The sequence below is a fragment of the Acidovorax sp. Root275 genome (genome assembly GCF_001428965.1).
Taxonomy (GTDB): Bacteria; Pseudomonadota; Gammaproteobacteria; order Burkholderiales; family Burkholderiaceae_C; genus Acidovorax; species Acidovorax radicis.
Genome location: NZ_LMJH01000001.1, coordinates 1392376 through 1479050 on the forward strand (window position 1 = coordinate 1392376; position 86675 = coordinate 1479050).

An 86675-nucleotide genomic window follows, 5' to 3' on the forward strand; every position below is an offset into this window, starting at 1 on the left:
CCAGCGAAACCGTGTTTTCGCACCCCTCCAAACTGGCGCTGATCGAAGAAGCCCAGCGCTGCGGCTACACCGTGGCCCTGTACATCGTGGCGCTGAACGACCCGGCCCGGCTGCTGGCCCGCGTGGCGCAGCGCGTGCGCGAAGGCGGGCACGCGGTGCCGCCCGAACGCATCCTGGCCCGCTACCCCCGCACCATGGACAACCTGGCCCAGGCCGTAAGGCGGGCCGACGTGGCCTACCTGTATGACGCGGCAGAGGCCGACGGCACCGGACCGCAACTGGTGGCGGTGTGCTCGCCCGTCGAGGTCAAGGCACTGGCCCAGCCGCTACCCGCTTGGGCTCAGCATCTGACCGAGCGGTAGAACGGCCGCGGTCAGCCCGCTTGGGCACTGGAAATGGTGCGCGCCCCGCCCAGCGATGGAAATCAGTGCCAAATTGGCCTCCAGCGCTTATTCCAAAAGCGTTACAAGCTATGCTTTATATAGCAAATTATCGCCTCTTATAACCATTTTATTGTCGTGGTCTTTATTTAATTGCAAAGACAATCATTGTCTAGTCAATTAAATTCACCGCCATGACTTCCGACACCTCCAAGCCTTCTTTGCCCCACGCGGGGTTCTACAACGCGGGTCAGTTGCAGCCTGAGAACAGCGTGGGCTACCTGATGCGCAAGGTGATGTCTTCCATCCGCACCCAGGCCGATGCGCAGCTGTCATCCCACGAACTGACCTATGCGCAATGGTTGCCGCTGTTCAAGCTCTCGCTGAACGAGACCGCCACCGTGGCCAGTCTGGCGCGCGACCTGGAGACTGACCCCGCCTCCATGACCCGCTCGCTGGACCGCATGGAAGCCAAAGGCCTGGTCGTGCGCGAGCGCTCCACGGTCGATCGGCGCGTGGTGCAGCTCAAGCTCACCGCCGAAGGCCAACGCATCGCCGCCTTGGTGCCCCCGGTGCTGGCCGACGTGCTCAACGGCCACCTCAGCGACTTCAGCCACGACGAATGGCAACTGCTGTTGTCCATGCTGCGCCGCATGCTCGTGAACGGAAAACCCCCTGTGCCGCCTTCGGCGCCTCCTTCCCCCTGAAGGGGGGCGCCACCGGTGGCCCTGGCCCAGGCCATGCCCGTTTCCAACGCCCTCGTTTTCCTCCACACAACACCCAAAAAACCGTCCTGGAGATTTCCGTGACCCCCACCGCCCCTGCTCCGCTGTCCACCCGCTCTGCCCTTATCGCCCACCTGGCGGTATCGGCCATTGCCCTGGCCGCCGCCCTCTTCCTGGTCGGCTGCGCCAACCCTGGCCCCAGCCACACACCATTGGCGCAGACCACCCCGTCGGCCGCCGGCCTGAACGCTGCAGCCACCGAAACTGCCGCCCCCACCCAATGGTGGAAGGCGCTGGGCGATGAACAGCTCAACACCCTGATCGACCAGGCCCTGCAAGGCAACCCCAGCCTGGCCGTGAGCCGCGCCCGGCTGGAACAGGCCGTGGCGCTGAGCCAGGTGCGCGAGGCCGCCAACGGCCCCCAAGCAACCCTGGGCGTGGACGCCACCCGCCAGCGCTACACCGCCAACGGACTGGTGCCCGCGCCTGTCGCAGGCAACACCTACAACAGCGGCACCGTGCAGGCCTCGCTGAGCTGGTCGCCCGACTTCTTTGGCCAGCATGCCGCCGAGCTGCAGGCCGCCCTCGGCCAGGCCCGCGCCGCCCAGGCTGATGCAGCAGCCGCCGCCAACACCCTGGCCGCGCAGGTGGGCCGCAGCTATGTGGCGCTGGCCCGGCTGGTGGCGCAGCGCGATGTTGCCGTGCGGGCCCTGGCCCAGCGCGAGGAGCAACGCCGCCTGACGCAAGAGCGCACCGCCGCAGGCCTCGATAGCCAGGTCGAGCTGACCCAGGCCCAGGGCGCCGTGCCCGATGCACGCACGCAGATCGAAGCGCTCGAAGAACAGATCACCCTGGCCCGCCGCCAGCTGGCTGTGCTGACCGGCCAGGCGCCCGACGCGCTGCCCACGGTCACGCCGCAACTCGCCGCACTGCAACCCACCGCCGTGCCCGAGGTACTGGGTGCCGACCTGCTGGGCCGCCGCCCCGACGTGGTGGCCGCGCGCTGGCGCGTGGAGGCTGCCACCCAGGGCGTGAACAGCGCGCGCAGCGAGTTCTATCCCAACATCAACATCGGTGCCTTCATCGGCCTGAACTCGTTGGGCCTGGACCGGCTGTTCAACGGCAGCTCGCGCCAGATGGGCGTGACGCCCGCGCTGCGCCTGCCCATTTTTGATGGTGGCCGCCTGCGCGCCCAGCTGGGGGGCCGCCAGGCCGAGCTGGACGTTGCCATTGCCCAATACAACGGCGCCGTGCTCGATGCCGTGAAGGAAGCTGGCGATGCCATGGCCTCCATCCAGTCACTCAACCGCCAGCAAACGCTGCAGGACGACGCTGTGGCCAGCGCCGAAAAAGCCTACCGCTTTGCGCAGGAGCGCTACCGCGCGGGCCTGGGCAACTACCTGGTGGTGCTCTCCACCGAAAGCCAGGTACTGGCCCAGCGCCGCCTGGCCGTGGACCTGCGTGCCCGCCAGCTCGACACACGCCTGGTGCTGATGAAGGCCCTGGGCGGCGGCTGGACGGACGACACGGCGGCATGAAACACCCCCTGAGCCGCTTCGCGTCTTCCCCCTCTCTCGCTTCGCGGGAGGGGAACGCACCCGGTGGCCTGGCAAAGCCAGTTCCACGGGTGCACTGGCCTCGGCCGCGCCCGTTGCGTGAGTAGCTGGCAAGGCCCGACCCGATCAAAAAACACACAACAACACATTCCTGAAAGACCACTGCCATGACCGCCCACAGCGAACCCCTCACCGCCAACGAAGCCAACACCGCCCGCCGCCGGGGCCTCACGATCATTGCCGCCGCCGTTGCGCTGGTGGCGATTGGCTGGGGCGCCTGGCACTGGGCCAACGGCCGCCATGTGGAGACCACCGACAACGCCTATGTGGCGGGCAACGTGGTGCAGATCACGCCGCAGGTCGGCGGCACGGTCGTCTCCATCGGTGCAGACGACACCGACTACGTGAAGGCCGGCCAATTGCTGGTCAAGCTCGACCCCGCCGACGCCCGCGTGGCGCTGGAGCAGGCCGAAGCCCAGTTGGCGCAGGCCGTGCGCGAGGTGCGCACACTGTTTGCCAACAACTCCACGCTGAAGGCCCAGGTCAGCCTGCGCAGCGCCGACCTGGCCCGCGCCCAGGCCGAAGCCGCACGCCTGCAGGACGACGTGACCCGCCGCGCCCCTCTGATGGCCAGCGGCGCCGTGGGCAAGGAAGAGTTCCAGCACGCCAACGCCCAGGTCACCGCCGCCAAGAGCACCGTGGCCGCAGCCCAGGCCGCCGTGGTGGCCGCCCAGGAGCAGTTGGCCGCCAGCCAGACGCAGACCGAAGGCACCTCCATCGAGCAGCACCCCAATGTGCAACGCGCTTCGGCCCGCGTGCGCGAGGCCTACCTGGCCGTGCAGCGCGCCCAGCTCGTGGCGCCGCTGGACGGCCACATCGCCAAGCGCGGCGTGCAGGTGGGCCAGCGCGTGCAGGCCGGCGCACCGCTGATGACGCTGGTGGCGCTGAACGACCTGTGGGTGGACGCGAACTTCAAGGAAAGCCAGCTCAAGACCCTGCGCATCGGCCAGGCCGCCGAGCTGGAAGCCGACGTGTATGGCACCAAGGTCACGTACCACGGCACGGTGACGGGCCTGGGCGCGGGCACCGGCGCCGCCTTTGCGCTGCTGCCTGCGCAGAACGCCACGGGCAACTGGATCAAGGTGGTGCAGCGGGTGCCCGTGCGCATTGCGCTCGACCCCAAGGAAGTGGCCGAGCACCCACTGCGCGTGGGCCTGTCGATGGAAGTCAAGGTGGACACTGCCGACCAGAGCGGCAAGACGCTGGCCGACACCCAGCGCACCACGCCCGTGGCCGCCACCGCTGTGTTCGACGAGCAGTTCAAGGCCGCCGACGACGAGGTGGCCCACATCATTGCGGCCAACCTGGGCCGCAGCAAGGCTGCAGTGGCCGTGGCGTCGCCCAAAGTCAACGGACAGGCGCCTGTGCAAGCCCAAAAGCATGCATCGGCCCCAGCGCCCTCCGCCATGCAGTCCCCGGTGGTGCAGTAAACAGGGTGAATAGAGCATGACTGCCGCCAACCCCACTGCAGACCAGGCGCCCGCCCATTCAGCGCCTGCTGCAACACCTCCCCCTGCCCCACCCGGACCACCTGCCGCCTACCCACCGCTGCAAGGCACGGCCTTGCTGCTGGGCACGTTGTCCCTGTCGCTGGCCACGTTCATGAACGTGCTGGATTCGTCCATCGCCAACGTCTCCATCCCTGCCATTGCCGGTGACCTGGGTGTGAGCCCCGGCCAGGGCACCTGGGTCATCACCAGCTTTGGGGTGGCCAATGCCATCTCGGTGCCGCTCACCGGCTGGCTCACGCAGCGCTTTGGCGCGGTGCGCCTGTTCACCATGAGCGTAATGCTGTTTGTGCTGACCTCCTGGCTGTGCGGCTTTGCCTCGTCGCTGGAAATGCTGGTGTTCTTCCGCGTGCTGCAGGGCCTGGTGGCCGGGCCGATGATCCCGCTCAGCCAGACGCTGCTGCTCGCCAGCTACCCCAAGGCCCTGGCGGGCACGGCCCTGGCGCTGTGGGGCGTGACCACGCTGGTCGCACCCGTGGTGGGGCCGCTGCTGGGCGGCTGGATCACCGACAACATCTCCTGGCCGTGGATCTTCTACATCAACGTGCCCGTGGGCCTGCTGGCCGGGCTGCTCACCTGGGGCATCTACCGCCAGCGCGAGACACCCATCCGCAAGCTGCCCATCGACACGGTGGGCCTCAGCCTGCTGGTGCTGTGGGTGGGCGCGCTGCAGCTCATGCTCGACAAGGGCAAGGAGCTGGACTGGTTTGCCTCGGGCGAGATCATCACCATGGCCGTGGTCGCCGTGGTGGCGTTTGCGGTGTTCCTGGTGTGGGAGCTGACCGAGAAGCACCCGGTGGTGGACCTGAAACTCTTCAAGGGCCGCAACTTCACCTTTGGGGCGCTGGCGCTGTCGGTGGCCTACGCCCTCTTCTTCGGCAACGTGGTGCTGCTGCCGCTGTGGCTGCAGCAGTGGATGGGCTACACCGCCACCTCGGCCGGCATGGCGCTGGCGCCGGTGGGCATTTTTGCCATTTTGCTCACACCGCTGGTGGGCAAGAAGGTGGGCCAGTGGGACCCGCGCCGCATGGCCACGGGGGCGTTCATCGTGTTCAGCACGGTGCTGTGGATGCGCTCGCAGTTCACGGTGCAAACGGACTTCATCCACATCCTGATCCCCACCCTGCTGCAGGGCGCGGCCATGGCGTTCTTCTTCATCCCGCTAACCACGCTGACGCTGGCGGGTGTGTCGCCTGACCGCATCCCGGCGGCGGCGGGCCTGAGCAACTTTGTGCGCATCACCGCTGGGGCCATGGGCACGTCGATCGCCACCACGCTGTGGGAAAGCCGCGCCGCCATGCACCATGCGCACCTGACCGAAGGGCTGGTGCAGGGCCAGGGCGTGTTTGCGCAGACGCTCGACACCCTGACTGCCACGGGGCTCACCCAGTTGCAGGCGCTGGCGCAGGTCAACCGGTTGATCGACCAGCAGGCGTTCACCCGTGCGGCCAACGACATCTTTCTGGGATCGGCCGGGTTGTTCCTGCTGTTGATTGGGCTGATCTGGCTGACCCGCCGCCCCGCCAGAACGGGGGGCGCAGGTGCTGCAGATGCGGCCGGGGCGCACTAATTTGAGAAAAATTGGCCGCTAGCGCTTATCCATAAAGCGCTAGCAGCTATATTTTCAATAGCATTTCATCTTTTCCCATCAGCACGACCTCAGCCCTCCATCCCACACGGCGTGTCGGAAAACCCTGACCGCCGTGCGGGCGTGGCACCTGCGGGTAGCGCGGTGGATGCGCCCAACAATGCATTCACCGCAACCCACAACAAGGAACCGCCATGTCACTTTCGCTGATTCTCCTGATCGTCCTGATCCTCATCCTGGTCGGCGCACTGCCCACCTGGGGCCACAGCCGCTCATGGGGCTACGGACCCAGCGGCGGGATTGGCCTGGTGGTGCTGATCCTGGTGATCTTGCTGCTCATGGGTCGGATATAGACCTCTGACCGCACTGCGCACATGCCGCCAGCCCCTGAAAAGTGGGCAGCGGCAACCGCAAAAAGCAGAACGGCCCGAGACGGGCCGTTGTGCTTTTTTGTGAACGGAACCGCGCATCGCGCCCAGACGAAGCCGCCGCTTACGCCACCCCAGCCCGCTTGGCGCCCGTCGCGGCAAACGCGGTCGAAAACGCAGCAAACTCCTTGTCCGCCACACTGCCATCGGCATTGCCGTTACGGTCCATCAGTTGCATCACGGCCTGCGAAAAATCGCTGCCCGCCTGGGCGCCCTTGGTCTTGGCCAGGCCCTTCAAGAATTCATCCTGCGTGATGGAGCCGTCCTTGTTCGCATCAAAGCCCGCCGTCAGTTGCGCCTTTTGCGCATCGTCGGCGCCAAAACGGGTTAGCAGTTCCTGAAAATCCTGAGTGGACACTGGGCGGCCCGACAATGCGGCCGACGCTGCATTGGTGGCCGAACCCGCGCTGCCGCGTGCCACCGCACCGAGGGTGTTCTCCAACTTGCCCTGCGACACCAGGATGCCTTTGCCTGCAAAGCCCGCCATGGCCTCCGCCTGCGGGCTCAGGGTGAGCACGGCAGACGGCTCGGGTTCCACATCGGCCCCGCTGCGCCGCGACGCAGACGACTTGCCAGGGCCACCGGCGGTGGCGTTGAAAATCAAGGAGGCGACCGAAGCCAGGCCAGAGATAAGGGGGGACATCGCTGTGAACTCCTGTGTGGCGAAAGCCCAGGTGCCTGTGTCAAAAGGACAGGCCACCGCTTCGCCCAGTGAGCTGAGGGTACGCGACCCCCATTGCTGCAATGCCCGGATGAAACTGGGTAAACCGCGTTACTTCAGCACGTAGCTGGCCAGCACCGACTGCACCTCATAGATGCTGAGCTTCTTGTTGAACTGCTTTTGAAACGGCGCTGCTGAGCCAGAGATCCAGATCTTGAGCTCTGCATCCAGATCGAACGTGCCACCGGTCTCGATGCTGAAGTGCGTGATGCTCTTGTACGGTAGGGAGTGGTATTCGACCTTGCTGCCCGTCATGCCCTGCTTGTCCACCAGCACCAACCGCTTGTTGGTAAACACAAAATAGTCGCGGATCAGCTGGTAGGCATGCTCCACCACCTCCCCCGGGGCAGGATGCGGCTGAATTCCTCCTGGATCTTGGCAGCATCAATCTTGGATGCGTTACCCATCACGCCGTCAAGCAATCCCATACGCTGTGCTCCTTCGAGTTCGGTGGATAGTGTGTTGTACCGCAACGGTTATTGGTAGCCAGGCCCAAAGGCCACAAACTCCCCCACCAATTGGCCCGCAGGCTGGCCCTGGTAGTGCAGAGCGGACGCCTGCGCGATGCGGCCTAGCCCCTTGCGCTGCAGCATGCGCTTGAACGGCTGCCACACGCCCTCCGCAGGCGCCTGGGCCACGGCGGTGAAGGTGCCGTCGATGGGCGCCAGATAGTCCATGGAGTTGCGCTGGATCACCAAGCGGCTGCCCAGCCCTTCGGCGGACAGCCGCAGGTGCAGCATCGACCAGGCGGCCAGGATAGCCACGGCCGACGCGCTGCCGCCAAACACCGTCTCGCGGTGGTTGATGTTGGGGGCCAGCGGTGCGCTCAGCACCACCTGGTGCGGCGATGCCTCGACCACGGTGACTTCCATGGCCTGGGACAAAGGGATGTGCTGGTGCAGATAGGACTGGAGTTCGAGAGAGTTCACGGTGCGGCGCCAGGTGGTCAGAGGATGGCAGGGGCGAAACCGGCACATGGATCATGGAAACTGCCCCGCCCCCGCGACGACAACCCCGTCAGAGGGCTCTGGCAGGGTGTCGATCAGCGTCGCGCCGCCCAGGGCGGTGATGCGCACCTGCAGCGGGCCGGTGGCAATTGCGCTGGGGTGGACAAAATAGTTGTAGTCGGTCCGCGCGACGGCGATCCAGTCCGCGCTGCCGCTGGGCTTGATCTCCAGGCCGGTGATGGGCAGGCGGTGGTTGCGCACCTGGATGGCCACCCACCAGCGGCTGCTGCCCTCTTTGTAGCGGTAGCTCACCGGGCCGGTGACATCACCCGGCACCACGTGCCAGCGGATGGGCACGCGGCCCGCGACGGGGTCGGCAATGCGGGCGAATGCGGACTCGCTCAGGTCCAGGTCGCCCGTCTTGCACTCGGGGCACTGGTCGGTGATGCGCACGGTGATGGACCCCTTGGGCCCGGTCACCGCCACGAACTGGCCGCAGACGGCGCTGCCCGCGTAGTCAGGGCCGTTCATCGCCGCCACCATGAGGTTGCCGGGGCTCGCGTCGAAGGTGCAGTTGCCCTCGCCCGTGGCGCCGTAGAACGTGCCTTCGCCGGTGTAGGTGGGCGACAGCGCACCGGGTACGGAGGGCGCAGGGGATGCACCAGGTGCGGGCGCCGGGGCCGGGGCCGGAGATGGCGCATCGGCACCTGCAGTGGGCCCATCGGCCGAGCCCCCACCACCACAGGCGGCCAGGGCCACCAGAAAAATCAGTGCCGCGTGGCGGGCATTGCGGGCATGGCAAACCTGGAGCAGTTTCATCGCAAGGGCCTCGGTTCAAGAAAAAGACAGCGGAGTATCCACAATGGCGGACGCTGGCTGGGGTGCATCGCGGTGCACGATGTGCAGCGCCCCGGCCGAGCTGGGAGGCTCGGCCAACGCGCTGCGCAAAAAGGCGGGCCGCAGGTCCAGCGCGGCCAGCTCATGCAGGGGGAACCACGCAAAGATGAGCGTCTGGTTGCCCTCCACGCCCTCATACGGCCCGTCAGAGGCCGCCAGCAGCGAACCAGGCAGCGGGGTCGCATGCAGGTACAGCCCGATCTCGTGGTACGAGTCACCGGCATGGCAGAAGAAGTTTTCCACCACAAAGGCCAGGTTTCCCAGGGCCACGGCCGTGTCGAGCTCTTCGTGCAGCTCGCGCGCAATGGCCTCCGAGGCGCTCTCCCCCGGCTCGATGGCGCCGCCCGGCAGTGCCCAGAATGTGTCTCGCTCCAGGCGGTGCAGCAGCACCTGGCCGTCCGCGCGCCGCACCACGGCTGCTGCACGCTGGCGGGTGCGGATGGGGGGCGGCGCAGGGCGGGAGGCTGGCGGGGCGGCGGGCGTCGTGGTCATGAAGGCGGCAGTCGGGTTGGGGTACAGGGCGAGACGATCCTATCCACTACAGCCCGCATGGGCGCGCCTCTGCCCCGGCCACGTTGCAAGCAATCGCAACAGGGCACGACGAGGGCGCTGGCGGTTTTGGGCAGCCTCCTGTGTCACACCGCCTGCTAGATCCATGCAGTGCGAATCCAGTCCACTGTGTTCTGCAGCGGGTGGTGGGAGGCGATCTCGTCCATGCGGCCGAGCTTGTCCACCGCGTCCAGCGCAATGGTTTCGTTCGGATTGAACACGATCTGCAGCCGGTGGTAGCGGTCGTCCAGCAGCTGCTGCGCCTGGTAGTCCGAGATGCCGGCAACCCCGTCCATCAGCACATTGATCAGCGGCTGCGCCCACTGTGCATAGCCCCAGTCGAGCGCCTGGCCCTTGATGTAGGTCAGGCTCACACCCGTGCCCAGCGAGAGCATCACCACCTCGTCGAGCGCCGCCCGCTCCGCGGGCTGGTTGCGGCGGGAGATGGCCTGGGCCAGCGCCACGATGCTGGGGTTGTTGGCATACACGCCACCATCGATGTACCCGTCGGCGGAAGGAAAGTACGTGGGCGCCGAACTGGTGTACAGCGCAATGCTGGCCACCAGCTGCTCGCCGTCGGAATCGGCCCCCTTGAAGTTGTGGAAGATCTTGGGCTTCCAGGTGCGCTTGGCGGCCACCTCCTCGTTGTCGAGATCGAACGTGGGAATGGCCACCTTGCGCAGGATGTCCTTGAGCTGCAGGTCGCCAAACACAGCCTTGAGTTCGGCCTTAAGAACGTGTTTGCGATCTCCCAGGGGTCGCGCAGCAGTCTTGGCGGGATGGGATGCTAGGCGCGGTGCGCAGCCAATAGCTCGGCTATTGGCAAGCGCCGCNNNCCGAAGCATCCACTCATCCCGATTGCGCTCCAACGCGACCCCTGCGAGATCGCAAACACGTTCTCAGGCCTTTGCTGGAGTAATCGGCGCCCACCGTCTTGCCCAGATCGCGCACGTTGTCCCACAGGCTGTCGTCAAAGATGACGCCACCGCGCTGCTGGTAGAGGGTGCAGATTTCCTCAGGCGTCTTGCCGCAGGCCAGGCCGAGCGCGAGGATGCCGCCCGTGGAGGTGCCCGCAAACAGATCCACCGTATCCAGCCAGCCCGCAATCTGCGGCTGGACATTGAGCCGCGCGAGCAGCCGTGCCGTGATCAGCCCCCGCAGCCCGCCACCATCCAGGCTCAATATCCGGTACTTGGCCATCGCAAGCCTCCTTCTTCGGCGGATCCATCCTGCATCCGCCACACATGCTAGAGACCCGGCAGCTGAAAGAAAAGACCAGAGAAAGGCGGCACTGGGCGAAAATAACCATCAAAACTGGCCCTGGCGCTTATCCATCAAGCGCCATTAGCTCCTCATTCAATAGCATTGACCGCTGGCAGCAGCAGCCCTTGCTGCGCAGCCACGGTTTCGCGCAAGAACGCCCAGGTCGCCTGCATGCGCGCAACGTGTTTGTTCTCTGCAGGCATCGACATCCAGAACGTGCGCTGAAACCGCGCCACCCCGGGCAACACCGGGACCAGCGACGGGTCTTGCGCCGCCACGAAGGCGGGCAGCACCGCCAGCCCGGCACCAGCGCGCGCCGCCTCGTACTGCGCCAGGATGCTGGTGCTGCGCAGCACAAAATGCGCGGGGCGGTGCAACTCGTCCAGGATCTGCAGTTCCTTGCTGAACAGCAGGTCATCCACATAGCTGATGAAGGTGTGGCCGCGCAGGTCCTCGGCCGTGTGGATGGGCGCATGGCCCGCCAGGTAGCCGCGCGTGCCGTAGAGCTGCAGCACGTAGTCGGTGAGCTTGACCACCAGCACCGCGCCGCGCGCCGGGCGTTCCAGCGAAATCACGATGTCTGCCTCGCGCCGCGACAGGTGCACCAGCCGGGGCAGCGCCAGCAGGTCCACCACCAGGCCCGGGTGGCCCAGCGCAAAGCGGGCCAGCTGGGGCGCCAGGATCAGGTTGCCAAACCCTTCGGTGGTACCAATGCGCACCAGGCCGTGCAGCCCCTGGCGCACACCCGGTGCAGCACTCTCGACCGCAAGAAAGGCCGCCTCCATCGCCTCCACCTTGGGCATCAGCTGCCGCCCCGCCTCGGTCAGCCGGTGGCCCCCGGCTGCACGGGCAAACAGGGCCGAGCCGACTTGCTTTTCCAGCGCCTGCAGGCGGCGCGACACGGTGGTGTGCTCCACGCCCAGGCGGCGTGCGGCACCCACCAGCGTGCCGGCGCGCGCCAGCTCCAGAAAGTAGCGGAAATGGTCCCAATCCATGTCTCGATTGTGGCGCCCCGCACAGTGAAGACGGAAAAACACCCACTTCAGCACCCTCAAAACCGGACCGCTCCAGGCCGATCAGGCCCCCTGGATCGTTATGTCGGACATGTATCGCGTGATACATGTCATTTAGAAATTTACACAGTATGCTTTTTATTGCACACTGCGCCCGCACTGACACCAGTCAGAAACTGGGCAGCGCAACCACAAGAGCCTTACAGCCATGGCGGCCGCGATGGCCGCCAGAAACAGTCCAGCGCAAGGGAGAAAAAATGAACGCATTTGCGCAGCCTTCGGGGCTGCCCGCAGGCACGCCTGTGCCCAACCACGCGCCACGCTGCCTGCAGCGCCTGGCCATGGCGCACACCTGTGTGGCCATTGGCCATCAGCCCCCCCTCTTTTTGCGCACCGTGGGCCACACCCTGCCCTCCTTTGCCCACCCGCATCCTTAGTCCCCGACCTCTATGCAACGCACCACCTTTCCCTATAAGTCGCTTTGGGCTGGCCAGGCCTGCCTGGTACTGGCCACTTTCACTGTCCATGCTGCGGATGTGAGCATCACCCCGCCGCCCGGTGGAGGGTTCGTGATCAAGGGGCCCGCCAATACCGAGCGCCTGCGCGTGCAGGACTCCGGCGAAGTGCGGGTTCCCAGCTTGTCGGGAACCGCCAATACCAATGCCAATGTGCTGTGTTTTGACGGCCCAACCGGGCGGCTCGGCCAGTGTGCACCGGGCGTGACTGCGGGAGCCACCGGCGCCACGGGCCCAGCTGGCCTCACAGGGGCTACGGGCGCCACCGGTGCCACAGGCCCGGCTGGTCTGACGGGCGCAACAGGTGCAGCAGGCCCGACGGGGGCCACGGGCTCTGCGGGTGCGACCGGCGCTACCGGCCCTGCAGGAAGCCCTGGTGCGCAAGGAACAGCAGGTCTCACGGGCGCCACCGGAGCCACGGGCACGGTGGGCCCGGCAGGTGCCACAGGCGCCACGGGTGCGACTGGCCTCCCAGGCCCTGCGGGATCGCTCAATGTCAACGTGCGGACTGCATCCGGCACGGGCACGGCGGACAGCTGCAACGCGACCGCTTGCTGCCTGCCCGGGGAGAAGGTTGTAGGGGGCGGGTACGAGGGTGCCAGCGGTGCTGGCGGGATCGACGCGGGCGGCGTGTTCATCGCCGCCAACTACCCCACGGTGGGCGGCACCTGCGGCGCTTCGGTGCAAAGTTGGAGCATTCGACTTCTGAACTCCTACCGTGTTCCCGCTTTGACCACCGCCTGCAGCGCTTACGCCATCTGCGCGCAATGACGTCTCCGGAATCCTCGCTTTCTTACCTGCAGCCGCAAGGCCTGATGGTGCAGGGCATGCGGACAGCCCGACTGCCCTGGCGGTTTGACACCGCAGCCGCCCTGGCCGAGGTGAATGCCCTGCCTGCGTCCCTTTGGCGCACGCATTTCAACGAAGGCCGCCACGACGGCGGGTGGCAGGCGCTTGCGCTGCGTTCTGCGCCTGAGGCCCCCATCGACATCGTCCCTATTGATGTGGCGGCATCGGGCTATGCCAACACGCCCGCCCTGGAACAATGCCCCACGCTGTGCGCCATGCTGGACACCATGGCTTTGCCATGGAAGTCCGTGCGGCTCATGCAGTTGCTGCCGGGCTGCGAGATCAAGGAGCACACCGATGCCGGTGTGTGCGCAGCGCGCGGCGAGGCCCGCCTGCATGTGCCGCTGCAGACGGGCGAGCAGGTGTTCTTCCATGTTGATGGCGAGCGCATCCCGCTGCGGGCCGGCGAGTGCTGGTACGTGGACGTATCGCTCCCGCACCGCGTGCGCAACCGGGGCAGCCAGCCCCGGGTCCACCTGGTGGCGGACACTTCGGTGGACATGCGCCTGTTCGAGGCCTTCCGCGCCAGCGATGGCGGCGAGCCCCTGCCCGACCCCAGCGACCCGTGGAGCCAGTTCATCCGGTTTCGTGACTTTGTGGGAGCAGATGCAGAGCACTCCGCAAGGCTCAGCGCCATCACCAACACCACCGAGTTCGTGCACGAATCGGTGCGCATGGGGCAGGACGCGGGCTTTCAATTTGATGCATCGGATGTGGAGTCGGCCCTGAAGGCCGGGCGCCGCGCATGGGTGGAACAATGGATTCTGTGAACTTCGGCGGCTGGCGCCCGATCCGTTTTTATATCGCCAAGGGCCAGGTGATGGTGGACTGGATCCGCTTGCTCGACGAGCCGCTGCGAGAGCCCTTCTTCCAGCACGGCATCCAGAGCCAGATGCAGCGCCCTTTCCATTCGGCGTTCCGGCGCCAGACGCCACTTCACGACCTGCTGGCCTGGCATGAGCAGTCGCCGGGCCTGGATCCCTCGCTCGTCATCTTCCACGTGTCGCGCTGTGGCTCCACGCTCATCACCCAGGCGCTGGCCGAAAGCCCGCACCATCTGCAGCTGTCGGAGCCCGCTCCGGTGGACTTTCTGCTGCGCCAGGCCTTGCCCAGCGGGCTCATCGACAAGGCGCAGGTCGTGCGTGCACTGCGCGCATGGGTCAGCGCCTGGGCCCAGCGCTGCGACAGCGCCAGCCCACGGCTCGAATCCGTGAGCCTCAAGCTCGACGCCTGGAACACGGACAAAGCCCCGCTGGTGGCCGAGGCCTGGCCCGAAGCGCGCTGGGTGTTCCTCGCCCGGGAACCGCTGTCGGTGCTGGTTTCGCAAATGCGAGAGCGCGCATTTTTCTTGGTGCCGGGCACACTGGGCGCCTGCCTGGATGGCCTCAGCCTGCAGGAGCTGGCCGCCATGCACCCTGAGCTTTACTGCGCACGGGTGCTGGGCGATATCTATGCGGCCATGGCCCGGGAGTTCGACCCCGCACGCACGCTGCTGCTCGACCATACCGAGCTGCCCAGCACCATCGAAACCAACGTGCTTGTGCACATGCGCTGGCCCATGTCCGCAGATGATCGTGTGCGGATGCGCGAACGCATCACGCGGCACGGCAAGCACCCCCACCAAGCCTATGTTCCAGACACGGAAACCAAACACAGCATGGCAAGCGACCATCTCCAATCCCTGACTGCACAATGGATCGCCCCTCACTACCAGAGGATTCAGGACTTGCGCCAATCCCACCGTTCGGCGACCTCCCATCCGCTGGTTGAGGAGGCACTACCATGATCGCGCCCCTGCATCGGCGCCATTTCCTGGCCACGGGCGGAGCGGTGGCGGCCACCGGCGTCCAGCTCTCGGCACCTGTTCTCGCTTCCGTCGGCCCGACTCGCCCCCAGTGGCGCATTCTGGGCATCGCGCCCGCGTCAGAAAAGCTGCCGCAGCTTGCACACGACTACCGGCAAGGCGTGGAGCTGGGCCTGGCGCAGGCTGGCGCCTCGCAGGTCGGGCTGACCTGGCTGTCGGCAGGCCCCTTGCCTGGAGCCCCCGCCAAGGCCATCGGGTCCGCACTGCAGGACGGCAAGATCGATGCCGTGATGGGGTGGATGCCCCCTTTGCTGGCAAAAAAGGTATTGGCCCTGACGGAAAAGGCCGGTGTGCCCCTCTGGATCAGCGACAGCGGGGCCGACATCGCAGCCCCTTCGGAGCACCACCCCCTGCAGGTTCGCCACAGTCTTGAGCTGTGCGCCATGGCATCTGCCCTGGCCGACAAGGTGCATGCGCAATGTGGCCCACGCGCTTTCCTGTCGATGGGCTGGCACGAGTCGGGGTATGACTTCATCCAGGCCTTCCAGCACCGCTGGCGCTCATTGGGCGGGCAGATCGTGGGCCGCCACATTGCAGGCGCACCAGGACGCTCACCAGAGTTTGGTGACCTGAAACAGGCGATTGTTTCGCAGCAACCCGACGTGGTGATTGCGTTGTTCTCCGGCTCTCAGGCGAACCGTTTTACCCAATGGTGGCAAGCCCAGACGGACTCGCTGCGCACCGAATTGGCGGGGTTTCCCTGGCTTTCCGATGGCGCCTCGGGCGTTCGTGCATGGACCGTGGCAAGCTGGCCCACCGCCAACATCGCAGAGCCTGGTTGGAAGGCCGGCTTCGCACAGGCAGGCCTTGCGTGGACAGCAGGCGCACTGCTGGGTGCCGAGGCGGGCTTCAGCCTGGGCACCGCCCTGGCGGCGGCCACCCCGGGGACCAGCGCACACGACCTTTGGGCAACGCTGCACACAGCCTCGCTAACCGGCCCTCGCGGTGTACGCAGGTGGGCCGATACCGCCAGTGACAGCGTCGGCCCGCTGTGGGAGCGCTCCACCGTGCTCAATGCCCAGGCTTGGCGTGAGCGCCAAGCCTATCCCGCCCTCTCCGTGTCCTCAGCCGCACATGGCGGCTGGACAACCGGCTATTTTTTGACTTGACGAGGAATACCTATGAATCCAATGATGGGTGAAATCAGAATGTTCTCGGGCACTTTCGCCCCGAGGAATTGGGCATTCTGCAATGGCCAGCTTCTCAGCATCTCCCAAAACTCCGCACTGTTTGCCATTCTCGGTACCACCTACGGCGGCGACGGGGTAAACACCTTTGCACTGCCGGACTTGCGCGGCCGGGTTCCCGTCGGCACAGGACAGGGGCCGGGGTTTCCTCCAGTGCTCGTGGGTGAGATTGGGGGCGAGCGCACCCAGACGCTTAACAGCACGCAAATGCCAGCCCATGTGCACACAGCCCCTGCCCCGCTGGCATCTACTACCCTGGGCACTCAGCAGGAACCCGGCGCCACGGCCATACCAGCCGGGTCCAACCAGCGCAATGCGCAATACGCGGCAAGCGGTACCGCCAATACCCAACTGCCCATGAGCAGCACGACGACCGGCAGTGCCGGGGGCAATCAGCCGTTTTCCATCATGCAGCCCCATCTGGGCATGAACTACATCATTGCCCTGGAAGGCGTATTTCCGTCCAGAAACTGAGCGAAACCGCCCCGCGAGAACGGGTGCAAAAAAGGGCAAACGCTTGCGTTTGCCCTTTTTGTTTTGCGGTGCCCGGCCCCACTACCCGCCGCAGGGATGCGATGGCGCCCCGCCGGGTATGCCGCAGTCAAGACGACCATCGTCCGGATGTGCATAAAAGCACATTGAACTTGCAGTTTGCCGCATTGTAATTACATATTTGCACGCATAACATGCATGGGTTGGCCTGCATTGCGGGCCCTTTCCAACCCCCCGGAGACAAACCCATGAACGCACCCACCAACGTGGCCGCACTGGCCCCCACCGTCAAGCTGCTGATCGGCGGCCAGTTCGTCGAGTCCAAGACCACCGAATGGCGCGACGTGGTCAACCCCGCCACGCAGCAGGTGCTGGCCCGCGTGCCCTTTGCCACGGCCGAAGAAATCGATGCCGCCGTGGCATCGGCCAAGGAAGCGTTCAAGACCTGGAAGAAGACGCCCATCGGCACCCGCGCCCGCATCTTCCTCAAGTACCAGCAGCTCATCCGCGAAAACATGGCCGAGCTGGCCGCGATCCTCACGGCAGAACAAGGCAAGACCCTGCCGGACGCCGAAGGTGATGTGTTCCGTGGCCTGGAAGTGGTCGAACACGCGGCCAGCATCGGCAACCTGCAGCTGGGCGAGCTGGCCAACAACGTGGCCGGTGGCGTCGATACCTACACCCTGCTGCAGCCGCTGGGCGTGTGCGCGGGCATCACCCCTTTCAACTTCCCCGCCATGATCCCGCTGTGGATGTTCCCCATGGCGATTGCAACGGGCAACACCTTCGTGCTCAAGCCCTCCGAGCAGGACCCCATGGTGACCATGCGCCTGGTCGAACTGGCGCTCGAAGCCGGCATTCCACCCGGTGTGCTCAACGTGATCCACGGCGGCGAAATGGCCGTGAACGCGATCTGCGACCACAAGGACATCAAGGCCGTGTCGTTCGTGGGCTCCACCAAGGTGGGCACCCATGTGTACAACCGCGCCACCCTGGCCGGCAAGCGCGCGCAATGCATGATGGGCGCCAAGAACCACGCCATCATCCTGCCCGACGCGAACAAGGAACAGTCGCTCAACGCCATCGCCGGTGCCGCATTTGGTGCGGCCGGCCAGCGCTGCATGGCCCTGCCCGTGGTGGTGCTGGTGGGCGAGGCGCAAAAGTGGATTCCCGAGCTGGTGGCCAAGGCCAAGACGCTCAAGGTCAACGGCGGCACCGAAAAGGGCACGGACGTGGGCCCACTGGTCTCCTGTGCAGCTTTGGCCCGTGTGGAAAGCCTGATCGAACGCGGCATTGCCGACGGCGCCACGCTGGAGCTGGACGGCCGCAAGCCCACGGTGCCCGGCTATGAAAAGGGCAACTTCGTGGGCCCGACGATCTTCTCGAACGTGAAGCCCGGCATGGCCATCTACGACCAGGAAATCTTTGGCCCCGTGCTGGCCCTGGTGCCCGCCGCCGACATCGATGAAGCCATCGAGTTCATCAACAGCAACCCGAATGGCAACGGCACCGCCATCTTCACCCAGTCGGGTGCGGCTGCACGCAAGTTCCAGGAAGAGATCGACGTGGGCCAGGTCGGCATCAACGTGCCAATCCCCGTGCCAGTGCCGTTGTTCTCGTTCACGGGTTCGCGCGCGTCCAAGCTGGGCGACCTGGGCCCTTACGGCAAGCAGGTCGTCATGTTCTACACGCAGACCAAGACGGTGACGGCCCGCTGGTTTGATGACAGCACCACGTCGCATGGTGTGAACACGACGATTAGCTTGAAGTGACATCCCCCTGAGGCGCTGCGCGCCTTCCCCCTTCTCTCGCGCTTTGCGCGGGAAGGGGGACGCCACCTGTGCCTGAACCGCTTGATGGCGGCCCTTGCACGGTGGCACTGGCCTGGGCCGCGCCGGTTTCAACGACTGCGCGCGGTGGTAAAAGCGGGGCATGCAAATTGATCTGACAACGATGCGGGGATGGGCCATGGTCTTCGGTGCTGCTTGCGTGATGCTGATGGGTGCCGATGCCCACGCACAGGCCGGTGCTGCCTGCAAGCCCGGCGGCACCGTGGAAGAAACCAACGCATGCGCCGTGCAAGCCTTCCAGGCGGCAGACACCGAAATCGCCATCCTCTACGGCGACGTGATGCGCGCCCTGTCGGCCCACGAACGGCCCCAGCTGCGGCAGGAGCACACCGCCTGGCAGCGCGAACGCACCACGCGCTGCAAGCAGGCCACGCGCAGTGCCGAGTCGCAGCCCCAGTGGCCGCGTCTGTACCACGAGTGCCTCACGGCCGAAACCCAGGCGCGCCGCAAAGGCCTGATGCGCTGGCTCACGCTGGACCACCCGTCCGCCAAGCCCTGAGCAAGGCCCCCAGAACAACAAGAACCGACGACGAGACAGAACACCATGGACTTTGAACTCACCGAAGAACAACGCGCCTTTGCCCAGACGGCCCGCGACTTTGCGCATGCCGAGTTCGCGCCCCACGCGGCGTTGTGGGACGCTGAAGGCATCTTCCCCAAAGAAGCCATCGCCAAGGCGGGCGAGCTGGGCTTTTGTGGCCTGTATGCGCCCGAGGCCGCCGGTGGCCTCGCCCTGCCCCGCCTGGACGCCACCCTGGTGTTCGAGGAAATGGCCGCCATCGACCCCAGCACCACCGCCTTCATCACCATCCACAACATGGCCACCTGGATGCTGGGCACCTGGGCGACGCCCGCCGTGCGCGACCACTGGGGGCCGCTGCTGACCACGGGCGAAAAGCTCGCGTCGTACTGCCTGACCGAACCCGGCGCGGGCTCGGACGCCGCCTCGCTCAAGACGCGCGCAGAGCTGGTGGGCCACGAATACGTCATCAACGGCAGCAAGGCCTTCATCAGCGGCGCGGGCGCCACCGATGTGCTGGTGCTGATGGCACGCACGGGCGATGCTGCATCGGGCGCGGGCGGCATCAGCGCCTTTGCCGTGCCCGCAGACGCCGCAGGCATCACCTACGGCAAGAAGGAACACAAGATGGGCTGGAACAGCCAGCCCACGCGCACCATCAGTTTTGACAACGTCCGCATCCCCGCCGACCACCTGCTGGGCCGCGAGGGCGAAGGCTTCAAGATCGCGATGAAAGGCCTGGACGGCGGCCGCATCAACATCGCCACCTGCTCGGTGGGCGCCGCGCAAGGCGCACTGAACGCCGCCCAGCAGTACATGCAAGACCGCAAACAGTTCGGCAAACCCATCGCCAGCTTTCAGGCCCTGCAGTTCAAGCTGGCCGACATGGCGACCGAGCTCGTCGCCGCGCGCCAGATGGTGCGCCTGGCGGCCAGCAAGCTCGACGCGGGGGCCCGCGATGCATCGACCTACTGCGCCATGGCCAAACGTTTTGCCACCGACGCAGGCTTCACCGTCATCAACGACGCCCTGCAGCTGCACGGTGGCTACGGCTACATCCGCGAATACCCGCTGGAGCGCCTGCTGCGCGACGCGCGCGTGCACCAGATCCTGGAAGGCACCAACGAAATCATGCGCGTCATCATTGCGCGGCGCATGCTGGATGGGGACGCGACGGAGGTGATTCGCTGAGCGCTTACTCCTGTTTTCATAGCTGCTAGCGCTTATCCGACGGGCGGTAACGGCCAATTTCCCTCATGAAATACATATCTCAGACAGGAACATCAGCCCACGCACCCGCAGCGGCGCTGGGGGGTTACCCCCTCTCCCCTCGCGGGAGAGGGTTGGGGAGAGGGGGCCCGCACCCGCGCCGCGCCCGTTTCACCCCCTCTCCCCGGCCCTCTCCCACAAGGGGAGAGGGAGTGAGAGCCATCTGAGATAGCGACCTCATCAGCCCATGTGAATCAGAAGCCATGCCCGCCCGCCCCCTCTCCGACGAAACCCTGCACCTGATCGACGCCGTGCGCACGGCGCTCGCGCACCGCAGCGATGTCGACGAGCGCCCGCTGTTCGGCACCCACGCTTTTTTTGTGGACGGCAAGATATGCATTGCGGTCAAAGGCGAAGAGCTGCTGGTGCGCCTGCCACCCGACCGCCACGGCGAACTGCAGGAGATGCAGAACACCCGCGAGCTGTCGCCCGGCGGCGGCATGAAGGGCTACTTCTGGGTGGAGCCCAACGGCTACACCACACGCGCGCAGTGGAGCTTCTGGCTGGAAGAAGCACTGGCCTACAACCCGCTGGCAAAGGCTTCGCCGCGAAAGAAAAAGACAACAAAAACCACGGCTGCAGCCAAGAAAGCGTCCGCCAGCACCAGCGCCAAGCCGAAGAAAAAAGCCGCTGCCAAGAAGCACAGCATTTTCGAAGCCGACGACTGATCGACCCGCCCTTTCCATCGTCCTCCCCGGAGCCCACCACCATGCCCCTTCGCATCGTCCGCCTTGGCACCTCGCGCGCCGCTGGGGAAGGCACGCGCATTGGCACCGTGCGCCGCCCGCCGCGCGGCGTACCCAAGGCCGAGTTCGCCAGCCGCGACTACTACGACGTGTGGTACCCCATGCTCTCCCCCAGCGCCGACCTCATGGCCCAGGGCCAGCAGGTGCCCACCGGCCAAGAAGGCGACAAGGCGTGGGAGGCCTTCACCAAACAGTTCCGCAAAGAACTGGCCCAGCCCGAGGCCAGCCGCACGCTCGATTTGCTGGCTGCGCTGTCGCACCACAGCGCCATGTCGCTGGGCTGCTACTGCGAGGACGAAGCCCGCTGCCACCGCTCGGTGCTGCGCGCCGAGTTGGCAAGCCGTGGAGCCGACATCAGCCCCTAGACTTCAAGTCATTTTGGCTGCTAGCGCCTGATGGATAAGCGCTAACAGCTATCAAATTCATATCAAACCGTACATCTTCCCTTTCACCATCACAACGACATCCAGGAGCAACACAGCATGAAAATCGCATTCATCGGCCTCGGCAACATGGGCGGCCCCATGGCACACAACCTGCACAAGGCAGGCCACGAAGTGCGCGCATTCGACCTCTCGCAACCCGCCCGCGACAAGCTGGCCGCAGACGGCGTGCCCATCGCCACCGACGCCAAGGCGGCAGTCGCAGGCGCCGAAGTCGTCATCAGCATGCTGCCCGCCAGCCAGCATGTGGAAGGCCTGTTCCTCGGCGCGGGCGAGTTGCTGGCCCAGTTGCCTGCGGGCACGCTGATCATCGACTGCTCCACCATCGCAGCCGCCACCTCCCGCAAAGTGGCCGAGGCCGCCAAGGCCAAGGGTGTGGCCTTTATCGACGCGCCCGTCTCCGGCGGCACCGGCGGCGCCATCGCAGGCACCCTTACCTTCATGGTGGGCGGCGACGCCGCCGACCTGGAACGCGCCCGCCCCGTGCTCGAAAAGATGGGCGCCAACATCTTCCATGCCGGTGCCGTGGGCGCAGGCCAGACGGCCAAGATCTGCAACAACATGCTGCTGGGCATCCTGATGGCAGGCACCAGCGAAGCCATTGCTCTCGGCGTAGCCAACGGCCTGGACCCCAAGGTGCTCAGCGAAATCATGCGCCGCAGCTCGGGCGGCAACTGGGCACTGGAAAAGTACAACCCCTTCCCCGGCGTGATGGAAACCGCGCCCGCCAGCAAGGGTTACGCGGGGGGGTTTGGGACGGACCTGATGCTGAAGGATCTGGGCCTGGCGCAAGAGAATGCGGCGGCTGTGAAGGCATCGACTCCCCTGGGCGGATTGGCGCGCAACCTGTATGCCGCGCATAGCATTGCAGGGCACGGAGCAGAGGATTTCTCCAGCGTGATCAAGATGGTCCAGAAAAAGGCTTGATTTGCGGGGATTGCGGCCCTTTGCAGATTAGAACGGGCGCTGTAGCATGTCGTTACAGCGCCCGTTGTAATTTTCATCCGGGTTTTAGGTTTGGCTAAACCGGGGGGGGAATGAGTTTGGCTGGAGAAAACGACGTCAGAATTTTTATCCGACACACGGCTTCGTTTGTAGTGTCGTCCATTTCTAGTTAGCTTGCCGCAATAATCTTTCGCATGGCTAATCCCGCCCTTTATCCTTCTTCTCACCATTGGGTTTGCGCTGGCAGTGCCCGTGGTGGGCACGGTTTAAGTGCCAAATCGGGCTCCACCGCTTGTGGTAGTCGGACGGGCAGATCTTCTTTTCATAGTCCCGTCGGTTTAGGCCTGTGCCCAGTAGTTGGCGGTGGTTCTTTTTCTCACCCGGCGTTGTAGCGTGCAGCTTCGCCGCTCGCTGAACTTGGTCGTTAGATTTTATCTTCGGATTTTAAATTGAATACGAGTAAATACATACCTTACCAAAGCGTCGCGGGAATTGTTCTCAAGCACGACGATCATCCTGAATACCCATTCTTTAGTGGCACGGGGTTTTTTGCTTATTTCCCTCCCTATGAAGCAATATTCTTCATTACGGCTAGACACTGCGTCGTAGACAGCGACGGGACAAAAAAAGGCAATCTGAAAATTCCACTTCATTTTGATGGAGACAACAAAGAGGCTGTGCCCTTCTTGTGTTGTTTAGAAACGTCGTATCATGAAGACCCAGATGAAATGGAAGATGTTGTCGTATTTGTAGTTGACGACCTTCCAAAAGATAAGCATGAACTTTTAATGAAGAGAGCTCTACGCCTACAGCATCAAGATGATGCTAATTACATCATCAATGCAATCATCGCAGACAAAGGAAAGATTAGAACGGTTGGATTTCCTGGTACCTCCAAGTCGATTGACTACGAATCAAATAAAGCAATGCTTCAGCCTCGAGGGTTTCACGCAAATCTCGCTGGAGAAGGAAATTTTAAAAATTGGTTTAAAATTGAAAACGGAAGCTGGGCAGATGGAGAACTCAATGGCTTTAGTGGCTCTCCCATATTGGCGCTGTGTCCGATCACAGAATCCGAAGTGCTTGCAATACCGATAGGAATACTCCTAACTACATCACAGTTTTTGTCTATCAACGTGGCGACAGACCTAATCGCGGACTATATTGTTCAGACTCAAAAAGAGCTAACCATTCCATCGAAAGAGGCAGTTTAAGGCTGCGCTTCAAACTGCCTCTCCGTCTGAGGCTCCGGCCGCTCCTTACATCAAATTTCAGAAAATGGAAAAATTATGACCGTCGAAACTGATAATTTTCTGATTGCCGATGCGATATTCAACTACATTGAGTCGCGAGAGACAAATAGCAATCGCATGGCATCGAAGTCGATAAAAGGTGGTCTTCAGACTGCCCGCGTTACCTGCAAAGGGTGCAGTTTCACTTGGACTTCTCATCAATTCGGTGAGGGTAAATTTTCTCCCGCTTTGGGATATATCCTCTTTGATTGCCCTTCGTGTTCGGCACATGGCAGTGTCGAAAATAATCTTCTCGTGTAGACAGGCATAGCGCGATGCCTAATCCGGCAGTTAAGTGGACTTGCGTACCGCAAGCCGCTCACTTCAACCGTTAGGCGGCTGGGGGACCCACAGCGGCGCACCTCTGACTAGGCCTTACGATTTATCTTTTCTGATAACCCAATGAGCAACGTCAATATCCGGCGAGCAATCGAGAACATTCGGTCGAGCACCACCGTCTACACGCCAATCGTAGAGACCGTGGTCAACGCCATTGAGGCGATCGAAGCCAAAGAAGAGGCAAATGGCACAGTCGAAATCAGAGTCCGGCGCTCCCCGCAGTCCGAGGTCGACGATGGCGAGTCTAAGATCCTCGACGTCTCAGTGACGGACAACGGCGTCGGATTCACTGACGAGAATCGAAACAGCTTTGACACGCTTTACAGCGACCTCAAAATCAAGCAAGGGGGCAAGGGATTCGGTCGATTTACATGCCTAAAGTACTTTGATGACTTGACAGTTGAGAGCTGCTATTTTGATGAAGCCTTCAAGAAGAGAACCTTTTCTATGGGGAAGGGCCAGGAGATCATCGTCAATGAAAAGGTGGTCGAGAGCGAAACTACGACTACGGGCACAACTGTTACTCTTACTTCAGAGAAGTCTGGCTCTCTTCCTCGAAAGTTGTCCACGATGGCGCGTGGACTTGTGGAGATACTGCTTCCGTACTTTATAACCAACGGCTACAAGTGTCCGACGATTTCTTTAGCCGAGGCTGATGGAAGTGAGTCGATTATTCTGAATCAATATCTTGAAAGTGCAGGGGCTGTTATCCAAGAACTCGCGCTTGCAGAGAATAATTTTAGCCTTCAAAGTAATGCGGGGCCGCAAACCTTCGTTGTCCGAGTATTCAAGTTGCTCTACCCTAGAAATAAAATTAGCAAGGTTAGCCTTGTCGCCCATAAACGAGAGGTGACGGAGACTTCCCTGCAGAGTTACGTGCCGGAGTTTGCGGATGAGTTTGTGGAGAACCGAGACGACGTCGAAGAAAAACGTCGGAACTACATCTTGAAGGCATACGTTTTTAGTGTCTACCTTGATGCTAATGTCTCGCTGGAGCGAGGCGCCTTCGAATTCCAAAAGGAAAACGATCTCAACTACGGGATATCTCAGACAGATATCGAAGCCAAGGCCGCTGAAGTTACGAAGAGCGCGGTTGCAGATCAAGTGATATCGCGCCAAGAGAAGAAGAAGCAGCGCATTCAGTCCTACGTTGAGGATCAAGCACCTTGGCACAAGTCACTGGTCCGTACGCTAGATGTGACAGCATTCCCCACCAACCCTTCCGACGCTGAACTCGAAGCGTTACTCCAAAAAGAGAAGTTCAAACAAGAGATAAAAGTCCGAGGTGAGGTGACTGCACTTCTGAGTTCGGCCACCGCAAGCGAGCTCTCTGTAAATGTGGCGGCAGTAGCAAGCAAAATATCTGAGTCAAGCAAAAATGATCTTGTGCACTACGTCGCACTTCGAAAGCAAGTCCTCGATATCTTCAAGCGTAGCCTCGAACTAGACATAGAAGGTAAGTACTCTTCCGAAACCGCCGTTCACGACATTATTTTCCCTACGAAATCCGATGATCTGCTGACTACATACGAAAATCACAATCTTTGGATACTTGACGAACGTCTTACCTTCACAAGCTACGTAGCGTCCGATCTGCCTCTAAACGGGGGCGTGAGCGAGAGACCTGATCTCCTGGTATTTGACCGGCGCATTGCGTTCCGAGTCGATAACGAGACAAGCAATCCGGTGATCGTTTTTGAGTTCAAGAAGCCAAACCGAGACGACTTCGTCAACCCTTCTTCAAAAGAAGATCCCATTGCTCAGATCGTCAGGTACGTGAATAGCATTCGCGAGGGCCGCTACCGCACTCCGCTTGGACGAAAGATCAACATCGAGGCCAATACGCCGTTCTATGGTTATGTGGTGTGCGATTTATCTGCGAAGGTAGAAAAGTGGCTCTTGACGGAAAAGAACTTCACTCCGATGCCAGACAAGCGCGGCTGGTTCAGTTGGATCGGCAACATCAACCTCTATATCGAGGTACTCAGCTGGGACAAGGTCCTGCGTGATGCAGACATGCGCAACCGGGTCTTCTTCCACAAGCTGGGCATTTAGCAGTCGGCGCGCAGACGCCCAAGCCCTCCTTCAAGCGTACGCCTGACGACGCCGCTTAAGTTAACGCTAGTCCGCACCTCTACCAAAGCGCGTTCGGGTCCATGGGCATATTGGCATCTGATGAATACGCCCGATTGAACCTGAAAACGGATGCACCCTCGCGACATGCCTCTCTCGCCCACTCCCACGCTCTGGATTCTCAAAACCGGCGACGCGCTGCCGTCGCTGCGTGCTGTGCACGGTGACTTTGAAGACTGGATTGCTCGGGGTCTGGCTCAGAACGGCAACCTCCCGGCACTGCCCGTGCAAACCCTGGATGCCCGCACCACCACGCCATGGCCTGCGATGGAGGGCATTGCAGGTGTCGTGGTCACGGGCTCGCCCGCCATGGTGACGGACCGTGAACCATGGAGCGAGCGCGCTGCAGAATGGTTGGCAACGGTGGTGGCAGCCCAGGTGCCCGTGCTGGGCCTGTGCTACGGCCACCAGCTGCTGGCACATGCGCTGGGCGGCGAGGTGGCGCGGCACCCTGGCGGGCTGGAGATTGGCACCGTGGCCATCAGACAGTTGCCAGCAGCCGAGGGGGATGCCTTGTTTGACGACCTGGCCACCGAGTTTGTGGCCCAGGTGGTGCACGAACAATCGGTTCGCCGCCTGCCCCCGGGTGCGGTGGCACTGGCGGCCAATGCGCACGAGGCCCACCACGCGTTTCGCGTGGGCCCCAGCGCCTGGGGCGTGCAGTTTCACCCCGAGTTCAGCGATGGCGTGATGCGCGAGTATGTGCAATGTTTTGCACCATCGCTGCGGCGCACGGGGGTGGATGCCGGCGCCTTGCAGCAGCGGGTGCAGGCCACGCCCCACGCGGCCAGCCTGCTTTCACGCTTTGCTCAGCTGGTGGGGGCCCGGCACTAAAAATATGAATAAAAAGTGGCTCTAGCGCTTATCCATAAAGCGCTAGTAGCTATCAAATATATAGTCCAACCAGTCAACCGCCCCAGGGCCAGCGCCTCGGTCGCGCTTACCAGACTGGCACCGGGGTCCACCAGGGACATGACCGGCACGCCGTGGACTCACTTCAGACGTTCCGACCAATCAGCTGCCCGCAGTTGAGTATGATTCGCATCCCCTCATGCTGCGCCGCACCATCCCCACCCTGCCTTTCCACATCGTGCTTCTGCTGGTGGCGTTGTTCAACGCCCTGGCGGGCGCGCCCTTGCACGAGGCGCGGCACATTCAGGAGGTGGCGCACAGCGCCACAACCTCGGCAACCGCAGGCGATGTGGATGCCTACGCGGCAACCAGCTCCGCAGCCAGCGACGAGCACAGCGAAGAGACACACACCCCCTGCGCCTGGTGCCTGACCCACGCGCTGGAGGCGGGGCTGGCGCATGCACCGGCTCGCCCACCGCAAGTCCCCGCAGAACCCGGCGCCATCGCGCCGCACAGCGCAGACCCCTTCACGGCCCAGCAGGTGCGCTGGCCGTTTGCGGCACGCGATCCTCCACCCGCCAGCCAGGCCTGACACGCGTCGGGCCCCAGCCAGCCCGCGCTCTCCAGCGCATCCCCTTCTCGTTTTCGCCCTTGCATTCACCCCCGTGGGGTGGGTGTGGGCACGCGGCAATGTGCGCCTGCCAACTCCCAGGCGGGTGTGAGCCGCGTTGCTCCTGGCTTTTGCATTCACCGCTTTTGGACTGGTTTGCCATGCGTTCTTCATCCGCGTCTGTTTCTTCTTCACGCCCCGCCTCTCTGCCGCGCCCCACCTTGACGGCCATGGCGGCTGCCGCGTTTCTGGCATCCCTGCACCCCGCCTGGGCCGCAGACGGCGATGTGATCACCCCGCCCACCCTGTCTGCCGTGGACGTGGTGGGCCGCAGCGCCTCGGGCACCTACTACGCCGATGAGGCCGAGGGCGCCAAGACCAGCCTGCCGCTGCGCGAGCTGCCGCAGTCCGTGCGCGTGATGTCGCGCCAGACGCTGGACGACCTGGGCGCCACGCGGCTGGATGATGTGCTGGACTATGTGGGCGGGGTCTCGCGCCAGAACAACTTTGGCGGGCTGTGGGACAACATCGCCATCCGGGGCCTGCCGGGCAACGAGAACACGGGCATGGCGACGCTGCTCAACGGCTTTTCGTCCAACCGTGGCTTTAACGCGCCGCGCGACCTGGCGGGGGTGGAGCGGGTGGAGTTCCTCAAGGGCCCTGCGGCAGCACTGTATGGCAGCAGCGAGCCCGGCGGCACGCTCAACATCGTGAGCAAGAAGCCGCTGTGGAAGGCCGCCCATTCGGTGGAGGCCTACGCGGGCAGCTACGGCCTGGGCCGAGCGGCGCTGGACACCACGGGCCCCATCAGCGACCGGCTGGCCTACCGCTTGAACGTGGCGGTGGAGGACAAGGGCAGCTTTCGCGACCATGTGCGCGCGCAGCGGCAGGTGGTGGCCCCGGCCATCACCTGGAAGCTCTCGCCCGACACGGTGCTGGAGTACACGGCTGAATTTCTGCGCCACGCCACGCCGCTGGACCGGGGTGTGGTGGCGGTCAACAACCGTCTGGGCGCGGTGCCCGCCAGCCGCTTTCTGGGCGAGCCTGCCGATGGCGATGTGACGGTGACCAACCAGACGCACCAGCTGGTGCTGTCGCACGAGTGGAACCCTGACTGGCGCAGCCGCGTGGGGCTGTCGTACCGCGAGACGGGAATGGAAGGCTTCTCGACCGAGGCCACCGCGCTGCAGGCCAATGGCCGCACGCTGACACGCCAGCGGCGGCATCGCGACTTCCAGTCGGACGATGTGGCCGTGCAGGCCGAGCTGCAGGGCACCCTGCGCACGGGCGGGCTGGAGCATGAGCTGCTGGTGGGGGTGGAAAGCTACCGGTTCAGCATGGATTCGGTGATGCTGCGCGTGAACCCCAGCGCTGCCGCGCCGTATGCCATTGACATCTTCAACCCCGTGTACGGGCAGTCCCAACCCGCGCCGGGGCGCAATACCGACACGCTGGAGAAGCAACGCAACACGGCACTGTATGTGCAAGACACCCTGAAGCTGGGCGAGCAATGGCGCGTGATGGCCGGGCTGCGGGCAGACAACTACGACCAGAGCCTGCAAAACCGCATCACCAACCGCACCACGGCGCAAAGCCCATCGGCCGTGTCGCCGCGCCTGGGCGTGAGCTGGCTGCCGACGCCGGGGTGGACGGTATATGCCAATGCGGGCAGTTCGTTCCGCCCCAACACGGGCAGCAATGTGGCGGGCAACGGCTTTGACCCGGAAAAATCCCGTGCGCTGGAGCTAGGCGCCAAGTGGGAGAGCGCCGACCAGCGCCTGGGCGCCACGGCGGCGCTGTTCGACATCACCAAGCGCAATGTGCTGACCAGCGACCCGCTGAACACGGGCTTCTCGGTGGCTGCAGGCGAGGTGCGCAGCCGGGGCCTGGAGCTGGACCTGGCGGGCCGCCTGAGCACCCACTGGCGCGTGAATGCGAGCCTGGTCATCAACGATGTGGAGGTGACCCGCGACAACACACTGGAGGTGGGTGGCCGCCTGCTGAACGTGCCGCGCATCAACGGCAGCGTGCTGGCGGTGTACGAAAACCAGTTGACCAACGGCCAGCGCTATGGCGTGGGCGGCGGCGTAACCCACATGGGCAAACGCCTGGGCCAGGCCCGCACGCAGGCCGAGGCCAATGCAGGCACTGCCGCGTTTGAGCTGCCCAGCTACACCACGGCCAAGCTGATGGCGTACTGGCGCCTGAGCCCCACGCTGAACCTGTCGCTGGACGTGGATAACCTGTTTGACAAGGTGCACTACACCAGCTCATACAGCCGCGTGTGGGTGGCGCCGGGGGCGGCGCGCACGGTCACCGTCGGGCTGCAGGCGAAGTTTTGATGAAGCCCCCCTGAGTCGCTTCGCGCCTCCGTGCGGCCCCCAGAGGGGGCAGCCCTTCGAGGACGTCCAAGCCTGCGCAGGCAGGCTTGGAGCCGCGCCTCTCAGCCCCTCTCACGCTACGCGGGAGGGGGGCGCCCCCAGCGCGGCGGGGCGGCCCTTGCGCGGGGGCACTGGTCTTTGGCAGCGCCAGTTTCGTCGGTTGCGGCGAACGCGCAGTGCTATGGAAAACTGAAATGAACACCTTCTCGACTTTTCTTCGGCCGCTGAGACGGCGCCATGCCCTGCAGGGCTCAGTGGCTGCGCTGGCGGCGGGCGCCCTGCCCGCCACTTGGGCACAAGGCACACCACCCGCTTCCGCCCCCGCACCGCTGCAAATCGTCGGCCCGTGGGAGATCAGCGGCCTGGCGCCCGCCAGCAGTGGCTATGTGTTCACACGCCTGCAGGTCACCGAAACCCTGCTGGACGCTGCAGACGATGGCCAGCCACGGCCCGCGCTGGCGCGGCTCTGGCGCCGGTCGGCGGATGGGCTGGTGTGGCACTTTGAGCTGCGGCCCGGGGCGCGTTTTCACGATGGCACGCCGGTGACGGCCGCCGCCGTGGTGCGCAGCCTGCAGGCCGCGCAGGTGGCGCCCGCACTGCTGAGCCAGGCGCCCATTGAGTCCATCACCGCGCCCGACGAGGGCACGGTGCTCATCCGCCTGCAACGCCCCCACACTGCCCTGCCCGCGCTGCTGGCGCATTCCAGCGCCATGGTGCTGGCCCCGGCCAGCTATGGGGCCGACGGCAAGGTGCGCAGCATCATTGGCAGCGGCCCCTACCGCATTGCGGTGCTGGTGCCGCCGCAGCAGGTGGAGACAGTGGTGTTTGACGCCTACGACGGCCCACGCCCCGCCATTGCTGCCGTGCGCTACCTGGCTGCCAGCCGCGCCGAAACCCGCGCGCTGATGGCCGAGAGCGGCCAGGCCGATCTGGCCTATGGGCTGGACCCGGCCAGCCTGCGGCGGCTGCAGCGCCATGCGCAAAACCCTGCTCTGGCGCGCCGCACCGCCGTGCGCATTGCATCGGTCACGTTGCCGCGCACCGTCATCGTCAAGCTCAATGCGGGCCTGCCCGCGCTGCGCGATGTGCGCGTGCGCCAGGCGCTGAGCCTGGCCATCGACCGTGCGGGCATTGCCCTGGCGCTGATGGGCGACGAGGCGCTGGCCGCCACGCAGCTGCTGCCGCCCACACTGGGCGCGTGGCACAACCCGCACCTGCCCCCGCTGCAGCACGACCCCGAAGTCGCCGCGCGCCTGCTGCGCGCCGCAGGTTGGCAGCGCCACAGCGACGGCCTGCGCGATACAAACGGCCAGCCGCTGCACCTGGTGATCCGCACCTTTGTGGACCGGCCCGAGCTGCCGCTGATTGCCACCGCCTTGCAGGAGCAGTGGCGGCTGGCGGGCATGGCGGTGAAGGTGAGCATCGGCAACTCGGGCGACGTGCCCCGGGGCCACCGCGACGGCAGCCTGCAACTGGCCCTGGCCGCGCGCAACTACGCCAACGTGCCCGACCCCACAGGCACGCTGGCGGGCGACTTCGCCGCCCAGGGCGGCGACTGGGGCGCCATGGGCTGGCACAGCGACACCGTGGTGCAGGCCCTGCAAGAGCTGACGCGCACCCAGACGCCGCCCGAGCGCACGCGCGCGCTGCGGCACACCATCACGCACACCCTGCAAGCGGAGCTGCCCGTGATCCCCGTGGCGTGGTACCGCCAGCATGTGGCCGTGGCGCCCCGGCTGGCGGGCGTCACGCTGGACCCGCTGGAGCGTTCTTACCGCCTGACCGGCATGGAGTGGAACAACCCATGAACCCCTTGATTTCAAAACCCTGGGCCGCCCTGCTCGGCCGCAGGCTGGTGCAGGTGCTGGCCGTGTCCCTGCTGATCGGCACGCTGTGCTTTTTGATGGTGCGCGCCCTGCCGGGCGACCTGGCCATGCGCGTGGCGGCGGGCCGCTATGGCTATGACCTGGTGAGCAACGCCGCCGCCGACGCCGTGCGCGCGGAGCTGGGGCTGGACCGCCCCGGCTGGCTGGCGCTGTTGCACTGGTGGCGCGACATGGCCACCTTCAACCTGGGCCAGTCGCTGGTGTCGCAGCGATCGGTGTGGCACGAGGTCACGCACCACCTGGGCGCCACACTGCGCCTGTCGTCCGCCGCGCTGGCCATTGCCTTTGCCGTGGGTGTGCCGCTGGGCGTATGGGCCGGACTGCGCCCCCAGGGCTGGGTGGACAAGGCCAGCTGGCTGATGGCCGTGGTGCTGCGCGCGCTGCCGCCGTTTTTGCTGTCGGTGCTGCTCATCCTGCTGGTGGCGGTGCAGTGGGGCTTTTTGCCTGCGGGCGGTGACGAGAGCCAGGCCAGCCTGGTGCTGCCCGCGCTCACGCTGGGACTGGGCCTGGCCGCAGGCCTGGCGCGCGTGACCCGCGCCGCGATGCGCGAGGTGGTGGTATCGCCCTTTTTCGAATTTGCGCGCACCAAGGGCCTGACCGACTGGCAGGCGCTGGTGCGCCATGGCCTGCGCAATGCCGCCGTGCCGGTGACGGCCTACCTGGGCGTGCAGGCGCTGTTCTTGGTGGAGGGCGCGCTGGTGGTGGAGACGCTGTTTGCCTGGCCCGGCATTGGCCATGCGCTGGTGCACGCCGTGTTCGGGCGCGACATCCCCGTGGTGCAGGGCACGGCGTTGTGCATGGGTGTGCTGTTTGTAGTGTTCAACCTGCTGGTGGATACGGCGTGCCTGGCGCTGGACCCCCGACACACACAAAAGGTGGCGAAATGAGCAGACCCCCTGAGTCGCTGCGCGCCATCCCCCCAGAGGGGGGACGCACCCCGGTGGCCTGGCAAAGCCAGTTCCACGGGGGCGCTGAGGCAGTGCCTTCTGTCCCCCCGCGTCCTCTCCGCTGGCCTGTTCGCACCGTGCTGGGCATTACCTTGCTCGGCCTGCTGGCGCTGTTTGCCCTGCTCGGCCCCTGGCTGGTGGGCGCCAGCCCGGTGGTGCAAGACCTGCGCAACGCCCTGGCGCCCCCCAGCGCCCAGCACTGGCTGGGCACCGATGTGCTTGGCCGCTCGGCCCTGGCACGGCTGGCGCATGCGGCGCAGCTGTCGCTGGGCATGGCACTGCTGGCGGCCGTGAGCGCCGCCGTGCCCGGCACGCTGCTGGGCATTGCCGCCGCATGGCGCGGCGGGCGCACCGAGCGGGCGCTGCTTATGCTGTCGGACTCGGTGCTCGCCATCCCCGGCCTGCTGCTGGTGCTGCTGATCGTGGCCCTGGCGCCCGGAGCGCTGTGGGCGCTGTATGCGGGCCTGTCGGCTGCGCTGTGGGTGGAATACTTCCGCGTGAGCCGTGCAGTGGCCCGGCCCGTGCTGGCGGGCGACGCGGTGCAGGCATCGCGCCTGCTGGGTTTTGGGCGCGGCTATGTGCTGCGCCGCCACCTGCTGCCCGCGCTGGCGCCTACGCTGGGCACGCTGCTGGCCTTCACCACGTCGCAAGCTGTGCTGGCGCTGGCGGCACTGGGTTTTGTGGGTGTGGGCATGCAGCCGCCCACGCCCGAGCTGGGCCTGATGATGACCGAGGCCATGCCTTACTACGAAGAAGCCCCGTGGCTCATTGCCGCCCCCACCGCCCTGCTGGTGTGGCTGGTGGCCGCGATGATGCTGCTCAACCCCGACCGGGAGACCGCATGACCACGCCTTTGACATCCGACGCCCTGCTGGTCGTGGAGGGCCTGGGCATCCAGGTGGGCGGCAAGCGGCTGCTGCGCGACATCGGCTTCAGCCTGCGGCCGGGCGAGGCGCTGACCCTGGTGGGCGAAAGCGGCGCAGGCAAGTCGCTGCTGGCCCAGGCCATCATGGGCAACCTGCCGCCTGCGCTGCAGGCCACGGGCCAGATCACGCTGGATGGCACCACCACCCGCGCCCAGGACGCCGCCGCGCGCCGCGCCCTGTGGGGCCGCAAGCTGGCGCTGCTGCCGCAGGAGCCCTCGCTGGCGCTCAACCCGCTGGCCCGCGTGGCACCGCAGCTGGCCGAGGTGTACCGCCTGCTGCACCAGCAGCCCCCCAGCGCAGCCAGCACACAAGCCCAACAGGTGCTGCACGCTGCGGGCCTGGGCGCCGCCGCCAGCCACTACCCCTGGCAACTGTCCGGCGGCATGGCGCAGCGCGCGGTGGCCGCCATCACCCTGGCCGGGGGCGCCCCGGTGCTGATGGTGGACGAGCCCACCAAGGGGCTGGACGCCCACTGGCGCGACCGCATGGTGGAGTTGTTCCAGGGCGTGCTGCAGGCGGGCGGCTGCCTGCTCACCATCACCCACGACATGCAGGTGGCGCAGGCGCTGGGTGGCCAGGTCATCGTGCTGCGCCACGGGCAGGCGGTAGAGCAAGGCGACATCCACGCCGTGGCCGCCGCGCCGCAGCACGCCTTTACCCGCCAGCTGCTGCAGGCCGACCCGGCGCGATGGCTGCCGTTTGCAGCGCCTTCGCTGGGCGAGCCGGTCGTGCAGGCGCGCGGCATCTCCAAAGCCTATGGCGCGCAGCAGCTGTTTGCGCCGCTGGACCTGGAGCTGCGCAGCGGCGAACGCATCGCCGTGCAAGGCCCCAGCGGCACCGGAAAAAGCACGCTGGGCAATGTGCTGCTGGGCCTGGTGGCGCCCGACACAGGCCGTGTGGAGCGCAGCGCCCGGCTGCGCCCGCACGCGTTTCAAAAGCTCTACCAGGACCCGGTCAGTTCGTTTGCTCCGCACATCAGCCTGGCCCAGTCGCTGCGCGATGCCGCCCGCCTGCACCGCTGCGACTGGAAGGCGGTGCAGCAGCGCCTGGCCCAACTGCGCGTGCCCGAGGACCTGCTGGCGCGAAAACCCGACCAGGTGTCGGGCGGCGAGCTGCAGCGCATTGCGCTGGCACGCGTGCTGGTGGCGCAACCGGCGCTGCTGTTTGCCGACGAGCCCACGTCACGGCTGGACCCGATCACCCAACACGAGTCGCTGAAAGTGCTGCTCGATGCGGTGCAGGAAACCGGGGCCGCTTTGGTGCTGGTGACCCATGACGAACATATCGCAGGGGCCATCTCGACGCGAACCCTCCACTTCGCAGCGGCGGCCCCCCATCCGCTGGGGCCGTAGCGGCAAGGAAAGTCAGTGGGGCCGCCGGCCAGGTTCACGTCCCAGAATGTGCCGCTCGGCCCTGCGCCAGAGGGAGAAGAAAACGGGCCTCAAACACCTCTGCGGCTACCGGCTTGCTGAGCAGGTAGCCCTGGATCTCGTCGCAACCCAGCAGTCCAAGCCGGCGGCGCTGGTCGTCCGTCTCGACCCCTTCGGCAACCACCTTGAGTCCCAGCGAGTGGCCCATGCTGATGATGGCCGAGACCAAGGCCTGGCCCTGCTGGCCCGTGTCCATCCCCAGGATGAAAGAGCGGTCGATCTTGAGGGTGTCAGCCGGCAGCGTGGCCAGATAGCTCAAAGACGAGAACCCGGTGCCAAAGTCATCGATGGCGATCGTGATGCCCATCTCACGCAGGGCGTGCAGGCTGCGGCGGCAGTGCTCCACGTCCTCCATCACCATGCTTTCAGTGATTTCCAGCTCCAACCCCGCCCCTGCGGTCGGGTCAAAGGCCAGCGCCTCGCGCACCTCGGCCACAAAGCTGCGGTGGCGCAGCTGCAGGAACGACACATTGACCGCCACACGCAGCGGTGCATGGCCGGACTGCCGCCAGCGCTGGTTGTCCGCCAGCGCCTGCTGAAGCGCCCAGCGGCCTACGTCGTAGATGAGGCCCGTTTCCTCCAGGATGGGAATGAAAAGCCCGGGTGGCACCAGGCCACGCTCGGGGTCGTTCCAGCGGATGAGGGCCTCGGCACCTGTCACCACGCCGCTGGCCAGACACTGCTTGGGCTGGTAGTGCAGAACAAACTGTTCCCGCTCCAGGGCCTCGCGCAGGCGGCCTTCCATGCCCAGAGCCTCGGCCACCCGGGTGTTCATCTCGGAGGTGTAGAACAGCAGGCTGTCTGCCGAGGCCTTGGCCTTGTTGACAGCCGCCTCCGCGTTGCGCAGCAGCGTTTCGGCATCCGTGCCATCCATGGGGTACAAGGCAACACCCGCCTTGGCGGCCATGCGCAGCTCGGTGGCGCCCAGGGCAAATGGCGTGTCAAAACAGGCGCGCAAGAGATGATCCACCGCCAGTGCCACCGACCCTGCATCGCGCGCATCGGTCACCGCGATGCCGTAGCTGTTGATGCCAATGCGCGCCACGTCATATACGTCCCCTGCGGCGTGCTGCAGCCGCTGCGCCACTTGCCGGAGCAATTCGTCACCCATCTGACGCCCCAGCGTGTCATTGACGAAGCGGAAGCGGCTGATGTCCATCAGCGCGATACCCAGCAAAGACCGGGGGCCATCGCGCGGGCGCAAGTGCTGGCCGGTGCGTTCCAGAAAAAGGGTGCGGTTGGGCAGCCCGGTGATCTCATCGTAGTAGGCAAGGTAGCTCAGCCGGTCTTCCTTGTCGAGGTGATCCAGCGCGAAACCGATGTCCCCGGCCAGCTCGGTCAGCAGCTTCATCTCGGTCTCGTCGAAGAAACCCACCTCTTCGGAAAACAGTGCCAGCACCCCCACCACCTCGCGCGCAACCAACAAGGGCAGCATGGCCAGCGATGCCACCCCGCTCTGCGCCAGCAGGTCTGGAAAGAGAATTCTCGGGTCGCCCGCCACGTCGTCGCAAACGGCGGGAAGCCCCGTGCGCACCACCTGCGCGCTCAGGCTCTCGCCCGGGGTGGGCTGCGCGTGAAGCCGCAGGCGGTCCCGGATGTGCGACAGGAAATCCTCTCCAGCCCCGAACAGCGCCACGGGAACCAGTTGTTGGCTGGGCAGGTCCACCCTGCCCAGCCACGCGATCTTGAACTGCCCCTCCTCCACCGCTATGCGACACGCCTCGTGAAAGAGCTCATCGCGCTTGCGCACCCGCACGATCAATGTGTTGATGCCGCTGAGCATGGCGTACACGCGGTTGAGCCGCTTGATCTTGTGCTCGGCGTCCTTGCGCTCGGTGATGTCCTCACCCAGGGCGGCCACACCCGTCACCTGTCCACCCGCCGACCGCAGCACGGTGTTGTTCCAGTGGACCAGCCTGCGTTCGCCAGAACGGGTGAGGATTTCGTTGTCGTAGTGCCAGGCCGAGGGTCGATCCGCCAGCACATCGGCGAACACATCACGCACATCCGCCAGCTCCGGTGGCAGAAACAGCGAGAACCAGCTTTGCCCGAAGACCTCCTCGCGCCGCCACCCGGTTAGGCGCAACAGGTAGTCGTTGCAGTAGGTGATGCGACCTTCGCAATCGAGCATCAACGAGATCATCTCGACCTTGTCGAGCATGTCGTTGAAGCGCCGATCACTTTCGTGCAACTCTTCTTCGGCGCGTTTTTCCTTGGTGACGTCCTGGATGGTGTTGAACCAGCGGCTTTGTTCACCACGGCCTGCCTCGTCTTCGAGGGGCTCCATCACCTGCCGCAAGTGCAGCAGTTCGCCATCTGCGCGCAGCACTCGGTAGGTGAAATCCAGGCGAGCCCCCTGGTGCGCGGCCTGCAGCGCATGTTGGCGGAACATTTCGCGGTCTTGCGGGTGCACCAGCGCCAGCCAATCACGCGCGGACTTTGGCATGGCCTCTTCGGCCAGCCCCAGCATGTCTGGCAGCGTGTCCAGCCAGCTTTCAAAAGCGCCATCGGGTCCGCTGATCACATGGGTGATCTTGGCCAGTGCCTGCGCCCTTCGCAGGCTGGCCTTGTTGGCGCGCAGCGCGTCCATGGCACGCTGGCGCTCGAACACTTCCACCTGCAGTTGTTCGGCGTGTTTCTGGATCTCGATGTACAGGCTGCCGTTTTCGTAGATGCGGCCCACCTGGGCCCCCAGGATGGCCAGGACTTTTTCGTCGTCGGCACTGAACACATCCTCGCCCTGCTTGTTGGCCAGGCAGATCCAGCCATAGGAAAACGAGAGCGAGGTGATGGGCGCAATCAACCCCGTATGCAGTGGCGGGTAGCCCGCAGGCAGGCCGATCTCGCTCGGGTCTCCGCTTTCATTGGCCAGGCGCTGCGAGCGGCGTGCGGCACGCAACTGCCCCAGAAGGCCATGCGAAACCACCGGCAGGTCCAGCAGCCCAGTCAGCGCGGGCTCGATGCCACTGGTGCAGGTAATGGAGGCATCGCCTTGCTTGCGCACCACACCCAGCACCGCATACTGCGCCCCCACCAGCTCGCGTGCGCCACGGCACACATTGGCCAGCAGCACCTGCGGGTCCCGCTCGGAGGCCAGCTGCAGGTTCAGATCGGTCAACGCCGCCAAGCGCCGGTTCATGGCTTCCAGCTCGGCGATGTTGCCCGTGAGCTTGTCTGTCATGAGTTTCAGGTGCAGCGTCTGAAAACTGTGCTCCAGCGGATGGAAGGGCTGCGGCGGCACCTGCGACAAGGCCTGTTCAATGGCCGAGATGATGTCCTGCGGCTCGCAGGGCTTGACCAGCACCTGCGTCACCCCGCAGGCCAGTGCCAGGTTGCGGGCCTCCTGCTCGCGGTAGTGTGCGCTGTAGAAGATCACCTGCGTTGCGGCCAATTGTTGGTCGGCCCGCAGCTGGCGCACAAATTCGTAGCCGTCCATCGTCGGCATCAGGATGTCGGAAATCACCAGATCGGGATGCTCGGCACGCACGAGGGCCAGCGCCTCGGCACCGTCTGAGGCCTCCAGGGCCTGGTGGCCACTGTGCCCGATGAGCGTGACCACCAGCGCACGGTTGGCCGGAAGGTCATCGACAACAAGGATCTTGGCCATGCTACCCCGGGGACCAATGTGAGGCCGTGCCCGGCGGCGCACAGGACGACGAGCCCAGAAACGCCTCGACCTGGCTCACGAAGGTTTCTGGCGTGATGGGCTTGGACAGGTGCTCGTCAAAACCGACTTCAAGCGCCTTCTCGCGGTCGCCCGGCATGGAAAAAGCGGTCACCGCCACCAACGGCACCACACGCCATGTGGGGTGCGAGCGCAGGCTTTGTGCCACCTCATACCCATTCATCACAGGCATTTGCAGATCGCACAGGATCAGGTCGGGCCCTTCGGCCAGCGCCAGCCCCAGGCCTAGCGCACCGTTTTCGGCCAGCAGCACGCGGTGTCCTGCGTTTTCGAGCAGATAGGTGACGAGCAGCCGACTCGCGTCATCGTCTTCAATAACCAGGATCGTGGCTTTCATGGGCTGGTCTCCTGAAATTTCACCGTGAAGGTGCTGCCCTGCCCCTCGGTGCTTTCCAAGCCCACGCTTCCCCCCAGGGCCTCGGCAAGCTTGCGGCTCAGGTGCAGCCCGAGGCCGGTGCCTTCGTGGTGGCGCCGGTCGGCGCTTTCGCCCCTGGAGAAGGCCTCGAAGAGCCGCGATTGCTCCTGCAAGGGAATGCCGGGCCCGGTATCGCGCACCGACACCTGCACGGTGCGCCCTTGGGACGCGGGAGTTTCCTCCAGCACCACATCGACACGCCCCTGTGGCGTGAACTTGATGGCATTGCCCACCAGGTTGATCAGTATCTGGCTGAAAGCCCGGCGGTCGGTGTGCAACTGCACCGCCTGGGCGGGGGCCTGTACGTTGAACACCAGCCCCTTGCGCACGGCCTCCGGCTCCAGCGTGGCGGCGACCTCTGCCACGATGCCGCGGCAATCGAGTGCCTCGACGTGGAGCGACACCTTGTTGGCGCTGAGCTTGGCCACATCGAGCAAGTCGTTGATGAGCGAGAGCAGGTGCCGCGCCCCCGTCTGCACGATGCGCAACTGCTTGTCCTGCTCAGGGTTGAGCGGCCCCGGCAACTGCATCAGCAAGGTGCCCGTGAAACCGATGATGGCGTTGAGCGGGGTTCGCAGTTCGTGGGACATGCTGGCCAGAAAGCGGTCTTTGACCAAGGCCGCATTTTCAAGCTCCAGGTTCTTGTCGCGCAAGGCCCGTTCGATCCGTTTGCGCTCGGTCACATCACGGATCGCGCTGGAGACAAACAGGCCTTCTTCCGTCTCCAGCGGGCTCAGGCTGATCTCGACCGGAAACTCGGAACCATCCTTGCGCAGGCCATACAGATCAAGGCCCGCGCCCATCGAGCGGGAGCGTGGTTCCGCAAAAAAACGGTGGCGATGTTCGGGGTGCCGGCCGCTGAAGCGCTCGGGCACCAGCAGCTCAATCTTCTGGCCCAGGAGTTCGTCGCGGCTCCAGCCAAACAGTTTCACGGCCTGCGAATTGACCAGCACAATGCGGCCCTCCCGGTCGACGATGACCATCGCGTCCGGCGCGGCTTCCAGCAGGTCCTTGAACTTCTGGTCGGCCCGCTTGCGGTCGGTGATGTCGCGGATGGCACTCATCACCATCGCGCCTTCTTCGGTGTGGATCGGGCTCAGGCTGATCTCCACCGGAAATTCCCCACCGTCCTTGCGCAGGCCAAACAACTCCAGCCCCGCCCCCATGGTGCGGGTGCGCGGTGCTCCGAAGAAACCGCTGCGGTGCCCCAGGTGTGCACCCCGGTAGCGGTGAGGCAACAGCACCTCCACCGCCTGCCCCAGCAATTCGGCCCTTTCGTAGCCAAACACGCGCTCGGCCTGGGAGTTCACCAGGACGATGCGGCCCGTCACGTTGACCATCACGATCGCGTCGGGGGTGGATTCGAGCAGGTCACGAAACCGCGCCTCGAGCAGCTTGGCCTCGCGCTGGACCTTGAGCTGGGTGACATCCTTCTTGCTCGACAGAAAGTACAGCAGTTGGCCGGCCTCGTCGTACACAGCCTTGGTGGACACGTTGACGTGCACCAGCGAACCATCCTTGCGACGGCGCACCGACTCATGCACGGTGGTCAAGCCACGCAGGGCCTCCGCGCGGATGTCCGCTTCCTCATGGGACCGGTCCTCGGGAACAATGAGATCAATGAGGGGTCTGCCCTGCGCTTCTGCAGCCGCATAGCCAAAGATCGCTTCGGCAGCGGGGTTCCAGTTGAGCACCGTGCCCTCGGGCGACAGCACCAGCAGCGCATCGGGGTTTTGCTCCCAATATGCGGCAGAAAAATCAGACGCCATGCAGCCCTCCCTGTAGGGACCACCCCCACCTGCATCCCTTTGTAGTGTGTGCGTGCGGATGCAAGCCCCTGCCATCACCAGCCCTGGTCCATGGCTGGCCTCATATTAGGCGGGAAGTCTCCAGATTGCCAACATTCAAATGCCAAGGAGACCCCCTGGCGGCAACGCCAGGGTCGGCACGGCTGCGGGGCCTGCTGCGCATCGGCATGGCCATAAAAAAAGCCCCTGTTCCGCCATGGGAACAGGGGCTTTGTGGGATGCGCAAGCGTTGGTGCAGGTTTACATGTGATCGATCATTACTTGGCCAAAACCCGAACAGCTCACCTGGGTGGCGCCGTCCATGAGGCGGGCGAAGTCGTAGGTCACCTTCTTGGAGGCAATCGACTTCTCCAGCGAACTGATGATCAAGTTGGCCGCTTCAATCCAGCCCATGTGGCGCAGCATCATTTCGGCAGAGAGAATCTCGGAGCCGGGGTTCACGTAGTCCTTGCCTGCGTACTTCGGGGCCGTGCCATGCGTGGCTTCAAAACAGGCCACGGAGTCAGACATGTTGGCGCCAGGCGCAATGCCGATACCGCCCACTTGCGCTGCGAGCGCATCGGAGATGTAGTCACCATTGAGGTTGAGCGTGGCCACCACCGAGTATTCGGCGGGACGCAGCAGGATCTGCTGCAGGAAGGCATCGGCGATGCTGTCCTTGATGGTGATTTCCTTGCCGGTCTTGGGATTCTTCAGGCGGCACCATGGGCCGCCGTCAATCAGCTCGGCGCCAAATTCCTTCTGCGCCAAGGCGTAGGCCCAATCGCGGAAGCCACCTTCGGTGTACTTCATGATGTTGCCCTTGTGCACGATGGTCACGCTGGGCTTGTCGTTGTCGATGGCGTACTGGATGGCCTTGCGCACCAGGCGCTCCGTGCCCTCGATGGAAACAGGCTTGACGCCGATGCCCGAGGTGTTGGGAAAACGGATTTTCTTCACGCCCATTTCATCCTGCAGGAACTTGATGAGCTTCCTGGCCTTGTCGGATTCGGCTTCGAACTCGATGCCGGCGTAGATGTCTTCCGAGTTCTCGCGGAAGATCACCATGTTGGTCTTCTCGGGCTCCTTGAGCGGCGATGGCACGCCCTTGAAATACTGCACGGGGCGCAGGCAGACATATAGATCCAGCTCCTGGCGCAAGGCGACGTTCAACGAGCGGATGCCGCCGCCCACGGGCGTGGTCAGTGGGCCCTTGATCGACACCACATACTCGCGCAGCACCTGCAGGGTTTCTTCCGGCAGCCAGACATCGGGGCCGTAGACCTTGGTCGATTTCTCGCCCGCATAGACCTCCATCCAGCGGATCTTTTTCTTGCCGCCATAGGCCTTGGCCACGGCGGCATCCACCACCTTGATCATCACGGGCGTGATGTCCAGGCCGGTGCCGTCGCCTTCGATGAAGGGGATGATGGGCTCGTCCGGCACATTCAGGGACATGTCGGCATTGACGGTGATTTTCTGGCCTTCAGCAGGCACCAAAATGTGCTGGTAGGTGGTCATGGGTGAGATGTCTCCTGTGTGCGCCAAAACGGATTCGGCAGATACGGCAAAGCAGTGTGGTTTCGAACCATTCTAATGACAAAAATTTTCGCCCAAGCCCCTGTCAACGCACCGCGCGCTGCTATCGTTGCGAGTGGAGCCGTACGGTTTTCGTGCGGCCCTCAACCCTTCGTTCACACTGGAAACGGCATATATGAAAAAACTCCTCGCTGTCCTCGTGGCCGGTCTGTTCACCGCTGGTGCTTTTGCACAGGCGCCTGCAGCCGCTCCTGCCCCCGCCACTGCACCCGCAGCCGCCCCCATGGCTGCCCAGGCTCCTGCACCGGTAGCCAAGACCAAGGCAACCAAGACCGCCAAGAAGAAGACCACCAAAAAGGTCGCCAAGAAAAAGACGGCCCACAAAGCCGCCTGAACCCGGGAACAGAGACATGGTTGAGGCCTCCAACCTCCTCCCAGGTCCCCGTTGATTCAAAATCGCCCGCAGCTGCGGGCTTTTTTATGGGCAGGGCCGCGCTGCGAACTTTCCGCCCGCCATGCAATCAGCCCATCGTGTTCGTATCCGTGTTGATCAGAAAGCCTCTCCCATGACCGCCTTTCGCGCCGCCCCGCCCCCCACCACCGGGACCACACGCCTCGAGCGTCTGGACTGCCTTGCCCGCCGCGCCACCTGCGCCCTGGGTTTGGCCATGCTGGCCGGACTCACGCTGCCCGCAGTGGCCACGGCCCAGGAAGGGCCACAACTGAACCTGCAGCGGATCGAACTCACCGCAGGCATGCACCGCATCGACGCCCAGGTGGCCCAGGCACCCCAGGAGCGCCAGACTGGCCTGATGTTTCGCAAGGAGATGCCACAGCACGAGGGCATGCTGTTCGTGTTCGAGCAAGCTTCGCAGCAGTGCTTCTGGATGAAAAACACGCTGCTCCCGCTCACGGCCGCTTTCGTGGCGGATGACGGCACCATCGTGAACCTGGAGGACATGAAGCCCCAGACGCTGGACTCGCACTGTTCCACCAAGCCCGTGCGCTACGTGCTGGAGATGAACCAGGGCTGGTTTGCCAAGAAGGGCATCAAGGCCGGCACCAAGCTCGCAGGCGCGCCGTTCATCCGCAAATAACAGGGCCAAGCCGGGCCTTGTTTGCTATATTTTTAATAGCAATTACCGCTTGATAATCAAGCGCTAGCAGCCCATGGGGCTTGAAAATCGATTGAACAATCGAACCTCCCAACAAAAAACGGCCCGAGGGCCGTTTTTTGTTGGTTCGCCAGCTGGTTCACCCAGCGGGCCCGCCGTGCATCAGGCGAAGTTGGCTTCCGCAAACTTCCAGTTCACCAGGCTTGAGAGGAAGGTCTCGACGAACTTGGGGCGCATGTTGCGGTAGTCGATGTAATACGCGTGTTCCCACACGTCCACGGTCAGCAGCGCCTTGTCGGCGGTGGTCAGCGGCGTGCCGGCGGCGCCGGTGTTGACGATGTCCACGCTGCCGTCAGCCTTCTTCACCAGCCAGGTCCAGCCCGAACCGAAGTTGCCCACGGCGCTCTTCACAAACGCTTCCTTGAAGGCGGCGTAGCTGCCCCACTTGGCGTTGATGGCCGCAGCCAGCGCGCCGGATGGCTCACCGCCACCTTGGGGAGCCATGCAGTTCCAGAAGAACGTGTGGTTCCAGATCTGGGCCGCGTTGTTGTAGATGCCGCCGCTCGACTTCTTGACGATCTCTTCGAGCGTCATGGCTTCAAACTCAGTGCCCTTTTGCAGGTTGTTCAGGTTCACCACGTACGCGTTGTGGTGCTTGCCGTGGTGGTACTCCAGAGTCTCCTGGCTGTAGTTCGGCGCCAGGGCATCGATGGCGTAGGGCAGCGGGGGAAGGGTATGTTCCATGGTGGTGTTTCCTTGTGGTTTGAAATTCCGGGATGCCATCTGCAACGCTTTCTTTCCTGAGCAATGCAGTCGGACACAGCGCGAAGGGGGCATTGTAGGAACATCAGCAGACCTGTGCAGCGTGAGGCCACCCAGATCCGGCCCGCAGCACCACAAACCGCCGCTGTCCTACAGCAACAAGCCCACCCGACGGCATCAAGACATCACAGCAGGCGCGGCTGGGCCACCGTCATGTCCACCACGCCGTCGGCCAGTGTTGCGCGCAGGGCATCGCCAGGGTGGGCCTGGCGCACGCTGGTCACGGCCTGGCCCTCGGTGTCGGTCAGCAGGGCATAGCCGCGCTGCAGCACCAGGCGCGGGTCCAGCAGATCCAGCCGCAGGGCCGCACGGTCCAGACGCTCGGCCTGCTGCACCAGGCGCCGCTGCATTTTTTGAGGCAAATCGGCCTCCAGCGCTTTCTGTGATTGCGCAAGCCGCTGCAATTTTAATAGCACTCCGTGGCGCATGCGCTGGGCCAGGCGCGCCAGCTGCATTTGCTCGCGGGCCACCAGGCCCGACGGGCGGCCCAGCCGCGCCGCGGCCTGGTCCAGCCGCTGGTGCCGTGCGTCGAGCTGGCGCTGCACACCGTCGCTGATGCGTCCAGCCAGCAGCCCCAGCGCACCCAGCCACACATCGCGGGGCTGGGCCACCAGCTCCGCGGCGGCGGTGGGCGTGGGCGCCCGCAGGTCGGCGCAGAAGTCGGCGATGGTGAAGTCGGTTTCGTGCCCCACGCCACACACCAGCGGCACCGGGCTTTGCACGATGGTGCGGGCCAGTTGCTCGTCATTGAAGGCCCAGAGGTCTTCGATGGAACCGCCCCCCCGCACCAGCAGGATCACGTCGATGGGCGGATTTTTGGCAAAATCAGCCCCTGGCGCTTGTCCAGCTTGCGCGAGCAGATACACTTTTGATAGCGCAGCCACCAGCGCAGCAGGCGCTGCAGCCCCCTGCACTTGCGCAGGCACCAGCACCACCGGAATGTGGGGCACGCGCCGGCGCAGCGCGGTGACCACATCGTGCAGGGCCGCCGCCCCGGTGGACGTGACCAGGCCAATGCCACGCGGCTGCAAAGGCAACGGGCGCTTTCGGGCGTTGTCAAAAAGTCCTTCAGCGTCCAGTTGGGCCTTCAGGCGCAGAAACTGCTCAAACAGCGCGCCCTGCCCGGCCCGCTGCATGCTTTCCACAATGAACTGAAGATCGCCGCGCGCTTCGTACACCCCCAGACGCCCCCGCACTTCCACCAATTCGCCATCGCGCGGCGAAAAGTCAAGCAGGCCGGCGGCACGGCGAAACATGGCGCAGCGCAATTGGCCGTTGGCGTCCTTGACCGAAAAGTAGCAATGCCCGCTGGATGCGCGCGAGAAGCCCGTAATCTCGCCGCGCACCGCGACAGGATTGAAGCGCGCCTCCAGAGCATCAGCAATGGCGCGGCACAGCGCGCCAACCTCCCACACACGGGGCGCCACTGCTGGGCCTGGGCGCTCAGACATTAGAAACGGCGGGCGTTTGCGCCCCATTGGAAGCCGGAGTACTCCACAGAATCAGGCCAGCGGAGGGGCTCGACATCGGCACGTTACAAATGGGCTGCAAAACACGAGCGCACGTGCAAGTTATTGATTTATATGGTTTTTTCACTGCACAATTTTTCATCAATCTGTTGCAAGCACGGCGGGACGCCACTTTGCGGGGTTGCAGAACCGGGTTGCCCACAAAGTTATCCACAGTTTTTGTGGGTGAGCAGACGGGGCAGTGGCGCGCACAGCAACGTAACGGTTTGTGACGAAGTGGGCCCTGCAAGCTGGGCCATAATCGCCGATTGCTTTCATCTGCGCGGAGAGAGATTTGCTGTCCATCATACAAGCCGCAGGCTGGCCCATCTGGCCCCTGATTGCGTGTTCCATCCTGGGAATGGCGCTGGTTTTCGAACGCTTTGTGGCCCTCAAAACGGCCCGTGTCGCCCCCCCCAAACTGCTCGATGAAGCGATCACGGTCTCATCCAAGGCCGTACCCACCCCCGACGTCGTGAACCAGCTGGCGCAAAACTCCGCCCTGGGCGAGGTGCTGGCCAGTGGCCTGCGCACGCTCAACAGCAACCCCCAGTGCAGCGAGACCGACCTGCGCGCCGCCATGGAAGGCGCCGGGCGCGCCGTGGCCCACCGGCTGGAGAAGTACCTGGCGGCCCTGGCTACCATCGCCTCGGCCGCGCCGCTGCTGGGCCTGTTGGGCACGGTGATCGGCATGATCGAGATCTTCGGCTCCCAATCCGGCAGCGGTGGCGTGGGCCAGGCCATGGGTGGCGGCAATCCGGCCCAGCTGGCACATGGCATTTCGGTGGCGCTGTACAACACGGCGTTCGGACTGATCGTGGCCATTCCGGCGCTGATCTTCTGGCGCTACTTCCGCGCCCGGGTGGATGCCTACCTGCTCACCCTGGAATTGGCGTCGGAACAATTCGTCCGCCACATCCTGCGTCTGCGCAAAGCCAAATAAGCTCCATGAACTTCCGCCCCCGCGCCAAGGAAGAGCCGGAGATCAACCTGATCCCGTTCATCGACGTGCTGCTGGTGATCCTCATCTTTCTGATGCTGACCACCACCTACAGCAAGTTCACCGAGCTGCAGCTCACGCTGCCCGTGGCCGATGCCGAGCAGCAGCGCGACCACCCGAAGGAAGTCATCGTGTCCGTGGCCGCCGACGGGCGCTATGCCGTCAACAAGGCGGGCGTGGACGGCAAGAGCGTGGATGCAATTGCGCAGGCCTTGCGCAGCGCCGCCAGCGCGGGCCCGGGCAGCGTGGTCATCATCAGTGCCGATGCGATGGCGCCGCACCAGTCCGTGGTTTCGGTGATGGAGGCCGCGCGCCGCGTGGGCCTCACGCAGATCACGTTTGCCACGCAGTCGTCGGCCGCGGCGCGCAGCACCAGCCGCTGACACGGCATGGCTGCCCCCGGGCCGCAGCCGCCCTCACCCTCTTCGTCAGCCGCAGCACGCGACACCGTTTTACCCCAGGCCACGGGGTTGCAAAAGACCTGGCAAACGCGCGGCCCGGTCGCTTTGGCACTGTGGCCGGTCTCGCTGGCGTACCGAACATTGGTAGGCATCCGACACGCTCTTTATCGCATGGGCATGCTGAAGGCGGAACACCCAGGCCGCCCCGTCATCGTCGTGGGCAATGTGATTGCCGGAGGCGCTGGAAAAACCCCCGTGGTCATTGCCCTTGTCCAGCACCTGCAAGGCCTGGGCCTGCGCCCCGGCGTGGTTTCGCGCGGCTATGGCCGCAGCACCACCGACTGCCGCGCGGTAGCGCCCGACAGCCCGGCCCGCGAGGTGGGCGATGAACCCGCCCTCATCGCGCGCAGCTGTGGCGTGCCCGTGTTTGTTGCGCCCCACCGCATCACCGCCGCCCGCGCCCTGCGGGCTGCTTCCCCCGACACCGACGTGATCGTGTGCGACGACGGCCTACAACACCTGGCCTTGTCACGCGACCTGGAGGTCTGCATCTTCAACGAACAGGGCGTGGGCAACGGCTTCCTGCTGCCGGCGGGGCCCCTGCGTGAGCCCTGGCCACGCGCGGTGGATTTTGTGCTGCATGCAGGGGGTCTGCCGCCTGGAAGCGACCCCGCCCATGCCTACGGCCTCAAGCGCCGTCTGGCCCCCTACGCCCTGCGTGCGGACGGCACCCGGGTACCGCTGTCTGACCTGCACGGCCAGCCGCTGCACGCCGTGGCGGCCGTGGCACGCCCCGAAGTGTTCTTTGCCATGCTGCAGTCCGAGGCACTGCAACTGGCACACACGGAGGCCTTGCCAGATCACTACAATTTTGATAGCTGGAACCGTAATCCTGAAAAGCGCTACACGCTTGTTTGCACAGAAAAAGATGCCGTCAAGCTCTGGCGGTACCATCCGGACGCACTGGCCGTGCCCCTGCAATTGCAGATTGAACCGGCTTTTTTTGCGGCGCTGGATGCGCGGCTGCAGGCCTTGGGCGTCCGCAGCCATTGACGATTCACCGCCCGGGCCGCCGCTATCATCCCAGCCTGCCTGAACGAACCTCCTGGAAAGCGCTGTCACCATGGATCCCAAACTGCTTGAACTGCTGGTCTGCCCCGTCACCAAAGGCCCGCTGACCTACGACCGCGATGCCCAGGAACTGGTCTCCCGCAGCGCCCGCCTGGCCTATCCGGTGCGGGATGGCATCCCGGTGTTGCTCGAAAACGAAGCCCGCACGCTCACCGACGAGGAACTGGAGCAGTGAGCAGCGCAGGCGCAGCCCCCATCGCTCCAGGCGTTGCGGCGGCGGGCAGCCACTTCACGGTGCTGATCCCGGCCCGCATGGCATCCAGCCGCCTGCCCGACAAACCCCTGGCCGATATCGCAGGCCTGCCCATGGTGGTGCGGGTGGCCCAGCGTGCCGCCCAGAGCGCGGCAGCCCGCGTGGTGGTGGCCGCCGATGACCCCCGCATCCTGCAGGCATGCGCCGCCCATGGCGTGCAAGCGATACTGACCCGCGCTGACCACCCCAGCGGCAGCGACCGCCTGGCCGAGGCCTGCACACAACTGGGCCTGGACGGGGACGACGTGGTCGTCAACGTGCAAGGCGATGAACCCCTGATGGATCCCGGCCTCATCAACGCCGTCGCGGCCTTGCTGCCTGCCCGCGCTGAGGCCAGCATGGGCACCGCAGCCCACGCCATTGCATCCCTGGCCGACTACACCAACCCCAATGTGGTGAAAGTGGTGCTCGACGCGCGCGGCCTGGCGCACTACTTCAGCCGGGCGCCCATCCCTTTTGCGCGTGATCATGTGGGTTCGCCCTGGTGGCAAGGCGCTGCACACGCGGCGGCACCCGGCGTGGCGGCCCTAGCGGGGTTTGTGCCATTGCGGCATGTGGGCATCTACAGCTATCGCGCAGGCTTCCTTCGGGAATTTCCGACCCTGGCGCCCGCCCCCACCGAGGCGGTGGAAGCGCTGGAGCAACTGCGCGCGCTGTGGCACGGCCACCGCATTGCGGTGCACCTGGCAGAAACCGCCCCGGGCCCGGGTGTGGACACGCCCGAAGACCTGGAGCGGGTGCGCGGCCTTTTTCGCTGAGGTGGCGCCCGGCTGCGTGTGATGCACCTGCCAGCTCCATGCAGCGGCTCTCCACGCTGCGGCACCCTTGCCAAAACCGGTGCAGGGTGTAAGTCAGCGCAAGGAGTCGCATGCTATCCTCGCCCGCAACGAGAGCACCGCATCCCGGGCGCACAGAACGGCTTCAGGCGCCCTTCGAACGTCCCCGCCAGCGGCGCCAACCGATTTCTAACCTTCGAGGACTTCCATGAGACTGATTCTGTTGGGCGCGCCTGGCGCCGGAAAGGGCACGCAAGCCACATTCATCTGCCAGAAGTACGGCATCCCGCAAATCTCCACCGGCGACATGCTGCGCGCCGCCGTCAAGGCTGGCACGCCTCTGGGCCTGCAGGCCAAGGCCGTGATGGATTCGGGTGCCCTGGTCAGTGACGACATCATCATCGGTCTTGTGAAGGAACGCATCACGCAGCCCGACTGCGCACAGGGGTTCCTGTTCGACGGTTTTCCGCGCACCATTCCCCAGGCAGACGCCATGAAGGCGGCCGGTGTCAAGCTCGACTACGTGCTCGAAATCGATGTGCCTTTTGACGCCATCATCGAACGCATGAGCGGCCGCCGCTCGCACCCTGCCAGCGGCCGCACCTACCACGTCAAGTTCAACCCACCCAAGGTGGAAGGCAAGGACGACGTGACGGGCGAAGAACTGATCCAGCGCGAGGACGACAAGGAAGAAACCGTCAAGAAGCGCCTGCAGGTCTACAGCGACCAAACACGCCCGCTGGTGGACTACTACAGCAACTGGGCCAAGGCCGAGCCTGAGGTTGCACCCAAGTACCGCGCCATCAGCGGCACGGGCAGCGTAGACGAAATCACGGCACGCGCGCTGCAGGCACTCGCCAGCTGACGCGTGGGGCACACGCCCCCGAAACCAGCGACGCCCAGGCACCCCGGGCGTCGCTTTTTTTATGCGGCGAAGGCAACCGCTTCAGGGCTTCCATCTGGAAGCCAGGCCATCCTGGTTATTCAGGCTGGGCTGGAGCGCAATCCGTAGGTCTTGCCATCCACAAACAGATACTCCGCCCGCAGCACCGCATCGCCCTTCTCTTCACGCAGGGTAAAGCCCACCACCGATACCACCGCGCCGGTTTTGATCTCCTGCACCTGCCAGGCCTGCATGCGGGTCAGGGGCGCCAGTTCGACCTCCCAGCGGCGGTCTTTGCGGTTGGGCAACACCGCCTTGGCCAGCAGGGCCTTGCCGTCCACGGGGGAGGTCTGGGCCGGCACCACGCGCTGGGCCAGATCCACAGGCAGCTTCAGTTCGGCAGGTATCTCCAGTTCCAGCTCGGCATGCGGGTTTTGCCAGCGCACCTTGAGTACCTTACCTTCCAGATAGATGGGACGCTCAGGATCAAAACTGCTCCAGCCGTGGTGGGCGTGCACCCCCAGCGGAACGGCGGAGGCGGCCAGGAGCACGTGGCGGCGTTGCAGGTGGGTCATCGATTCTCCCCTTGTCGTGTCGATCAGAGATAGGCAATCCAGCGGCCACAGACCACCACAGCCAGCCAGATCATGGTGGAACCCAGCATCTGCACCCGGGCCAGACCGTCCAGGCGCGCCAGCGAACCCCGCCCATGGAACCACGCGGCGTTGCAGCCTGCAAGCATTAACAGCAGCATCTTCAAGGTGAATGCGCGGCTGGCGAGCAGTTCGGCAGGCTGCGTGGCAAACATCAAGAGACCCGACGCAGCCGCCAGTCCAAAACCACACAACGCCAGCGACAGGCTGAGCCGCGCAAGGTCCTTGACGGGCAATGCCGCCCCGAGACCAAACACCCGCAGCTCCAGCAAGACCAGATTGCCCAGCAGCAAGGCAATGCCCACGATGTGCACCACCTCCAGCGCCGGGTAGGCCCACGCATGGGTCTTGAGGGCAGCAAAAAACATCGGGGCGGCCTTGTTTCTCAGTGCAGCAGTTCCAGCATCAGCGAGATCCTGGCTTTCAAGGGCGAGAGTCCTCTGGAGTCGGGCAACGCATCCCCCGGCTTGGGCAGCACCTGCCCCTCGGGGCAACGTGTGGACCGCACCACCCGCACACCCACATCCTGTGCACGCAGCAACGCGGCCTCCAGAGCGTGGTGGATGGTGCCATTGCCCGTACAGGCCACCACCAGCCCCTGGACCCCATCACGCACCAGCGCATCCACCATGGCGCCCGATGCGCCAGCGTGGCTGACGAGCACTTCCACGCGGGGCCAGGCAAAGGAGGATGCTCTATTTTTAATAGCATTAAATGCAGATTTACCAAGCGCTGGCGGCCAATCCTGCACCAGGCGGGGAATCCCCTCCTCCACCCAGCCCAAAGGGCCAGCCTCGCCCGAGTTGAACGCATGCACCCGGTAGGGGTGCACCTTCTGAACCTGCCGCGCCCCATGGATTTCCCCAGCGGCCACCACCAGCACACTCCGTGCACCGGGTGTAACCGCCACGGCAACAGCATCCAGAAGATTCTGCGGGCCGTCGGGCGTGAGCGCTGTCGCTGGGCGCATGGCGCAGGTCAGCACCACGGGTTTCGCCCGGGTATCCAGCACTTCGTGCAGGAACCAAGCCGTCTCCTCCAGGGTGTCGGTTCCGTGGGTAATGACTACACCACGCACCTCCGGATCTTCCAGGTGGTGTGCGCAGCGCAGCGCCAGCGCATGCCACACCTGGCCATCCATGTCCTTGCTGTCGATCTGGGCCACCTGCTCCGCCACCAGCCCGCCCTGCGCCGCCTGTTGCAATCCGGGAACGGCCGCAAGCAGTTGCTCAACGCCCACCTGTGCAGCGGTGTAACCAATGTTGTCACCAGCCTGCGCGGATGTGCCCGCAATGGTTCCCCCGGTGCCCAAAACTACAATTTTTTGCCCACTCACTTGCGTACTCCGAAAAACTGGTGAAAAATACAGTTACTGGATTAAAAAACAGTTGTCCTTCACTGTAGCCGCCTCCACCGGAAACCACCATGCTCGACAACCCGAAACTCACCGCCCGCCAGCAACAGATTCTGGATCTCATCCAGACGGCCATTGCACGCACTGGTGCGCCTCCCACCCGCGCAGAAATCGCGGCCGAACTGGGGTTCAAGTCGGCCAATGCGGCCGAAGAGCATCTGCAGGCATTGGCACGCAAGGGCGTGATCGAACTGGTCAGCGGCACATCCCGTGGCATCCGTCTGCGCAGCGACACGGTGCGCTCCATCAATGCAGCACGTGGCAGCCAGTTCAACCTACCCATTCCCGGGCTTTCACAGCTGGTTCTGCCTTTGGTGGGACGCGTGGCGGCGGGCTCGCCCATTCTCGCGCAGGAACACGTTGACCAGACCTACAGTGTGGAAAACAGCCTTTTCCATCACAAGCCCGATTACCTGCTCAAAGTGCGCGGCATGTCCATGCGCGATGCCGGCATCATGGATGGCGACCTGCTGGCCGTGCAGTCCACCCGTGAAGCCCGCAACGGCCAGATCATCGTGGCCCGCCTGGGAGACGACGTGACGGTCAAGCGCCTGCGTCGCACCGCCACGGCCATCGAATTGCTGCCCGAAAACCCAGATTACCCGGTCATCGTGGTGCAGCCTGGCGAACCGTTCGAGATCGAAGGTCTCGCGGTCGGACTCATCCGCAACACCATGCTGATGTAGCCACAGCGCTCCATCACATTCATTCCCTAGTTAGCTGCCGCACTGCAGGTGGCGGGCGTTTGGTGTACCGGTAAAACAGGTACGCCAGCCCTGCGGTGCCGGTTCGATTTGCAATCCTGCCTATGTCCAACCCCCGACCTTCGGAGTTTTCACATGGGAATTGCCTTGACCACCTTTTCTGCACTCTCCACCCCACTGCGCTCACTGACCCGCTGGCTCCATCACGCAAGCCCTCTCAAAATGCAGTCTGCGGCAGACTCATCCACAGCCGATGCCCATCCCGAAGATGCGGCCCGGGGCAGCAGCCACAGTGATGCAGGCACCCGCAAGCCCCACCAACGCCCCGCGGGCATCCCGCACCAGCGCCCGCTGCGTGGCAATTGGCCTTTTACGGTCAATCCTCAGACACCGCCCACCGAAGCCCCAACTCGACTGGCAACCACCAGCGGCGGAGTGTTCACGTCTTCGCCTGCGACCACCCGCAACCCCTGTGGATCACCGTGGTCGGCAGAAGGCTCTGCCAGCAGGACGGCCAAGGTCCTGCGCCGAGCCCCAGCATCGGGCGGCTCGGGCCGGCTGGTGATCGCTGGCCGCATGGCGGATGTGTGCGCTGAGTTGGACCGAATGGCCGCATCAGAGGCAGCGCTGCAAACCTGTTGAGGCGGCGCCATCTCTCACAACGAGCCATTGATGCCCTCTCATTTCGGGGCCTTCCTTAATGGTTTTAAGCAAAATAGCTCGAGGCGCAGCCACCGCACTCCCCGTCGCATCCCGCCGCATGTGGGCTACTCCGTTGCCCCTGCCAGCATCAGGGACCTGTTTTCGACCTCCTTGAGGCCATGGGTGAACAAGAATACGCACTCGTTCTGGCAGGTGGTGCCAACACTCCGTCACGAAAAGTCCAACACCTTTGATGCGCAAGGAGGCCGCCCGGCGTGATGCAGGCCGCTTCACCAAGGCACAATGTCGGGATGAACATTGTGATTCTCGACGACTACCAGGACGCAGTCCGCAAGCTCCACTGCGCATCCCGGCTCGACGCGTACACCGCCAAGGTCTACACCAATACCGTCAAAGGACTGGGCCAGCTTTCGGTTCGCCTCAAGGACGCTGACATCATCGTTCTGGTGCGGGAGCGCACGCAGATCACCCGGCAACTGGTGGAAAAACTGCCCCGCCTCAAGCTCATCGCGCAAACCGGCAAGATCGGCAACCACATCGATGTGGCAGCCTGTACCGAGCGTGGCATAGCGGTGGCAGAAGGCGTAGGTTCCCCCGTAGCTCCCGCTGAGTTGACATGGGCCCTTGTCATGGCGGCAATGCGCAGGCTGCCACAGTACATCTCCAACCTCAAGCACGGCGCGTGGCAACAATCGGGATTGAAGACAGCTTCCATGCCCGCCAACTTTGGCCTTGGCAACGTGCTGCGTGGCAAAACGCTGGGGATCTGGGGGTATGGCCGCATTGGCCAACTGGTGGCGGGCTATGGACGTGCATTTGGAATGAACGTCCGCATTTGGGGACGCGAAGCCTCACGCGCCCAGGCCCTGACGGATGGCTACCAGGCTGCCACCACGCGCGAAGAGTTTTTCTCGCAATGCGATGTGATCTCGCTGCACCTTCGCTTGAACGATGAAACACGCAGCATCGTTTCTCTCGAAGATCTCTCATGCATGAAGCCCACCGCGCTTTTGGTCAACACCTCGCGGGCCGAGCTGATTGAACCCGACGCACTGATCGCAGCCTTGAACCGGGGTCGCCCCGGCATGGCCGCAGTCGATGTGTTCGAGAGCGAGCCCATCCTCCAGGGTCACGCCCTCCTCCGGCTGGAGAACTGCATTTGCACACCCCATATCGGCTATGTGGAGCAAGACAGCTACGAGCTTTACTTTGGTGCAGCGTTTGACAATGTGGTGAATTTCATCAAAGGCACCCCCACCAACATCGTGAATCCAGGTGCGTTGCAGGTAAGGCGTTGATACAAAGAAATCCCACTGGGCCATTCCGCCATGGGCAAAAAAACCTTGCAGGTGGTTGAGTTCGTCTCGGTTTCGCTTTGCGCTTTGGTGGCCCCCTCTCGTTCAGTCTGTTCTTCGATGAATTCCCGGTTCGGAGTGCTGCGCCAACAAACTGAATAGCTACAGACAAGTGACGCTTCCACAAGCAAAAAGGGCTTCCCGAAGGAAGCCCTTTTGTTTTGGCCCTGCAAGGCACAGAGTGCCTTGCAAGTGAGACCCCTCCAATTACAGAGGGGTCTTCTTGCCGTCCTTGTAGACGTACAGCGTGATCGAGGGGTTCTTCATTTCGCCGTTAGGTTCGAAGGCGATGGCAGAGGTCACACCCTTGAAGTTCGCCTTGGCCAGTTCGTTCACATACACCTTGGGGTCCACCGAGTTGGCGCGCTTCATGGCGTCAACCAGCAGGAACGTGGCATCGTAGGTGTAAGGGCTGTACACCTGGAACTGGTTCGGGTACTTGGCATCGTACTTGGCCTTCCAGGCGGTACCGCCAGGCATCTTGGCCAGCGAGGAACCGCCTTCGGCACAGATCACGTTAGCCAGGGTCTTGGCACCGGCAGCCAGCTTGGCGATTTCAGACGTGCAGACGCCGTCACCACCAAAGTACTTCACATTGCCCATGCCCAGCTGTTCCATCTGGCGCAGCATAGGACCGGCTTGAGGGTCCATACCACCGTAGAACACGGCATCGGGGTTCTTGGACTTGATGGCGGTCAGGATGGCCATGAAGTCAGTGGCCTTGTCGGTCGTGAACTGCTCGTCCACCACCTTCATACCCTTGGCAACAGCGGTCTTCTTGAACACGTCTGCCACACCTTGGCCGTAAGCGGTACGGTCATCGATGATGGCAACGGTCTTCAGCTTGAGCGTATCGACTGCGTAGAACGCCAGACCAGCGCCCAGCGCGTTGTCGTTGGCGATGATACGGAACGTGGTCTTGTAGCCAGGCTTGGTCAGGTTGGGGTTGGTTGCAGCGCCCGTCACCATTGGAATGCCGCAGTCGTTGTAGACCTTGGAAGCAGGAATGGTGGTACCGGAGTTGAGGTGGCCGACAACGCCAGCGACCTTGGAGTCGCACAGCTTTTGTGCAGCGGCCGTGCCCTGCTTTGGATCGGCAGCGTCGTCTTCGGCTTGAAGTTCGAACTTGATCTTCTTGCCGCCGATGGTGACACCTTGAGCATTCAGCTCTTCAATGGCCATGCGGGCGCCATTTTCGTTGTCCTTGCCGTAGTGGGCTTGGGCGCCAGAAACCGGAGCCACATGGCCGATCTTGACCACCTGCTCTTGTGCAGAGGCCACACCAGCAACAGCCGCGATAGCAGCAACCACGGTCAGTTTCAACTTCAATTGCATATCAAATCTCCAGTAAAGATAAACGCTGAGAATCTTCTTGTGTCTCAACGCAGGCGAACATATCGCAATTTACGGGCCAGATCATTAGGGAACACGATTAAACGCGAGAGAAACCACAGGGGAATACCCTGTCATCCCTTTGGCACAGAGGGTGCGCCACTGGCCAACTCATCCGCCACCGCCTCGTACACAGCGTGCCGGACCACGGATTCAATCTCTTCACGCAGCCGCGGCAGCACCGATCGTGTCTGCTCCTGCACCACCGTGGCGATTGCTTCGCGCAAACGTTGATCCAGCACAACATCCACCCGCTGCATGACCCGGTGCACCATGTACTCCTCCATGCCTTCAGGCAGGGGCCGCGTCAACACCGGTTTTGCAGCCACGGCGGCGAAGGGAGCCATAAGAGGCGCAGGCGCCGCCACAACCGCCGCAGCGGGTGCCCGTTGAGCCACAGCAGGGGACGCTGCGTGCACAGGCATGGGAGCAGCTGCAGGCCGTGGCGCGACCACAGCAGGCGGGCGGGCACTGGGCAATGGCGGACTCAATGGACGGGCCGCCGGCTGCGGCGCTGTTGCAAGGGGCCGCGCACTCGACAAGGCGGACGGAGACATGACCGTCGTGCGCAATGGTGCACCCGCTGCAGGTTGCAGGGGCACGGAGTCCGGCACCTGCACCACTTCGGTGAGGGTGGGAATAAAACGTGGAGGGGTTTTGGAAGGAGGCAGTGCCATCAGCCAGCTTTCAGCACAAGGTCGTGGCGGGTGATGGCGTAGCCGCGCGATGCATAGTGGCGCCAGCGCCCCCGGGCCTCGCCACGATCCACTTCATCCTGTGCACTCACCACCTCCACCAGTCGGTCAAACCGGCCAAATCCTTCGGGCACTTCCGTATGCAGGTTCAGCAGCACTTCGTGGTGCGGGGCAGACCGCGCATCGGCAGTCAGCAACACCGGCGACGCGTGGACCAGTTCTTCATCGGCATCGCCCAGGCAATGGGCCACAAAGTCCTGTGGTGCCAGGGCCCAGAGCATGCGATCCAGCACCGCCAGCGTGTCGGGCGGCGCCGCAATCACCAGCCGGGCCCCACTGCGCTGCACCTTGCGGGCGAAGCGGCATGCATAGGCCAGCTTGTCCGGCGCATTGAAGTGAAACGCAACCTCGGTCATCGTACGCTCAGGCAGCCTTGATGCGCACGGAGCGTTTTGCCGCCGCAGGCTTGGAAACCGGCTTGGCACTGGCCTGCCCCAGAAGATAGTGCACAAGAAGTCCCACGGGCCGCCCCGTGGCTCCCTTGGCGGCTCCCCCCTTCCAGGCCGTGCCAGCAATATCCAGGTGTGCCCATGGCAGGTCGCCCACATACTTTTGCAGGAACTTTGCGGCGGTAATGGAGCCCCCCGCACGCCCGGCCACATTGCCCATGTCCGCGAAGTTGCTCTTGAGACCGTCGGCATAGTCGTCGTCCAGCGGCATGCGCCAGCAAGGGTCTTGCGCAGACTCGCCAGCCTCCTGCAGCGCAGATGCAAGGGGATCGTTATTGGCAAACAGCCCACTGCGCACGCCACCCAGCGCAATCACGCAGGCGCCGGTCAACGTGGCGATGTCCACCACGGCGGCAGGCTTGAAACGGGCGGCGTAGGTGAGCGCGTCGCACAACACCAGGCGGCCTTCGGCGTCGGTGTTCAGGATTTCGATGGTCTGTCCGCTCATGCTGGTGACCACGTCACCCGGCTTGACGGCACGGCCATCGGGCATGTTCTCGCAGGCGGGGATCAGCCCCACCACATTGACAGAGGGCTGCAGCTCGCCCAATGCGCGGAACGTTCCCAGCACGCTGGCAGCACCGCACATGTCGAACTTCATTTCGTCCATCTCCGGGGCGGGCTTGATCGAGATACCTCCGGTGTCGAAGGTAATGCCCTTGCCCACCAGCACGATCGGCGCCTGGTCCTTGGCCGCGCCGTTGTAGCGCAATTCAATGAATCGCAGGGGTTCCTCGGAACCCCGTGCCACGGCAAGGAAGGCGCCCATGCCCAACCGGGCCACTTCGGCCGGGCCATGCACCTTGCACTGGATACGGGGCAGCTTGGCCAGGGTCTTGGCCGCATCGGCGAGCAGACTGGGAGTAGCATGGTTGGCCGGGCGATTGCCCCATTCCCGCGCAAACTCCACCCCAGCCACCAGGGCCACACCAGCGTCGAAGTCTTCGCGCACATCTGGTGCGCTATGGACCCCCACCACGCAGCGGCTCAGGCTGCGCGCTTCGACCTTGGTCTTGGTGGTGGTGTAGACATAGCTCACTTCGGCCACAGCTTGCACAGCGGCGCTGACGGATGCGGCTTGCACGACGCCAGCAAAACACAGCACCACCCGCTTGGTTTGCGGCGCCTTGATGGCACCGCCAACCGCCTGCAGCGCCTGGCGCGTGGCGCGGGCAGACCCGTCGCCCAGGCCCACCAGCACCACGCGACGGGCGGCAACAGCAGGCACCTGGTACAGCTGCAGGTGCTTGCCCGCCTTGGTGGCCAGATCTCCGTTCTTGAGCGCCAACGCCGCCAGGGCAGACAGTGCATCCTTGCCAGGCTTGAAGCCCTCAGGCAGCAGAACGACCAACAGGTCGCATTTTTCCGAAGCTGCCGCAGCAAGGTCAAGGGTCTTGAGATCAAAGTTCATAATCGGTGTTTTCCTTTTGAGCGTGCTATGCACTTTGACATGCACGCAAAAGTGCATAGCGCGCTCTTCACCAATGTTATTCGATTCATCCATCCGCAAGGAGCTGGCGCGCAGCTTCGGCGCGACGCTCGTGGTGCTGGTGACCGTGGTCATGACCATGATGCTCATCCGCACCCTGGGACAGGCATCCAAGGGCAGCGTGAGCCCTTCCGATGTGATGCTGGTCATGGGCTTCACCGTCCTTGGGCAGTTGCCCACCATCCTGAGCCTGAGCCTCTTCATCGCCGTGGTTGGCACGCTGTCGCGCATGTACCGCGACAGTGAAATGGTCATCTGGTTTGCCAGTGGCCGTGGCCTCATCAGCCTGCTGCGGCCGCTGCTGCGCTTTGCGTGGCCGGTGATGGTGATCATTGCCGTGCTGTCGCTGCTGGTCTGGCCCTGGGCCAACTCCCAGATCCAGGAACTCAAGACGCGCTACGAACAGCGCAGCGACATCGATCGCATCGCGCCTGGCGAATTCCAGGAATCCTCCAACGGCAGCCGGGTGTTCTTTATTGACAAGGACAGCCCTGACACGCAAGCCGGCAACAACATCTTCATCGCCGCCACCGACGGCGCCCGCGAATCCGTGACCTCTGCACGCAGCGCCCGGCTCGAGACACGGGGCGGCGAACGCATGGCGGTGCTGAGCGAAGGCCAGCGGCTGGAGACCTCGCGCGACAAACCCGGCGTCAAGATCAGCGAGTTCGTCGAATACGGCACCCGCATTGGCTCCGCCCCCGCCGGCTCGGCGGAAGAACTCTCCGTCAAGACCCGCGCCACGCACGAGTTGCTGATGCAACCCTTGCCCGCCTACCGTGCCGAGCTGGGCTGGCGCCTGGGGCTGGCGCTGGCCGCCATCAACTTTGTGGTGCTGGGCTTGGCCGTGGCCAGCGTCAACCCGCGCGCTGCACGCAGCACCAGCCTGGTATTCGCGCTTTTTGCCTTCATCGTGTACTACAACCTCATGACGCTGGGGCAAAGCTGGGTGGGCGCGGGCCGGCTGGGCCTGGTGAGCTTCATGGTGCTGCTGCATGGCGGCATGCTGACGATGACGCTGCTGATCCTGGCTGCGCGCCACAACCACTGGACCGTGCGGCGGCTCTGGCAGCCCAGACCGACCAGGAGCCCTGCATGAAAACCATCCGCCGCCTGATCCACCGCGAAGCCCTGTTTGCCGTCGCCTTTGTCACCGCCGGATTTCTGGCGCTGTTCTTCTTTTTCGACCTGGTGGACGAACTGCGCTGGGTGGGCCGCACCGGCGCCGAGGGTTACCAGCTCTCGCACGCGTTCCTGTTCGTGGTGCTGAGCATTCCCAGCCACCTGTACGAGCTGCTGCCCATTACCGTGCTTATCGGCACCATCTTCGTGATGGCGCGGCTCGCCCAAAGCTCCGAGTTCACCATCATGCGCACCAGCGGCATGGGCCCCTGGCGCGCGTTGCGCACCCTGGTGGCACTGGGCAGTTTTTTTGTGCTGCTGACCTTTGCGGTCGGCGACTACATTGCGCCGCTCACAGACCGCACGGCCCAGCTGGTCAAGGTGCGATACCTGGGGCGCCTGACCACGGGCGCCACCGGCGCCTGGCTCAAGGAGCGCCAGGACGATCACTCCTATGCCGTGAACGTGCGCGCCCTCACGCCCAATGGCGGCATGCTGGACGTGCGCATCTTTGAATTCGATGCCAAGGGCCGGCTGGCATCGCAGACGCGCGCTGCGACAGGCCAGTTTGGGTCAGAAGGGGCATGGAACCTGGAGAATGTAAAGCGCAGCCGGTTTGAACAACGCGGCAGCGACGAGGCGCGTGTGGAGCACCTGGACGCCCCCACCCTGCAATGGCCCACCCGCATCAGCGCCGACATGGTGGCCGCCTCGCTGCTCAAGCCGGACCGCATGGCCACCATTGATCTGTTCCAGTACATCCGCCACCTCGATGCCAACGGCCAGTCCGCCCAGCGGTATGAGATCGAGTTCTGGCGCAAGGTGTTTTACCCGCTCAGTTGCCTGGTAATGGTGGTGCTGGCCCTGCCCTTTGCCTACCTGCATTTCCGCTCGGGCGGCATTGCGGGCTATGTGTTTGGCGGGGTCATGGCGGGCATCAGCTTCTTCCTGCTGAACAACGTGTTTGGCTATGCAGGCAATCTGCAGAACTGGTCGCCCTGGCTCACCGCTGCAGCGCCAGGGCTCATCTATTCGGTGCTGTCGCTGGCGGCGTTTGGCTGGCTGGTGCTCCGCCGGTAAAAACTTTTTAAGCCTTTTTGGCCTCTACCGCTTATGCAGCAAGCGCAAGCAGCTATCATTTTGTTCGCACACGGCTCTCGTGATCCACTCTGGCGCGTGCCGCTGGAGGCCGTTGCGGCGCGCATCGCAGCGCAACAGCCCGGTCGGCCGGTCCTTTGCGCCTACCTGGAGCTGTGCGCCCCCTCACTGGCTGACGCCACCCGCCAGCTCGCAGCCCAAGGCGCCACCCAAGTCACGGTGGTGCCCATGTTCCTGGGCACTGGCAAACATGCCCGCGAAGACCTGCCCCTGCTGGTGCAGGAACTGCGCGCCACCCACCCCGACGTTCAATTCCATGTGCAGACCGCCATCGGCGAAGACCCGCGCATGACCGCCCTGATGGCAGAAATTGCCTGCGAGCCCCCTCAAAATTGACGGTTCTGTCGAAATCCCTTAGATGCTTGCAGCATAATGATGCAACCCTTTAGGCGATATCAGATATGAACCTGCACCAATTTCGCTTCGTTCAAGAGGCCGCACGCCGCAACCTCAACCTGACCGAAGCCGCCAAGGCCCTGCATACGTCGCAGCCAGGCGTCTCCAAAGCCATCATCGAGCTGGAAGAAGAACTGGGCGTGGACATTTTTGCCCGCCACGGCAAACGCCTCAAGCGCATCACCGAGCCCGGCCAGCATGTGCTCAAAAGCATCGAGGTCATCATGCGCGAGGTCGGTAACTTGAAGCGCATTGGCGAACAGTTCAGCGCGCAAGACAGCGGCACCCTCAGCATCGCCACCACCCACACCCAGGCCCGGTATGTGCTGCCCGTGCCCGTAGCCCGGCTGCGCGAGGCCTACCCCAAGGTCAACATCAGCCTGCACCAGGCCACGCCGCACGAGGTGGCACGCATGGTGATCGATGAAGTGGCAGAAATCGGCATGGCCACCGAATCGCTGGCCGATTACCCTGAACTCGTGACCCTGCCCTGCTACGAATGGCAGCACGTGCTGGTGGTGCCCAACGACCACCCGCTGGCGCAGAAGGAACGCATCGGCCTCGACGACCTCGCACATGAGGCGCTGATTACCTACCACCCCTCGTTCACGGGCCGGGGCAAGATCGACCAGGCCTTTGCCGCCCGCAAGCTGCAGCCGCGCATCGTGCTCGAAGCCATCGACTCCGACGTGATCAAGACCTATGTGCGTCTGGGCCTGGGCATCGGCATCGTGGCCGAGATGGCAATGCGCGACGACCCGGTGGGCGACCTGGCCGTGCGCCCCGTGGGGCACCTCTTCGGCCAGAGCGTGGCCCGTGTTGCTTTCAAGCGCAGCGCCTACCTGCGCAACTTCGTCTACAAGTTTGCCGAACTGCTGAGCGACCGCCTGAGCCGCGACCTCATCGCCCGCGCCATGACGGGGCACGTCAACGACTACGAGCTGTGACCGCTCCACCATCCAGCTGATTGCAGAACACACTGATTTCCACGTTGTTGCGCCATGACCCAAGCTAACGCCGCCTCCATTGCTGCCACCGCACGCACACCCGCCTTCCCCAGCAAACTGCCCAATGTCGGCACCACCATCTTCACGGTGATGTCGGCCCTGGCCACCGAGCACAAGGCCGTCAACCTGGGCCAGGGCTTCCCGGACTTTGAATGTGCCCCCGAGCTGGTAAACGCCGTCACCGCCGCCATGCAGGCCGGCCACAACCAGTACCCGCCCATGCCCGGCATCCCCGCGCTGCGCGAGGCCGTAGCCCACAAGATCGAAGCGCTGCACGGGCGCGCCTACAACCCCAACACCGAAATCACCATCACGGCCGGCGCCACGCAGGCCATCATCACCGCCATCCTGGCCATCGTGCACCCGGGCGACGAAGTCATCGTGCTCGACCCCTGCTACGACAGCTACGTGCCCAACATCGAGTTGGCCGGTGGCAAAGCCGTACGCGTTCCACTCACGCCCGGCACCTTCCGCCCCGACTTCGCCAAGATCAGCGCCGCGATCACGCCGCGCACCCGCGCCATCCTCATCAACAGCCCGCACAACCCCAGCGCCACCATCTGGACGGCCGAGGAAATGCGCCAGCTCGAAGACCTGCTCGCGCCCACCAACATCCTGCTGATCAGCGACGAGGTGTACGAGCACATGGTGTTCGACGGCGCTGACCACCAGAGCGCCGCGCGCTTTCCGGGCCTGGCCGACCGCGCCTTCATCGTGTCGAGCTTCGGCAAGACCTTTCACGTCACCGGCTGGAAGGTCGGCACCGTGGCCGCCCCCGCAGCGCTGACGGCCGAGTTCCGCAAGGTGCACCAGTTCAACGTATTCACGGTGAACACCCCCATGCAGCACGGCCTGGCCGCCTACCTGCAAGACCCCACGCCCTACCTGCAGCTGCCCGCGTTCTACCAGGCCAAGCGCGACCTGTTCCGCCAGGGCCTTGCGGGCTCACGCTTCAAGCTGCTGCCCAGCACCGGCAGCTACTTCCAGTGCGTGGATATCTCGGCCATCAGCGATTTGAACGAGGCCGATTTCTGCCAGTGGCTTACCCGTGAAGTGGGCGTGGCGGCGATTCCGTTGTCGGCGTTTTATGGCGACGGGTTTGACCAGCGTGTGGTGAGGTTCTGCTTCGCCAAGAAGGACGAAACGCTGCGTGTCGCGCTGGAGCGGCTGCGCACGCTGTAAGGTTGACCAGCTTGTTGCACCATATTTTCCCAACAATGAGCCTCATTGACGAAATTCGCGAGTCTTGGGGCTGGGCTGGAATCGAGCCTACAGAGGTCGTCGCCGAAAACGATTTCGGCAATCTCATCATCAAAGACGAGCATGGCTGCTATTGGCGACTGTGCCCAGAAGACTGCTACTGCAAAGTCATTGCAACCAATCGCCCGGAGTTTGATGCGCTCTCAAGCGATCCTGCTTTTTTAGAGGACTGGCACATGGCTGCGCTTGTCGATTCGGCAAGCAGCAGATGCGGCCCGTTAACAAGCGGTAGGAAATACTGTCTCAAGATTCCTGGTGTTCTGGGCGGCATCTATGGCGGTGACAATCTCGGCACCGCGCCACAAATCGAACTCGTGCGCTTCTCGGGGGACATTGCTCACCAGATTGAGACGCTTCCTGACGGGACGCAAATCCGGCTAAGGGTCTTGGACTGACGCTACGCGCACCATGCCCAGGCTGATGAGATCGTCATCGGGCCTGCCTTGCCAGCCACACACCCGCAGCCGCCAGCGCCATCCCCACCAGCGCCCAGCCGCTGAGCGTCTCGCCAAACATCGCCCAGGCGATCAGCGCGGTGGTGGGCGGGGTTAGGTAAAACAGGCTGGCCACGTTCACTGCCCCGCCCCTTCGGATGAGCAGGTTCAGCAGGCTCACGGCGCCCAGCGACAGTACCAACACGAGCCAGCCCAGCGCAAACACAAACTCTCCGGTCCACGATATGGCCATGGATTCGGTGGCGTAGGCGACCACGGCCATGGCGGCGGCACAGGGCAGGTACTGGATCACCGAGCCGGCTCGCAAGTCGAACGAGGGACAAAACCGCTTCTGGTACAGCGTGCCAGCGGTGATGCCCAGCAGCGCGACCACAGCGGGCAACAGCATGCCCCACAAAGCACCCGCAGGCACGGTAGCCACCTTGCCGGCCACTACCAGCGCCACACCCGTAAAGCCCAGGGCCAGGCCCGCCCACTGCGCGGCCCGCACCTTTTCACCGAGCAGGGCCCCCGCCACCAAAGCGGTCAGCAGTGGCTGCAGCCCCACCACCAGCGCCGTGATGCCCGACGGCAGCCCGTGGCCGATGGCAATGAACACCCCGCCCAGGTACACGCCGTGCACCAGCAGGCCCGACACCCCGATGTGCAACCAGGCCCTGCCCGACAGCGGCCAGGGTGCACGCGCCACGGCCACTACCGCGAGCATGAGCACGATGACGATGGCAAACCGCAGCGCAAGAAAAGTCAGCGGCTCCACATACGGCAGTCCCAGCTTGGCGCCGATAAAGCCCGTGCTCCAGAGCGCCACAAAAAGCAGAGGGACCAGCGAATCGAGCGGACTGGAAGCGCTGGGACGGAGCGGAGTGGCCTGGGTCATGGAGGAAAGAAGCGAATGCAGGGTGGGGATGATCGCAGCTTGCGAGCGTCTGTGCTCCAGGCCGGCATATGCGCTCTCGTGACGCGCGATGGGCAGGAGCAGGTCTCAGCGCGTGCCGCACCTCGGCAAGGTGCGCAGCCGCAAAGACACCAGGCGCCAGCGCAAAACCAGCAGGCCAGTGGTCCGCACAGAGAAAAATATGGATAAAAATGACCTCTAGCGCTTTATTGATAAGCGCTATTAGCTATAAATTCAATAGCAAATCCCAACACCCCCTTTCTGTTGGCCCGGCCCTGGTGCCTGCGCGTCTTGATGCGTTCTTGATACCCCGCCCCGCACTCTTGCGCCCATCTTGATACGGTGGTTCCTAGCATCGGTCCATGTCTCAAGGAGGACGATATGGACTGGATTTTTTTGGCGGCGGGAGGCCTGCTCTGGCTGGCCGTCTACGGGCTGACCCAGGGCTGCGCACTGCTGCAGCGCCAAGCGCAAGGGGGGCGGTCATGACCAGCGGCTGGATGATTCTGGCGGCCGTACTGGCTGCGGCCCTCTTGGTGTACCTGGTCGCCGTACTGCTGCGGCCGGAGGACTTTTCATGAGCACCAGTGCCTGGCTGCAATTGGCGGTGTTTTTGGCCCTGCTGCTGGCGCTGGCGTGGCCGCTGGCACGTTACATCGACACCGTGATGGCGGGACGCTTTGCCCTCGGGCGGCGGCTGGAAGGCCCGCTGTTCCGACTGGCAGGCGTGCGGCCCGAGGAAGAGACCGGCTGGCTGCGCTACGCGCTGGGCCTGCTGGTGTTCAACGGCCTGGGCGTGCTGGCCGTGTATGCGCTGCAGCGCTGGCAAGCGGTGCTGCCGCTCAACCCGCAGGGCATGGCTGCGGTGGCACCCGATTCGGCCTTCAACACCGCCATCAGCTTTGTTACCAACACCAACTGGCAGGGCTATGGTGGCGAGAGCACCATGAGCTACCTCACGCAGATGCTGGCGCTGACGGTGCAAAATTTTCTGTCTGCCGCGACAGGCCTCGTGGTGGTGGTGGCCCTGGTACGCGGGTTTGCGCGCCACTCTGCACAAAGCATCGGCAACGTGTGGGTGGACCTGACCCGCGCCACGCTGTGGGTGCTGCTGCCCCTGTCGCTGGTGCTGGCCGTGGTGTTTGCAGGCCAGGGCGTGATCCAGAACTTGTCGCCCTACACCGAAGTGCAGACGCTGGAGCCTGTGCACTACGACGCCCCCAAGCTCGATGGCGCAGGCCAGCCCGTGCTGGACGCCCAGGGCGTCCCGGTCACCGAGCCCGCTACACAAACCACGCAAACGCTGGCCATGGGCCCCGTGGCCTCGCAGTTGGCCATCAAGATGCTGGGCACCAACGGTGGCGGCTTCTTCAACGCCAACTCGGCCCACCCGTTCGAGAACCCCACGGCCGCGAGCAACCTGTTGCAGATGCTGGCGATCTTCCTCATCCCCGCCGCACTGTGCCTGGTGTTTGGCCGCATGGTGGGCGATGAGCGCCAGGGCTGGACGATTCTGGCCACGATGAGCCTGCTCTTTGTGGTCGCAGTAGTAGCAGCCACCGCCTTCGAGCAGCAAGGCAACCCGCTGCTGGCATCGCTGGGTGTGGACCAGGCTGCCAGCGCCCTGCAGGCAGGCGGCAACATGGAAGGCAAGGAGACCCGCTTTGGCATCACCACCTCCGCCCTGTTCGCTGTCATCACCACGGCGGCCAGCTGCGGCGCAGTGATTGCCATGCACGACAGCTTCACGCCCCTGGGCGGCATGGTGCCCATGGTGCTGATGCAGATGGGAGAAGTGGTGTTTGGCGGTGTCGGCTCGGGCCTGTACGGCATGCTGGTGTTCGCCATCATGGCCGTGTTCATAGCCGGGCTGATGATTGGCCGCACGCCCGAGTACCTGGGCAAGAAGATCGAGACGCATGAGATGAAGCTCGTCTCCATCGCCATCCTCGTCACGCCGTTGCTCGTATTGCTCGGTACCGCCGTGGCGGTGATGAGCGAGGCGGGCCGCGCAGGCCTCTCCAACCCTGGCGCGCACGGCTTCAGCCAGGTGCTGTATGCGCTGTCTTCCGCCGCCAACAACAACGGCAGCGCCTTCGCTGGCCTGTCGGCCAACACCCCCTTCTACAACGTGCTGCTGGCCGTGGCTATGTGGCTGGGCCGCTTCGGCGTGATCGTGCCCGTGCTGGCCATGGCTGGGTCCCTCGCCGCCAAGAAGCGCGCCACCGCCACCGATGGCACCTTGCCCACCCACGGCCCGCTGTTTGTGGCGCTGCTGGCGGGCGTGGTGCTGCTGGTGGGGTTGCTGAACTATGTGCCCGCCCTCGCGCTGGGCCCGGTGGTAGAGCATCTCGTGCTCACACCCCGTTGATAAATGGCTGGGAGATTGTGATGACTCGCAAAACATTGACCCTGTTCGACCCTGCCCTGGTGCGCCCCGCGCTGCTGGAGGCTTTCAAGAAGCTGGACCCGCGCGTGCAATGGCGCAACCCGGTGATGTTTGTGGTGTACGTGGGCAGCGCCTTCACCACCGCGCTGGCCGCCAGCAAGCCCGAGGGCTTCACGGCTGCCGTGGCGCTGTGGCTGTGGTTCACCGTGCTGTTTGCCAACTTTGCCGAGGCCATGGCCGAAGGCCGCAGCAAGGCCCAGGCGGCCTCGCTGCGCGGCCTGAAGAAGCAGACCTGGGCCAAGAAACTCGATGGCCAGTTTGACCGGGCCACCCCACGCACCGCCATGACCTGGCTGCCGCTGGAGGCCGACAACCTGCGCAAGGGCGACGTGGTGTTGATTGAGGCGGGCGACACCATCCCTGCCGACGGCGAGGTGATCGATGGTGTGGCCTCGGTGGACGAGAGCGCCATCACGGGCGAGTCGGCCCCCGTGATCCGCGAATCGGGCGGCGACTTCTCGGCCGTTACCGGCGGCACCCGCGTGCTGTCGGACTGGATCGTGGTGCGCGTGGCCGTGAACCCTGGCGAGACCTTTGTGGACCGCATGATCGCCATGGTGGAAAACGCCAAGCGCCACAAGACCCCCAACGAGATCGCGCTGACCATCCTGCTGGTGGCGCTGACCATCGTGTTCCTGGGCGTGGTGGTCACGCTCCTGCCCTTTTCGATGTTCAGCGTGCAGGCCAGCGGCGCGGGCGAGCCTGTGAGCCTGGTGGTGCTGGTGGCCCTGCTGGTGTGCCTGATCCCCACGACCATCGCAGGCTTGCTCAGCGCCATTGGCGTGGCGGGCATGAGCCGCATGATGCAGGCCAATGTGATCGCCACCTCGGGCCGCGCGGTGGAGGCGGCGGGCGACGTGGACGTGCTGCTACTGGACAAGACAGGCACCATCACCCTGGGCAACCGCCAGGCCAGCCAGTTCGTGTCTGCCCCCGGAGTGACCGATGCCGCATTGGCCGACGCCGCCCAGCTTGCATCGCTGGCCGACGAAACCCCCGAAGGCCGCAGCATCGTGGTGCTGGCCAAGCAGAAGTTCAACTTGCGCGAACGCGACCTTTCCAGCCTGCAGGCGGTGTTTGTGCCCTTTACGGCGCAAACCCGCATGAGCGGGGTGGACTTGCCCGGCCCACGCCTGCTGCGCAAGGGTGCGGCCGATGCCATCCGCAAACATGTGGAGGCGCTGGGCGGGCGCTTTCCTACCACCGTGCAGACGGCGGTGGACGATGTATCGCGCCGCGGCAGCACCCCCCTGGTAGTGGCCGACGGCGCACACGTGCTGGGCGTGGTGGAGCTCAAAGACGTGGTCAAGGGCGGCATCAAAGAGCGCTTTGCCGAGCTGCGCCGCATGGGCATCAAGACCGTGATGGTGACGGGCGACAACCGCCTGACGGCTGCCGCAATTGCCGCCGAGGCGGGTGTGGACGACTTTCTGGCCGAGGCCACGCCCGAGGCGAAGCTGCAGCTCATTCGCAGCTACCAGGCCGCTGGGCAGTTGGTGGCGATGACGGGCGATGGCACCAACGACGCGCCCGCCCTCGCCCAGGCCGACGTGGCCGTGGCCATGAACACCGGCACCCAGGCCGCCAAAGAGGCGGGCAACATGGTGGACCTGGACAGCAACCCCACCAAGCTCATCGAGATTGTGGAGACCGGCAAGCAGATGCTGATGACGCGCGGCTCGCTCACCACCTTCAGCATTGCCAACGACATCGCCAAGTACTTCGCCATCATCCCTGCGGCGTTTGTCACCACCTACCCGCAGCTGTCTGCCCTGAACTTCATGCACCTGGCCAGCCCCTCGTCGGCCATCCTGTCCGCCGTGGTGTTCAACGCGCTGATCATCATCTTCCTGATCCCGCTGGCCTTGAAGGGCGTGGCTTACCGCGCCGTGGGTGCCGCCGCGCTGCTGCGCCGCAACCTGGCCATTTATGGGGTGGGGGGCATGGTGGTGCCGTTCATTGGCATCAAGCTGATTGACATGGTGCTCGCAGCGACTGGCCTGACCTGAGCCACGCCCCATCCAAAGACATAGCCCACCGAATGACTGAAAAGGAAAATCGTATGCCTATCCGTATCCCCCGCGACGACGTGCCCGCAAGCCCAGGCGGCCTGCTGCGCCCCGCCCTCTCGCTGTTTGTCGTGCTGTCCATCGTCACCGGCCTGCTCTACCCGCTGGCCGTGACCGGTGTGGCACAAACGGCCTTCCCGCACCAAGCCAACGGCAGCCTCATCACGCAAGGTGGCAAGGCGGTGGGCTCGGAGCTGATCGGCCAGTCGTTCACCGAGCCCGGCCACTTCTGGGGCCGCCCTTCGGCCACGGCACCCATGCCGTACAACGCATCGGCCTCGGGGGGCTCCAACCTGGGCCCCACCAACCCGGCGCTCGCCGAAGCCGTGAAGGCACGCATCGACGCCCTGCGCGCCGCCGACCCCGGCAACACCCGCCCCGTGCCCGTGGACTTGGTCACTACATCGGCCAGCGGGCTGGACCCGCACATCAGCCCGGCAGCCGCCGACTACCAGGCAGAGCGCGTGGCCCGAGCCAGGGGCCTGCCCGTGGCGCAAGTGCAAGCCCTGGTGCAGCAGCACACCAACAACCCCTGGTTGGGCCTGCTGGGCGAGCCGCGTGTGAATGTACTGGCCTTGAACCTCGCACTCGAATCGCTACCAAAACAGTAGCTGTCTGCGCTTAATAGACAAGCGCCAGATGCCGATTTGACTCATATTTGGTGGATACACTGTGCCCATGCAGGATCGCCCCGACCCCGACGCGCTGCTGCAGCGCATCCAGCAAGAGCAGGCCCAGCAGCAGCGTGGGCGGCTCAAGGTGTTTTTTGGCGCCTGCGCGGGGGTGGGCAAGACCTTTGCCATGCTGTCCGCCGCGCGGGCGGCGCAGGCGCAGGGCCTGCCCGTCACCATTGGCGTGGTCGAGACCCACGGCCGCGCCGACACCGAGGCGCTGACAGCGCACCTGCCCCGCCTGCCGCTGCGCGCCCTGCCCTACAAAGACCGCACCCTGCCCGAGTTTGACCTGGACGCCGCCCTGGCCTGGGGCGCCGCGCACCCCGATGGCCTGGTGCTGCTGGACGAACTGGCCCACAGCAACGTGGCCGGATCGCGTCACCCCAAGCGCTGGCAAGACGCTGAAGAGCTGCTGGCTGCAGGCATCGACGTGTGGTCCACCATGAACGTGCAGCACCTGGAGAGCCTGAACGACATCGTGAGCGGCATCACCGGCATCCGCGTGTGGGAGACGGTGCCCGACCAGTTCTTTGACGCAGCCGATGAAGTGGTGGTGGTCGACCTGCCGCCCGACGAGCTGCTGGCGCGCCTCAAAGCTGGCAAGGTCTACCTGCCCCAGCAGGCCGAACGCGCCGCCGCCAATTTCTTTCGCAAAGGCAACCTGCTGGCCCTGCGCGAGCTGGCCCTGCGCCGCACTGCCGACCGGGTGGACGATGAAATGCGCGCCTACCGCCGCGCCAGCACCACCACTGCCGAAGCCGTGTGGCCCAACCGCGAGGCCCTGCTGGCCTGCGTGGGCACCGGCGACAACGCCGAAAAAGTGGTGCGCAGCTGCGCCCGCCTGGCCGCCCAGCTCGACCTGCCATGGCACGCCGTGCATGTGGAAACGCCCGAGCAGCAAGGCCAGTCGGCCACCCTGCATCCGCAGGTGGAGCGCACGCTGAAAATCGCCCAGCAGCTGGGCGCCGCCGCCTGCGCCGTGCTGCCTGCTGCCCAGCCCGCCCAGGCCCTGGTGCGCTATGCGCGCGAGCACAACCTGGTGCGCGTGGTGATGGGCCGCAGCACGCGCCGCTGGCCGTGGCAAGCCACACTGGCGGAGCAGGTCGGCCAACTGGCGAGCGACCTCGACCTGCTGCAGGTCGGCACGCTGGTGGGCCGAACAGGCAGCACAACCCCGGCAGACAACGCCAAGCCCATCGCTAGCACCACCCCGTCCGCCACGCGCCCGCCCTTCTGGCCCGGCTACATCGCCGCAGCCCTGGCCTGCTGCATTGCCGCCGTCGTGGCCACCCCGCTGGCCAATGTGCTGGAGCTGACCAACATCGTCATGCTGTTTTTGCTGGTGGTGGTGGGGGTGGCTCTCAGATTCGGGCGCGGCCCGGCCATCATGGCCGCGTTTCTGGGCGTGGGGTTCTTTGACTTTTTCTTTGTGCCACCCCGCTTCAACTTTGCGGTGAGCGACGCCCAGTACGTCGTCACCTTCGCCGTGATGCTGGTGGTGGCCCTGGTGGTGGGCCAGCTCACCGCCGGGCTCAAGGTGCAGGCCGAGGCCGCCACCGACCGCGAACACCGCGTGCGCAGCCTGTACGACATGGCACGGGACCTGTCTGCCGCCCTGCTGCCCGAACAGGTGGCCGAGATTGGCGCACGCTTTATCACGGGGGAATTCAGCGCAGGCAGCACGCTGGTGGTGGCCGACGATGACAACCGCCTGCAGGTTCTGCCCGGAGGCAACGCCCCCGTGGACATGGCCGTGGCGCAATGGGCATTTGAGCGCGGCGAGCCCGCAGGCCGGGGCACGGACACCTTGCACTCCAGCCCCACGCTGGTGCTGCCGCTCAAGGCGCCGATGCGCATCCGTGGCGTGCTGGTGGTGGCGATGCCGCAAGGCCAGGTGCCGGGCGTAGAACCGCGCCGCCTGCTGCAGACCTGCGCCTCGCTGCTCGCCATTTCGCTCGAACGCATCCACTACATCGACGTGGCGCAAAAGAGCACGGTACAGATCGAGTCCGAGCGGCTGCGCAACTCGCTGCTGTCGGCCATCTCGCACGACCTGCGCACCCCGCTGGCCTCACTGGTCGGCCTGGCGGAATCACTGGCCATGGTGCAGCCGCCCCTGCCCGCCCATCAACAAGAGCTGACCGGCGCCATCCAGCAATCCGCCCAGCGCATGAGCGCACTGGTCAACAACCTGCTGGACATGGCCCGACTGGAGGCCGGGGCCGTGCAGCTCAACAAAGCCTGGCAGCCGCTGGAAGAAGTGGTGGGCAGTGCCCTGGCCGCCAGTGCCCCCGCCATCGCTGCGCACCGGGTCGAAGTGACTCTGCCCGACGACCTGCCACTGCTGCAGATTGATGCCGTGCTGATGGAGCGCGTGCTGGTCAACCTGCTGGAAAACGCCGCCAAGTACACGCCCGCAGACACCACCATCCACATCAGCGCGCAGCCCCAAAGCGACGCGGTGGCACTGACCCTCACCGACGAAGGTCCGGGCCTGCCCAAAGGCCGCGAGGAGCTGCTGTTTGAAAAGTTCGAGCGCGGCGCCCGCGAGAGCGCGACGCCCGGCGTCGGCCTGGGGCTGGCGATTTGCCGCGCCATCGTGCAGGCGCATGGTGGCAGCATCCGGGGCGATACGATCCTGAACGCCCAAGGCCAGGCCGCCGGGGCGCGCTTTACGCTGCTGCTACCACGCGGCACACCGCCCACCGACCTGGGCGATGATGCCGACGCCTGACACCCTTGCATCCATGCCATGCCATGACCGACCTGCCCACGCATATCCTCATCGTCGAAGACGAAGCCGATATCCGCCGCTTTGTGCGACTGACGCTGGAGACCGAAGGCCACACCGTGCACGAGGCCGCCACCCTGCAGCGCGGCCTGATCGAGGCCGGCACCCGCCGCCCCGACCTGGTGGTGCTGGACCTGGGCCTGCCCGATGGAGATGGCGTCGATTTGATCCGCGACCTGCGCACCTGGTCGGCCATGCCCATCATCGTGCTCTCGGCCCGCAGCGCGGAGGCCAGCAAGATCGCGGCGCTGGATGCTGGGGCCGACGACTACCTGGTCAAACCCTTTGGCTCGGGCGAACTGATGGCCCGCGTGCGCGCGCAGCTGCGGCGCAGCCAGCGGTCCTCCAGCGCCGAGGCGCAACCCGTGATCCAGTTCGGCAACATCACCGTGGACCTGGCCCGCCGCACCGTGGAGCGCCACACGGAAGGGCATGGCAGCGAGGCCCTGCACCTCACGCCCATCGAATACAAGCTGCTCACACACCTGGCGTCCCAGCCCGACCGCGTGATCACCCACCAGCAACTGCTCAAGGCCGTGTGGGGGCCGGGCCACGCGGAGGACACGCACTATGTGCGCGTGCACCTGGCCAACTTGCGCAAGAAGGTGGAAGACAACGCGTCCATGCCCCGGCACTTGGTGACCGAGGCGGGAATCGGCTATCGGTTTGTGCCGTAGGCCCGAAAGCCCTGTTTTCTCTCAGGGTGCACAGCGCAGGGCCCGCTCGCCAATCGCCTTCAGCCGGTCCTTCAACGCCTGTGGGGCCAGCACCTCAAAATCCAGGTCCAACACCACCAGCCAATACACCAGCGTATCGAGCGAATGGGCTCCGCATTCCAGCACACAGCGCTCGGCATCCAAGGCTTTGAGGACACCGACCGACGGGGGAATGCGGTGCACCGCTTCTGACAACGGCGCATGCAACACAATGCGCGCCTGCTCCGCATAAGGGGCCACCGCCAGCGAGCGCGAAACATACGCCTTCAAATCCCCACCGTCTGGTGACACCCGGGGCGCGAAATGGGCGCCCACCATGGGCACCCCTACGATGCGGTCGATGCGGAAGGTGCGCCAGTCCTCCCGCACCCGGTCCCACGCCACCAGGTACCAGCGGTGGCCGGTATGGGCCAGGCCCTGGGGTTCCACGCTGCGTTCAGCGCTGCGGCCCCGGCTGTCGCCGTAGGTGAACGCCAGGCGCAGCTGGTCTCGGCAGGCCGATGCGAGTGTGGCCAGCAGCGAGGCATCCACCACCGGCCCGACACGGTCCATGGGCAGGATGGTGGAGCGCAGTGCGTCCACCTGCTGCCGCAGCCGTGCGGGCATGGCCTGCTCCAGCTTGACCAGCGCCCGCAGCGCCGGTTCTTCAATGCCGCCCACCGCACCCGCTGTGGCGGTGCGCAGCGCAATCGACACGGCCAGGGCCTCGCCGTCGTCCAGCAGCAAGGGCGGCAGCGCCTGCCCGGCCCGGAAGGCATATCCACCCGCCACACCGCTGCTGGCATGCACGGGGTAGCCCAGCTGGCGCAGGCGGTCGATGTCCCGCCGCAGGGTGCGCGGATGCACCTCCAGGCGCTCGGCCAGTTCCGGCCCCATCCAGTGGTTGCGCGTCTGCAACAAGGAAAGCAGCCGCAACAGGCGGGTGGATGACGTGAGCATGGCGTGACTGTACTGCGCATTGAGGGCCAAAATTGTCCGCAATGGTTCTTACAGTGGCACCACCTTTTCTTCCACAACCCCAAGGAGCTTTTTATGTCCATCGTCCTCTACTGGCACCCCATGTCCAGCGCCAGCCCTATCGCCTGCGCCCTTGTCGAACTGGGTGTGCCCCACGAACGCGTGAAGGTCGACATCCGCACCGGCGAACAGCACCGCCCGGAGTACCTGGCCCTCAACCCCAACGGCAAGGTCCCCACCTTGACCGTGGACGGTGCCCCCATGTTCGAGACCCTGGCCATTCACCTGTGGCTGGGCCATCGCTTTGGCATCGAACGCGGGCTGTGGCCCGCAGCGGGCACGCCCGAGGCGCTGCAGGCCCTGTCGTGGTGTGCCTGGTCGTACGTGACCTACGGCGCGGTGCTGGTGCGCCTGCACGTGGCCACGCAGGGCGAGGATTCCCTGCGCAGCGCCGTGCATGCACAGGCGGCCACAGCGGGCCTGAACGATTTGCTGGCGGTGCTGGACGCGCGTCTGGCCGCGCAGCCCTGGATGCTGGGGGCCGACTACTCGCTGGTGGACCTGGTGGTGGGGTCGGTGCTGGGCTACAGCGTGTACCTGGGCGCGCCGGTGAATGCGCACCCGCACGTGAAGGACTGGCTGGCGCGGGTGCAGGCACGCCCTGCGATGCAGATCGAGAGCTGATGCTGCGCCCCGGCCGCGAGGGGCGCCGGGGCGCTAGAGCAGCACGATGTCGTACTGCTCCTGCCCCATTGCACTCTCGGCCTGCAGCGAGATCGGCTTGCCTATGAAGTCGGACAGCCCCGCGAGGTGCTGGCTCTCTTCGTCCAGAAACAGCTCCACCACCCGTGCCGACGCCACCACCCGGAATTCGCGCGGGTTGAACTGGCGCGCTTCGCGCAGGATCTCGCGCAGCACGTCGTAGCACACGCTGCGCGCGGTCTTGACGCTGCCCTTGCCCTGGCAGGCCTCGCAGGGTTCGCACAGCATGTGGGCCAGGGATTCGCGGGTGCGCTTGCGCGTCATTTCCACCAGCCCCAGCTGCGAGAAGCCACCCGCCATGGTCTTCACGCGGTCGCGGGCGAGCTGTTTTTTGAACTCCGCCAGCACGGCCTGCTGGTGGTCGTCGCGCACCATGTCAATGAAGTCCACGATGATGATGCCTCCCAGGTTCCGCAGGCGCAGCTGGCGCGCAATGGCCTGCGCGGCTTCGAGGTTGGTCTTGAAGATGGTGTCGTCGAAATTGCGGGCGCCCACATAGCCGCCGGTGTTCACGTCGATGGTGGTGAGCGCCTCGGTCTGGTCCACGATGAGGTAACCGCCCGACTTCAGGTCGACGCGGCGCCCCAGGGCCTTGGCCACTTCTTCGTCAATGGAGTACAGGTCAAAAATCGGGCGTTCGCCCTTGTAGTGCTGCAGCTTGCCGGCGGCGGCGGGCATGAACTCCACGCCAAACGCCCGCAGCCGCTGGAACTGCTCCATCGAGTCGAGCCGGATGGTCTGCGTGTGGTCGCCCACCAGGTCGCGCAGCACGCGCTGCAGCAGGTCCAGGTCCTGGTGCAGCAGCGACATGGCCGGCAGCTTGAGCGATGCCTCCTTGATGCGCGCCCAGGTCTTGCGCAGGTAGGCGATGTCTTCGGCCAGTTCTTCGTCGGTAGAGTCTTCGCCATTGGTGCGCAGGATGAACCCGCCGCCACCGCCCGTGGATTTGTCGCCCACCAGCGCCTGCAGGCGCGCACGCAGCGCATCGCGCTCTGCGGGCGGAATCTTCTGCGACACGCCCACATGGTCGTCCTGCGGCAAAAACACCAGCAGGCGCCCGGCCACGCTGATCTGCGTGGAAAGGCGCGCGCCCTTGGTGCCAATCGGGTCCTTGATGACCTGCACCATGAGCGACTGGCCTTCGAACACCTGCTTTTCAATCGGCACCTGCGGCTCGTTCTTGCGGGCAAATGCGGGCGGCTCGCCATCGGGCTGGCGCTGCCACACATCGGCCACATGCAAAAAGGCCGCGCGCTCCAGGCCGATGTCGATGAAGGCCGACTGCATGCCCGGCAGCACGCGCGACACCTTGCCCAGATAGACATTGCCCACCAGGCCGCGCTCCAGCGTGCGCTCGATGTGCAGCTCCTGCACGGCGCCGTGCTCCACCACGGCCACGCGGGTTTCCTGGGGCGACCAGTTGATCAGGATGTCTTGTTGCATGGCGTTGTTGTTGTCTGTTGTTGCTGTCGCCTAGATGGCGAAACCTGCCGCGCGCAGCAGCTGTGCCGTCTCGTACATCGGCAGCCCCATAATGCCCGAATAGCTGCCAGCCAGGTGCTCCACATATGCAGCAGCCCGGCCCTGGATACCGTAAGCCCCGGCCTTGCCCAGTGGCTCACCCGTGGCCACGTAGGCCTCAATCTGCGCGGTGGTCATGGCTGCAAAGGTCACTCGGGATATGGACAGCGCGCTCAGGCGCTTGGGGCCCACCTGCAGCGCCACCGCGGTGAGCACGCGGTGCTCGTGGCCCGCCAGCTCGGCCAGCATGCGCGCGGCATGGAGCGCGTCGTCGGGCTTGCCGTAGATGGTGCGGCCGAGGGCCACGGTGGTGTCAGAGCACAGGATGGGCGCATCGGGCAAACCACGGCGGGCACGCCGGGCCACGGCAGCGTCGAGCTTGAGGGCGGTCACGCGCTCCACATACGCCGTGGGCGCTTCGCCGGGCAACACCACCTCGATGGCTTCGGCGTCTTCGGGCTCGTCGCCGCCCACATTGGGCAGCAGCAGTTCGTGGCGTACCCCAAGTTGTTCGAGCAGTTGGCGCCGGCGCGGGCTTTGGGAAGCAAGGTAGATGAAGTCGGGCATGAACGGATTTTGAATAAAAATCAGCTCTAGCGCTTATCCATCAAGCGCTAGCAGCTATAAAAAATATAGTACTTCACCCACACCCCGATCCAGGCCTCATTCGCGGTGGTAGGGGTGCCCGGCGTTCACCGACCAGGCGCGGTACAGCTGCTCGATGAGCAGCACCCGCACCATGGCGTGTGGCAAAGTCAGGTCCGAGAGGCGGATGCGCTCGTGCGCCCCCTGGCGAAAGGCCGGGTCCAGCCCGTCGGGGCCGCCGATAACCAGGGCCACATCGTCGCCACCCAGCTGCCAGCCCTTCAGGCGCTCGGCCAGGGCCTTGGTGGTGAGGTTGGTGCCGCGCTCGTCCAGCGCCACCACGCGCGTGCCCCGGGGGATGGCGGCTTCAATGCGCTCGCGCTCGGCGGCATACAGCGTCTCTAGCGTTTTGGAGCCGCGCGGTTCGGTCTTGACGGCTTTGAGTTCGACTTTGAGCTCCGGCGGAAACCGCTTGGCGTAGTCGTCGTATGCAGTCTGCGCCCAGTCGGGCACGCGCTGGCCCACGGCCACGATCAGCAGCTTCATGGCAACTCAGGCGCAGTGCGCGGGTACAGGTGGTCGTCGATGGGCCGAGGCTGCAATCACTTGCGGCCCGGTGCCCTCTTGGCTGCGGGCTTGGCAGCTGCGCCGCCGCGAGTTGCGGCGGGCTTGGCACCGGTCTTGGCGGCAGCAGCGGTCTTGCTGCGGGGGGCCGATGGCTTGACGACCACGGTCTTGATCGGTGCCTTGGTGGCTGCGGGCTTCTTGGCGGCAGTGGTTGGCTTTGCGGGCGCCTTGGCTGGTGCGGCCTTGGCACTGCTGCTTTTTGCGGGGGTCTTGGCTGGGGCCTTGGTGATGGCTTTGGCAGGTGCTTTTGCTGTTGTCTTGGCTGCAGGTTTCGCAGCAGATTTAGCAGGTGCGGCAGCGGACTTGGCAGCTGTTTTGGCCACGGCCTTGACCGTAGCTTTGCCCGACCGGGCCGGCACCGCTGGTGCGGCTGCCTTTTTGGCGGGCGCCTTGCCGGCAGCCTTGGCGTCAGACTTGGCAGCCTTCTGGGCCGACTTCTTTTCGGCCAATTCGGTGGCGGCGCTGGAAACCGGCTTGGCGGCGCCCAGCTTCAGGCGCACTGGCGTGTCGCCCCACAGCTCTTCCAGGCGGTAGTACTGGCGGATGGCGGGCTGCATGATGTGCGCCACGGCGGCGCCACAGTCCACGATGATCCATTCGCCGTTGTCTTCGCCTTCGATGCGCGGCTTGGTGAAGCCCGCTTCTTTCACCGCGTCGCGCACGCTGGCAGCCAAGGCCTTGGTCTGGCGGTTGGAGGTGCCCGATGCCACGATCACCCGTTCAAACAGCGGCGAGAGATGCTCGGTGTTGAAGACCTGGATGTCTTGCGCCTTGACGTCCTCCAGGCCATCGACGATGGCGCGCTGGAGTTTGGTGACGTCTTTTTTGGCGGCGGTTTCCGATTTGGTGGAGGTGGTCATCAGGCGGTGAATAGAGAGGAAATGGAATCAATATAGCGTGCAACGCAGCGCGCAACCAGTAGGGCTGCGCCTTGGGTGTTGCGCTGGTGTTGCGCAGGGGCGCTGCGGCAGTTTGAGGTGTTTTTGGCCTCTTGCGCTGGTGTGAAAAGCGCGGGCAGCTATTGAAATTATAGCTTTTGCGCTTGTCAAGGCTTTCAAACCGCTGCAGCAGCCTCGCCAGCCAGCCAGTCGCGCCGCAGCAGAAAGCGCTGCGTGAGATCAGCTTCGGCGGAATCGGCCGCATCCGAACGCTGGTACGACCACGCCACCAGCGGCGGCATGGACAGCAAAATGGACTCAGTGCGCCCACCCGACTGCAGGCCAAAATGCGTGCCCCGGTCCCAGACCAGGTTGAACTCCACATAACGGCCGCGGCGGTAGAGCTGGAAGTCCCGCTCGCGCTCGCCGTAGGGCGTGCCCTGGCGCTTTTCCACGATAGGCAGGTAGGCCTTCAAAAAGGCGTCGCCCACCGACTGCGTCATCGCTAGGCTTTGCTCAAAGCCCAGCTCCGAGAAGTCGTCATAGAACACGCCACCCACGCCTCGCTGCTCGCTGCGGTGCTTGAGGTAGAAGTATTCGTCACACCACTGCTTGAAGCGCGGGTACTTGTCGTCACCAAAGGGTGCCAAGGCATCACGGCAGGTGCGGTGAAAGTGCACCGCATCTTCCTCAAAGCCGTAGTACGGCGTGAGGTCCATGCCACCGCCAAACCAGCAGGTCGGCGCTTGCCCAGGGTGACCAGCCGCGATCACGCGCACGTTCATGTGCACCGTCGGCACGTAGGGATTGCGCGGGTGGAACACCAGCGACACGCCCATGGCCTCGAACGGTGCGCCCGCCAGCTCGGGCCGGTGCTGCGTGGCCGAGGGTGGCAGCTGGGGGCCGCGTACATGGCTGAAGCCGCAACCCGCGCGCTCGAACACGCGGCCGCCTTCCACGATCTTGGTGATGCCGTCGCCTTGCAGTGGCTCCCCGGGAGGCTTGCTCCAGGCGTCGGCCAGAAAGCGTGCACTGCCCTCGCCTTCAGCGGCTTCCACGGCTTCCAGCGCATCGGTGATGCGGGCCTGAAGGCCCTGCAGATAGCCGCGCACACGGGTCACCGTGTCGGCGGTGTTCAGGCTTTGTGCATCTGCCATCAGCTTTTCAGGGCACGGAAGCCGATATCGCGGCGGTACTGCGCACCATCGAACTGGATGCCGCGCGCCACGTCATAGGCACGCTGCTGCGCCTGCTTAACGCTGTCGGCCAGCACCGTCACGCACAACACGCGGCCACCGGTCACGCTGACCACACCGTCTTTCAGCTGCGTGCCCGCATGGAACACCACGGCATCGTCCGCCTCGGCTGGCAGGCCGGTGATGGGGTCACCCTTGCGCGGGTTCTCCGGGTAGCCATGGGCGGCCATGACCACGCCCAGTGCGGTGCGGCGGTCCCATTGCGGTTCCATCTGGTCGAGCTTGCCGTCAGCGGCAGCAGCCATCACGTCGCTGAAGTCGCTTTTCAGGCGCATGAGGATGGGTTGCGTCTCGGGGTCGCCCATGCGGCAGTTGAATTCGAGCGTCTTGGGCTGGCCCTTGGCGTCGATCATCAGGCCGGCGTACAGGAAGCCGGTGTAAGGGATGCCGTCCTTTTCCATGCCACGGATCGTGGGCAGGATGATTTCGCGCATGGCGCGGGCATGTACATCGGCCGTGACCACGGGAGCGGGCGAATACGCACCCATGCCGCCGGTGTTGGGGCCTTCGTCGCCGTCTTTGAGGCGCTTGTGGTCCTGGCTGGTGGCCAGGGCCAGCACGTTCTTGCCGTCGCACAGCACGATGAAGGAAGCTTCCTCGCCTTCAAGGAATTCCTCGATCACCACACGCGCGCCACCTTCGTTGTGGGTCACGCCGTATTTGTTGTCCACCAGCATAAAGTCCACAGCATCATGGGCCTCCTGCAGCGTCATGGCCACAACCACGCCCTTGCCCGCCGCCAGGCCGTCGGCCTTGATGACGATGGGCGCGCCCAGCCGGTCCACAAACGCGTGGGCCGCAGCGGGGTCGGTGAAGGTGTCGTAGTCGGCCGTGGGGATTCCATGGCGGCGCATGAAGGCCTTGGAAAAGGCCTTGGAGCTTTCGAGCTGGGCAGCAGCCTTGGTGGGGCCGAAGATGCGCAGGCCATTGGCACGGAACTCATCGACCACACCCGCCGCCAGTGGCGCCTCGGGGCCCACCACCGTCAGTGCGATCTTTTCGGCCTGCGCCCACACACGCAGTTCGCGCACGTCGGTGATGGCCACGTTCTCAAGCTTGGAGTTCAGCGCGGTGCCGCCATTGCCAGGCGCCACATACACCTTGGTCACCTTGGGGGACTCGCTCAGTTTCCACGCCATCGCGTGTTCACGGCCGCCGCCACCAATCACAAGTACTTTCATAGGAACCTTTGGTGAACCCTGCTCGCGGCGCTGGGCTGCTTGGCGGGGTTCGGGGAAATATCAGTCGGAAAACAAGTCAGCGCAAGAAAAAAGCGGCGGTCCACAGGCGCAATGTCACAGGGCAGCGTTGTGGTAGACCTCCTGGGTATCGTCCAGGTCCTCCAGCACATCCAGCAGCCGCTGCATGCGCGCCGCGTCGTCGCCCGTCAGTTCGATGGTGTTTTCAGGCCGCATGGTCACGCCCGCCACTTCGGGCGTCAGGCCTGCCGCTTCCAGGGCATTCTTCACGGCTTCAAAGTCGGCGGGGGCGGTCAGCACCTCTACTGCGCCGTCGTCGTCGGTCACCACGTCTTCGGCCCCCGCCTCCAGCGCCACTTCCATCACCTTGTCTTCGCTGGTGCCGGGGGCAAAAATCAGTTGGCCGCAGTGCTTGAACTGAAAAACCACCGAGCCCTCGGTGCCCATGTTGCCACCGTGTTTGCTGAACGCGTGTCGTACTTCGGCCACGGTGCGCACCCGGTTGTCGGTCATCGTGTCGATCATGATCGCTGCGCCACCAATGCCATAGCCCTCGTAGCGGATTTCCTCGTAGGTCAATCCCTCGGCGTTGCCCGTGGCCTTGTCGATGTTGTACTTGATGCGGTCGGCGGGCATGTTGGCCGCCTTGGCCTTGTCCACCGCCAGGCGCAGGCGGGGGTTGGCAGACAGGTCGCCGCCGCCCGAGCGGGCAGCCACAGTGATTTCACGAATGATGCGGGTCCAGATCTTGCCGCGTTTTTCATCCTGCCGCCCTTTGCGGTGCTGGATATTCGCCCATTTGCTGTGTCCTGCCACGAGAAGTCCTTTTGTATTGATTTAATCTACTGACCGCGATTTTACTTTTGACTCCACCCGGAACCTCCGCCATGGCCGAACCCCTCCTGATTGCCAAGCACGACACCATCGAATGCCACCTGCTGCCCGGCCTGGCCAACCGCCACGGGCTCATCACCGGCGCCACCGGCACCGGCAAGACCGTGACCCTGCAGACCCTGGCCGAGAACTTCTCGCGCATTGGCGTGCCGGTGTTCATGGCCGATGTGAAGGGCGACCTCACGGGCGCCAGCCAGCCGGGCAAGATCGGCGACAAGCTGGCTGCCGTGCTCAAGGAGCGGGGCCTTCCCCTGCCCGCCCCCCTGGCCTGCCCCACCACGCTGTGGGATGTGTTCGGCGAACAGGGCCACCCGGTGCGTGCCACGGTGTCCGACATGGGCCCGCTGCTGCTGGGCCGCATGCTCAACCTGAACGAGACCCAGCTGGGTGTGCTCAACCTGGTGTTCAAGATCGCCGACGACAACGGCATGCTGCTGCTGGACCTCAAAGACCTGCGCGCCATGCTGCAGTACGTGGGCGACAACGCCAAAGAGTTCACCACCGAGTACGGCAACGTGAGCGCCGCCAGCGTGGGCGCCATCCAGCGCGGGCTGCTGCAGATCGAGCAGCAGGGCGGCACGCAGTTCTTCGGCGAGCCCATGCTCAACATCCAGGACTTCATGCAGACGGTGGACGGTCATGGCGTGGTCAACATCCTGGCGGCCGACAAGCTCATGAATTCGCCGCGCCTGTACGCCACGTTCTTGCTGTGGATGCTGTCGGAGCTGTTCGAGCAACTGCCCGAGATTGGCGATCCCGAGCAGCCCAAACTGGTGTTCTTCTTCGACGAGGCCCACCTGTTGTTCAACGAGGCGCCCAAGGTGCTGGTGGAGCGCATCGAACTCGTGGTGCGCCTGGTGCGCTCCAAGGGCGTCGGGGTTTACTTCGTGACGCAAAACCCGCTCGATATCCCCGATAGCGTGCTGGCCCAGCTGGGCAACCGTGTGCAGCATGCGCTGCGGGCCTTCACCCCGCGCGACCAGAAGGCCGTCAAGGCCACGGCCACCACCATGCGGCAAAAGCCGGGCCTCGATATCGAAACCGCCATCACCGAGCTGGCCGTGGGCGAGGCGCTGGTGAGCTTTCTGGATGCCAAGGGCCGTCCGAGCATCACCGAGCGCGTCTTCGTACTGCCACCCGGCAGCCAGCTCGGCCCCATCACACCGCAGCAGCGCCAGGTGCTGGTGGCCAACTCGCTGGTCGCGGGCGTGTATGAAAAGCTGGTGGACCGCGAATCGGCCTACGAAAAGCTCAAGGGCCGCGCGGCCGAAGCCAGTGCGCAAGCGCCGGCCAGTGGCAAAGGAGCACCCGCCAACACGGAAGACAGCGGCGGCGGCCTGATGGGCGGGCTCAACGACGTGCTGTTTGGCACCACCGGCCCGCGTGGTGGCAAACGCGACGGCCTGGCCCAGACCATGGCCAAGTCGGCGGTGCGCACCATGGGCACCACCATCGGCAAGGAAATCCTGCGCGGGGTGCTGGGCAGCATCTTCGGCGGCAGCAAGCGGCGTTGAACCCGGCAGGGGCGCAGATTCCCGCCCCTGCCTTGCATCCCCAGCGCGGCCCCATCGCCGGACCGTCAGCTATTGGTGGTGCCGCTGGCAATCCACGCGTGACAATCTGAAGACATCGTCCAAAGTGTCATCAATCAGTCACATGACCGCCGTGAAATCGCCACATAACAACAAAAGGAGGGACGATGAAACGCATCGAAAACATTCTGCTGTGGTGGGGAAGCAAGGTTGTGCTGCTGGCGATTGGCGTGTGGGTGGCCGCTATCGTCGGGATCTTTGCGGGTGCCTGGCGCTTGCGCTGGCCCTGGATCCTGTATTTTTTTGCCACGGTCGTCGTCACGGCCCTGGTGATCCAGTGGACCCGCGCGGTGCGCCAGCGCACCATCCGCGAAGCCCCCCTGCCCCGCTTTCTGCAGCGCAAGCTGCGTGAAACCTACCCGCACCTGAGCACGCGCGATTGCGAGCTGGTCGAACGCGGCCTGCGCCAGTTCTTCATGGCCTGCCTGCGCGGCAACAAGCAGTTTGTGGCCATGCCCTCCAAGGCGGTCGATGTACTGTGGCATGAGTTCATCCTGCACACCCAGGCCTACAAAGCCTGGTGCCACAACGCCCTGGGCTTCTTCTTGCACCACACCCCGGCCGAGGCGCTGGGCAAAAAGGCGCGGCACAACGACGGCCTGCGCCGCTGCTGGTACTGGGTGTGCAAGGAGGAGTCCATCGACCCCAAGGCCCCCAGCCGCCTGCCCCTGCTGTTTGCGCTGGATGCCAAGTTCGCCATTGCCGGCGGCTTCACCTACGTGCCCGACTGTTCCGACATCGCCCGCAAGAGCGACGCGGGTGGTAGCGGTGGCGACAGCTACTGCGGCACCAGCTTCTCGGACGGCAGCTACAGCGGCAGCTCGGGCGACTTCGGCGGCGCCGAGAGTTCGGATGGCGGTGGTGGCGACGGCGGCGGAGATGGAGGGGGCGATGGCGGCGGCTGCGGTGGGGGCGGCGGCGATTGAGCGACATCCGCTCCGGCGGAATACCGCGTAGTCACGGCGACCCCGGTAGTTACTCCTTTTTTTATAGCTTGAAGCGCTTACCAGACAAGCGCCATCGGCCAAAAATACCCAAAGTCACCCAGGCGACGACCCCGGGTGGGCCAGCGGGTCTACAGTGACAGTCCATGAACACCACCCCCACCTGCTTCACCCTCAGCATCACCCACCATGTCGCCCACCTGGTGCTGAACCGCCCCGAGGCCATGAACACCATGCACCCCACCTTCTGGCGCGAGCTGGACGAGGTGCTGGCCCAGCTGAACAAATCGGGCGAGGCGCGGGCGCTGGTTATCAGCAGCACCGGCAAACATTTCAGCGCGGGCATGGCGCTGGAGACCTTCGGCGGTGCCATCACCATGGACGACCAGAGCCCCGAGGGCCGCGCCGCCATCTTTGACCTGCTGACCGACATGCAGGCCACCTTCAGCCGCATCGAAAGCCTGCGCATCCCCGTGATCATGGCCATCCACGGCGGCTGCATCGGCGGTGCGGTGGACATGGTCACCGCCGCCTGTGTGCGCTACGCCACGGCCGACGCGTTCTTCTGCATCCAGGAGATCAACATCGGCATGGTGGCCGACGTGGGCACGCTGCAGCGCCTGCCCAAGCTGATCCCGCTGGGTGTGGTGAAAGAGCTGGCCTACACCGGCCGCCGCCTGAGCGCCGCCAGGGCCCTGGGCTACGGCCTGGTCAACGAAGTGTTCGAGACCCAAGAAGCGATGCTCGCCGCTGCCTTGCAATGCGCACAAGAGATCGCCAGCAAGCCGCCCGTGGCCATCTGGGGCACCAAACAGGCCGTGAACTACGCGCGCGACCATTCGGTGGAAGACAGCCTGCGCCAGATGGGCTGGCTGCAGGGCGCCATCTGGAGCAACCAGCATGTGCGCGAGTCCGTCACGGCGATGAAACAAAAGCGCGCGGGCGACTTCCCGGCGCTCACGCCGCTGCAGCGGTTCAGCGAGCTGGGCTAAGAACGTGTTCATGATCTCGCAGGGGTCGCATTGGAGCGCAATCGGGATGAGTGGATGCTTCGAATGCGCCGCATGGGCTCATGCCCATGCAAGCAGCCGGGGCTTCCAATCGCCCGATTTCGCTCCNAACCCTTCGGGCAGCGGTCTTGGCGGGCGGTCTGCGGCGTTGCGGCGCT

Annotated in this window: 83 protein-coding genes (1 of these 83 running past the window's edge); 53 read left to right on the forward strand and 30 right to left on the reverse strand. The window is 64.6% G+C overall.

Features of this window, described 5'->3' with window-relative positions; all coding sequences use genetic code 11:
* From ASE52_RS06235 to ASE52_RS24960, 6 genes are all read left to right on the forward strand, one after another.
* Positions 1–362: the 3' portion of a zeta toxin family protein gene (locus ASE52_RS06235; RefSeq protein ID WP_057224582.1), read on the forward strand. 280 nt of this gene lie to the left of the window's left edge; 362 of the gene's 642 nt are visible here — the last part of the coding sequence; the start codon falls outside the window, past its left edge; it ends in the stop codon at positions 360–362.
* A 212-nt stretch (positions 363–574) separates the two neighbouring features.
* Positions 575–1087, forward strand: coding sequence for a MarR family winged helix-turn-helix transcriptional regulator (locus tag ASE52_RS06240; protein ID WP_010459009.1), 513 nt, complete (start codon positions 575–577; stop codon positions 1085–1087).
* 98 nt (positions 1088–1185) lie between these two features.
* Complete coding sequence (locus tag ASE52_RS06245) at positions 1186–2643, forward strand: efflux transporter outer membrane subunit (protein WP_082606776.1); 1458 nt, start codon at positions 1186–1188, stop codon at positions 2641–2643.
* A 185-nt stretch (positions 2644–2828) separates the two neighbouring features.
* Entirely contained in the window at positions 2829–4151 is a 1323-nt protein-coding gene (locus ASE52_RS06250) for an HlyD family efflux transporter periplasmic adaptor subunit (RefSeq protein WP_057224583.1), read from the forward strand.
* 16 nt (positions 4152–4167) lie between these two features.
* Positions 4168–5799: a DHA2 family efflux MFS transporter permease subunit gene (locus tag ASE52_RS06255; protein WP_057224585.1), complete on the forward strand. Its 1632-nt coding sequence runs from the start codon at positions 4168–4170 to the stop codon at positions 5797–5799.
* Between the two features lie 212 nt (positions 5800–6011).
* Positions 6012–6170 carry a DUF3309 family protein gene (locus ASE52_RS24960; protein WP_007856361.1) on the forward strand — a complete coding sequence of 53 codons (159 nt, stop codon included), beginning with the start codon at positions 6012–6014 and terminating at the stop codon, positions 6168–6170.
* A 139-nt stretch (positions 6171–6309) separates the two neighbouring features.
* Here ASE52_RS24960 and ASE52_RS06260 read toward each other — a convergent pair whose 3' ends face one another.
* From ASE52_RS06260 to ASE52_RS06295, 8 genes are all read right to left on the reverse strand, one after another.
* Positions 6310–6888 carry a hypothetical protein gene (locus ASE52_RS06260; RefSeq protein WP_057225271.1) on the reverse strand — a complete coding sequence of 193 codons (579 nt, stop codon included), beginning with the start codon at positions 6886–6888 and terminating at the stop codon, positions 6310–6312.
* A gap of 129 nt (positions 6889–7017) precedes the next feature.
* On the reverse strand, positions 7018–7299 hold the full coding sequence (locus ASE52_RS06265) for a PH domain-containing protein (protein WP_241776929.1): 282 nt from the start codon (positions 7297–7299) through the stop codon (positions 7018–7020).
* 143 nt (positions 7300–7442) lie between these two features.
* On the reverse strand, positions 7443–7895 hold the full coding sequence (locus ASE52_RS06270) for a YiiD C-terminal domain-containing protein (protein ID WP_241776930.1): 453 nt from the start codon (positions 7893–7895) through the stop codon (positions 7443–7445).
* A gap of 51 nt (positions 7896–7946) precedes the next feature.
* Positions 7947–8732 carry an expansin EXLX1 family cellulose-binding protein gene (locus ASE52_RS26415; protein ID WP_057224587.1) on the reverse strand — a complete coding sequence of 262 codons (786 nt, stop codon included), beginning with the start codon at positions 8730–8732 and terminating at the stop codon, positions 7947–7949.
* Between the two features lie 15 nt (positions 8733–8747).
* A complete protein-coding gene (locus ASE52_RS06280) occupies positions 8748–9302 on the reverse strand; it encodes an NUDIX hydrolase (protein WP_057224588.1) in 555 nt (184 codons plus the stop codon).
* A gap of 155 nt (positions 9303–9457) precedes the next feature.
* Positions 9458–10192: patatin-like phospholipase family protein (locus ASE52_RS06285; protein ID WP_347230957.1), on the reverse strand; the 735-nt coding region annotated here is incomplete at its 5' end.
* Positions 10193–10208: 16 nt separating this feature from the next.
* Positions 10209–10559: a patatin-like phospholipase family protein gene (locus ASE52_RS06290; protein WP_029413124.1), complete on the reverse strand. Its 351-nt coding sequence runs from the start codon at positions 10557–10559 to the stop codon at positions 10209–10211.
* Positions 10560–10711: 152 nt separating this feature from the next.
* Positions 10712–11617 carry a LysR family transcriptional regulator gene (locus ASE52_RS06295; RefSeq protein ID WP_057224591.1) on the reverse strand — a complete coding sequence of 302 codons (906 nt, stop codon included), beginning with the start codon at positions 11615–11617 and terminating at the stop codon, positions 10712–10714.
* 275 nt (positions 11618–11892) lie between these two features.
* Here ASE52_RS06295 and ASE52_RS06300 point away from each other — a divergent pair, with 275 nt between their 5' ends.
* From ASE52_RS06300 to ASE52_RS06395, 21 genes are all read left to right on the forward strand, one after another.
* Complete coding sequence (locus ASE52_RS06300; protein WP_057224592.1) at positions 11893–12072, forward strand: hypothetical protein; 180 nt, start codon at positions 11893–11895, stop codon at positions 12070–12072.
* Positions 12073–12084: 12 nt separating this feature from the next.
* A complete protein-coding gene (locus tag ASE52_RS06305) occupies positions 12085–12921 on the forward strand; it encodes a collagen-like protein (RefSeq protein ID WP_010459036.1) in 837 nt (278 codons plus the stop codon).
* On the forward strand, positions 12918–13769 hold the full coding sequence (locus ASE52_RS06310; RefSeq protein ID WP_057224594.1) for an aspartyl/asparaginyl beta-hydroxylase domain-containing protein: 852 nt from the start codon (positions 12918–12920) through the stop codon (positions 13767–13769). Before ASE52_RS06305 ends, ASE52_RS06310 begins: the two co-directional genes overlap by 4 nt.
* Positions 13757–14785, forward strand: a complete 1029-nt coding sequence (locus ASE52_RS06315) for a hypothetical protein (RefSeq protein WP_082606777.1) — start codon at positions 13757–13759, stop codon at positions 14783–14785. Before ASE52_RS06310 ends, ASE52_RS06315 begins: the two co-directional genes overlap by 13 nt.
* Entirely contained in the window at positions 14782–15972 is a 1191-nt protein-coding gene (locus tag ASE52_RS06320; RefSeq protein WP_057224598.1) for a hypothetical protein, read from the forward strand. The genes ASE52_RS06315 and ASE52_RS06320 overlap by 4 nt, the downstream gene beginning before the upstream one ends.
* Positions 15973–15984: 12 nt before the next feature.
* Positions 15985–16524: a tail fiber protein gene (locus ASE52_RS06325; protein ID WP_029413129.1), complete on the forward strand. Its 540-nt coding sequence runs from the start codon at positions 15985–15987 to the stop codon at positions 16522–16524.
* Positions 16525–16790: 266 nt separating this feature from the next.
* Entirely contained in the window at positions 16791–18314 is a 1524-nt protein-coding gene (locus ASE52_RS06330) for a CoA-acylating methylmalonate-semialdehyde dehydrogenase (RefSeq protein WP_010459043.1), read from the forward strand.
* Between the two features lie 196 nt (positions 18315–18510).
* Complete coding sequence (locus ASE52_RS06335) at positions 18511–18891, forward strand: lysozyme inhibitor LprI family protein (protein ID WP_198928085.1); 381 nt, start codon at positions 18511–18513, stop codon at positions 18889–18891.
* A 45-nt stretch (positions 18892–18936) separates the two neighbouring features.
* Positions 18937–20103: an acyl-CoA dehydrogenase family protein gene (locus ASE52_RS06340; RefSeq protein WP_057224602.1), complete on the forward strand. Its 1167-nt coding sequence runs from the start codon at positions 18937–18939 to the stop codon at positions 20101–20103.
* A gap of 281 nt (positions 20104–20384) precedes the next feature.
* A complete protein-coding gene (locus ASE52_RS06345; protein WP_057224604.1) occupies positions 20385–20849 on the forward strand; it encodes a TfoX/Sxy family protein in 465 nt (154 codons plus the stop codon).
* Between the two features lie 41 nt (positions 20850–20890).
* Positions 20891–21292: a DUF488 family protein gene (locus ASE52_RS06350; protein WP_057224606.1), complete on the forward strand. Its 402-nt coding sequence runs from the start codon at positions 20891–20893 to the stop codon at positions 21290–21292.
* A 99-nt stretch (positions 21293–21391) separates the two neighbouring features.
* Positions 21392–22297 (forward strand): 3-hydroxyisobutyrate dehydrogenase, encoded by a 906-nt coding sequence (gene mmsB, locus ASE52_RS06355; protein WP_277814403.1) that lies wholly within the window; start codon positions 21392–21394, stop codon positions 22295–22297.
* Positions 22298–22764: 467 nt separating this feature from the next.
* A complete protein-coding gene (locus tag ASE52_RS25510) occupies positions 22765–23529 on the forward strand; it encodes a hypothetical protein (protein WP_140426146.1) in 765 nt (254 codons plus the stop codon).
* Between the two features lie 480 nt (positions 23530–24009).
* Positions 24010–26001 (forward strand): ATP-binding protein, encoded by a 1992-nt coding sequence (locus tag ASE52_RS06360; RefSeq protein WP_057224609.1) that lies wholly within the window; start codon positions 24010–24012, stop codon positions 25999–26001.
* A 165-nt stretch (positions 26002–26166) separates the two neighbouring features.
* A complete protein-coding gene (locus ASE52_RS06365; protein WP_057224611.1) occupies positions 26167–26913 on the forward strand; it encodes a glutamine amidotransferase in 747 nt (248 codons plus the stop codon).
* Positions 26914–27130: 217 nt separating this feature from the next.
* The gene (locus ASE52_RS06370) at positions 27131–27523 is read left to right on the forward strand and encodes a hypothetical protein (protein ID WP_057224612.1); all 393 of its coding nucleotides are present in this window, start codon (positions 27131–27133) and stop codon (positions 27521–27523) included.
* A gap of 179 nt (positions 27524–27702) precedes the next feature.
* A complete protein-coding gene (locus tag ASE52_RS06375; RefSeq protein WP_057225273.1) occupies positions 27703–29883 on the forward strand; it encodes a TonB-dependent receptor in 2181 nt (726 codons plus the stop codon).
* Positions 29884–30116: 233 nt separating this feature from the next.
* Entirely contained in the window at positions 30117–31730 is a 1614-nt protein-coding gene (locus ASE52_RS06380; RefSeq protein WP_057224614.1) for an ABC transporter substrate-binding protein, read from the forward strand.
* Positions 31727–32695: an ABC transporter permease gene (locus ASE52_RS06385; RefSeq protein ID WP_057224615.1), complete on the forward strand. Its 969-nt coding sequence runs from the start codon at positions 31727–31729 to the stop codon at positions 32693–32695. The genes ASE52_RS06380 and ASE52_RS06385 overlap by 4 nt, the downstream gene beginning before the upstream one ends.
* The gene (locus tag ASE52_RS06390) at positions 32692–33600 is read left to right on the forward strand and encodes an ABC transporter permease (RefSeq protein ID WP_140426147.1); all 909 of its coding nucleotides are present in this window, start codon (positions 32692–32694) and stop codon (positions 33598–33600) included. The genes ASE52_RS06385 and ASE52_RS06390 overlap by 4 nt, the downstream gene beginning before the upstream one ends.
* Positions 33597–35033: an ATP-binding cassette domain-containing protein gene (locus ASE52_RS06395; protein ID WP_057224617.1), complete on the forward strand. Its 1437-nt coding sequence runs from the start codon at positions 33597–33599 to the stop codon at positions 35031–35033. Before ASE52_RS06390 ends, ASE52_RS06395 begins: the two co-directional genes overlap by 4 nt.
* 34 nt (positions 35034–35067) lie before the next feature.
* Here the strand turns inward: ASE52_RS06395 and ASE52_RS06400 are convergent, their stop codons facing one another.
* The 4 genes from ASE52_RS06400 to icd form a co-directional block, all read right to left on the reverse strand.
* Entirely contained in the window at positions 35068–38718 is a 3651-nt protein-coding gene (locus tag ASE52_RS06400) for an EAL domain-containing protein (RefSeq protein ID WP_057224619.1), read from the reverse strand.
* A 1-nt stretch (position 38719) separates the two neighbouring features.
* Entirely contained in the window at positions 38720–39133 is a 414-nt protein-coding gene (locus tag ASE52_RS06405; protein ID WP_057224621.1) for a response regulator, read from the reverse strand.
* Positions 39130–40980, reverse strand: a complete 1851-nt coding sequence (locus ASE52_RS06410; RefSeq protein WP_057224622.1) for a PAS domain S-box protein — start codon at positions 40978–40980, stop codon at positions 39130–39132. The genes ASE52_RS06405 and ASE52_RS06410 overlap by 4 nt, the downstream gene beginning before the upstream one ends.
* Positions 40981–41259: 279 nt before the next feature.
* Positions 41260–42519, reverse strand: coding sequence for an NADP-dependent isocitrate dehydrogenase (icd, locus tag ASE52_RS06415; RefSeq protein WP_057224624.1), 1260 nt, complete (start codon positions 42517–42519; stop codon positions 41260–41262).
* A 193-nt stretch (positions 42520–42712) separates the two neighbouring features.
* Here icd and ASE52_RS06420 point away from each other — a divergent pair, with 193 nt between their 5' ends.
* Together ASE52_RS06420 and ASE52_RS06425 are read left to right on the forward strand one after the other, a co-directional pair.
* On the forward strand, positions 42713–42931 hold the full coding sequence (locus ASE52_RS06420; protein ID WP_010459080.1) for a hypothetical protein: 219 nt from the start codon (positions 42713–42715) through the stop codon (positions 42929–42931).
* Positions 42932–43103: 172 nt separating this feature from the next.
* Positions 43104–43634: a DUF192 domain-containing protein gene (locus ASE52_RS06425; RefSeq protein ID WP_057224626.1), complete on the forward strand. Its 531-nt coding sequence runs from the start codon at positions 43104–43106 to the stop codon at positions 43632–43634.
* 180 nt (positions 43635–43814) lie between these two features.
* Here the strand turns inward: ASE52_RS06425 and ASE52_RS06430 are convergent, their stop codons facing one another.
* Together ASE52_RS06430 and xseA are read right to left on the reverse strand one after the other, a co-directional pair.
* Positions 43815–44396, reverse strand: coding sequence for a Fe-Mn family superoxide dismutase (locus ASE52_RS06430; RefSeq protein ID WP_010458819.1), 582 nt, complete (start codon positions 44394–44396; stop codon positions 43815–43817).
* A 203-nt stretch (positions 44397–44599) separates the two neighbouring features.
* Positions 44600–45925, reverse strand: a complete 1326-nt coding sequence (gene xseA / locus ASE52_RS06435; RefSeq protein ID WP_057224628.1) for an exodeoxyribonuclease VII large subunit — start codon at positions 45923–45925, stop codon at positions 44600–44602.
* A gap of 352 nt (positions 45926–46277) precedes the next feature.
* Here xseA and ASE52_RS06440 point away from each other — a divergent pair, with 352 nt between their 5' ends.
* The 6 genes from ASE52_RS06440 (at position 46278) to adk (ending at position 50408) form a co-directional block, all read left to right on the forward strand.
* On the forward strand, positions 46278–46925 hold the full coding sequence (locus ASE52_RS06440; protein WP_010458816.1) for a MotA/TolQ/ExbB proton channel family protein: 648 nt from the start codon (positions 46278–46280) through the stop codon (positions 46923–46925).
* Positions 46926–46930: 5 nt separating this feature from the next.
* Positions 46931–47365 (forward strand): biopolymer transporter ExbD, encoded by a 435-nt coding sequence (locus ASE52_RS06445; RefSeq protein ID WP_010458814.1) that lies wholly within the window; start codon positions 46931–46933, stop codon positions 47363–47365.
* Positions 47366–47371: 6 nt separating this feature from the next.
* Complete coding sequence (gene lpxK, locus ASE52_RS06450) at positions 47372–48436, forward strand: tetraacyldisaccharide 4'-kinase (RefSeq protein WP_241776931.1); 1065 nt, start codon at positions 47372–47374, stop codon at positions 48434–48436.
* A gap of 70 nt (positions 48437–48506) precedes the next feature.
* Positions 48507–48689 carry a Trm112 family protein gene (locus tag ASE52_RS06455; RefSeq protein WP_010458810.1) on the forward strand — a complete coding sequence of 61 codons (183 nt, stop codon included), beginning with the start codon at positions 48507–48509 and terminating at the stop codon, positions 48687–48689.
* Positions 48686–49525: a 3-deoxy-manno-octulosonate cytidylyltransferase gene (gene kdsB, locus ASE52_RS06460; RefSeq protein ID WP_082606779.1), complete on the forward strand. Its 840-nt coding sequence runs from the start codon at positions 48686–48688 to the stop codon at positions 49523–49525. The genes ASE52_RS06455 and kdsB overlap by 4 nt, the downstream gene beginning before the upstream one ends.
* A 226-nt stretch (positions 49526–49751) precedes the next feature.
* On the forward strand, positions 49752–50408 hold the full coding sequence (gene adk / locus ASE52_RS06465; protein WP_010458805.1) for an adenylate kinase: 657 nt from the start codon (positions 49752–49754) through the stop codon (positions 50406–50408).
* A 119-nt stretch (positions 50409–50527) separates the two neighbouring features.
* Here adk and ASE52_RS06470 read toward each other — a convergent pair whose 3' ends face one another.
* The 3 genes from ASE52_RS06470 to ASE52_RS06480 are packed head-to-tail and all read right to left on the reverse strand — an operon-like array spanning position 50528 to position 52391.
* Entirely contained in the window at positions 50528–51001 is a 474-nt protein-coding gene (locus tag ASE52_RS06470; protein WP_057224631.1) for a DUF6152 family protein, read from the reverse strand.
* 23 nt (positions 51002–51024) lie between these two features.
* The gene (locus ASE52_RS06475) at positions 51025–51447 is read right to left on the reverse strand and encodes a hypothetical protein (protein WP_057224633.1); all 423 of its coding nucleotides are present in this window, start codon (positions 51445–51447) and stop codon (positions 51025–51027) included.
* A gap of 17 nt (positions 51448–51464) precedes the next feature.
* Positions 51465–52391, reverse strand: a complete 927-nt coding sequence (locus ASE52_RS06480; RefSeq protein ID WP_082606780.1) for an asparaginase — start codon at positions 52389–52391, stop codon at positions 51465–51467.
* Between the two features lie 113 nt (positions 52392–52504).
* On the opposite strand from ASE52_RS06480, the gene lexA reads away from it, so the two are divergent.
* Together lexA and ASE52_RS06490 are read left to right on the forward strand one after the other, a co-directional pair.
* Positions 52505–53179, forward strand: coding sequence for a transcriptional repressor LexA (gene lexA, locus ASE52_RS06485; RefSeq protein ID WP_010458797.1), 675 nt, complete (start codon positions 52505–52507; stop codon positions 53177–53179).
* A 971-nt stretch (positions 53180–54150) separates the two neighbouring features.
* Positions 54151–55158: a D-2-hydroxyacid dehydrogenase family protein gene (locus ASE52_RS06490; protein WP_010458796.1), complete on the forward strand. Its 1008-nt coding sequence runs from the start codon at positions 54151–54153 to the stop codon at positions 55156–55158.
* 264 nt (positions 55159–55422) lie between these two features.
* Here the strand turns inward: ASE52_RS06490 and ASE52_RS06495 are convergent, their stop codons facing one another.
* From ASE52_RS06495 to ASE52_RS06510, 4 genes are all read right to left on the reverse strand, one after another.
* Positions 55423–56550, reverse strand: a complete 1128-nt coding sequence (locus ASE52_RS06495) for a branched-chain amino acid ABC transporter substrate-binding protein (protein ID WP_010458793.1) — start codon at positions 56548–56550, stop codon at positions 55423–55425.
* A gap of 131 nt (positions 56551–56681) precedes the next feature.
* Positions 56682–56954 (reverse strand): hypothetical protein, encoded by a 273-nt coding sequence (locus ASE52_RS26215; protein ID WP_225585251.1) that lies wholly within the window; start codon positions 56952–56954, stop codon positions 56682–56684.
* A gap of 329 nt (positions 56955–57283) precedes the next feature.
* Positions 57284–57718 (reverse strand): DNA polymerase III subunit chi, encoded by a 435-nt coding sequence (locus tag ASE52_RS06505; protein ID WP_057224636.1) that lies wholly within the window; start codon positions 57716–57718, stop codon positions 57284–57286.
* A 7-nt stretch (positions 57719–57725) separates the two neighbouring features.
* Positions 57726–59222, reverse strand: a complete 1497-nt coding sequence (locus tag ASE52_RS06510) for a leucyl aminopeptidase (protein ID WP_057224638.1) — start codon at positions 59220–59222, stop codon at positions 57726–57728.
* A gap of 73 nt (positions 59223–59295) precedes the next feature.
* Between ASE52_RS06510 and lptF the strand changes: the two genes are divergently transcribed.
* From lptF to ASE52_RS06540, 6 genes are all read left to right on the forward strand, one after another.
* A complete protein-coding gene (lptF, locus tag ASE52_RS06515) occupies positions 59296–60399 on the forward strand; it encodes an LPS export ABC transporter permease LptF (RefSeq protein ID WP_057224640.1) in 1104 nt (367 codons plus the stop codon).
* Positions 60396–61502 carry an LPS export ABC transporter permease LptG gene (lptG, locus tag ASE52_RS06520; RefSeq protein WP_010458787.1) on the forward strand — a complete coding sequence of 369 codons (1107 nt, stop codon included), beginning with the start codon at positions 60396–60398 and terminating at the stop codon, positions 61500–61502. The genes lptF and lptG overlap by 4 nt, the downstream gene beginning before the upstream one ends.
* Before the next feature lie 33 nt (positions 61503–61535).
* Positions 61536–61916, forward strand: a complete 381-nt coding sequence (locus tag ASE52_RS06525) for a CbiX/SirB N-terminal domain-containing protein (protein ID WP_029413043.1) — start codon at positions 61536–61538, stop codon at positions 61914–61916.
* 65 nt (positions 61917–61981) lie between these two features.
* Positions 61982–62923: a CysB family HTH-type transcriptional regulator gene (locus ASE52_RS06530; RefSeq protein ID WP_010458783.1), complete on the forward strand. Its 942-nt coding sequence runs from the start codon at positions 61982–61984 to the stop codon at positions 62921–62923.
* A gap of 54 nt (positions 62924–62977) precedes the next feature.
* Positions 62978–64165, forward strand: coding sequence for a pyridoxal phosphate-dependent aminotransferase (locus ASE52_RS06535; protein ID WP_057224643.1), 1188 nt, complete (start codon positions 62978–62980; stop codon positions 64163–64165).
* Between the two features lie 35 nt (positions 64166–64200).
* A complete protein-coding gene (locus ASE52_RS06540) occupies positions 64201–64638 on the forward strand; it encodes a T6SS immunity protein Tdi1 domain-containing protein (RefSeq protein ID WP_057224644.1) in 438 nt (145 codons plus the stop codon).
* Between the two features lie 34 nt (positions 64639–64672).
* Here ASE52_RS06540 and ASE52_RS06545 read toward each other — a convergent pair whose 3' ends face one another.
* Positions 64673–65575: a DMT family transporter gene (locus ASE52_RS06545; protein ID WP_057224646.1), complete on the reverse strand. Its 903-nt coding sequence runs from the start codon at positions 65573–65575 to the stop codon at positions 64673–64675.
* A 518-nt stretch (positions 65576–66093) separates the two neighbouring features.
* Here ASE52_RS06545 and kdpF point away from each other — a divergent pair.
* From kdpF to ASE52_RS06575, 6 genes are all read left to right on the forward strand, one after another.
* Positions 66094–66174, forward strand: coding sequence for a K(+)-transporting ATPase subunit F (gene kdpF / locus ASE52_RS06550; RefSeq protein WP_225585278.1), 81 nt, complete (start codon positions 66094–66096; stop codon positions 66172–66174).
* Complete coding sequence (kdpA, locus tag ASE52_RS06555; RefSeq protein WP_057224648.1) at positions 66171–67964, forward strand: potassium-transporting ATPase subunit KdpA; 1794 nt, start codon at positions 66171–66173, stop codon at positions 67962–67964. The genes kdpF and kdpA overlap by 4 nt, the downstream gene beginning before the upstream one ends.
* Before the next feature lie 20 nt (positions 67965–67984).
* The gene (gene kdpB / locus ASE52_RS06560; protein ID WP_057224649.1) at positions 67985–70051 is read left to right on the forward strand and encodes a potassium-transporting ATPase subunit KdpB; all 2067 of its coding nucleotides are present in this window, start codon (positions 67985–67987) and stop codon (positions 70049–70051) included.
* A 53-nt stretch (positions 70052–70104) separates the two neighbouring features.
* A complete protein-coding gene (gene kdpC, locus ASE52_RS06565) occupies positions 70105–70722 on the forward strand; it encodes a potassium-transporting ATPase subunit KdpC (RefSeq protein WP_057224651.1) in 618 nt (205 codons plus the stop codon).
* Between the two features lie 67 nt (positions 70723–70789).
* Positions 70790–73519 carry a DUF4118 domain-containing protein gene (locus tag ASE52_RS06570; RefSeq protein ID WP_057224653.1) on the forward strand — a complete coding sequence of 910 codons (2730 nt, stop codon included), beginning with the start codon at positions 70790–70792 and terminating at the stop codon, positions 73517–73519.
* A 23-nt stretch (positions 73520–73542) separates the two neighbouring features.
* Positions 73543–74253, forward strand: a complete 711-nt coding sequence (locus tag ASE52_RS06575; RefSeq protein WP_057224657.1) for a response regulator — start codon at positions 73543–73545, stop codon at positions 74251–74253.
* 21 nt (positions 74254–74274) lie between these two features.
* Here the strand turns inward: ASE52_RS06575 and ASE52_RS06580 are convergent, their stop codons facing one another.
* Positions 74275–75231: a YafY family protein gene (locus ASE52_RS06580; protein WP_057224659.1), complete on the reverse strand. Its 957-nt coding sequence runs from the start codon at positions 75229–75231 to the stop codon at positions 74275–74277.
* Between the two features lie 93 nt (positions 75232–75324).
* Between ASE52_RS06580 and ASE52_RS06585 the strand changes: the two genes are divergently transcribed.
* Positions 75325–75933 (forward strand): glutathione S-transferase family protein, encoded by a 609-nt coding sequence (locus ASE52_RS06585; RefSeq protein ID WP_057224661.1) that lies wholly within the window; start codon positions 75325–75327, stop codon positions 75931–75933.
* A gap of 33 nt (positions 75934–75966) precedes the next feature.
* Here ASE52_RS06585 and rng read toward each other — a convergent pair whose 3' ends face one another.
* The 7 genes from rng to ASE52_RS06620 all read right to left on the reverse strand — a co-directional run bounded on the left by rng (position 75967) and on the right by ASE52_RS06620 (position 82893).
* Complete coding sequence (rng, locus tag ASE52_RS06590) at positions 75967–77454, reverse strand: ribonuclease G (protein ID WP_010458757.1); 1488 nt, start codon at positions 77452–77454, stop codon at positions 75967–75969.
* Between the two features lie 30 nt (positions 77455–77484).
* Positions 77485–78099, reverse strand: a complete 615-nt coding sequence (locus tag ASE52_RS06595; protein ID WP_057224663.1) for a Maf family protein — start codon at positions 78097–78099, stop codon at positions 77485–77487.
* A 96-nt stretch (positions 78100–78195) separates the two neighbouring features.
* Positions 78196–78663: a 23S rRNA (pseudouridine(1915)-N(3))-methyltransferase RlmH gene (rlmH, locus tag ASE52_RS06600; protein ID WP_010458753.1), complete on the reverse strand. Its 468-nt coding sequence runs from the start codon at positions 78661–78663 to the stop codon at positions 78196–78198.
* A 56-nt stretch (positions 78664–78719) separates the two neighbouring features.
* Positions 78720–79604: a ribosome silencing factor gene (rsfS, locus tag ASE52_RS06605; RefSeq protein WP_057224665.1), complete on the reverse strand. Its 885-nt coding sequence runs from the start codon at positions 79602–79604 to the stop codon at positions 78720–78722.
* 194 nt (positions 79605–79798) lie between these two features.
* A complete protein-coding gene (hemF, locus tag ASE52_RS06610) occupies positions 79799–80779 on the reverse strand; it encodes an oxygen-dependent coproporphyrinogen oxidase (protein WP_057224667.1) in 981 nt (326 codons plus the stop codon).
* Positions 80779–82059, reverse strand: coding sequence for a phosphoribosylamine--glycine ligase (gene purD / locus ASE52_RS06615; RefSeq protein WP_057224669.1), 1281 nt, complete (start codon positions 82057–82059; stop codon positions 80779–80781). The genes hemF and purD overlap by 1 nt, the downstream gene beginning before the upstream one ends.
* Positions 82060–82173: 114 nt before the next feature.
* Positions 82174–82893, reverse strand: coding sequence for a YebC/PmpR family DNA-binding transcriptional regulator (locus ASE52_RS06620; protein WP_010458745.1), 720 nt, complete (start codon positions 82891–82893; stop codon positions 82174–82176).
* 71 nt (positions 82894–82964) lie between these two features.
* Between ASE52_RS06620 and ASE52_RS06625 the strand changes: the two genes are divergently transcribed.
* The 3 genes from ASE52_RS06625 to ASE52_RS06635 all read left to right on the forward strand — a co-directional run bounded on the left by ASE52_RS06625 (position 82965) and on the right by ASE52_RS06635 (position 86499).
* On the forward strand, positions 82965–84485 hold the full coding sequence (locus ASE52_RS06625) for a helicase HerA-like C-terminal domain-containing protein (RefSeq protein WP_057224671.1): 1521 nt from the start codon (positions 82965–82967) through the stop codon (positions 84483–84485).
* A 185-nt stretch (positions 84486–84670) separates the two neighbouring features.
* Complete coding sequence (locus tag ASE52_RS26000) at positions 84671–85489, forward strand: hypothetical protein (RefSeq protein ID WP_010458741.1); 819 nt, start codon at positions 84671–84673, stop codon at positions 85487–85489.
* Between the two features lie 164 nt (positions 85490–85653).
* Positions 85654–86499, forward strand: coding sequence for an enoyl-CoA hydratase-related protein (locus ASE52_RS06635; RefSeq protein ID WP_057224673.1), 846 nt, complete (start codon positions 85654–85656; stop codon positions 86497–86499).
* The last annotated feature ends 176 nt before the right edge of the window (positions 86500–86675 follow it).

Coding starts and splice junctions, on each gene's coding strand:
- ASE52_RS06240 (WP_010459009.1), top strand. CDS start 575: ATGACTTCCGACACCTCCAAGCCTTCTTTGCCCCACGCGGGGTTCTAC.
- ASE52_RS06250 (WP_057224583.1), top strand. CDS start 2,829: ATGACCGCCCACAGCGAACCCCTCACCGCCAACGAAGCCAACACCGCC.
- ASE52_RS06255 (WP_057224585.1), top strand. CDS start 4,168: ATGACTGCCGCCAACCCCACTGCAGACCAGGCGCCCGCCCATTCAGCG.
- ASE52_RS24960 (WP_007856361.1), top strand. CDS start 6,012: ATGTCACTTTCGCTGATTCTCCTGATCGTCCTGATCCTCATCCTGGTC.
- ASE52_RS06260 (WP_057225271.1), bottom strand. CDS start 6,888: ATGTCCCCCCTTATCTCTGGCCTGGCTTCGGTCGCCTCCTTGATTTTC.
- ASE52_RS26415 (WP_057224587.1), bottom strand. CDS start 8,732: ATGAAACTGCTCCAGGTTTGCCATGCCCGCAATGCCCGCCACGCGGCA.
- ASE52_RS06280 (WP_057224588.1), bottom strand. CDS start 9,302: ATGACCACGACGCCCGCCGCCCCGCCAGCCTCCCGCCCTGCGCCGCCC.
- ASE52_RS06290 (WP_029413124.1), bottom strand. CDS start 10,559: ATGGCCAAGTACCGGATATTGAGCCTGGATGGTGGCGGGCTGCGGGGG.
- ASE52_RS06295 (WP_057224591.1), bottom strand. CDS start 11,617: ATGGATTGGGACCATTTCCGCTACTTTCTGGAGCTGGCGCGCGCCGGC.
- ASE52_RS06300 (WP_057224592.1), top strand. CDS start 11,893: ATGAACGCATTTGCGCAGCCTTCGGGGCTGCCCGCAGGCACGCCTGTG.
- ASE52_RS06305 (WP_010459036.1), top strand. CDS start 12,085: ATGCAACGCACCACCTTTCCCTATAAGTCGCTTTGGGCTGGCCAGGCC.
- ASE52_RS06310 (WP_057224594.1), top strand. CDS start 12,918: ATGACGTCTCCGGAATCCTCGCTTTCTTACCTGCAGCCGCAAGGCCTG.
- ASE52_RS06315 (WP_082606777.1), top strand. CDS start 13,757: ATGGATTCTGTGAACTTCGGCGGCTGGCGCCCGATCCGTTTTTATATC.
- ASE52_RS06320 (WP_057224598.1), top strand. CDS start 14,782: ATGATCGCGCCCCTGCATCGGCGCCATTTCCTGGCCACGGGCGGAGCG.
- ASE52_RS06325 (WP_029413129.1), top strand. CDS start 15,985: ATGAATCCAATGATGGGTGAAATCAGAATGTTCTCGGGCACTTTCGCC.
- ASE52_RS06330 (WP_010459043.1), top strand. CDS start 16,791: ATGAACGCACCCACCAACGTGGCCGCACTGGCCCCCACCGTCAAGCTG.
- ASE52_RS06335 (WP_198928085.1), top strand. CDS start 18,511: ATGGTCTTCGGTGCTGCTTGCGTGATGCTGATGGGTGCCGATGCCCAC.
- ASE52_RS06340 (WP_057224602.1), top strand. CDS start 18,937: ATGGACTTTGAACTCACCGAAGAACAACGCGCCTTTGCCCAGACGGCC.
- ASE52_RS06345 (WP_057224604.1), top strand. CDS start 20,385: ATGCCCGCCCGCCCCCTCTCCGACGAAACCCTGCACCTGATCGACGCC.
- ASE52_RS06350 (WP_057224606.1), top strand. CDS start 20,891: ATGCCCCTTCGCATCGTCCGCCTTGGCACCTCGCGCGCCGCTGGGGAA.
- ASE52_RS06360 (WP_057224609.1), top strand. CDS start 24,010: ATGAGCAACGTCAATATCCGGCGAGCAATCGAGAACATTCGGTCGAGC.
- ASE52_RS06365 (WP_057224611.1), top strand. CDS start 26,167: ATGCCTCTCTCGCCCACTCCCACGCTCTGGATTCTCAAAACCGGCGAC.
- ASE52_RS06370 (WP_057224612.1), top strand. CDS start 27,131: ATGCTGCGCCGCACCATCCCCACCCTGCCTTTCCACATCGTGCTTCTG.
- ASE52_RS06375 (WP_057225273.1), top strand. CDS start 27,703: ATGCGTTCTTCATCCGCGTCTGTTTCTTCTTCACGCCCCGCCTCTCTG.
- ASE52_RS06380 (WP_057224614.1), top strand. CDS start 30,117: ATGAACACCTTCTCGACTTTTCTTCGGCCGCTGAGACGGCGCCATGCC.
- ASE52_RS06385 (WP_057224615.1), top strand. CDS start 31,727: ATGAACCCCTTGATTTCAAAACCCTGGGCCGCCCTGCTCGGCCGCAGG.
- ASE52_RS06390 (WP_140426147.1), top strand. CDS start 32,692: ATGAGCAGACCCCCTGAGTCGCTGCGCGCCATCCCCCCAGAGGGGGGA.
- ASE52_RS06395 (WP_057224617.1), top strand. CDS start 33,597: ATGACCACGCCTTTGACATCCGACGCCCTGCTGGTCGTGGAGGGCCTG.
- ASE52_RS06400 (WP_057224619.1), bottom strand. CDS start 38,718: ATGGCCAAGATCCTTGTTGTCGATGACCTTCCGGCCAACCGTGCGCTG.
- ASE52_RS06405 (WP_057224621.1), bottom strand. CDS start 39,133: ATGAAAGCCACGATCCTGGTTATTGAAGACGATGACGCGAGTCGGCTG.
- ASE52_RS06410 (WP_057224622.1), bottom strand. CDS start 40,980: ATGGCGTCTGATTTTTCTGCCGCATATTGGGAGCAAAACCCCGATGCG.
- icd (WP_057224624.1), bottom strand. CDS start 42,519: ATGACCACCTACCAGCACATTTTGGTGCCTGCTGAAGGCCAGAAAATC.
- ASE52_RS06420 (WP_010459080.1), top strand. CDS start 42,713: ATGAAAAAACTCCTCGCTGTCCTCGTGGCCGGTCTGTTCACCGCTGGT.
- ASE52_RS06425 (WP_057224626.1), top strand. CDS start 43,104: ATGACCGCCTTTCGCGCCGCCCCGCCCCCCACCACCGGGACCACACGC.
- ASE52_RS06430 (WP_010458819.1), bottom strand. CDS start 44,396: ATGGAACATACCCTTCCCCCGCTGCCCTACGCCATCGATGCCCTGGCG.
- xseA (WP_057224628.1), bottom strand. CDS start 45,925: ATGTCTGAGCGCCCAGGCCCAGCAGTGGCGCCCCGTGTGTGGGAGGTT.
- ASE52_RS06445 (WP_010458814.1), top strand. CDS start 46,931: ATGAACTTCCGCCCCCGCGCCAAGGAAGAGCCGGAGATCAACCTGATC.
- lpxK (WP_241776931.1), top strand. CDS start 47,372: ATGGCTGCCCCCGGGCCGCAGCCGCCCTCACCCTCTTCGTCAGCCGCA.
- ASE52_RS06455 (WP_010458810.1), top strand. CDS start 48,507: ATGGATCCCAAACTGCTTGAACTGCTGGTCTGCCCCGTCACCAAAGGC.
- adk (WP_010458805.1), top strand. CDS start 49,752: ATGAGACTGATTCTGTTGGGCGCGCCTGGCGCCGGAAAGGGCACGCAA.
- ASE52_RS06470 (WP_057224631.1), bottom strand. CDS start 51,001: ATGACCCACCTGCAACGCCGCCACGTGCTCCTGGCCGCCTCCGCCGTT.
- ASE52_RS06475 (WP_057224633.1), bottom strand. CDS start 51,447: ATGTTTTTTGCTGCCCTCAAGACCCATGCGTGGGCCTACCCGGCGCTG.
- lexA (WP_010458797.1), top strand. CDS start 52,505: ATGCTCGACAACCCGAAACTCACCGCCCGCCAGCAACAGATTCTGGAT.
- ASE52_RS06490 (WP_010458796.1), top strand. CDS start 54,151: ATGAACATTGTGATTCTCGACGACTACCAGGACGCAGTCCGCAAGCTC.
- ASE52_RS06495 (WP_010458793.1), bottom strand. CDS start 56,550: ATGCAATTGAAGTTGAAACTGACCGTGGTTGCTGCTATCGCGGCTGTT.
- ASE52_RS26215 (WP_225585251.1), bottom strand. CDS start 56,954: ATGGCTCCCTTCGCCGCCGTGGCTGCAAAACCGGTGTTGACGCGGCCC.
- ASE52_RS06505 (WP_057224636.1), bottom strand. CDS start 57,718: ATGACCGAGGTTGCGTTTCACTTCAATGCGCCGGACAAGCTGGCCTAT.
- ASE52_RS06510 (WP_057224638.1), bottom strand. CDS start 59,222: ATGAACTTTGATCTCAAGACCCTTGACCTTGCTGCGGCAGCTTCGGAA.
- lptF (WP_057224640.1), top strand. CDS start 59,296: ATGTTATTCGATTCATCCATCCGCAAGGAGCTGGCGCGCAGCTTCGGC.
- lptG (WP_010458787.1), top strand. CDS start 60,396: ATGAAAACCATCCGCCGCCTGATCCACCGCGAAGCCCTGTTTGCCGTC.
- ASE52_RS06525 (WP_029413043.1), top strand. CDS start 61,536: ATGCAGCAAGCGCAAGCAGCTATCATTTTGTTCGCACACGGCTCTCGT.
- ASE52_RS06530 (WP_010458783.1), top strand. CDS start 61,982: ATGAACCTGCACCAATTTCGCTTCGTTCAAGAGGCCGCACGCCGCAAC.
- ASE52_RS06535 (WP_057224643.1), top strand. CDS start 62,978: ATGACCCAAGCTAACGCCGCCTCCATTGCTGCCACCGCACGCACACCC.
- ASE52_RS06540 (WP_057224644.1), top strand. CDS start 64,201: ATGAGCCTCATTGACGAAATTCGCGAGTCTTGGGGCTGGGCTGGAATC.
- ASE52_RS06545 (WP_057224646.1), bottom strand. CDS start 65,575: ATGACCCAGGCCACTCCGCTCCGTCCCAGCGCTTCCAGTCCGCTCGAT.
- kdpF (WP_225585278.1), top strand. CDS start 66,094: ATGATTCTGGCGGCCGTACTGGCTGCGGCCCTCTTGGTGTACCTGGTC.
- kdpA (WP_057224648.1), top strand. CDS start 66,171: ATGAGCACCAGTGCCTGGCTGCAATTGGCGGTGTTTTTGGCCCTGCTG.
- kdpB (WP_057224649.1), top strand. CDS start 67,985: ATGACTCGCAAAACATTGACCCTGTTCGACCCTGCCCTGGTGCGCCCC.
- kdpC (WP_057224651.1), top strand. CDS start 70,105: ATGCCTATCCGTATCCCCCGCGACGACGTGCCCGCAAGCCCAGGCGGC.
- ASE52_RS06570 (WP_057224653.1), top strand. CDS start 70,790: ATGCAGGATCGCCCCGACCCCGACGCGCTGCTGCAGCGCATCCAGCAA.
- ASE52_RS06575 (WP_057224657.1), top strand. CDS start 73,543: ATGACCGACCTGCCCACGCATATCCTCATCGTCGAAGACGAAGCCGAT.
- ASE52_RS06580 (WP_057224659.1), bottom strand. CDS start 75,231: ATGCTCACGTCATCCACCCGCCTGTTGCGGCTGCTTTCCTTGTTGCAG.
- ASE52_RS06585 (WP_057224661.1), top strand. CDS start 75,325: ATGTCCATCGTCCTCTACTGGCACCCCATGTCCAGCGCCAGCCCTATC.
- rng (WP_010458757.1), bottom strand. CDS start 77,454: ATGCAACAAGACATCCTGATCAACTGGTCGCCCCAGGAAACCCGCGTG.
- ASE52_RS06595 (WP_057224663.1), bottom strand. CDS start 78,099: ATGCCCGACTTCATCTACCTTGCTTCCCAAAGCCCGCGCCGGCGCCAA.
- rlmH (WP_010458753.1), bottom strand. CDS start 78,663: ATGAAGCTGCTGATCGTGGCCGTGGGCCAGCGCGTGCCCGACTGGGCG.
- rsfS (WP_057224665.1), bottom strand. CDS start 79,604: ATGACCACCTCCACCAAATCGGAAACCGCCGCCAAAAAAGACGTCACC.
- hemF (WP_057224667.1), bottom strand. CDS start 80,779: ATGGCAGATGCACAAAGCCTGAACACCGCCGACACGGTGACCCGTGTG.
- purD (WP_057224669.1), bottom strand. CDS start 82,059: ATGAAAGTACTTGTGATTGGTGGCGGCGGCCGTGAACACGCGATGGCG.
- ASE52_RS06625 (WP_057224671.1), top strand. CDS start 82,965: ATGGCCGAACCCCTCCTGATTGCCAAGCACGACACCATCGAATGCCAC.
- ASE52_RS26000 (WP_010458741.1), top strand. CDS start 84,671: ATGAAACGCATCGAAAACATTCTGCTGTGGTGGGGAAGCAAGGTTGTG.
- ASE52_RS06635 (WP_057224673.1), top strand. CDS start 85,654: ATGAACACCACCCCCACCTGCTTCACCCTCAGCATCACCCACCATGTC.